The 111,001-nt window shown below is 66.3% G+C and carries 116 protein-coding genes, 3 tRNA genes and 1 pseudogene (1 of these 120 running past the window's edge); 55 read left to right on the top strand and 65 right to left on the bottom strand.

What is annotated here, in order from left to right; all coding sequences use genetic code 11:
* Positions 1-13: 13 nt before the first annotated feature.
* Positions 14-265 carry a hypothetical protein gene (locus G539_RS0100955; RefSeq protein ID WP_029073550.1) on the top strand — a complete coding sequence of 84 codons (252 nt, stop codon included), beginning with the start codon at positions 14-16 and terminating at the stop codon, positions 263-265.
* Between the two features lie 7 nt (positions 266-272).
* Here G539_RS0100955 and G539_RS23190 read toward each other — a convergent pair whose 3' ends face one another.
* Complete coding sequence (locus G539_RS23190; protein WP_210162767.1) at positions 273-557, bottom strand: hypothetical protein; 285 nt, start codon at positions 555-557, stop codon at positions 273-275.
* Here G539_RS23190 and G539_RS25955 point away from each other — a divergent pair.
* The 26 genes from G539_RS25955 (at position 546) to G539_RS23150 (ending at position 15,286) form a co-directional block, all read left to right on the top strand.
* Positions 546-1,436, top strand: coding sequence for a S24 family peptidase (locus G539_RS25955; RefSeq protein ID WP_156911716.1), 891 nt, complete (start codon positions 546-548; stop codon positions 1,434-1,436). The two genes, G539_RS23190 and G539_RS25955, sit on opposite strands and share 12 nt — an antisense overlap.
* A gap of 39 nt (positions 1,437-1,475) precedes the next feature.
* Entirely contained in the window at positions 1,476-1,850 is a 375-nt protein-coding gene (locus G539_RS23180; RefSeq protein ID WP_051230968.1) for a hypothetical protein, read from the top strand.
* Positions 1,851-1,880: 30 nt separating this feature from the next.
* Entirely contained in the window at positions 1,881-2,705 is an 825-nt protein-coding gene (locus tag G539_RS0100935; RefSeq protein ID WP_029073548.1) for a hypothetical protein, read from the top strand.
* On the top strand, positions 2,705-2,974 hold the full coding sequence (locus G539_RS0100930; RefSeq protein WP_035829786.1) for a hypothetical protein: 270 nt from the start codon (positions 2,705-2,707) through the stop codon (positions 2,972-2,974). The genes G539_RS0100935 and G539_RS0100930 overlap by 1 nt, the downstream gene beginning before the upstream one ends.
* Before the next feature lie 35 nt (positions 2,975-3,009).
* Complete coding sequence (locus G539_RS0100925) at positions 3,010-3,669, top strand: thermonuclease family protein (RefSeq protein WP_035829783.1); 660 nt, start codon at positions 3,010-3,012, stop codon at positions 3,667-3,669.
* A 51-nt stretch (positions 3,670-3,720) separates the two neighbouring features.
* Entirely contained in the window at positions 3,721-4,518 is a 798-nt protein-coding gene (locus G539_RS26470; RefSeq protein WP_169516600.1) for a DUF3800 domain-containing protein, read from the top strand.
* Positions 4,519-5,138: 620 nt separating this feature from the next.
* On the top strand, positions 5,139-5,540 hold the full coding sequence (locus G539_RS0100915; protein WP_029073544.1) for a hypothetical protein: 402 nt from the start codon (positions 5,139-5,141) through the stop codon (positions 5,538-5,540).
* Positions 5,540-5,758, top strand: a complete 219-nt coding sequence (locus G539_RS0100910; RefSeq protein WP_029073543.1) for a hypothetical protein — start codon at positions 5,540-5,542, stop codon at positions 5,756-5,758. Before G539_RS0100915 ends, G539_RS0100910 begins: the two co-directional genes overlap by 1 nt.
* Positions 5,758-5,928 (top strand): hypothetical protein, encoded by a 171-nt coding sequence (locus G539_RS27260; RefSeq protein ID WP_169516599.1) that lies wholly within the window; start codon positions 5,758-5,760, stop codon positions 5,926-5,928. Before G539_RS0100910 ends, G539_RS27260 begins: the two co-directional genes overlap by 1 nt.
* A complete protein-coding gene (locus G539_RS0100900) occupies positions 5,925-6,329 on the top strand; it encodes a hypothetical protein (protein ID WP_029073542.1) in 405 nt (134 codons plus the stop codon). Before G539_RS27260 ends, G539_RS0100900 begins: the two co-directional genes overlap by 4 nt.
* Positions 6,326-6,484 carry a hypothetical protein gene (locus G539_RS26885; RefSeq protein ID WP_156911714.1) on the top strand — a complete coding sequence of 53 codons (159 nt, stop codon included), beginning with the start codon at positions 6,326-6,328 and terminating at the stop codon, positions 6,482-6,484. The genes G539_RS0100900 and G539_RS26885 overlap by 4 nt, the downstream gene beginning before the upstream one ends.
* Before the next feature lie 20 nt (positions 6,485-6,504).
* Positions 6,505-7,446 (top strand): PD-(D/E)XK nuclease-like domain-containing protein, encoded by a 942-nt coding sequence (locus tag G539_RS23175; protein WP_051230966.1) that lies wholly within the window; start codon positions 6,505-6,507, stop codon positions 7,444-7,446.
* The gene (locus tag G539_RS0100885) at positions 7,443-7,646 is read left to right on the top strand and encodes a helix-turn-helix domain-containing protein (protein WP_029073541.1); all 204 of its coding nucleotides are present in this window, start codon (positions 7,443-7,445) and stop codon (positions 7,644-7,646) included. Before G539_RS23175 ends, G539_RS0100885 begins: the two co-directional genes overlap by 4 nt.
* On the top strand, positions 7,643-8,638 hold the full coding sequence (locus G539_RS25950; RefSeq protein ID WP_051230964.1) for a recombinase RecT: 996 nt from the start codon (positions 7,643-7,645) through the stop codon (positions 8,636-8,638). Before G539_RS0100885 ends, G539_RS25950 begins: the two co-directional genes overlap by 4 nt.
* Positions 8,635-9,021 carry an HNH endonuclease signature motif containing protein gene (locus G539_RS0100875; protein ID WP_156911712.1) on the top strand — a complete coding sequence of 129 codons (387 nt, stop codon included), beginning with the start codon at positions 8,635-8,637 and terminating at the stop codon, positions 9,019-9,021. Before G539_RS25950 ends, G539_RS0100875 begins: the two co-directional genes overlap by 4 nt.
* Positions 9,018-9,266, top strand: a complete 249-nt coding sequence (locus G539_RS23165; RefSeq protein ID WP_035829781.1) for a hypothetical protein — start codon at positions 9,018-9,020, stop codon at positions 9,264-9,266. The genes G539_RS0100875 and G539_RS23165 overlap by 4 nt, the downstream gene beginning before the upstream one ends.
* A complete protein-coding gene (locus tag G539_RS23160; RefSeq protein WP_156911710.1) occupies positions 9,259-9,600 on the top strand; it encodes a hypothetical protein in 342 nt (113 codons plus the stop codon). Before G539_RS23165 ends, G539_RS23160 begins: the two co-directional genes overlap by 8 nt.
* A 100-nt stretch (positions 9,601-9,700) precedes the next feature.
* The gene (locus G539_RS27475) at positions 9,701-10,300 is read left to right on the top strand and encodes a hypothetical protein (RefSeq protein ID WP_245576776.1); all 600 of its coding nucleotides are present in this window, start codon (positions 9,701-9,703) and stop codon (positions 10,298-10,300) included.
* Entirely contained in the window at positions 10,300-11,355 is a 1,056-nt protein-coding gene (locus G539_RS0100850) for a phosphoadenosine phosphosulfate reductase domain-containing protein (RefSeq protein ID WP_084639680.1), read from the top strand. Before G539_RS27475 ends, G539_RS0100850 begins: the two co-directional genes overlap by 1 nt.
* A gap of 29 nt (positions 11,356-11,384) precedes the next feature.
* A complete protein-coding gene (locus tag G539_RS0100845) occupies positions 11,385-12,815 on the top strand; it encodes a hypothetical protein (RefSeq protein ID WP_029073538.1) in 1,431 nt (476 codons plus the stop codon).
* Positions 12,805-13,143 carry a hypothetical protein gene (locus G539_RS0100840; RefSeq protein ID WP_156911708.1) on the top strand — a complete coding sequence of 113 codons (339 nt, stop codon included), beginning with the start codon at positions 12,805-12,807 and terminating at the stop codon, positions 13,141-13,143. The genes G539_RS0100845 and G539_RS0100840 overlap by 11 nt, the downstream gene beginning before the upstream one ends.
* Positions 13,140-13,394 carry a hypothetical protein gene (locus tag G539_RS0100835; protein WP_029073536.1) on the top strand — a complete coding sequence of 85 codons (255 nt, stop codon included), beginning with the start codon at positions 13,140-13,142 and terminating at the stop codon, positions 13,392-13,394. The genes G539_RS0100840 and G539_RS0100835 overlap by 4 nt, the downstream gene beginning before the upstream one ends.
* Positions 13,391-13,657: a hypothetical protein gene (locus G539_RS26880; protein ID WP_156911706.1), complete on the top strand. Its 267-nt coding sequence runs from the start codon at positions 13,391-13,393 to the stop codon at positions 13,655-13,657. Before G539_RS0100835 ends, G539_RS26880 begins: the two co-directional genes overlap by 4 nt.
* A gap of 53 nt (positions 13,658-13,710) precedes the next feature.
* Entirely contained in the window at positions 13,711-13,992 is a 282-nt protein-coding gene (locus G539_RS0100825) for an SLOG family protein (RefSeq protein ID WP_245576775.1), read from the top strand.
* On the top strand, positions 13,992-14,240 hold the full coding sequence (locus G539_RS0100820; protein ID WP_035829779.1) for a helix-turn-helix transcriptional regulator: 249 nt from the start codon (positions 13,992-13,994) through the stop codon (positions 14,238-14,240). Before G539_RS0100825 ends, G539_RS0100820 begins: the two co-directional genes overlap by 1 nt.
* Before the next feature lie 8 nt (positions 14,241-14,248).
* Complete coding sequence (locus tag G539_RS23150) at positions 14,249-15,286, top strand: tyrosine-type recombinase/integrase (RefSeq protein WP_169516598.1); 1,038 nt, start codon at positions 14,249-14,251, stop codon at positions 15,284-15,286.
* Positions 15,287-15,333: 47 nt separating this feature from the next.
* Here the strand turns inward: G539_RS23150 and G539_RS0100810 are convergent.
* From G539_RS0100810 to G539_RS0100790, 5 genes are all read right to left on the bottom strand, one after another.
* A tRNA-Arg gene (locus G539_RS0100810) sits at positions 15,334-15,410 on the bottom strand.
* Between the two features lie 46 nt (positions 15,411-15,456).
* The gene (locus tag G539_RS0100805; RefSeq protein ID WP_029073533.1) at positions 15,457-15,762 is read right to left on the bottom strand and encodes an ETC complex I subunit; all 306 of its coding nucleotides are present in this window, start codon (positions 15,760-15,762) and stop codon (positions 15,457-15,459) included.
* A 38-nt stretch (positions 15,763-15,800) separates the two neighbouring features.
* A tRNA-Pro gene (locus G539_RS0100800) sits at positions 15,801-15,877 on the bottom strand.
* Between the two features lie 106 nt (positions 15,878-15,983).
* Positions 15,984-16,451, bottom strand: coding sequence for a DUF192 domain-containing protein (locus G539_RS0100795; RefSeq protein ID WP_051230957.1), 468 nt, complete (start codon positions 16,449-16,451; stop codon positions 15,984-15,986).
* A 2-nt stretch (positions 16,452-16,453) separates the two neighbouring features.
* Positions 16,454-17,032 carry a cold-shock protein gene (locus G539_RS0100790; protein WP_029073531.1) on the bottom strand — a complete coding sequence of 193 codons (579 nt, stop codon included), beginning with the start codon at positions 17,030-17,032 and terminating at the stop codon, positions 16,454-16,456.
* A 294-nt stretch (positions 17,033-17,326) separates the two neighbouring features.
* On the opposite strand from G539_RS0100790, the gene G539_RS0100785 reads away from it, so the two are divergent.
* From G539_RS0100785 to G539_RS0100760, 6 genes are all read left to right on the top strand, one after another.
* Complete coding sequence (locus G539_RS0100785) at positions 17,327-17,743, top strand: VOC family protein (protein WP_029073530.1); 417 nt, start codon at positions 17,327-17,329, stop codon at positions 17,741-17,743.
* Positions 17,744-17,860: 117 nt separating this feature from the next.
* Positions 17,861-17,935: transfer RNA gene (locus G539_RS0100780), tRNA-Glu, on the top strand.
* A gap of 174 nt (positions 17,936-18,109) precedes the next feature.
* A complete protein-coding gene (locus G539_RS0100775; RefSeq protein WP_029073529.1) occupies positions 18,110-19,648 on the top strand; it encodes a helicase HerA domain-containing protein in 1,539 nt (512 codons plus the stop codon).
* Between the two features lie 137 nt (positions 19,649-19,785).
* Positions 19,786-20,328: a hypothetical protein gene (locus tag G539_RS23145; protein ID WP_051230955.1), complete on the top strand. Its 543-nt coding sequence runs from the start codon at positions 19,786-19,788 to the stop codon at positions 20,326-20,328.
* Between the two features lie 58 nt (positions 20,329-20,386).
* Positions 20,387-21,025, top strand: coding sequence for a L,D-transpeptidase (locus G539_RS0100765; RefSeq protein ID WP_029073527.1), 639 nt, complete (start codon positions 20,387-20,389; stop codon positions 21,023-21,025).
* 62 nt (positions 21,026-21,087) lie between these two features.
* Complete coding sequence (locus tag G539_RS0100760) at positions 21,088-22,119, top strand: amino acid ABC transporter substrate-binding protein (protein ID WP_051230953.1); 1,032 nt, start codon at positions 21,088-21,090, stop codon at positions 22,117-22,119.
* Positions 22,120-22,189: 70 nt separating this feature from the next.
* Here the strand turns inward: G539_RS0100760 and G539_RS0100755 are convergent, their stop codons facing one another.
* From G539_RS0100755 to G539_RS23135, 6 genes are read right to left on the bottom strand one after another with little or no spacing between them, the layout of a single operon-like run.
* Positions 22,190-22,744, bottom strand: a complete 555-nt coding sequence (locus G539_RS0100755) for a 2,4'-dihydroxyacetophenone dioxygenase family protein (RefSeq protein WP_029073525.1) — start codon at positions 22,742-22,744, stop codon at positions 22,190-22,192.
* Positions 22,745-22,758: 14 nt separating this feature from the next.
* A complete protein-coding gene (locus G539_RS0100750) occupies positions 22,759-23,460 on the bottom strand; it encodes an SDR family NAD(P)-dependent oxidoreductase (protein ID WP_029073524.1) in 702 nt (233 codons plus the stop codon).
* Between the two features lie 59 nt (positions 23,461-23,519).
* Positions 23,520-24,509 (bottom strand): sugar ABC transporter substrate-binding protein, encoded by a 990-nt coding sequence (locus tag G539_RS0100745; protein ID WP_029073523.1) that lies wholly within the window; start codon positions 24,507-24,509, stop codon positions 23,520-23,522.
* Between the two features lie 29 nt (positions 24,510-24,538).
* Complete coding sequence (locus G539_RS23140; RefSeq protein ID WP_051230951.1) at positions 24,539-25,573, bottom strand: ABC transporter permease; 1,035 nt, start codon at positions 25,571-25,573, stop codon at positions 24,539-24,541.
* 2 nt (positions 25,574-25,575) lie between these two features.
* Positions 25,576-27,081: a sugar ABC transporter ATP-binding protein gene (locus G539_RS0100735; protein WP_029073522.1), complete on the bottom strand. Its 1,506-nt coding sequence runs from the start codon at positions 27,079-27,081 to the stop codon at positions 25,576-25,578.
* Positions 27,078-28,040, bottom strand: a complete 963-nt coding sequence (locus G539_RS23135) for an ABC transporter permease (RefSeq protein ID WP_084639676.1) — start codon at positions 28,038-28,040, stop codon at positions 27,078-27,080. Before G539_RS23135 ends, G539_RS0100735 begins: the two co-directional genes overlap by 4 nt.
* A gap of 128 nt (positions 28,041-28,168) precedes the next feature.
* Here G539_RS23135 and G539_RS0100725 point away from each other — a divergent pair, with 128 nt between their 5' ends.
* The 3 genes from G539_RS0100725 to G539_RS0100715 all read left to right on the top strand — a co-directional run bounded on the left by G539_RS0100725 (position 28,169) and on the right by G539_RS0100715 (position 31,262).
* Entirely contained in the window at positions 28,169-28,897 is a 729-nt protein-coding gene (locus G539_RS0100725) for a GntR family transcriptional regulator (RefSeq protein ID WP_029073521.1), read from the top strand.
* Positions 28,898-28,934: 37 nt separating this feature from the next.
* Positions 28,935-29,813 carry an NAD-dependent epimerase/dehydratase family protein gene (locus G539_RS0100720; protein ID WP_029073520.1) on the top strand — a complete coding sequence of 293 codons (879 nt, stop codon included), beginning with the start codon at positions 28,935-28,937 and terminating at the stop codon, positions 29,811-29,813.
* Between the two features lie 186 nt (positions 29,814-29,999).
* Positions 30,000-31,262, top strand: coding sequence for a Glu/Leu/Phe/Val family dehydrogenase (locus G539_RS0100715; protein WP_029073519.1), 1,263 nt, complete (start codon positions 30,000-30,002; stop codon positions 31,260-31,262).
* A gap of 97 nt (positions 31,263-31,359) precedes the next feature.
* Here the strand turns inward: G539_RS0100715 and G539_RS0100710 are convergent, their stop codons facing one another.
* The 3 genes from G539_RS0100710 to G539_RS25945 are packed head-to-tail and all read right to left on the bottom strand — an operon-like array spanning position 31,360 to position 33,234.
* A complete protein-coding gene (locus G539_RS0100710; RefSeq protein WP_029073518.1) occupies positions 31,360-31,743 on the bottom strand; it encodes a CrcB family protein in 384 nt (127 codons plus the stop codon).
* A gap of 12 nt (positions 31,744-31,755) precedes the next feature.
* A complete protein-coding gene (locus G539_RS0100705) occupies positions 31,756-32,145 on the bottom strand; it encodes a fluoride efflux transporter FluC (protein ID WP_029073517.1) in 390 nt (129 codons plus the stop codon).
* Positions 32,146-32,166: 21 nt separating this feature from the next.
* Positions 32,167-33,234, bottom strand: a complete 1,068-nt coding sequence (locus G539_RS25945; RefSeq protein WP_156911698.1) for an FUSC family protein — start codon at positions 33,232-33,234, stop codon at positions 32,167-32,169.
* Positions 33,235-33,445: 211 nt separating this feature from the next.
* On the opposite strand from G539_RS25945, the gene G539_RS0100695 reads away from it, so the two are divergent.
* Positions 33,446-33,709 (top strand): hypothetical protein, encoded by a 264-nt coding sequence (locus G539_RS0100695; protein ID WP_029073515.1) that lies wholly within the window; start codon positions 33,446-33,448, stop codon positions 33,707-33,709.
* A gap of 9 nt (positions 33,710-33,718) precedes the next feature.
* Here G539_RS0100695 and G539_RS0100690 read toward each other — a convergent pair whose 3' ends face one another.
* From G539_RS0100690 to ltnD, 7 genes and pseudogenes are all read right to left on the bottom strand, one after another.
* Positions 33,719-34,723 (bottom strand): LacI family DNA-binding transcriptional regulator, encoded by a 1,005-nt coding sequence (locus G539_RS0100690; RefSeq protein ID WP_029073514.1) that lies wholly within the window; start codon positions 34,721-34,723, stop codon positions 33,719-33,721.
* A gap of 98 nt (positions 34,724-34,821) precedes the next feature.
* Positions 34,822-35,610 carry an SDR family NAD(P)-dependent oxidoreductase gene (locus G539_RS0100685; RefSeq protein ID WP_029073513.1) on the bottom strand — a complete coding sequence of 263 codons (789 nt, stop codon included), beginning with the start codon at positions 35,608-35,610 and terminating at the stop codon, positions 34,822-34,824.
* A gap of 49 nt (positions 35,611-35,659) precedes the next feature.
* Positions 35,660-36,691, bottom strand: a complete 1,032-nt coding sequence (locus tag G539_RS0100680) for an ABC transporter permease (protein WP_029073512.1) — start codon at positions 36,689-36,691, stop codon at positions 35,660-35,662.
* A gap of 12 nt (positions 36,692-36,703) precedes the next feature.
* Positions 36,704-38,224, bottom strand: coding sequence for a sugar ABC transporter ATP-binding protein (locus G539_RS0100675; RefSeq protein ID WP_051230947.1), 1,521 nt, complete (start codon positions 38,222-38,224; stop codon positions 36,704-36,706).
* A 144-nt stretch (positions 38,225-38,368) separates the two neighbouring features.
* Positions 38,369-39,406 (bottom strand): sugar ABC transporter substrate-binding protein, encoded by a 1,038-nt coding sequence (locus tag G539_RS0100670; protein ID WP_029073510.1) that lies wholly within the window; start codon positions 39,404-39,406, stop codon positions 38,369-38,371.
* A 912-nt stretch (positions 39,407-40,318) separates the two neighbouring features.
* Positions 40,319-41,095, bottom strand: a complete 777-nt coding sequence (gene otnI / locus G539_RS0100665) for a 2-oxo-tetronate isomerase (RefSeq protein ID WP_029073509.1) — start codon at positions 41,093-41,095, stop codon at positions 40,319-40,321.
* A gap of 7 nt (positions 41,096-41,102) precedes the next feature.
* A pseudogene (gene ltnD / locus G539_RS0100660) lies at positions 41,103-42,089 on the bottom strand (L-threonate dehydrogenase); the annotation flags it as partial.
* A 296-nt stretch (positions 42,090-42,385) separates the two neighbouring features.
* Between ltnD and otnK the strand changes: the two are divergent.
* From otnK to G539_RS27645, 3 genes are all read left to right on the top strand, one after another.
* A complete protein-coding gene (otnK, locus tag G539_RS0100655; RefSeq protein ID WP_029073507.1) occupies positions 42,386-43,654 on the top strand; it encodes a 3-oxo-tetronate kinase in 1,269 nt (422 codons plus the stop codon).
* Positions 43,651-44,298 (top strand): 3-oxo-tetronate 4-phosphate decarboxylase, encoded by a 648-nt coding sequence (otnC, locus tag G539_RS0100650; protein WP_029073506.1) that lies wholly within the window; start codon positions 43,651-43,653, stop codon positions 44,296-44,298. The genes otnK and otnC overlap by 4 nt, the downstream gene beginning before the upstream one ends.
* A 110-nt stretch (positions 44,299-44,408) precedes the next feature.
* Positions 44,409-44,543 (top strand): hypothetical protein, encoded by a 135-nt coding sequence (locus G539_RS27645; protein WP_281173873.1) that lies wholly within the window; start codon positions 44,409-44,411, stop codon positions 44,541-44,543.
* Positions 44,544-44,551: 8 nt separating this feature from the next.
* On the opposite strand, the gene G539_RS0100640 is transcribed toward G539_RS27645, so the two are convergent.
* The 7 genes from G539_RS0100640 to G539_RS0100610 form a co-directional block, all read right to left on the bottom strand.
* On the bottom strand, positions 44,552-45,832 hold the full coding sequence (locus G539_RS0100640) for a D-tagatose-bisphosphate aldolase, class II, non-catalytic subunit (RefSeq protein ID WP_029073504.1): 1,281 nt from the start codon (positions 45,830-45,832) through the stop codon (positions 44,552-44,554).
* On the bottom strand, positions 45,829-46,788 hold the full coding sequence (locus G539_RS0100635) for a tagatose kinase (RefSeq protein ID WP_029073503.1): 960 nt from the start codon (positions 46,786-46,788) through the stop codon (positions 45,829-45,831). The genes G539_RS0100640 and G539_RS0100635 overlap by 4 nt, the downstream gene beginning before the upstream one ends.
* Positions 46,789-46,854: 66 nt before the next feature.
* A complete protein-coding gene (locus tag G539_RS23125) occupies positions 46,855-48,126 on the bottom strand; it encodes an ROK family transcriptional regulator (RefSeq protein WP_051230943.1) in 1,272 nt (423 codons plus the stop codon).
* A gap of 90 nt (positions 48,127-48,216) precedes the next feature.
* Positions 48,217-49,236: a substrate-binding domain-containing protein gene (locus G539_RS0100625; RefSeq protein WP_156911696.1), complete on the bottom strand. Its 1,020-nt coding sequence runs from the start codon at positions 49,234-49,236 to the stop codon at positions 48,217-48,219.
* 59 nt (positions 49,237-49,295) lie between these two features.
* On the bottom strand, positions 49,296-50,285 hold the full coding sequence (locus tag G539_RS0100620) for an ABC transporter permease (protein WP_029073501.1): 990 nt from the start codon (positions 50,283-50,285) through the stop codon (positions 49,296-49,298).
* Positions 50,286-50,302: 17 nt separating this feature from the next.
* Complete coding sequence (locus tag G539_RS0100615) at positions 50,303-51,775, bottom strand: sugar ABC transporter ATP-binding protein (protein WP_029073500.1); 1,473 nt, start codon at positions 51,773-51,775, stop codon at positions 50,303-50,305.
* A 499-nt stretch (positions 51,776-52,274) separates the two neighbouring features.
* Positions 52,275-53,159 carry a sugar phosphate isomerase/epimerase family protein gene (locus G539_RS0100610; protein WP_029073499.1) on the bottom strand — a complete coding sequence of 295 codons (885 nt, stop codon included), beginning with the start codon at positions 53,157-53,159 and terminating at the stop codon, positions 52,275-52,277.
* A gap of 223 nt (positions 53,160-53,382) precedes the next feature.
* On the opposite strand from G539_RS0100610, the gene G539_RS0100605 reads away from it, so the two are divergent.
* From G539_RS0100605 to G539_RS0100595, 3 genes are all read left to right on the top strand, one after another.
* Positions 53,383-54,159, top strand: coding sequence for a GolD/DthD family dehydrogenase (locus tag G539_RS0100605; RefSeq protein ID WP_084639672.1), 777 nt, complete (start codon positions 53,383-53,385; stop codon positions 54,157-54,159).
* 27 nt (positions 54,160-54,186) lie between these two features.
* Positions 54,187-54,915, top strand: a complete 729-nt coding sequence (locus tag G539_RS0100600; RefSeq protein ID WP_029073497.1) for an SDR family oxidoreductase — start codon at positions 54,187-54,189, stop codon at positions 54,913-54,915.
* A gap of 171 nt (positions 54,916-55,086) precedes the next feature.
* On the top strand, positions 55,087-55,515 hold the full coding sequence (locus G539_RS0100595) for a VOC family protein (protein WP_029073496.1): 429 nt from the start codon (positions 55,087-55,089) through the stop codon (positions 55,513-55,515).
* 41 nt (positions 55,516-55,556) lie between these two features.
* Here the strand turns inward: G539_RS0100595 and G539_RS0100590 are convergent, their stop codons facing one another.
* The 3 genes from G539_RS0100590 to G539_RS0100580 form a co-directional block, all read right to left on the bottom strand.
* Entirely contained in the window at positions 55,557-56,603 is a 1,047-nt protein-coding gene (locus G539_RS0100590) for a quaternary amine ABC transporter ATP-binding protein (RefSeq protein ID WP_029073495.1), read from the bottom strand.
* On the bottom strand, positions 56,603-57,472 hold the full coding sequence (locus G539_RS0100585; RefSeq protein ID WP_029073494.1) for an ABC transporter permease: 870 nt from the start codon (positions 57,470-57,472) through the stop codon (positions 56,603-56,605). The genes G539_RS0100590 and G539_RS0100585 overlap by 1 nt, the downstream gene beginning before the upstream one ends.
* Before the next feature lie 171 nt (positions 57,473-57,643).
* Positions 57,644-58,672 (bottom strand): glycine betaine ABC transporter substrate-binding protein, encoded by a 1,029-nt coding sequence (locus tag G539_RS0100580; RefSeq protein WP_245576774.1) that lies wholly within the window; start codon positions 58,670-58,672, stop codon positions 57,644-57,646.
* Between the two features lie 396 nt (positions 58,673-59,068).
* On the opposite strand from G539_RS0100580, the gene G539_RS0100575 reads away from it, so the two are divergent.
* The 7 genes from G539_RS0100575 (at position 59,069) to lexA (ending at position 64,985) form a co-directional block, all read left to right on the top strand.
* Positions 59,069-59,671, top strand: a complete 603-nt coding sequence (locus tag G539_RS0100575) for a biliverdin-producing heme oxygenase (protein ID WP_029073492.1) — start codon at positions 59,069-59,071, stop codon at positions 59,669-59,671.
* Between the two features lie 250 nt (positions 59,672-59,921).
* On the top strand, positions 59,922-60,101 hold the full coding sequence (gene napE / locus G539_RS0100570; RefSeq protein ID WP_029073491.1) for a periplasmic nitrate reductase, NapE protein: 180 nt from the start codon (positions 59,922-59,924) through the stop codon (positions 60,099-60,101).
* Between the two features lie 9 nt (positions 60,102-60,110).
* The gene (locus tag G539_RS23120) at positions 60,111-60,452 is read left to right on the top strand and encodes a chaperone NapD (protein ID WP_029073490.1); all 342 of its coding nucleotides are present in this window, start codon (positions 60,111-60,113) and stop codon (positions 60,450-60,452) included.
* Between the two features lie 2 nt (positions 60,453-60,454).
* On the top strand, positions 60,455-62,950 hold the full coding sequence (napA, locus tag G539_RS0100560) for a periplasmic nitrate reductase subunit alpha (protein WP_029073489.1): 2,496 nt from the start codon (positions 60,455-60,457) through the stop codon (positions 62,948-62,950).
* Positions 62,923-63,423: a nitrate reductase cytochrome c-type subunit gene (locus G539_RS0100555; protein ID WP_029073488.1), complete on the top strand. Its 501-nt coding sequence runs from the start codon at positions 62,923-62,925 to the stop codon at positions 63,421-63,423. Before napA ends, G539_RS0100555 begins: the two co-directional genes overlap by 28 nt.
* A gap of 12 nt (positions 63,424-63,435) precedes the next feature.
* Positions 63,436-64,140 carry a cytochrome c3 family protein gene (locus G539_RS0100550; protein WP_035829770.1) on the top strand — a complete coding sequence of 235 codons (705 nt, stop codon included), beginning with the start codon at positions 63,436-63,438 and terminating at the stop codon, positions 64,138-64,140.
* A 140-nt stretch (positions 64,141-64,280) separates the two neighbouring features.
* Positions 64,281-64,985 (top strand): transcriptional repressor LexA, encoded by a 705-nt coding sequence (gene lexA, locus G539_RS0100545; RefSeq protein WP_029073486.1) that lies wholly within the window; start codon positions 64,281-64,283, stop codon positions 64,983-64,985.
* Positions 64,986-65,101: 116 nt separating this feature from the next.
* On the opposite strand, the gene G539_RS23115 is transcribed toward lexA, so the two are convergent.
* The gene (locus tag G539_RS23115; protein WP_051230941.1) at positions 65,102-67,699 is read right to left on the bottom strand and encodes a ComEC/Rec2 family competence protein; all 2,598 of its coding nucleotides are present in this window, start codon (positions 67,697-67,699) and stop codon (positions 65,102-65,104) included.
* 112 nt (positions 67,700-67,811) lie between these two features.
* Between G539_RS23115 and gltX the strand changes: the two genes are divergently transcribed.
* Together gltX and gltA are read left to right on the top strand one after the other, a co-directional pair.
* The gene (gltX, locus tag G539_RS0100535) at positions 67,812-69,233 is read left to right on the top strand and encodes a glutamate--tRNA ligase (protein ID WP_029073485.1); all 1,422 of its coding nucleotides are present in this window, start codon (positions 67,812-67,814) and stop codon (positions 69,231-69,233) included.
* 213 nt (positions 69,234-69,446) lie between these two features.
* The gene (gene gltA, locus G539_RS0100530; protein WP_029073484.1) at positions 69,447-70,739 is read left to right on the top strand and encodes a citrate synthase; all 1,293 of its coding nucleotides are present in this window, start codon (positions 69,447-69,449) and stop codon (positions 70,737-70,739) included.
* A gap of 581 nt (positions 70,740-71,320) precedes the next feature.
* Here gltA and lpxB read toward each other — a convergent pair.
* The 15 genes from lpxB to dnaE form a co-directional block, all read right to left on the bottom strand.
* Complete coding sequence (gene lpxB / locus G539_RS0100525) at positions 71,321-72,496, bottom strand: lipid-A-disaccharide synthase (RefSeq protein ID WP_029073483.1); 1,176 nt, start codon at positions 72,494-72,496, stop codon at positions 71,321-71,323.
* Positions 72,493-73,365 carry an LpxI family protein gene (locus tag G539_RS0100520; RefSeq protein ID WP_029073482.1) on the bottom strand — a complete coding sequence of 291 codons (873 nt, stop codon included), beginning with the start codon at positions 73,363-73,365 and terminating at the stop codon, positions 72,493-72,495. The genes lpxB and G539_RS0100520 overlap by 4 nt, the downstream gene beginning before the upstream one ends.
* Positions 73,366-73,375: 10 nt before the next feature.
* Positions 73,376-74,194 (bottom strand): acyl-ACP--UDP-N-acetylglucosamine O-acyltransferase, encoded by an 819-nt coding sequence (gene lpxA, locus G539_RS0100515; protein WP_029073481.1) that lies wholly within the window; start codon positions 74,192-74,194, stop codon positions 73,376-73,378.
* A gap of 10 nt (positions 74,195-74,204) precedes the next feature.
* Positions 74,205-74,672 carry a 3-hydroxyacyl-ACP dehydratase FabZ gene (gene fabZ / locus G539_RS0100510; RefSeq protein ID WP_029073480.1) on the bottom strand — a complete coding sequence of 156 codons (468 nt, stop codon included), beginning with the start codon at positions 74,670-74,672 and terminating at the stop codon, positions 74,205-74,207.
* A 4-nt stretch (positions 74,673-74,676) separates the two neighbouring features.
* The gene (gene lpxD / locus G539_RS0100505) at positions 74,677-75,741 is read right to left on the bottom strand and encodes a UDP-3-O-(3-hydroxymyristoyl)glucosamine N-acyltransferase (protein ID WP_029073479.1); all 1,065 of its coding nucleotides are present in this window, start codon (positions 75,739-75,741) and stop codon (positions 74,677-74,679) included.
* A 69-nt stretch (positions 75,742-75,810) separates the two neighbouring features.
* Positions 75,811-78,123, bottom strand: coding sequence for an outer membrane protein assembly factor BamA (bamA, locus tag G539_RS0100500; RefSeq protein WP_210162765.1), 2,313 nt, complete (start codon positions 78,121-78,123; stop codon positions 75,811-75,813).
* 222 nt (positions 78,124-78,345) lie between these two features.
* The gene (rseP, locus tag G539_RS0100495) at positions 78,346-79,491 is read right to left on the bottom strand and encodes an RIP metalloprotease RseP (protein WP_029073477.1); all 1,146 of its coding nucleotides are present in this window, start codon (positions 79,489-79,491) and stop codon (positions 78,346-78,348) included.
* A 34-nt stretch (positions 79,492-79,525) separates the two neighbouring features.
* Positions 79,526-80,755 carry a 1-deoxy-D-xylulose-5-phosphate reductoisomerase gene (dxr, locus tag G539_RS0100490; RefSeq protein ID WP_051230939.1) on the bottom strand — a complete coding sequence of 410 codons (1,230 nt, stop codon included), beginning with the start codon at positions 80,753-80,755 and terminating at the stop codon, positions 79,526-79,528.
* Positions 80,749-81,612 (bottom strand): phosphatidate cytidylyltransferase, encoded by an 864-nt coding sequence (locus G539_RS0100485; RefSeq protein ID WP_245576773.1) that lies wholly within the window; start codon positions 81,610-81,612, stop codon positions 80,749-80,751. Before G539_RS0100485 ends, dxr begins: the two co-directional genes overlap by 7 nt.
* The gene (locus G539_RS0100480; protein ID WP_051231087.1) at positions 81,609-82,295 is read right to left on the bottom strand and encodes an isoprenyl transferase; all 687 of its coding nucleotides are present in this window, start codon (positions 82,293-82,295) and stop codon (positions 81,609-81,611) included. The genes G539_RS0100485 and G539_RS0100480 overlap by 4 nt, the downstream gene beginning before the upstream one ends.
* A gap of 115 nt (positions 82,296-82,410) precedes the next feature.
* The gene (gene frr / locus G539_RS0100475) at positions 82,411-82,956 is read right to left on the bottom strand and encodes a ribosome recycling factor (RefSeq protein ID WP_029073473.1); all 546 of its coding nucleotides are present in this window, start codon (positions 82,954-82,956) and stop codon (positions 82,411-82,413) included.
* Positions 82,957-83,001: 45 nt separating this feature from the next.
* Complete coding sequence (pyrH, locus tag G539_RS0100470; protein WP_029073472.1) at positions 83,002-83,721, bottom strand: UMP kinase; 720 nt, start codon at positions 83,719-83,721, stop codon at positions 83,002-83,004.
* 106 nt (positions 83,722-83,827) lie between these two features.
* Positions 83,828-84,754 carry a translation elongation factor Ts gene (gene tsf / locus G539_RS0100465; protein WP_029073471.1) on the bottom strand — a complete coding sequence of 309 codons (927 nt, stop codon included), beginning with the start codon at positions 84,752-84,754 and terminating at the stop codon, positions 83,828-83,830.
* A gap of 108 nt (positions 84,755-84,862) precedes the next feature.
* Entirely contained in the window at positions 84,863-85,645 is a 783-nt protein-coding gene (gene rpsB, locus G539_RS0100460) for a 30S ribosomal protein S2 (protein ID WP_029073470.1), read from the bottom strand.
* Between the two features lie 362 nt (positions 85,646-86,007).
* A complete protein-coding gene (dnaE, locus tag G539_RS0100455) occupies positions 86,008-89,478 on the bottom strand; it encodes a DNA polymerase III subunit alpha (RefSeq protein WP_029073469.1) in 3,471 nt (1,156 codons plus the stop codon).
* Between the two features lie 513 nt (positions 89,479-89,991).
* On the opposite strand from dnaE, the gene G539_RS0100445 reads away from it, so the two are divergent.
* Together G539_RS0100445 and G539_RS0100440 are read left to right on the top strand one after the other, a co-directional pair.
* The gene (locus G539_RS0100445) at positions 89,992-90,552 is read left to right on the top strand and encodes a DUF1269 domain-containing protein (protein ID WP_029073468.1); all 561 of its coding nucleotides are present in this window, start codon (positions 89,992-89,994) and stop codon (positions 90,550-90,552) included.
* A 35-nt stretch (positions 90,553-90,587) separates the two neighbouring features.
* Complete coding sequence (locus G539_RS0100440) at positions 90,588-92,333, top strand: metallophosphoesterase family protein (RefSeq protein WP_029073467.1); 1,746 nt, start codon at positions 90,588-90,590, stop codon at positions 92,331-92,333.
* 54 nt (positions 92,334-92,387) lie between these two features.
* Here G539_RS0100440 and G539_RS0100435 read toward each other — a convergent pair whose 3' ends face one another.
* The 4 genes from G539_RS0100435 to G539_RS0100420 all read right to left on the bottom strand — a co-directional run bounded on the left by G539_RS0100435 (position 92,388) and on the right by G539_RS0100420 (position 96,169).
* The gene (locus G539_RS0100435; RefSeq protein ID WP_084639666.1) at positions 92,388-93,440 is read right to left on the bottom strand and encodes an AI-2E family transporter; all 1,053 of its coding nucleotides are present in this window, start codon (positions 93,438-93,440) and stop codon (positions 92,388-92,390) included.
* Positions 93,441-93,540: 100 nt separating this feature from the next.
* Positions 93,541-93,939 carry a response regulator transcription factor gene (locus G539_RS0100430; protein ID WP_035829765.1) on the bottom strand — a complete coding sequence of 133 codons (399 nt, stop codon included), beginning with the start codon at positions 93,937-93,939 and terminating at the stop codon, positions 93,541-93,543.
* 81 nt (positions 93,940-94,020) lie between these two features.
* A complete protein-coding gene (gene fixJ / locus G539_RS0100425; protein ID WP_029073464.1) occupies positions 94,021-94,653 on the bottom strand; it encodes a response regulator FixJ in 633 nt (210 codons plus the stop codon).
* A 4-nt stretch (positions 94,654-94,657) separates the two neighbouring features.
* A complete protein-coding gene (locus G539_RS0100420) occupies positions 94,658-96,169 on the bottom strand; it encodes a PAS domain S-box protein (RefSeq protein WP_029073463.1) in 1,512 nt (503 codons plus the stop codon).
* A 178-nt stretch (positions 96,170-96,347) separates the two neighbouring features.
* On the opposite strand from G539_RS0100420, the gene G539_RS0100415 reads away from it, so the two are divergent.
* The gene (locus G539_RS0100415) at positions 96,348-97,040 is read left to right on the top strand and encodes a helix-turn-helix domain-containing protein (protein ID WP_245576772.1); all 693 of its coding nucleotides are present in this window, start codon (positions 96,348-96,350) and stop codon (positions 97,038-97,040) included.
* Between the two features lie 3 nt (positions 97,041-97,043).
* On the opposite strand, the gene cysW is transcribed toward G539_RS0100415, so the two are convergent.
* From cysW to nuoL, 13 genes are all read right to left on the bottom strand, one after another.
* Positions 97,044-97,892 (bottom strand): sulfate ABC transporter permease subunit CysW, encoded by an 849-nt coding sequence (gene cysW / locus G539_RS0100410; protein ID WP_029073461.1) that lies wholly within the window; start codon positions 97,890-97,892, stop codon positions 97,044-97,046.
* Complete coding sequence (gene cysT / locus G539_RS0100405) at positions 97,889-98,713, bottom strand: sulfate ABC transporter permease subunit CysT (RefSeq protein ID WP_029073460.1); 825 nt, start codon at positions 98,711-98,713, stop codon at positions 97,889-97,891. Before cysT ends, cysW begins: the two co-directional genes overlap by 4 nt.
* Before the next feature lie 62 nt (positions 98,714-98,775).
* Positions 98,776-99,780 carry a thiosulfate ABC transporter substrate-binding protein CysP gene (gene cysP / locus G539_RS0100400; protein ID WP_029073459.1) on the bottom strand — a complete coding sequence of 335 codons (1,005 nt, stop codon included), beginning with the start codon at positions 99,778-99,780 and terminating at the stop codon, positions 98,776-98,778.
* A gap of 167 nt (positions 99,781-99,947) precedes the next feature.
* Complete coding sequence (locus G539_RS0100395) at positions 99,948-100,676, bottom strand: ABC transporter ATP-binding protein (protein WP_051230933.1); 729 nt, start codon at positions 100,674-100,676, stop codon at positions 99,948-99,950.
* The gene (locus G539_RS0100390; RefSeq protein WP_029073457.1) at positions 100,673-101,941 is read right to left on the bottom strand and encodes a lipoprotein-releasing ABC transporter permease subunit; all 1,269 of its coding nucleotides are present in this window, start codon (positions 101,939-101,941) and stop codon (positions 100,673-100,675) included. Before G539_RS0100390 ends, G539_RS0100395 begins: the two co-directional genes overlap by 4 nt.
* A 28-nt stretch (positions 101,942-101,969) precedes the next feature.
* Positions 101,970-103,292 (bottom strand): proline--tRNA ligase, encoded by a 1,323-nt coding sequence (gene proS / locus G539_RS0100385; protein WP_029073456.1) that lies wholly within the window; start codon positions 103,290-103,292, stop codon positions 101,970-101,972.
* Between the two features lie 551 nt (positions 103,293-103,843).
* The gene (locus G539_RS0100380) at positions 103,844-104,104 is read right to left on the bottom strand and encodes a DUF1467 family protein (protein ID WP_029073455.1); all 261 of its coding nucleotides are present in this window, start codon (positions 104,102-104,104) and stop codon (positions 103,844-103,846) included.
* A gap of 6 nt (positions 104,105-104,110) precedes the next feature.
* Positions 104,111-104,515: a methylmalonyl-CoA epimerase gene (mce, locus tag G539_RS0100375; protein WP_029073454.1), complete on the bottom strand. Its 405-nt coding sequence runs from the start codon at positions 104,513-104,515 to the stop codon at positions 104,111-104,113.
* Positions 104,516-104,555: 40 nt separating this feature from the next.
* A complete protein-coding gene (locus tag G539_RS0100370; protein ID WP_029073453.1) occupies positions 104,556-106,214 on the bottom strand; it encodes a ribonuclease J in 1,659 nt (552 codons plus the stop codon).
* A 17-nt stretch (positions 106,215-106,231) separates the two neighbouring features.
* Entirely contained in the window at positions 106,232-107,059 is an 828-nt protein-coding gene (locus G539_RS0100365; protein ID WP_029073452.1) for a biotin--[acetyl-CoA-carboxylase] ligase, read from the bottom strand.
* 3 nt (positions 107,060-107,062) lie between these two features.
* A complete protein-coding gene (gene nuoN / locus G539_RS0100360; RefSeq protein ID WP_029073451.1) occupies positions 107,063-108,502 on the bottom strand; it encodes an NADH-quinone oxidoreductase subunit NuoN in 1,440 nt (479 codons plus the stop codon).
* Positions 108,503-108,518: 16 nt separating this feature from the next.
* The gene (locus G539_RS0100355) at positions 108,519-110,030 is read right to left on the bottom strand and encodes an NADH-quinone oxidoreductase subunit M (RefSeq protein ID WP_029073450.1); all 1,512 of its coding nucleotides are present in this window, start codon (positions 110,028-110,030) and stop codon (positions 108,519-108,521) included.
* 10 nt (positions 110,031-110,040) lie between these two features.
* A protein-coding gene (gene nuoL / locus G539_RS0100350) for an NADH-quinone oxidoreductase subunit L (RefSeq protein WP_029073449.1) crosses the window boundary here: on the bottom strand, positions 110,041-111,001 show its final stretch. The gene runs 1,124 nt beyond the window's last position; 961 of the gene's 2,085 nt are visible here — the last part of the coding sequence; the start codon falls outside the window, past its right edge; the stop codon is at positions 110,041-110,043.

Below are 111,001 nucleotides of genomic sequence, written 5' to 3'. Positions count from 1 at the left end.
TCAGGAGGCTGGGATGACCGACGCTGAAATCGACGCGCGGATCGACGTGCTGGACCGAGCGATTGCGGAGCTGCTGGCGCGGATGCCGCCAGTCGAGCGCGAGACGGTGTTCGACCGGCTGCGCTGCGAGTTCGATGGCCGGGAACATGCCGAGACCGTCGAGCGCCTGATCGAGGACGCGTCGGAGACATCCGGGCATCCGATCGATGTCGCGATCCGCCAGTTGCGGCGGCGGCATTCCGGCGGCGGCCGGGTGACCGTGTAAAGGCGCTTCATGAGTCTCGCCTCCGGCCGCCTTCGCCCCACACCTCGTCAAACCGTTTTGCCGTCAGAACCGGGAAGAAGTCGCGCGGCTCAAGTTCGATGCCATTTGCCTGGGCGAACTGCAGCAGCTTCCGAGCGTCGAGATGCGGAATGACACCCTCGGTGCCCCCCCTGCTCGCCGGGTACATCCAGCGATAGATGCGGGTAAGGCTCTTGCCGGTGATCCCTCGGACGACCTCAGGGCCGCCGAGCTTGGCGATGACGGAACGGGCTGGGTCGAGATGCTTTTCCATGACGACTATATTTGCGACAATCGCAATTTACCGTCAAGAGAAATTTGCGATCTTCGCGATAGCGGTTTTTGCGGCCATCGCAACAATGCCGATATGGACTCTCGCGAAATCCTCAGAACTTGGCTCGAAGGCCAGATCGAAAAGAAGGGGCACGGCGCCCGGAAGAAGCTCGCCGAATGCCTAGGCGTCGGCTCGTCCGCCATTACGCGGATGACCAGCACGGATCCCGGCAAGGAGTCTCGGGAGATCACGGCCGCCGAGTTGCTTAAGATGGCGGAGTTCTTCGGAGAGTTCCCGCCGCTACTGTCGCCGCCTGATGAGCACGCCGGCGAACTGAAGCGCGTGCCCCTCGGACACGAGTTTGATCCAGACCCAGAGTTCGAGCCGGTTCAGCGGGCAGTATCGGACGGCCGCCGTGTCGGCATCGCGCCTGACGAGATTCCGCAGGCGGAGACACTTGGACTGGGGCTTCGAGACGCTGGCGAGCAGATCCAAATCGATATCGGTGGCGGCAGCAGCGTCATCGGCGTTCCAGTAAGCGACACCTGGCGAGTCCCGACGACCGTCCTTCGCCGGCGCGTCAGCACGCCGATCGAGCAGTTGCACTTCGTCGAGTGCGAGGGCAACTCGATGTACCCGCTGATCAACAACGGCGACGTGGTGCTCGTCGACCGCTCCAAGCGCAACCCGAGAATGCCGGGCGTCTTCGCCCTCTGGGAGGGGGACGGCCAGACGATCAAGCAGGTCGAGTACGTCCAAGGCTCGGTGCCGCCGAAGCTCCGCCTGATCCCGGCCAACAAGGATTACACCACCTACGAAGTGCTGGCCGACGACGTTTTCATCATCGGCGCCTATGTCGCTAGATTCACCGTCGACTAGACCGGCGGCCCATGTGCCGCATTCTCTGGGGGGAGAAGAATGCTTCGTATCGTGCCCGCGGCAGTCGCCGCGGCTCTCTTGGTAGGGTGCCAGTCCGCCAGCAACCAAAACGCCGGCACGCCGATCACGCTATCCGATGCGGACAAGGCCGCTGTCGAGGCCAGCGTGCGCCTGCATATGAAAGACCCGTATTCGGCCGTTTTCGGCAACATGTTCGCGGTCCGTGACAGTAGCGGCGTGATGCACGTCTGCGGCTACGTGAATGGGAAGAACAGCTTCGGGGCCTATATCGGCGACCAACCATACCTCGTGTCAGGCGCGCCAGGAGCGTTCACCTTCGGCGGCGTCGGCGGGCAAGAGTCCGCAACGTTCCTCGTTCAGCAGTCGTGCTGGAACAAAGGCATCACAATCTGACCGCAACAAGGTCACATCCGGGGGGATGGAATGATGCGCAGATGGGCAATAGCCCTCGCCGTGGGGCTCGCGGTGCAGCCACTGGCGAGCCATAGCGGCGAGATCAAGCTCTATTTGGACGGGGCCGTCGGAGTGGCGACATCGCCAGAAGCGCAACATCACTACTTCGAAGAATGGGAGCGCTTGGGCACCATAGCGACAGGAAGCGTAGGAGCGACAATCCGAAACGATTTCGGCTCACACTTTATCGGGGCCAGTATCGCCGCCAGATTCGGCGAACAATCTTCAGACCAATCGTTCTCTTGGCCGAGCCTGACGGTCAGAGAGCCGCTTCCAGACGGCGTTGGCTTGGACAACTTCCGATCACAGAGTTTCTCGCATCAGCCCCTCGGCCAGTTCGATGTCCACTATGGCGTCAAGGCCGGGGACTATAACGTTGTCTTGGGCGGCGGCGTTTCAGTTGATCGGTACGAGCTTTCCTCCGTCATAGACAGCCGAGGCAGCATTTTTCATATCTACCAATCGAATGTACGCGGCATGGAAGCCTACGGCAGCGATGCGCGCTCAGAGGTGAGCATAGATTCGGTCCGAGTGTCGCCGCTGATTTTCACCTCAATCGAACGGAAGTTCGGCGAACGTTTCCTGGTCTCCCTTCGAGGCCAGATCGCGATGCAGAACGGAAGCATCTCAGGCTCGGAGATCGCGAGATGGTCGGCGGACAACTACATCCAGAAGGGCGGCGAGTTCCAATACGCGGGGACGCGGCCTGATGCGACCACTCTCCTGAATTCCGTCTCCGCCGAGATCCAACCCCAAGGCTCGCTGATGCTGGGCCTGAGCTTTCGGTTAAACTGATGACACCACCAGCCACTATCCACGTCGTCGTCGTCTTCAAGCGCCTCGACGATGACGAGGACACGATCGCCGCCGAGCCGCCGCAGCAGATGCCGACGGCCGCGCAGGCGACGCAGCGTGCGAAGATGCTGGCCACCAGCCACGCCGGCGCAATTGCCTGGTCGCGGACGCTCGATCCGGACACCGGCGACTATGGCGAGCCGGTCATTCTGGTGCGACTGGGGACGATCCCGGATTGGTTCGACGAGACGGGCGACGCCGGGGGCTGACGCGTCACAGGCGAAGGGTCGGGGGGACCTCAGGAATGCTCAGATCCATCGCCGCGGCGCTCGCCGCATGCGTCATCACCGCCGGCGCCGCCCTTGCGGCCGAAGTGCACGTCATCGACGGCGACACGCTGAAGGTCGACGGCAAGACTATCCGCATATTCGGCATCGATGCGCCCGAGGCCGGCCAAAGTTGCCGCAAGCCCGGCGGCGGAACTTGGCAGTGCGGCCAGGCGGCGATCCGCCAGATGGAGAAAGCCGTCGCCGAGGGCGATGTCACCTGCGACGATCGAGGGCTCGACGTCTACGGCCGCACTCTCGCGATCTGCAAAGTCGCCGGCCTCGATCTCGGCCGCCTGATGGTCAAGGAGGGAATGGCCTGGGCCTTCCGCCGCTATTCCGAGGACTATGTCGACGCCGAGGACGAGGCGCGCGCCGCGGCGGTCGGTGTATGGGAGCAGGAGACCGAGGCGCCCTGGGAGTTCCGTCAGAACCGCTGGGACGTCGCTGCTCAGCAGGCCCCGGAAGGCTGCCCGATCAAGGGCAACATCAACCGCAAGGGCGAGCGGATCTACCATGCGCCGTGGTCGCCTTGGTACAGCCGGACCAAGGTCAGCGTCGAAAACGGCGAACGGTGGTTCTGCGACGAGGGCGAGGCGATCAAGGCTGGCTGGCGCGCGCCGTACTGGGGACGGTGAAGCAAGATCTACCGCGGGCCACATTCATAAACACTAGGAGCGCCTCTGAGCGTGAGCAGGTACATTGCGTACATTGACGAGGCAGGAGACGAAGGTTTCGGCAAACTCGCTTCCGGAGCAGTGGGAGGACAATCTCGCTGGCTGGTACTCGGCGCCTGCATCGTCTCGGCAGAGAACGACGTCCTCATGGCGGGCTGGAAAGACGCAATTGTCGGGCGCTTTCCCGCCAAGAAGTCCAGAGACCTGCATTTCCGTGAACTCAAGCACGACCAAAAGGTCGTTGTATGCCAAGAAATCGCGAAACTCCTTGTAGGAGTATGCGTCACGCTATCGCACAAGGTTACAATTGCGGGCACCAAGTATGAGGATACGTTCAAAAAGAAGGGATATTTATACAACTATCTGATTAGGTGGCTTCTTGAGAGAGTCACTCAAGCCTGTCACAAAGCATCCCCAGACGGATGCTCGCTTCGCGTTATTTTCTCCCGGCGCGGCGGAACAAATTACCAAAGCATGATCGACTATCTGCAATTGATGAGGGACGGTCGCGAGGTAATGCGGCCCGTCAGATCCATCGTCTGGAATGTGCTTGATATCGACAACATTGCAGTCGAGAATCACAGCAAGTGGGCAGGTCTGCAAATTGCCGATTGCGTCACCAGCGCCTTCTTTTCTGCAGTCGAGCCAAATCTCTACGGCAACTACGAGCCGGCCTACGGGAGGCTTCTTCGTGAGAAGCTGCTGAAGCGAAATGGCATCATACTAGACTGCGGCGTAACGCCGGTCCCTAGTATGCAGAAATGCGCTGCTGACGACAGACAGTACGCATTTTTCGATGAGCATCGCTGAAAACGAATGGGCAGGCCCCCGGCTCCTGATTCACACCGCAAAGGGTGCTGCCGCCCCGTAGGGCAACTCGGAGTGGTTCCGGCGCCTGCCTGCTCGAAGTAAACATAATCGAAACACAGCGATTTTCAACCAATTCCAGCTATCTTCAGCCAGTTCCAGCTAGATACAGCCGACGTGGACAGAAGCCCCGCGCCGACAAAACACGGCTCGCGCTCGCGGTGCATATCCTGCTGAGACAGAGCCAGATCTAAGTGTTGGATTGAATTTCAAGAACCCGATCTAAGGGAGGGAGCAGGCAAAGACCCCCTACCCCCGTGACCGAAGCCACGCGGGAGGGAATCGATGCCGGCGACAAGAACCGTCACGTCGGTCGGTCGCATACGGCAGGACAGCCTCTCGGCCTGCCCGTCCTCAGTTTCCTCAGCCGCACCGTAGGACTTTCGACCCCCGCGCGATCCGCCCTCGCTGAGTGAGCCTCGTCGATTCCTCGACACGGCCAGGGCGGCGGATGGGCTATGTCTCGCGCAAATCTAAATTTGCGTCAATCGCAATTTTCCGATTGACAGCAATTTGCGATTGTCGCAATCTTCTCTCATCGAAGCACGGTGAGGGCACCCACCATGAGCAACACGCTCTACATGCTGATCTGCGAGAACGACGAGACGCTTCGGCTCTGCGCCGGCCGGTCGGTCGAGGGTTCCGAACAGGATGGAATGACGTCGGCCCGGCGCGCGGCCGAGGTGATCGTTCGCGGTCTCTACAACGCCGACCGCGTTGTCGAAGTGTGGCGGGTCGACTTGTCGGACCGCACCACGCTCGACGTCACCCGCGAGGTCGCAGAGCACATCCAGACGCTGATCGGGCGGTATCTGCGAGACGAGCGCGAGGACCACGAGGCGGCGATCGCCTTCGTCGAGACCGCGCTCGGCGTGACGCTCGACGGCGACCGCTGGGTGCCGGATGACGTCGCCGGCGATTGGACCCGCCCGTATGGCGCCGAGTGCACGCAGGTGGCCGCGTGATGGCCGCCTCCCGCAAGCGCCAAGTCGAGTTCATGCGTTCGTTCGGCGATAGCGCGCTGACCGACGCCGTTGCCGCGATGATCCGCCGGCACGGCCCGGACTGGCTCACCGACGAGCAGCTTTCCGAGGTGGTGTCCAAACAGGTTGCCGACGCCCGCTGGACCGCCCGGAACACCCGACGCAACCGGCGCATCGCCTCTGATCGAAAGGCCGCGTGATGGCAGTCATTCCCAAGGATCATCGTGTTCCGGTGATGATGACTGAAGCCGAAGTGCAGGCAATCGATGACTGGCGGTTTAAGTCGCGCGTTGCGACGAGGGCCGAGGCGATTCGGCGATTGGTTGAGCTCGGCCTCACCGTCGGCGCCCCGGTGGAGGAATCGCGATGAGCCCTCTGCCCGGCACACACACCATTCTCGCCGCTCTCACCCGCGACGCCGGCGTTTCGCACGAGGTTCTGCGCACCAGGACCAAGCCGCCCGTCGGCACCACCGGAGACGAGAGCGCAGACGCCTACCTCGCCGGCATCTTCGCGATGATTTGCGTCATGGAGGGTCAGGCCGGCGATCGCGCCAAGCAGGTCCGGTTCGTCCAGCGAGCAATCGAGATCCAGGAGGACTGGATCGACAGGCTGCAGGAGCAGGGCAAGCGCGGAGTGGTCGACCTGCCCGCCCAGCGGACCAGCTCCCTCTCGCTCGGCCGCCTGCAGGCTTGGCTCGCTGAACTCCGCGGCGACAGCCTCGAACTGCTCGGCCAGGACATCGTCGAAGGAAGGCGCGCCACCGCATGACGTTCTCCAAGGGCGACATCGCGATCTACCTGATCGTCGGCCTCGGCCTCTTCACCGTCCTGACGGGCTTCGTCTTCGCCATGCTCACCGACCGGCGGACCGACGAAGGCCCTTCCGAATTCACCGCGCACTGGCGCGACGACGAGCGGCGCTGACCGCTTCACGCGAGGCAATCATGCTGGAACAAGCGATCCCGGCGCCGGACGGCGTCATCACGTCTCCCGGCTGCTATGTCGACCTCGACATCGAGCGCTACCACGGCCAGTGCACCAACGGGCCGAGCATCAGCTCGAGCGGCCTGCGGACGATCTTCATCGATAGCCCGGCGCACTACTGGAAGTCGTCGGCCATCAATCCCAACCGCATACCCTATGTGCCGACCGAGCCCATGATCCTCGGCAAAGCAGCCCACCACCTTCTCTTGGGAGAGCGCGACTTCGGGCGCCTGTTCCTTGTGCGCCCTGCCAAAGCTCCAGATGGTAGGGATTGGAACGGCAACAACGCGTCTTGCCGGGCATGGCTCGCTGACCAGGCAGAAGCTGGACTGACCGTGCTCACGTCCGGTCAGATCGAAGCGATCCGAGGCATGCGCTCCTCGCTCCAGGCTCATCCCCTGATCGCCGGCGGCATCCTGGATGGTGCGATCGAGCACAGCATGATCTGGCAGGACGAGGAAACCGGAATCTGGCTCAAGGCTCGGCCGGACGCGATCCCAACGGCCTCCGGCGATTTCGCCGACCTCAAGACCGCCGCGAGCGTGGCGCCGGAAGACCTATCGCGCGCCGTATCCGACGGCCGGCTCGACATGCAGGCAGCCCTCGTGAAGTGGGGCGCCAAGGCGGTCCTCGGCATCGACATGAACGACTTCGCGCTCGTCTTCGTCGAGAAGGCGCCGCCACACTGCGTCGAGGTCCGCGTCATCCGCCAGGATCACATTGAGGAGGCTGAGGGCGACCTTCGTGCCGCGCTCCGCCTGTTTGCCAAGTGCCTGAAGACCAACACCTGGCCGGGCCCGGGCGGATCGATGTCCGACCTCGCCCCAATCGGCCTTTCCGACTTCGCCCGCCGCCGCGCCGCCGACCGCCGCGCCTTCATCCAGCAGGAAATCGCAGCATGACCAGCTCTGAGCAGAGGATCGACAAGGTAGCCCTCACGGTCGCCGAGTTCTGCCACGCGTACGGCCTCGGCAAGAGTCTGGCCTACGAAGAGATCGCCTCGGGGCGCCTCGGGGCGAGGAAGGCCGGGCGGCGGACGCTGATCCCCGTCCGAGACGCTGAAGCCTGGTTCCAAAGCCTACCGACGGGAGGTGCGAAGTGAGCAACGTCTCAACGCTTCCCAAGCGCTCCCTCGTCGATTCCATGGCCGCAAAGTACGACATGGAGCCGGCCGCCTTCGTGAGCGCCATCAAGGCCACCGTGATCAAGGGCGACTGCTCCAACGAACAGTTCGCGGCCTTTCTGATGGTCGCCAAGGAATACGACCTCAATCCGCTGACGAAGGAGATCTACGCCTTCCCGGACCGCGGCGGCATCACGCCGATCGTCTCCATCGACGGCTGGATGAACCTCATCAACTCGCACCCGCAATTCGATGGGATGGAGTTCGCCGACACGCACGGCGACGACGGCAAGCTCTACTCGGTCGAGTGCCGCATGTTCCGCAAGGACCGTGCCCGCCCGGTCTCGGTCATCGAATACATGAGCGAGTGCTCGCGCCAGACCGATCCCTGGAAGAAGTGGCCCAACCGGATGCTGCGCCATAAGGCGGCGATCCAGTGCGCCCGATATGCCTTCGGCTTCTCCGGCATCATGGAGCCGGACGAATACGAGCGGATGTTCGACGTGACGCCGCGCTCTTCCATGGCCGACCGGCTCGGCGGCGCGCGCCAGGCTGAGACCGGGTTCTCGTCCGCGAACGTCGAGGCCGAGATCGCCACCGCCACCACGACCGAACACACGGTCCCGCCCGCGACGACGGAGGCCGAACATCAATCCGAACCCGCCGAGCTCCCCCTGGTGCCCCTTGAGAGCTCGGCCGGCGTGGAAGAGGGGCCGGCCCAATCCCCCCGGGTCGGCCTCTCTTCCGATGATCGAGAACTGCTGCGCTTCTATGTCGAGGAACTGGACGCCGAGCGCGCCGACTTCGCGATCGAGGAAGTCCGGATCCGCTTCTGGAAGGGCAAGGCCGTCGAGAAGGGCTCGGCCATCGCCATCGCGGCCGGCGCCATCACCGACGCTCATCGCAAGCGGGTGAATGCCGAGATCACGATCGAGGAATGCGCGCGCCTCTGCCGGGAGGCTTGCCGATGAGCGGCGAGCGCAGGCGGCTGACCGTCACTGAGAAACTCGAGATCATGGCCCGCCAGGCTCGGTGCCCCCGCTGCCATGAAAAGCTTGGGCAATTGAAGGGCCTGGACTGGGACCATTCCACCCCGCTCGCTCTCGGAGGCGCCGACACTCCCGAGAACATCCAAGCGCTTCACCGCACCTGCCATCGGCAGAAGACGTCAGGCGCCGGCGGTGAGAGACGCGCGAGCGTCGCGGACGGCGATCAGCACAAGATCGGCAAGGCGCGCCGGCTCTCAGCCGCGCAGGCCGAGTTTCGGGCTCTGCTTCTAGCCAAGGAGCCCGGCATGCCGCGCGAGAAGAAGTCGCGCATCCCCAGCCGCCCGTTCAAACGGAGATCAGCATGAGCCAGCGCATCGAAGACGGCGGGCCGGTGCACCCTATCCCGTATGGCCATGACCGGAACTCCGGAATCACGCTTCGGGACTACCTAGCGGCTCAGGTGGTAGGGGCCGTCATCGCCTCGTTCGACAAGCACATGCCGAACGCCGCGTCGATCGAGAACTTCGCGGTCCACTCGTATCGCATCGCCGACGCCATGCTCTCCGCCCGCCAGAGGGGCGCCCAGACTGGGGGAGAGGCACATGAGTGAGCATAAGCACACGCCGGGCGTCTGGAGAGTCGTGGACCTTGGTGACCACTCCATCTCCTCTGACGCCCACTACATGGAAAGTATGGGGGTTGGCCTCAACGACGGCTACCCACTGGCAATCGTCATCAGCCGTCGAGCTGTGGCTTCAAGGATCGAAGCCAACGCTCGCCTGATCGCGGCAGCACCGGAGTTGCTGGCGGCGCTCACGGGCATGATCGACATGTACGTCGAACTCGTGGAGAGCGGGGACGCTGGGTTCTGGGATGCGGAGAAGGTGCGCGAGGTGATCGCCGCACGCGCCGCTATCGCCAAGGCCACGGGAGGCTCGTCATGAGCCTCCCCTCCCTCCGTTCGTACCTTCCTGAGCTTCCGGCTGCGCTTGTGTTCCTAGCCGCCCTGGCGCTTGCCGACTTCATGGGACGGGAGTTGTCGCCATGACCCCGACACCGAGTGAAGAGCGCGATGGGCTGGTGGAGCAGCTTGCCAATGGCGGGCATACGCCGGGCCCGTGGGGTTGGTTTGGCAATGCCAACAGCTATTCGCTCTATCTCGCCACGAGGCACAGCGGCCGTCGCTATGTGATGAGCTTCAGGCGATGGGGGATGCGCGGCGCGCAACCGGAGTTCCAACCGGCGCGCGGCGGGCTGGTCGACGCCTCCCGGCTGCTAGAGTTCGAGGTCGGCGACCGGGCGGTGCGCGGCGTCGAACAGGCAAAGGCCGATAGCAGCGTCTACCGCTATGACGTGCGCGGGATCGATTGCCCCGACGCTCGCCTGATTGCAGCAGCGCCCCAGCTCCTGGATATCGCCATCGCGCAAGCCGCCGAGATCACCCGCCTGCGCGCGGAGGTCGCCCGGAAGGATGAGGCGCTGGACGAGTGTCAGGCCGCTCTCGCAATGGTTATCGCGCCCGAGGCGATTAAGAACACCACGGTCGCGCATGCCTTCGCTACTGCGACGGCAGCTGAAGCAAAAGCCCGCGCAGCCAGGATGCCGGCAGAAGGCCGCGCCGCTCTCGAACAGGAGAGCGGGTGATGGCGGAATATCACCCCAATCCCCAGTATCGGCACGCTCGCCGCCTGCCGATCGGTCGCAACCATCCCCAGCCGTGGGAGCATGTCGTTTCGATCTCCGGCGGAAAGGACAGCACAGCGCTGTACCTGCTCGCCATTGAGCGCGGGATGCCGTTCACGGCCGTGTTCGCCGACACCGGACATGAGCACCCAGCAACCTATGAATATGTTGACCGCCTGGCGGATCTCGCCGGCGGCCCACCGATCCTGCGCGTGAAGGCCGATTTCACCGAGGCGATGGCGCGCAAGCGAGCGTTCATCCTGGGGAAATGGCCGGCGGCTGGCGTTCCCATGGAGCGCGTCGAGCGCGCGGCGGCGCTCATGGTGCCAACCGGTATTCCCTTCCTCGATCTGGTTATGGTCAAGGGTCGGTTCCCCGGCGCCAAGTCTCGCTTTTGCACCGACGAGCTGAAGATCGTTCCAATGTGGTACGGCGTCCAGAAGCCCATCCTCGCCGCCGGGCGGACCCTTGTGTCGTGGATGGGCGTTCGAGGCGAGGAGAGCCTTGCTCGACGCGACCTGTCGCGCTGGCAGCGCATGAACCCTGCCCCCTATTCACTGCGCAAAGGAGAGCGCGATCAGGCGCAGGGTTGGCGCGCCTATGCCTATCGCCCCATCCACGCCTGGAAGCGCGATGACGTATTCGCCATGCATGACCGGCATGGTATTGCGCCGAACCCCCTCTATGCACAGGGCGCGGATCGCGTCGGTTGCTGGCCCTGCATCTTCGCCAAGAAGGACGAGCTGCGGCTGATAGGCCGGATCGACCCCGCCGTGATCGAGCGCGTCGAGGAATGGGAAACTATCGCCGGCGATGTCTCGAAACGCGGCGAAGCTACGTTCTTCTGCGTGACAGACGATCCTCTCTACGAGCACGGCACAAAGGTCGAGCGCGGCCAGCACGGCATTCGATCCAAGATGCAATGGGCGATGACCGCCCACGGCGGCCGTCAATACGACCTCATGGCCCGCTTCGAGGCCGGCGCCTCTTGCTCTGAAATCGGAGCGTGCGAATGACTGCCCCTCCCTCTCCCCGGAGCAATGACATGACCAGCGAAGTGAAGCTTGAGCCGACAGCCGAGGAAGTCGAGCGGGTGGCGAACGCCATCAACGATGCTGATGTCGGCTACCGAATGACGCTGATCCGTCTGGTCGACGGCATCTACACCTACGAGCTGGTCTACGATGGCGAGGCCGCCATCGAGTTCGACAACACCGACGACCTCTATGAGCACGTCGGGGCTCGCAAGCGCGAGGCAATGGCCCGCGCCGCGATCCTCGCCATGGACCGCCGCGCCTCCCCGGCCGCTGAGCCGGTCGAGTGGCAGCATCATATCCGCGTGTCGCGGATGGACGGTGGAAAGCAGCAGGTGCCGTTCGAATGGACGGACTGGACGGAGTGGCGCGAAGGCAAGTTCGGCAGCCCAGGCCTTGCCGGCGACGACGGACTGCAATTTGAAGAGCGTCCCCTCTACGCCTCCCCGCCCGCGCCAGCCGTGGCGGTCAAGCCGATCGTCTCAACGGAGATGGTCAATGCGGCGTGGAACAAGGCCAAAGACTTTGGCTTAAGCGGCTCGCCTACGGACTTCCGTCGCGTGCTCGAAGAGGCTCTAGCTCTGGTCGAGCCCGCGCCAGCCGTGGCGGTGCCCGTGGCGTGGATGAACGCTGATCATATTCGCGCATATCAGGATGGATTGGGCGAAGGTATCGCATGGGCATCGCCAGAGCCGACTGACTTCTACACTGTGCCGCTCGCCCTCGCCGCCGCGCTGCGCCTCGCCGACGAGCCGTTCGGGTACTGGTGTGAGCAAAAGTATGCTGAACCGACGCTTATCCGGCCACCAGCATATATTCCCGCGCCCGGGCCTAACGTGAAAGTGACGCCCCTATACGCCTCCGCGCCGCCGACAGAAGTGGTCAATTGGAGCGACAATGTTTGTGACAATACCGACGATGCGCCTTACCTGAAGGTGCTCGGGGCGCTACGTCACTGCGCCCTGCATTGGGTGCCGGAAGCGCGAATAGTTGGGAACATCCGGGCCGGTGACATCGTCCGCGCCCTTGATAGTATCGCCTCCCCGCCCGCGCCAGCCGTGGCGGTGCCGGAGGGGTGGCGGGAAGCTTTCGCCGCAATCGTTCAGCGTGTGAAGGACAAGGGTCTGCGCATCGAACGCGAAGCCAATGCGCTTCAGGATGTCGGCGCGTCGCTCGAAGCTAAGATCCGCATCAAGGTTGCCGACGAGTTTATGGCCATGCTCGCCGCCGCGCCTCCGCCTCCCGCAACCCGGAGCTATGAGGAGGGGATCGAGGCGGCGGCGCGGATCGCGGACGAGAGCGCCAAGGAGACGGAGAGCGTTGTTGCGTCACAGGTCTTCGACAGCCCCGCTCGCCATTTTTGCAGCGGTCGAGCCAAAGAGGCGCGGCACCTGTCTACCGCCATCCGCTCTCTCGCCGATGAGCCCCGCCATGGGGAATGAGGCTTGGGAGAAGGCCGTGGAGGCCGGGGCGCGGGCTGGATCACCTGCAGCGTTCGACGCCGAGAACTTCGTCGGCATCCCGCACCGGAGAGAAGTCGCCGAGCGTTTTGCTCGGGAGAGTGCGGAGCGGACCCTACGCGCCGCCTTCCCGATCCTGGCGGAGGAGTTTGCCCAGATCGCCGACGAACAGAACCATGCCGCCATCGCTGCGGGCATCGCCGCTCATTCCAAAGCCAATCAGCACTTCAACATCGGCCGGTCAGACGCAGCAATCGAAATCGCTAAGCGCCTCCGCGCCCACATCGAGCAGATGAGGGAGCCGTCATGAGCGAGTGGCAGAGCGTCGACCAAATCGAGAAGGAAGGCCAGATCTTGGCCACTACCCACTCCCTGCCGCTTCCGGGCTTCAAGACAAGGTGGTTTGAGCCTGCGGTCTACAAGTGGGACGCATACCGCAACTACTGGGTAAGCGAAGCCCGTGGCATTTGCATCCCCGCGAACATCGAAGGACGGTATCAGGGCATCCGAATCCCGCCCCTCCCCGCCCCGCCGGCTGTGGCAAGGGAGGAGGAGAGATGAGCATGGCCTATTTGCCGAGCTGGGCCTCCTTGTCTGCCTTGCGCTTCGCCTCGGCGATTAGCTCACTTGCACGGACGACCCGCGTGTTACCGTCGACCCAAGACGACTTAACCAAGCCGCCGTCGATGTTGTCTTTGTCAATTACTAACATGACCGATCCTTTGCGCATCATTGCGCAAAGCTTAAGTAATACCAGCTTCGGCTGCGTTCAAGGTGTTGACGAACCTGTCAGCGTGCTTTCTTGCCGAGGCAGAAATACATGATAGTCCTAGTATGCGGCGGTCGTGACTATTCGGACAAGGCCCGCCTGTGGTGGATGCTCGACAGCCTCGGGCCGCCAGAGGTTAGCGAAGTCATCAGCGGCATGGCGACCGGCGCCGATACCCTCGCGGCCGAATGGGCGGAGCGCTTCGGATTTCCGCTGCGCAAGTTCCCGGCCGACTGGAAAGCTCACGGCCGCGCCGCCGGCCCTATCCGCAATCAGCGCATGATCGATGAGGGCAGGCCGGATCTGGTCATCGCCTTCCCCGGAGGCCGAGGCACTGCCGACATGGTGCGGCGGGCCAAGGCGGCCGGCATTGAAGTCAGGGAGATGTGATGAGCACTAGCCGCAAGAGCATCCTTGCCGGGCTCCCGGTCGTGCTCGGTCTTGGCGAGACAGAAGCCGCAGCCGCAATCGGTGTGTCGGCGACGACTTTCCGAGCCCTCGTCCAGTCGCGCGTCATGCCCCAGCCGAGACGCATCCAAAGCCGATTCGTCTATGACATTGACGAACTGCGGGCGGCGTTCAAATCTCTGCCTCACAAGGAAGAGGTAGAGGTCGACACATGGGCCGACATCCAGTGACCATGGACTTGAAGCACATCGACCGCTTCAAGGATCGGCACGGCCGGATGCGCTACTACTACCGTGCGCCAGGATGCCAGCGCATCCCGCTGCCCGACATCGGGGCGCCGGATTTTCTGGACGCCTACGCCAAGGCCGCAGCAGCGGCAGCCCCGAAGGCGAAGCCCGCAAAGAATCGCGGAGAGGAAGGCACCTTTGCCCGGCTGGCGCATGACTATTACGTCTCGACCGACTTCCTCGCATTGAAGCCGTCAACGCGCGCCAAGAACCGAGGACTGATCGACCGGTTCTGCGAGGAACACGGCCACCGCCTCGTCAAGCAGATGACCCGCCAACATGTCACGATGATCGTGGGCAGGAAAGCGGCCACCCCGGCGGGCGCGAACAACCTGCTCAAGATAGTCCGGATGCTGATCCGCTTCTCGATTGCGAACGGTTGGCGGCCAGACGACCCCACAAGCGGCATCAAGAAGTTCGCCGAGGGCACCTATCACACCTGGACAGAGGAAGAGATTGCGCAGTTCGAGACGCGATGGCCGCTAGGGTCTCGCGAGCGGACCGCCTTCGCGCTGCACCTCTTCACTGGCCAGAGGCGCCACGATGTCTGCTCTATGACGTGGAGGGACTATGAGCCGGCGACAGGCCGAATCGACGTCATCCAGGAGAAGACCGGGGCCAAGCTCTCCATCCCAGTGCATCGTTCGCTGCGAGCCGCGTTGGATGCATGGCCCAGAACTCACGTAATGATCCTGACCACCTCGTTCGGGAAGCCCTTCGCGGTGGCCGGCTATGGCAACTATATGGCCGATTCCATCGAAGGCGCAGGGCTGCCGGATCGGTGCGTGCTTCATGGTCTCAGGAAAGCAGCGGCGCGCCGGATGGCCGAGGCTGGCTGCTCGGCGAATCAGATCATGTCGATAACCGGCCACTCGTCTATGGATGAGGTTGAGCGCTACACCCGAATGGCCGCGCAAAAGCGGCTTTCGAGCGCCGCCGTGACGCTCGTCGAAGAACATTTCGGGGCCAAAGATTCCCAACCCCAATAAAGTTTGGGAATTTTAGACCAATGATTTCAATATCTTAGATTGATGATTGGCGACCCCGGCAGGGCTCGAACCTGCGACCTGCCGCTTAGAAGGCGGCTGCTCTATCCAGCTGAGCTACGGGGCCAAACCGTCAACACGCCGCGACGGTCGCAGGGGCGCGAGAGCGACGACTAGTGCGTCCAGGCCTGCGCGCGACCGAAGCGGAAATTGTCCGAATAGGAGATCTTCTTGCGCGTGTCGTCCTGCGCCGTGAAGAGCTGGTACGGGATCCCGTACTTCTCGGCGTAGGCGATCGCCTCTTCCTGCGTATCGAAGTAGAGCTTGATCTGGCGCTTCATATCCGTCGAGGACGTATAGCCCATGAGCGGCTCGACCGAGACCGGAACCTCCGGCTCGTAGGTCAGCATCCAACGCTCGGTCTTGGCCTTGCCGGACTGCATGGCATTGCGGCTTGGCCGGAAGATACGCGCAACCATCGTCGGATCGCCTCCAATCAAAACATCCGTCGTGCGAGTGGTCGGGGCAGCAAGATTCGAACTTGCGACCCTCTGGTCCCAAACCAGATGCGCTACCAGGCTGCGCTATGCCCCGACATTCGCGACATGGGTGGATTACACGTTCGGCCCCACGTCTTCAAGGCGTAGAGCAGCGACAAATCGGGACCTCAACAGCGGAACACCGGCCGGCCCCGGCGGGTTCAGGGCGGCGGAATCCGAAACCGGTCGCCGGGACGCAGGCCGATGCGCTTCGCGCCGCCCGCGACGAGTTCCAGAACATAGCGGACCGGCTCGCCGCCCGGGATGACATCTTCCGAAAACGGGGTCGTCCCATGCGCGATGCGCGTCGTCCGGCCATCCGCCTTGATGAAGATCATGTCGAGGGACAGCGGCGTGTCCTTCATCCAGAAATAGACCGGCTGCTCGCTGCCGAAATCGAACAGCATGCCGTGCCCGTCCGCCATGCGCTCGCGCCCCATCAGGCCCTGCGCCCGCTCGGACGGGGTCCTGGCCCATTCGATGGTGAGCGTGTGGGTACCGGATCGTGTCGCCACCGACACGGTCGGCCGGTCGGCCGCCCGGACGGCAACGCCCGTCGCAAGGACCAGCCAAGCGATCGAAAGCAGACCGAACCAGAGGGAACCGCGCAGTCGGGACGGCGCCGTCACGGTCAGTGCGACGACGTGCCGGGCGATCCGCCATCCGGGCGGATCTCGGCGGCCATCAGGCCCTTGTCGCCATCGCCGAAGCGGACGAGCACCGTCTGGCCGGGCCGCAGCTCCGTCAGCCCGTAGCGGCGCAGCGTCTCCATGTGAACGAAGATGTCCTCGGTCCCCTCGCCGCGGGTCACGAAGCCGTAGCCCTTCACGCGGTTGAACCATTTGACGATGCAGCGCTCGAGCCCGCTTGTCGGCACGATGACCGTATGGGTACGCGGCGGACCGGCCTGGGCGGGATGGATAGCCGTCGAATCATCCATGCTGATGACCCGGAAAGCCTGCAGCCCGCGCTGGCCCTTCACGACCTCGCAAACGATACGGGAGCCTTCGTAAGCGGTCTGGAATCCGTCACGGCGCAGGCAGGTCACGTGCAAAAGGATATCCGGCGAACCATCGTCGGGCAGGATGAAGCCATACCCCTTCGAAGCGTCGAACCACTTGATCGAACCGACCACCTCGAACAGATCCAGCCCGCCCTCTTCCTCCGGCCTTGCGGCCGAGGATGGTTCAGCGCTGTTCTTGGAACCCATATCGCCGGCCCCCGGATAGGCCCTTACTCAGGCCGAATGCACCTATGTCGACTGCGTGGCGCCGTTGCAGGAACTCGATCGCCGTCGATTCTTAAGAGAACAATAACATCGGACGTAGCCGTGACCAGTGACTTCCTGGCCACAACCGTGGATTTCCGTCACGGCCCGCGCGGCCCGATCCGGGTTCCCGTTTTCCGATGCCATCGCTATGGTGGTGGGGCCATTCATCGGCGCGGGTCAGCCCCGCCGCCCGAGGAAACCGACCATGCCATTTTGGGAAAGGGAAAACGCCCCATGAAGTATCTTCACACGATGGTCCGGGTCACCGACGTCGACAAGTCGATCGCGTTCTACAATCTCCTTGGCCTCAGGGAAGTGCGCCGCATCGAGAACGAGAAGGGTCGCTTCACGCTGATCTTCCTCGCGGCGCCCGGCGACGAGGACGCCCAGGTCGAGCTGACCTTCAACTGGGATCCCGAGGTCTATGGCGAAGGCCGCAATTTCGGTCACCTCGCCTATCGCGTCGATGACATCTACGCGCTCTGCGACAAGCTGCAGAAGGGCGGCGTCACCATCAACCGCCCGCCGCGCGACGGCCACATGGCCTTCATCCGCTCGCCCGACAACATCTCGGTCGAGCTGATTCAGGCCGGCGATCCGCTGCCGCCGCAGGAGCCCTGGGCCTCGATGCCGAACACCGGCAAGTGGTAAAAGCCAGCAATTCCGTGCCGCCTCAGCCCTGAGGCGGCACATCTATCCACAGACCGAAAACACGATGCGCGAACGGTCTTGTCACTCCGGGGCTTCGCCTCTATAAACCGCCTCGCCGCGCCCTTCGTCTATCGGTCAGGACGCCACCCTTTCACGGTGGAGAGAGGGGTTCGATTCCCCTAGGGCGCGCCATTCCCCTCTGACCGAACCTGGATCAAATCCCGCAAGCGACCATGCCGTCGCCTGCCCGCCACCGGCGGTGCGCGGATTCGCGCGGCCGATCTCCTGTGGAGTTCGCGAGGGGCATCCCGACGCCCCGGCCGGCCGTGATAGGGTCCAGCCGAGCGCGCAAGGCGATGGAGCACCATGAAGGCAGGAATCGAACTCGGGACCAACTCGACGGGGCAACCGGCCACGCTCGACCTCGAGGAGCTGCTTTCGACGCGCCTTCTCGTGCAGGGCAATTCCGGATCCGGAAAATCGCACCTGCTGCGCCGCCTGCTGGAGCAGAGCGCCGGCATGGTGCAGCAGGCGATCATCGATCCCGAGGGCGATTTCGTCTCCTTCTCGGAGCGCTTCGGCCACACCGTCGTCGACGCCGAGCGCAGCCCGAACGAGCTGCAGCGCATCGCGCTGCGCATCCGCCAGCATCGCGCCTCCGTCGTGCTCAATCTCGAAGGCCTCGACGCCGAAGAGCAGATGCGCTGCGCCGCCGCCTTCCTGAACGGCCTGTTCGATGCCGACCGCAGCGTCTGGTATCCGATGCTGATTACCGTCGACGAGGCGCAGATCTTCGCCCCCGCCGTAGCCGGCGAAGTATCGGACGAAGCCCGCCGTCTCTCGCTCGGCGCGATGACCAATCTGATGTGCCGCGGCCGCAAGCGCGGCCTCGCCGGCATCGTGGCGACACAGCGTCTCGCCAAGCTGGCCAAGAACGTCGCCGCCGAGGCCTCGAACTTCCTGATGGGGCGAACTTTCCTCGACATCGACATGGCGCGCGCCGCCGACCTGCTCGGCATGGACCGCCGCCAGGCGGAGGGATTCCGCGATCTCGAGCCCGGCCAGTTCGTGGCGCTCGGCCCGGCCCTGTCGCGCCGCCCGATTCCGATTCGAATCGGCGCGGTCGATACCGCCGGCCGCAGCGGCCGCCCGGTTCTCATGCCGCTGCCCGACATGGCGCAGGCCGACATGCAGGACCTGATCTTCGAGGGCGGCGAGGACGACCTCCTGCCGATGCCGGCGCCGAGCGTCTCGCGCGCCCGCGGCACGGCCGAGCTCATTCGCCAGATCGAGACCTCCGGCCCGCTCGACACCACGCCCGAAGCCGAGGCCGACACGCGCACCGAGGCGGAGAAGCAGGAACTGCTCGACGCCGTCTATGCCGAGATCATGTCCGACCCCGACACCGCCTTCCGCCCGGCGCCGCTGATCTACCAGGACTTCCTGTTCCACTGCCGGATCAAGAAGCTCGGAACCTTCGGCCAGGACATGCCGAGCTTCCGCAAGCGCCTGGCGCTGGCGCGCGCCGGCGTCGCCTCCGACAGGGGTGACGAAGCCTGGGAGCAGGTCCTCACCGTCGCCGAGAGCCTGCCGGAGGAGATGCAGGGCGTATTCCTGCTGCTGGCCCGCGCGGCACGCGAGGAGGCGCCCTGCCCGACCGACGAGGCGCTGGCCAATGCCTATGGCAGCCGGTCGCCATCGCGCGGCCGCTGGCTTCTGACCTACATGTCCGAGCATGGCCACATCCGCAACGAGGTCGACTTCCGCGGCAGCCGTATCGTGACGATCGCCGGCGTCAACTGGCGCACCCAGCCAGGCGCGCCCAAGGCCGGGCCGATCAAGAAGGTCGATCCGCTCCGCCGCGCACCGATGCTCGCCCAGCAGGCTCGCCAGCCCGCCGAGTAGCGAGCGCCGCCACCTCGCCTAGTTGCAATTTTCGCCGCATCCCCGCCATCATGCTGCGCAGAATCGTGTGCTGCCTGATGGTGAACGCACTGCGGCAACCGGGAGCCTCCCGCCTTTGGCCGCAGAAGGGGGAGAGTATGGAACAAGCCGCAATCGCATCGGAGAGTGCCAGTCCGCCCGGAACGCCCGGCGGCAGGGCTGCCAGGTGGCTGGTCGGCGCCACCGCGCTGCTCGCGATCGCGGGCTGCGCTTCGGTCACCGAACGCGCCGGCCCCTCGGTCCAGCCGGCTCCGACCGTCCATGTCACCACGGATGAACTGATCGGCAATTGGGGCCTCGGCTCGTTCCGCGAGGAAGCCGACCTGCCGCGCACGATCAACGAGGCGCGGCGCTACTGCAGCAATCCCTATGTGATCACGCGCGGTCCGAACAACGGCGTGATGATGTATCTCGCCGATCAGTCGAAGCCCAGCGAGCTGGTGCTGAAGACGGCCGGCGGCCGCGTCTATCTCGGGCCGCCCGGCCCGGCCGGCACGCCCAAGGATCGCCAGATCACGTCCTTCCAGGACGGCGTCATGGTGGCGCCCTGGGTCGATCCGAGCGTGACCGCCCGCTACGGCACCATGGTGTTCGTGCGCTGCGGTCAGCCTGCGGCCGCCCCCGCGGCGTCGACCGGTTGATTGGACGGCCCGGCCAGGCCGGGCCCAATTTCGTCACAGTTCAAATCCTGAGGTTCCCATGCGTGACAAAGCGGTGAAATTGATCCGCCAGATGCTCCGGCGCCCTCTCTCCATCGCGCTGGCCGGCGTCGCCGTCGCGACCCTGGCGCCGCTCGCGCCAGCCGAGGCCGCGCCCCGTGAAACGATGCAGATCAACGAGCAGCCCGGATTCGTGCCGTCGAAGCAGGATTCGATCCTGCCGCCGGAGTTCCGTCCGCAGCCGGTCTATTTCCGCAGCAACGAGAAGCCGGGCACGATCATCATCAACACCGATGAGCGCTTCCTCTATCTCGTCCAGCCCGACAACCGCGCCATCCGCTACGGCGTCGGTGTCGGCCGCGACGGCTTCCAGTGGTCCGGCCTGTTGAAGATCTCGCGCAAGGCGGAATGGCCCGATTGGCGTCCGCCGCCGGAGATGATCCAGCGCCAGCCCTACCTGCCGCGCTTCATGGCGGGCGGCGAAGGCAACCCCATGGGCGCCCGCGCGCTCTATCTCGGTGACACGGTCTACCGCATCCACGGCACCAACCAGCCGCAGACGATCGGCCACGCGCTCTCGTCCGGCTGCTTCCGCATGGTGAACAACGATGTGATCGACCTTTTCGACCGTGTCCCGGTCGGCACCAAGGTCATCGTGCGCCAGCAGGCGAAGCTCTAGCAGGCATTCTCCGGCATCCCCGACCGGGGCTGCCTCAGCGAGCAATCAACGGGAAGGCGACCATGTTTCCTGCGAAGGTAATTTCCGGCCGCGCGGCGGCCCTTGCCCTGGCGGTCACGCTCGGCGGCGTCGCCGCCGCCAATGCGGGCACGCTCGATACGGTGAAGCAGCGCGGCAACCTGATCTGCGGCGTCAGCCAAGGCCTGCTCGGCTTCTCGTCCAAGGACGACGCCGGCAAGTGGAGCGGCTTCGACGTCGACTTCTGCCGCGCCGTCGCGACCGCCGTCTTTGGCGATCCGGAGAAGGTGACCTATGTCCCCCTCTCCGCCGCCGAGCGCTTCGACGCGCTGAAGGACGGCAAGGTCGATCTCCTGTCGCGCAACTCGACCTGGACGATGTCCCGCGAGACGGATCTCCCGCTCGCCTTCGCCGGCGTCACCTATTACGACGGCCAGGGCTTCATGGTGAAGCGCGACAGCGGCAAGGTCTCGGCCCTCGAGCTGGATGGAGCGACCGTCTGCGTCCAGAGCGGCACCACCAGCGAGCAGAACTTCGTCGACTATTTCGACACCAACACGATGAAGTTCACCAAGGTTGCTGCCGACAGCCCCGAGCAGTCGCTGGAGAACTACAAGTCCGGCAAGTGCAACGTCATCACCACCGACGTATCGCAGCTCTATTCGGAACGCGCGACGCTGGCGGATGCCGGCGATCACCTCATCCTGCCGGACGTGATCTCGAAGGAGCCGCTCGGCCCGGTGGTGCGCCAGGACGACGCCAAGTGGCGCGCGCTCGTCACCTGGGTGCACAACGCCATGCTGAACGCCGAGGAGCTGGGCGTCTCGTCCGAGCGCGTCGACGAGGCCAAGGCGTCGAAGAAGCCCGACGTCATGCGGCTCGTCGGCACGGATGGCGGCTTCGGCGAGAAGCTCGGACTCAACAACGACTGGGCGATCAACATCGTCAAGACGGTCGGCAATTACGGCGAGAGCTACGAGCGCAATCTCGGCGTCGGCTCCAAGCTCGGCATCCCGCGCGGCATGAACCAGCTCTGGTCGCTCGGCGGAATCCAGTACGCCCCGCCGATCCGCTAGGCGCGGCACCCGAAACAGAAAAGGGCCGGCATCCTCGGATGCCGGCCCTTTCATTTGAACGCGACCGCGATCAGCGGATGAACTGGTCGATATAGCCCTCGCCGAGGCCGATATCGGTGTAGTGCTTGCGGCAGAGGTCGATCTTGGTGAAGACGTCCTCATAGCCCTGCACGGCGCCGTCGGGATCGACATAGATCATCGCGCCGTTGACCTGGAACAGGGTGATCATCTCGGTCACGTGCGGCTCGACGACGAGCGTGTGGGTCTCGCCGGGCGCCTCGTAGACATAGGAGCCCTCCTCCGCCGTCCAGTCGTGCTCGAGATAGTGCCAGCTGCCCTTGAGCACCCAGCCATGCACCGGCTGCGGATGGCGATGGCGCGACAGCACGCCCGACTTCCGAACGCGGAGCAGGTTCATCCAGTAGCCACGGCTCGCCGACAGGCAGAGCGGACGAAACCAGACATTCTCCTGCTGCGGCACCCAGAGGCGCTCATCCGTTGGGATGGCGTTGGGAATCACGATCTCTGGAAAGGATTCCTTCGGCTGCGGGTGCCGGTAGGGAACACGCTTCGCGTCGGCATCGGTCTCGAGGCTGGTGCGGTTGGCCGTGGTGTTTTCGCTCATCGTATCTCTCTCTTTCAAACCGATGCGTAGCCGCCGTCGACCGGCACGACCGTGCCGGTCATGAAGCGGGCTGCGTCCGAGCACAGGAAGGCGACGACGTCGCCGATGTCGCGCGGGTCGCCCCAGCGCTTCATGGGGGTGCGACCGAGGATACCGGCCGAACGAACCGGATCCTCGACGATGCCGCGGGTCACTTCGGTCGCCACCCAGCCGGGCGCGACCGCGTTGACGCGGATGCCTTCCTCAGCCCAGGCGACGCCGAGCGCCTTGGTCAGTTGAGCCACGCCGCCCTTCGAGGCGGTATAGGCCGGAACCAGCGGGCCACCGAAAATCGAAAGCATCGAGGCCGTGTTGACGATCGCGCCGCCCTGCTTCGCCAGCAGCGGCCGGGCGCCGACGCACATCCGCATCGTGCCGGTCAGGTTGACGTCGATGACCTTCTGGAACACGTCGATGTCGTATTCCCGCCCCCGAAAGAGCACGCCGGCGCAGTTGACGAGCGCATCCAGTTTCTCGAAGCCCGACAGGACCGCGTCGACCGAGGCCTGATCCGTGACGTCGAGCACGACGGCGGCGAGATGATCGCGCGCCGGTACGGCGGCCGCCTCGGCCTCGCTCAGCCCGGTGACGGTGACGGCATAGCCGGCGGCGAGCAGTGCCTCGGCGACGCCGAAGCCGATGCCCCTCGCACCGCCCGTGACAAGTGCCTGTTTCAAGATGCGATAGCCTCCTCATGAGCACCGGCCGCGCGGGCGCGGCCGGTGCGGATCGTGGATCAGTTCGCGGGACGCGACCAGAGATTCTCCAGCGTCCCGATATTTTCCTGCGTGGCGAGGCGGCCCTTGGCGAGGCAGACGCCGTCCGGGCAGTTCGCGTCCTCGCCCTTGGCGAGCTCGATCGCGACGCGGATCGCCTCCTGCGCATGGGCGTAGGCGTCATAGGTCGTGCCGACGTCGATGAAGCCGCCCTGCATCGCCGTCACTGCCTCGGGGAACACGTCCTGCGTGGCGATCCAGACATGCTTGGCGTCGCCGCGCGGCGCCCAGCGATCCGCACCCTCGAGCGCCGACTGCACCGCCGACAGTGCGAAATCGCTGGCGAGGAACATGCAGTTCGCGTCCGGATTGGCCCGCAGCGCATTCACCGTGCCCGAGCGGAACAGGTCCGGGTTCCACTCGGTCGGCACCGAGACGAGCGTCGTGACGACGCCGGAATTGTCGGTGACCTCATGCCAGGCCTTCGAGCGGTTCATGGCGTTGACGTCGGTCAGCGAGCCCTGAAGCTCGATGCACTTGCCGGTGACGCCCCTATCCTTCAGCAGCGCGACGAAAGCTTCCGCCGTGGTCTTGCCCTGGTCGAAGCTGTCGCCGCCGACATGCACAGTCGGCTTGGTAGTCGAGGATTCCCGGTCGAAGGTCATAAACGGGATGCCGGCCTCCTTGGCGGCGCGGATCGAGGCGCCGATCGCCGCTGCGTCCTCGGCACGCGCGATGATCAGGTCGACGCCCTGGTTGATCAGGTCCTCGATGTTGGCCGCCTGGCGCGTCGGATCGGCGTCGGCGACGTTGATTACCCACTTGAAGTTGACGTCGGCGGCGGCGCCCTGCTTGGCGCCTTCCGACTGCAGGTATTCCTGCCACTTCACCGGCAGCTGGTTGTCCATGGCGTTCCAGGACAGACCGACGGTGAAATCCTTGGCATGCGCCGGCAGCGTCGCCGCGATCATGCATCCGGCCGCGAACAGGGCCTTGTTCAACACGCGCATTTCTAGCCTCCCTTGTTGCGCCCGCCCATTCATGGACGGGACGTCGTCTCTGCGATGGTTCCCGTGGAGCGTCCGGGTTCGTCCCGGACCGCAAGCTTCTTGCGCCGAGACCGGATCCGGCCCGACTTCATGGCGTCGACATACATGGCGACGAAGATGATCGCGCCCGTGACCAGCCTGTAGGCGTAGGGGTTGGCGCTCATCTGGTTGAGGCCGTTGGCGATCATCTCGAAGGTCAGCGCGCCGAGGACGACGCCGGGCAGGATGGTGCCGCGCCCGCCGAACAGGCTGATGCCGCCGACGACCACCACGGCAACGGCCGTGAACTCCATGCCGCGGCCGAGATAGGCGCTGATCGAGCCGACCTGGATCAGCGACATGATCCCGCCGATCGAGGCGAAGAGGCCGGAAAGGACGAAGGCGACAAAGACGCGCCGTCCGACCGGAATGCCGATCTTGGCGGCGACCTCCTCGCCATTGCCGATCGCGTTAAGCTGGCGACCGAAGACGGTGCGGCGGTGCAGCTGGTCGGCGGCAATCACCACCACCGCCGCGACGAGAATGTCGACGAAGATCGGGCCGATCGACAGATTGCCGAGCGAGCGCACCGATTCCGGCAGCGGGATCAGTACGGCGTTGGTCAATTGCAGCGCGACGCCGCGCAGCGCGATCATCGTGCCGAGCGTCGCGATCAGCGGATTGATGCCGAGCCCGACGACGATGAAGCCGTTCAGCGCGCCGAGCGCCGCACCGGCGGCGAGCGTCACCGCGAAGGCCACGACCGGAGGCACGCCGTGATTGTTCATCAGCAGCACGGCGAAGGTCGACGACAGGAACGCCACCGAGCCAATCGAGATGTCGAGCTTGCCAGCGAGCACCACGAGAGCCATGCCGCAGGACATGACGACGACGGGCGCCATCGCGTGCAGCATGGCGATGAAATTGCCGAAGGTGGCGAAATGATCCGTCGCCAGCGTGAACACGGCGAAGATCGCCACGAGCACGATGAGGAAGCCGTGCCGCCGCGCCAACTGGCCGAAGCTCGTGGACTGGTTGTCACGCATGGTCAGGCTCCCGTTCCAGGACCGGACAGGGCCTGCATCAGCGTTTCCTTGTCGGCGGTTCCCGGCAGCTCGCCGACGATCCGGCCGCGCTGCACGATCAGGTAGCGGTCGCAGAGGCTCATCATTTCCTCGAGTTCGGACGAGGCGAGCAGAACCGACGCGCCGCCCTCGGCGAGCGCCGCCGTCAGCTTCAGGATTTCGCCCTTGGCGCCGACGTCGAGGCCGCGCGTCGGCTCGTCGAGGAAGAACAGGCGCGGCGCCGTGCCGAGCCAGCGGGCGAACACCACCTTCTGCTGGTTGCCGCCGGAGAGCGTGCGCACCGGCTGGCTGATCGCGTGCAGCTTGATCTTGAGGCGCTCGGCGAACGCCTCGCCGAAGCGGCGCTCGCGCTTGCGGTCGATCAGGCCGAGAGGGCCCAGAACCTTGTCGAAATTGGCGAACGAGATGTTGCTCGCGACGGGAAGCGGCAGCAGCAGGCCCTCGCCGCGCCGGTCCTCCGTGACGAAGCCGACTTCGGCATGCAGGTCGCCGGGCGCCACCGGCTGGAGCCGGCCGTCCTTGCGCAGCCGGATCGCCCCCTCGTCCAGCCCGTCGAGACCGACGAGCGCCCGCAGGATTTCCGTTCGGCCGGAGCCGAGCAGCCCCCAGAGGCCGACGATCTCGCCGGGATGGAGCCTGAACGAGACGCCATCGAGCGCGCCCTGGCGCGAGATGCGGTCGACCTCGAGGACCGGCTCGCCCTCCGGCGCGCGCGGCGGCCGCAGACGCTCCTCCAGCTTCACATCGCCCAGCATGTGGGTGACGATGTCGTGCGGCCGATAGTCGGCGAGCGGTCCGCTCGTCACTGTCTGGCCATTGCGCATGACCGTGACGCGCTCGCAGGTCTCGAAGATCTCGTCGAGGAAATGCGTGATGTAGACAACAGCCGTGCCGGCCGCCTTGAGCCGGCCGATCACCTCGAAAAGCCGCCGCTTCTCGCGCTCGGAGAGCGAGGATGTCGGCTCGTCGAAGATCAGGATGCGCGGATCGGAAGCAAGCGCACGCGCCACTTCGACCATCTGGCGGTCGCCCATGCCGAGCGTCTCGACGGTGTCATCCGGCGAGAAGCGGCAGCCGAGCCGCTCCAGGATGGCGGCGACGCGCTCGCGCATCCGCTTCCGCGAGACGAAGCCGCCCTGGGTCGGCAACTCGTCGATCAGAACGTTCTCCGCCACCGTCATCGACGGCAGCATGTTCAGCTCCTGGTGCACGAAGCTGATGCCGTGCCGGCGCGCGTCGCGCGGGCTGGCGATCTCGATCGCCGTGCCGCCGAGGCGGATCTGGCCCTCGGAACGCTGCAGGATGCCGCCGAGAATGTTCATCAAGGTCGACTTGCCGGCGCCGTTCGCGCCCATCAGCGCATGCGCCTCGCCGGCCCGGAGCGTCAGGCTGGCGCCCGCCAGCGCGACCGCGCTGCCGAAGCGCTTGTGGATGTCGACCAATTCGAGAACGGGCTTGTCCATGCTCATCGTGCACGCCCCGCGGTGATCCGGTCGAGGCAGATGAAGGCGACGATCGCCACGCCCTTGACGACGAGGTTCATGAAATAGGAGACGCCGAGCTGGTTCAGGCTGTTGCCGATCAGGATGATGAACAGCGCGCCAAGTACGGCGCCGATCGGCCGGCCGGAGCCGCCATAGATCGAAATGCCGCCGACGACGCAGGCGCTGACGATATCGAGCACGACGCCGTCATTGCCAAGATTGGCGGAAGCCGAGCCAAGACGCGCCGTCAGCATGGCGGCGGCGAGGCCGGCGAGCAGGCCGGAGATCACATAGGTGAGCAGCAGCACGCGCTCGAGCGGCACCCGCGCCACCCGGGCCGCCTTCGGGTTGAGCCCGACCGCGTAGAGCCAGCGCCCGAACACGGTCGACGACATCACCATCGAGGCGATGACCGCGACGACGAGCAGGATGATGACCGAGACCGGAATACCGCCAGGCCGCGCCAGCATGATGTCGAAGAAGATCTCCGGAAAATCCGAAATGCTCTGCGAATTGGTGATCCAGACCGTGGCGCCGCCGACGACGGTCATGGTGGCGAGCGTGACGACGAAGGGCGTCATGCCGAAGATCGCCACGGCGACGCCGTTGAAGAGGCCAATCCCCGCCCCTGTCAGCAGCATCACGGCGATTCCGACGGGAACGCCCCAGCGCATGGCGAGCGCACCGATCACGGCAGAGAACGCCATGTTGGCCGGGATCGACAGGTCGATGCCGCCGCCGATCATGACGATGCACATGCCGATCGCCATCACGCCGAGCGACGACGTCTGCACGAGGATGTTGATCAGATTGTTGGGACGGAAGAAGTTGGGTGCCTGCCACTGCATGACGGCGAGCAGCGCGAGCGCCACCACCAGCGGTACCAGCACCACCACGGCCTTGCGCAGCAAGGCGCCCCGATCCTCAGCCGTAAGGGCCAGCATGCATGTCCTCCCGCCCTTCCTCCACTTGCCTGGCCCCGCTGGCGAACGGCGACGACCATGTTTGTTGATCGGTAAAATTTCACATGTTACATGTCAAGAGATGTTCCAAACAGTGATGCAGGCTCCACGTGTCCAGGGATAGATCCAGCTCTCCGCGCGGCGCGTCGGCTTCTGCCGGCTTCGAGCCGCTAAAGCATTCCGACCTGGCCGAGCAGACCTACGAGGCCATTCGCAAGCGCATCCTGCGGCGCGAGCTCGAGACGGGGCAGCAGATTCCAATCGATACGGTCGCGGCCGAGCTCGGCGTCAGCCGCACGCCGGTGATCGACGCGATGAAGCGGCTCGCCAGCGAGGGCTTGGTCGAGATCCGGGCGCGACGCGGCTGCTTCGTGCGCGAACTAACGATGGCCGACATGCGCGAGATCTTCGAGATCCGCGAGGCGACGGAGCTCTACAGCATCCGCCAGGCGATCCGCGAGGGCCGCAACGGCGCGCTCGCCGACACGCTCGAACACGCCTATGCCGAGATGGAGCGCTGCACATCGGGCGACGTCTACACGGACTACGACAATTTCGTGGAGTGGGACCGCGCCTTCCACCTCGCCATCGTCGGCGCGGGCGGCAATCAGCGCCTGCTCGAGCTCTACCGCAACCTGCACGTCCACCTGCACATCATGCGAGTGCACTATTTCCGCGAGCTGGAAGCGGCGCTGCAGGTCAATTCCGATCATCGCGCCATCATCGACGCCATCCGGCAGGGCGATCTCGCCGCCGCCGAGAAGGCGGTCACGGCGCATATCTTCGTCATTCGCGACCGCATCGCCTCCAATCTCGCGCGCGATGGCGGACGGATGTAGCGCCTCTCCCCATTCTCCAGAAAATCGGACAGTTCCCATGCGCATTGCCATCACCGGCGGCAACGGAAACCTCGCCCGCAAGCTGATCGCCGGCCTCGGCGCCGAGCCCTGGTGCGACGCGCTCGTGGCGCTGGACCGCCGCTTCGAACCGATCCCGGCGCCTGGGCATGCGAGCCTCGCCTGCGTCGAGGCAGACCTGCGTCAGGCGGACGATCGCCGCTGGCTGGACGCAATCGGATCGGTCGACGCGGTCATCCACCTCGCGGCGCAGAACCCCTACCCCGAGGCGGACTGGACCGACTCGGCCGCCTCCTTCGACATGACCGCCCTGCTCTTCCGGGCCGCGGCGCAGTCGGGCGTTCGCCGCTTCGTCTTCGCCACCTCGAACCACGTCATGGGCGGCTACAAGGACACGGATATCGCGACGACGCCGGGCTCGCTCAACGAGTCCCTGCCGCCGCTGCCCGGCACGCGCTGGCGCAACGATTCCGGCAGCAACGACAGCACGCCCTACGCGGTCGCCAAGCTGATGGGCGAGCGGCTCTGCTGCAGCCTCGCGACCCGGGACGGCATGACCGCGGTCAGCCTGCGCATCGGCTGGTGCCAGCCGGGCGAGAACCACCCGTCGAGCATCTCCGCCTCCGGCACGCCCAACAGTCGCCTCGACACGCTCGACGCGGCGGCGCGGCACGACCTGGCCTGGTTCCGCGGCATGTGGCTGTCGAACCGCGACCTTCTCGGGGTCGTCGAAGCGGCGCTGCGCGCCGCCGCGACCACCTGGCCGTCTCCCGGAATCGTGGTCAACGCCGTTTCAGGCAATCGCGGCAGCGCCTGGGACCTGTCCCGCGCCCGCGACCTCATCGGATTCGTTCCGCGCGACGACATGGCACAAGAATTGGGCTTGGAACTGCCCTAGCGGCCTCAAACGCACATCATGCGAACACAATGACCGCACATTGGGCAGAATATTGAACATTTCCTTGGCAATCATGCCAAAAATTTCGTCAGCATTGTTGCCCTATTCCAAAGGAGGCGTATAAACCGGCTACCAACCCGTCCCGGGGGCAAAATCATGAAACCAACATACCGGAGTGAAGCAAGGATGTCCGACGTCACCATGCTCGACCAGGCCCTGACGCGCCTCGACGAGGCTGCAGCGCATCTGCACATGGATGGCGACGTCCTCGAGAAACTCAAATACCCCCGAGAGACCACCAAGGTGCGGCTGATGATCCGCATGGACGACGGCTCGCGGAAGTCCTTCATGGCCTGGCGCTGCCGCTACGACGACACGCGCGGCCCGACCAAGGGCGGTATCCGTTTCCATCCGGATTCGACCATCGAGGAAGTCGAGACCCTCGCCTTCTGGATGACGATGAAGTGCGCCGTGATGAACCTGCCCTATGGCGGCGGCAAGGGCGCGGTCCGCGTCGACCCGCATGCGCTGTCGAAGGCAGAGCTGGAGCGCCTGTCGCGCGCCTACATGCAGGCCTTCTCGAAGATCGTCGGCCCGGATCGCGACATCCCGGCGCCTGACGTCTACACCAATTCGATGATCATGGGCTGGATGGCCGACGAGTACTCGTCGATCGTCGGTGAATCGACCCCGGCCGTGATCACCGGCAAGCCGATCGCGCTCGGCGGCTCGCTCGGCCGCGACGACGCCACGGCGCGCGGCGGCTACTACCTGGTCAAGAACCTCGCCGCCGAGCTCGGCCTGACGCCGGGCGCGCGCGTCGCGATCCAGGGCTTCGGCAATGCCGGCCAGCACATCGCCAGCCTGCTCGGCGCCGACGGCTACAAGATCGTCGCCGTCTCCGACTCGAAGGGCGCGATCCACTGCGACGCCGGCCTCGACGTCGCCAAACTGCTCGCCTCGAAGAAGATCGGCTCGGTCGTCGGCCTCGCCGGCAGCGACGGCATCAAGGCGATCGACGCCAGCGCGATCACCGCGGTCGATTGCGAGATCCTGGTTCCGGCCGCCCTCGAGGACCTGATCCACAAGAACAACGCCGCCGACATCAAGGCGCGCGTCGTGCTTGAGCTCGCCAACGGCCCGATCACCCCCGAGGCCGACGCCATCCTCGAGAAGAAGGGCGTCACCGTCCTTCCGGACATCCTGGCCAATGCCGGCGGCGTCACGGTCTCCTACTTCGAGTGGGTGCAGAACCGCCAGGGCTACTACTGGTCGGCCGAGGAGGTGCGCTCGCGCCTGCAGGACACGATGGACCGCGAAGGCCGCGCGATCTGGTCGATCGCCAAGGAGCGTGGCATCACGGTCCGCAGCGCCGCCTATGTGCACGCCCTGTCGCGTCTCGCCGGCGCGATCGAGGCACACGGCACGCAGAAGTATTTCGCGAACTGACGCACAGGCGGCCAACCGCCTATCGATCCGAGACAAGAAAGGCGGCGGCGCGAAAGCGCCGCCGCCTTTTGCATGTCTGGACGCCGGTCGATGGATCTCAGGCGGTGCCGCGCGCGCCCAGCTTCAGGCCGGCGAAGACGGCGCAGTAGCCCAAAACCAGGCTGATCAGCACATAGAGGATGGCGACGGCCGCGCCGGCCGGCGCTCCGTTCATCAGCACCCAGGCGCCATAGGCGAAGCTCGAGAAAGTCGAGAGGCCGCCCATGATGCCGGTTCCGACCATCGTGTTGACGTCGTCGCTGACGGCCCGGCGATTGTGTAGCCCCGTGACCAGTCCCAGCAGGAACGACGCCACGACGTTCGCGACCAGGATCGGCATCGGAAACCCGTCCGCGAGATTCGGAACGCTGAGCATGAGGAATTCGCGGGCCATGGCGCCAATCGCGCCGCCGACGAAAACGAGGATGACGAGGTTGATCATGTCGTTGTCCTCTTAGTGCTGCAGATAGGCGAGGCCGGCGCCGAGCGCGGCCGCGATCAGGCCGGCCACGGTGGATGCCAGCAGATAGCCTGCGGCCAGGCCGGGACGATTGGCGCCGGCGAGCTTCGCGGCGTCGAGCTGCATGCTGCTGAAGGTCGTGTAGCCGCCGAGGATGCCGGTCAGGACACCGGCGTTCAGCACGGTCCCATAGCGATCCCGCCAATCCACCCCGAAGAGGATGGACAGATAGCCGATGACGAACGCGCCGGTGATGTTGATCAGGAACGTCCCCAGCGGAAACGAGCCGTGGTAGCGCTCGCCGACGACGCGCCCGATCCACCAGCGCAGCAACGACCCCGCGCCCCCCCCGAGGCCCACCCACATGACATCCAATGGCTGCATCCCACCTCTCCCGTGTTCAGGCTAGAAACGGCGCGTCGCGCCAACGTCCGTATCCGCCATGTCGGATACGCAGTCGGCGAGACGCGCGATTGAATGCTGGAGTTGCTCCAGCGCGAAGGACAGATTGTTCAGATAGGCGATCACCGACGCATCCAGCGTCACGCCACGGGCCTCGACGCCCTGCGCGGCGGCGGCGAACGCATTGAAGGCCTGTTCGAGCGCGCCTCCCGCGGGCGGAGCCTCGCGCGCGGTCAGGCTGGCGCCCAAGCCGAGCAGGGCCGCGCGCACCGCGTCGCGCATGTCGGCGACCGGCTGCGCCAGCGCATCGGCGATGACAGGCGGCGGCGTCAGGCGCGCAAGACGAAAGACAAGCGTCGACGAAGTCCGCAGGCCGCGCAGATCATGCCGCAGCCGCTCCGGATCGACGCCGCCATGCGAAATATGGCTCGCCCGCTCCTCCGCGATTTCCTGCGTCAGCGAGCTGAACGAGCGGAAGTTCTCGTCGAGCGTCGCATTCACCGCGGCGATATCGGCATCCCGGCCATCGTCCTTGCCGCTGTAGCTGAATCCGAACAATGTCGCGAGGCCGGACAGGATCTCCGCCGCCTGGGTGCGCATCCAGGTGTCGGAACGCACCGGCGCGACCGTCAGGGAGACGAGCACGCCGATGCCGCAGCCGATCAGGATCTCGATCATGCGATGCGCCGCCGAGATCGTGACATCCACATGCGACGGCGCGCTGACCAGCAGGATAGCCGCCGTGACCGGCGCGACGCGCAGGCTGGGATAGCGGGCCGCCATCATGCCGAGCACGCCGACAGCGACGACCAGCCCGGCCAGCGAGCCCAGGGGGGTCGAGGGCGTCACCATGGCAACGGCGAAGCCGACCACGCCACCCGCCAGCGTCCCCGCGACGCGGCTCGCCGCGGCCTGCAACGAGGCGCCGATCCGGTTCTGGATGATGATGACAGCCGAGATGACGGCCCAGTAGCCCTGCGGCAGGGCCAGCGCCTCGGCGACGATCATGGTCAGGCCGCCGGCCGCGGCGGTTCGCAGTCCGGAAAGCCAGATCGCACGGTCGACGTGCATGAGCTTCGAGATGTCCACCCCACCCCCGGCGAATCGCCAATCGGATCATTACCAAGGCAACCACACCATTAAGTTGCTCGAAGTTCCAGATCGCGCGGGCCCCTTGCACCCAGATGCACGCGATGCGACTGGCCGACGAGCCACGGCGTGCTATTCTTCCCTTTGCGTAAGACGCGCGATCCGCGAGGCCGGAAGCCGAGGAACCAGATCCATGAAGATCATAGCGCTGTCGGCACTCGCCGTCGTGATGGTTCCCCTTTCGGCCAGCGCCACCATGCTGGAGCGCCAGGCAGGCCGCGCCATCCGCAACGCCGGCCATTGGTGCGACCGCGTCAGCCACATGGCCGTCAACACCAAGGTCTCGACGCCCGAGCGCCGGGTCGTCCGCGTCACCTGCGACGACGGCACCCGCTATGTCCAGTATGACATCGTGCTTGGGGCGGACGACAAGATCACGTCGATCGTCAAGCAGTGAGGGCGGCGCTCAGGCCGTCGCGCCCTCGATGATCTCGTAGCCGGTATCGCGGATGGTGGGGCTTCCGGGATGGGAAGGCGGTTCCAGGATCATCTCCGCCGCCAGCTTGCCGATCAGGAAGCGGTGCGACCGGATGGTCGACAGCGGCTGCGGCAGCGCCTGGCCGATGTCGAGGCCGTTGAAGCCGAACAGGGCCAGGTCCTCGCGCGGCCGGATCCCCGCCGCGAAGCAGTGAAAAATGCCGCCCACCGCCATGTCGTCGTTGGAGAACACGACCGCGTCGAGATCCGGATGCTCGCGCAGCAGCCGCTCCAGCAGCTCGCGCCCCGCAAGGGTCGAGCTTGGCCCATCCGAGAAGACTTCGCCGACCAGCGACAGCCCGAACTCGATCAGGCCCTGCCGGAAGCCCTCATGGCGCCGGGCCGCGCGCAGATCGCGCTGCCGGCCATGGCCGACATAGCCGAACCGGCGATAGCCGCGCTGATAAAGATGCCGCGCCGTGTCGACGCCGGCCTGCCGGTGCGACATGCCGATGGCGATGTCGAGCGGCGGCGAGTCGATGTCCATGACCTCGGCGATCCGCACGCCGGACCGCTTGAGCATTTCGACGGTGTAGTCGGTGTGGTGCAGCCCCGACAGAATCATCGCCGCCGGCTGCCAGGAAAGCAGCGACGCGACGAGCCGCTCCTCCGCGTCGAGGTCATAGTCGGTAACGCCGATGACGGGCTGGTAGCCGGAGGTCGCGAGCGACTCGTGGATGCCCCGGAGCACGTCCGGAAACACCACATTGGACAGCGAAGGCAGCACCACGCCGATCAGGTTTGACCCGGAGGAAGCCAGCGTGCCGGCGATCCGATTCGGCACGTAGCCCATCTCCCGGACAACGGCGAGCACGCGCTCGCGCGTCTTTTCGGCCACCGACGCCTTGTTGCGCAGGACGCGTGAAACGGTGATCTCGCTGACTTGGGCACGGCTGGCGACATCCGCCAGCGTGTAGGTGCTCTTCACGATCATGAATGCGACGCTTCCAGCCTTGAACCCGCCCGTCGATTGCGGACCCGGCTCAATAGCATGGATCGCCGCGTCCGCATGTCCCGCGATCGGCGCCGCGCTCAGGTCCAGCCGCCATCGGCGACATAGCTCTGATTGGTGCAGGCGCCGGATTCATCGGAAGCGAAGAACAGGATCACCCGCGCGATGTCGGCCGGATAGATCTTCCGCTTCAGGCATTGCCGCGCATAGATCGCCTGTTCCACCTCGGGCGTCACCCAGAGATCGAGCTGGCGCTGCGTCATGATCCAGCCCGGCATCACGCAATTGACCCGGATGCCGTGCACGCCGAGTTCGCGCGCCAGGCCGCGCGTCAGGCCGATGACGCCGGATTTCGCGGCGAGATAGGGCGTCAGCCCCTCCACGCCGGCGACATAGGCGAAGGAACCGACATTGACGATCGAGCCGCCGCCCTTGGCCACCATGTCCTTGTAGACGGCCTGGGCGCAGAAGAACTGGTGCTTCAGGTTCACGGCCTGGCGCGAGTCCCAGAATTCCGGGGTGATCTCGTCGATCGTCGCGCGCTGGTCATGCGCGGCGTTGTTGATCAGCATCTCGACCGGGCCGAGCGCCTCCCGGATCCGCTCGATCGCGGCGCGCGTCGCGTCGATGTCGGTCAGGTCCGCCCGCTCGAAACGGACCACGCGCCCCTCGGCCTCGAGTTCTGCGACCAGCGCCTTGGAGGGCTCCTCGATGATGTCGATGAAGCCGACCTTCGAGCCCTGGCGCGCGAACTGGCGGACGATTTCCTCGCCGATCCCGCTGCCGCCGCCGGTGACCAGCACCGTGCTGCCGGCAAGGCTCGGATAGAGGGCGCCGTGGCGCGGCTGATGGGTTGCTTCCGTCGTCACGCTTGCAGCCTTTTCATGAGGTCCGTGTTGGGTGCCGATGCCTGTCGGATCATGCACCCTCCGCCCGCTCGACCGTGCGGATGTTCTGCACGTAGACGTTGACGATCAGGGCGGCGAGCAGGATCAGGCCACGGATCAGGATCTTCAGGAAACTGTCGATCTGGATGTGATCGAGGCCGTTATTGAGCACGCCCAGCACGCAGAGGCCGACGATGGTGTTGCCGATGCCGCCGCGGCCGCCGAACAGGCTGGTGCCGCCGACGACGACCGCCGCGATCGCGTCGAGCAGGTAGCCATCGAACTCGTTCTGCTGGGCGCTGCCGAAATGGGCGACGCCGAGCATGCCGGCGATGCCGGAGCAGACCGCGCAGATGACGAGCGCGGCGCCGAGCACCAGCTTGACGTTGACGCCGGAATATTCGGCCGCCTCGCGATTGCCGCCGACCATGTAGATGTAGCGGCCGAAGCGCGTGTAGCTCAGCGTCAGGTGGCCGACGATCAGGAAGGCGATCAGCACCAGCGCGATGGCGGGGAAGCCGAAGACCCGGCCGGAGCCGAGCGTCATCACGAGGTCCGGCACATTGTAAGCGATCTGGCCGCGCACCAGCAGCGCGCAGATGCCGGCGCCGATCTGCATCATGGCGAGCGTCATGATGAAGGACGGAATGCCGATGACGGTCGTACCGACGGCGTTGACCAGGCCGAGCGCGACGCAGGCTGCGAGCGCGAAGACGATCGCCAGCCAGCCGGGCAGCGGCACGTTGGCGATGTTCACATAGGCTTCCTGCAGGGTGAAGAACGCGACGACGATGCCGGTGGCATTGGCGATCGAGGCGACGGAGAGATCGATCTCGCCGCAGAGGATGACGAAGGTCAGGCCAACGGCCATGATGCCGGTCACCGAGATCTGCGTCAGGATGTTGGACGCATTGTCGATCGTCGCGAAGGACGGGCTGGCGATGCTGAAGAAGATCATCAGCAGGATCAGGGTCGCGAAAGGCGCGATGTTGCGCATCTGGTTGCGCAGGAAGTTGCCGGACCGCGACGCCCCGTGGGCCGAACTGCTTTGCTGAACCGTCATGTCAAATCCTTCTCAGGCGGCTTCGAGCAGCCGGTCCTTGCTGATCGTCTCATTGGCGAATTCGCGCACGATCCGCCCCTTCTTCATCACCAGCACGCGGTCGGCGAGTGACAGCACCGTCTCCGGCTCGGCCGAGACGACGATCACGGCGAGCCCCTCGTCGCGCAGCTGGCGCACGATCTTGACCACGTCATCCTTGGCGCCGACATCCATGCCGCGGGTCGGTTCGCTCAACACCAGCACCTTCGGTCGGTGGGTGAGCCATTTCGCCAGCGCCACCTTCTGCTGGTTACCGCCGGAAAGCGCTCCCAGCTGCACCTCGGCGCGTGGCGGCCGGATATGCAGGCTCTCGACATGCTTGCGGGCGATCGAGCGCTCGATCTTCGGCTTCAGCCAGAGCCGCGAAATGCGGCCGAGAATGCTGATCGACACGTTCTTGTAGACGGGCTGCTCGTAGAACAGCATCGAGCGGCGGTTCTCCGGCACGAAGGCGATGCCCGCCTCGCGGGCCTGCGTGGTGTTGCGCAGCCGACGCATCCGCCCGCCGATCGAGAGCGTTCCCCTGTCGGCCTTCAGCTTGCCGAAGAGGGTCCGCGCCAGCTCGATCTGCCCGCAGCCCATGAAGCCGTAGATGCCGAGGATCTCGCCCGCCCTGACGTCGAAGCTGACATCGGAATAGGCGCGCCCATAGCTGAGCCCTTCCGCCGCGAGGACCACCGGCGCATCCGGCCGCGAGGCGAGCGCGATGTTGCCCGTGTAGCTCTCTTCGAGGTCCTGGTGGCCGGTGCCGATCATCTTCTCGATCAGCCAGCCCTTGTCGATGCCCTCGACGCCGTGCGTGACGACGAGACGGCCATTGCGGAACACCGTGACCGTGTCGGAGATCGACAGGATGTCGTCGAGGAAATGCGAGATGAAGACGATGCTGCGGCCGCTGGCGCGCACCCCCTTCAGCACGTCGAAGAGAACCTGCACCTCCGGCGGCGACAAGGCCGAGGTCGGCTCGTCGAGAATGATGATCCGCGCGCCGGAGAAGATCACGCGCGCCAGCTCGATCAGTTGCTGCAGGCCGATCGGCAGGTCGCCCATCCGTGTCTTCGGATCGACATCGATGCCGAGGCTCTTCAGCTGCTCGTGCGCGGCGCTCATCATGCCGCGCCAGTCGACCGTGCCGGCGGCGGTCAGCGGCTGCTTGCCGAGGAACACGTTCTCGCCGACGGAGAGGTCGGGCATGATGCTCAGTTCCTGATGCACCATGCCGATGCCGGCGGCGAGCGCGTCACGGGCGGAGCGGAAATGCACCTCCTGCCCGTCGATCAGCATCTTGCCTTCATAGCCCGTATGCACGCCCGCGATGATCTTCATCATCGTCGACTTGCCGGCGCCGTTCTCGCCGACCAGGCCATGGATCTCGCCGGCCCGCAGCGTGAAGTCCACGTCGCGCAGCGCCGTCACGCCGCCGAAGGATTTGGAGATGCCGAGCATCTGCAGGCGGGGCGTGTCGCCAGACGGGACGGTCGTTTCAGACGTCATCAATGTCACCGCATTCGGTGTCTCGGAACGCCGCGCACGCGTCACCGCGCCGGCCGGGTTCGACCGGCCGACAAGGCAGCCTGCGGGGCCGCCGCGACGATCGCGTGAGCCGGAGCTCGCGCGGTCGCCGGGCGTATGGGCGGATCAGATCAGGAAGTGGTTCTGCATCCACTGCATGCCGGCCGCATTGTCCTTGGTGACGACCGGACCGTCGGTGACGACACTCTTCGGAATGCCCTCGCCGCTCTTCTCGCCGCCGACCACGGCCGCCACGCCGGCGACGATGGCGCCACCATGGATGCGCGAGGACGGATTGCGGACGGTCGCGTACATGCGGCCATCGGCGACCGCTGCGATCGCCGGCGGCATGGCGTCGACGCCGCCGATCAGGATGTCGGTGCGGCCGCGCGACTTCATGACGTTGTAGGCGGCGAGCGCCATGTCGTCATTGTGGAAGAAGGCCGCGTCGATCTGCGGATACTTCGTCAGATAGGTGTCCCACAGGCGCGAGGCCTTGGTGACGTCCCAGTCGGCCGGCTGGTCGTCGAGCACTTCCATGCCGGGGTTGTTGGCGATCACGGACTTGAAGCCGGCGGCGCGTCCCTGCGCGCCGGTATGGCCAAGGGCGCCCTGGGTCATGATGATCTTGCCCTTGCCGCCGAGCTTCGAGACGAGGGCCTGGGTCACCGCGGCGCCCATGAACTCGTTGTTCGGGGCCAGGAAGGTGTGGACGTTGATCTTGTCGAGCGGGGCGATCAGCGTGTCCATGTCGATCACCGGGATGCCGGCGTCGATCATCTTCTGCACCGGCTGGATCAGCGTGCCGATGCCGAAGGCCTGGATCGCGACGAAGTCCCACTTCTGCGACGCCATGTTGTCGATCGCGGCGCGCTGCTTGACCGCGTCGAGCTGGCCGTCGAACCAGGTGACCTCGACGTTGAACAGCTTGCCCCAGTGTTCGGCCGCCTGCTTGCCCTGCGCGCACCAGGTGGCCTGCAGGCCGGCGTTCGAGAAAGCGGCCTTGAGCGGCTTGTCGGAACGGCCGACCGCGGCGGCCATTTCCTGGGCCATGGCCGGGCTGATGCCGAGGCCGCCCAGCATGGCGGCGGCGCCGCCGGCGGCCGACAGGCTCGCCACGCGCATGAAATCACGACGGGACTGCGAATGCTTGTCTTCAGACATGTCTTCCCTCCCCTAGCGGCTCGTCAGATCGCGAGCTTGCATTCGACTATGACAGCGCTATCCGATTAGTCAACGCGCCATAAAACGAAATGAAATTCCCTCCAATTCCGCTTGACGACGATATTCATCGCACAATAGCCTGAGCTCTATCGCGTAGAGGATCACCCATCCGGGGCAAGGCGCTACGTCAATCCGGCACGAAAGCTGGAGAACGACGAAAGCCGCAGGATCTCCTGCAAAACTATACTTGCCTCAGCGAATATTTTCGCTCGTCCACCCGTATGAATCGTCAGAATCGGCGGACGGCCCTTGCGCTTTTTCGACCGTAGCCCGGTTGCCATGTCGCAAGATGTTGGCCTGTGCCGACATGATAGACTGACGGTCCTTTTCGCGCCTGCGCCCGGCGGCACTCGGTGTCCTTGGCCCGCACGCCATTCGGCCGCATGAAAACGACGCAGAAACCAGAACAGCGGGGAGGAACCCAATGAACATCTTCAGCAGGCGCAGCCTGATCATCGCATCGTCCGCCCTCGCCTTGCCCCGGCTGGCGCACATGTCGTTTCGTGTGTCGAGCCGACGCCATGACGTTGCCAGGCAACCCTAGCCAGCATGCGCCGCGCGACGCCCCACCCTCGCCATCATCCCGGACGCGGCGAAGCGGAGATCCGGGATCCATTCAGCCGGGGTTTCGGGAGCCTCGCGCGGCCACCGCTTCGGCCGCATGGATCCTGGGTCAAGCCCGGGATGACGGCGAAGGTAGGGTTGCATGGGGGGGCAAGAGTGGGCTCGCCCCGCTCACTGCCCTCCATCTGGCGTCACGCCTCGCAGCGCAGCGGGCGTCACCTCGCCGTCGCGCAAAAAAGGCCGGGGCAGTCGCCTGCCCCGGCCTGCTTCATCGTCAGGTAGCGCCACTCAGCGCAGCGTCGTCTTCTGCATCCAGCCGAGACCGTCCAGCGTCGCGCCGGCGGGGCGGTATTCGCAGCCGACGAAGCCGTCATAGCCGAGCGTGTCGAGCAGCGCGAAGATGCGGAAATCGTCGAGTTCGCCCGTGCCCGGCTCGTTGCGAAGCGGCACCGAGGCGATCTGCACATGGCCGATGATCGGCATCAACTCTTCCAGGCTCTTGCTGACGTCGCCATGCAGGATCTGGCGGTGATAGATGTCGTATTGCAGCTTCAGGTTGGGCAGGCCGAGTTCGTCGATGATCGCCGCCGCCATGCCGAAATCATTCAGGAAATAGCCCGGCATGTCGCGCCGGTTGATCGGCTCGAGCACGATGTCGATGCCGTGCGGCTCCATCGTCGCGCAGGCCATGCGAACCGCGTTGCGATAGGCCTCACCCGCCTCGGCGGAATGGCTCGGCGCCAGACCCGACATCATGTGCAGCCGCTTGACGCCGGTCGCCAGCGCATAGTCGAGCGCCTTCAGGACCGAGGCGCTGAATTCGTCATGCCGGCCCGGGAGCGCCGCGATGCCGCGCTCGCCCGCCGCCCAGTCGCCCGGCGGCAGGTTGAACAGCGCCTGCGTCAGCCCGGCCGCCTCCAGCCTCCTGGCGACGTCCTCGGGCGAGAAATCATAGGGAAACAGGAATTCGACGGCCTTGAAGCCCGCATCCGCGGCGGCGGCGAAGCGGTCGAGAAACGACCACTCGTTGAACATCATCGAGAGGTTGGCGGCGAAACGCGGCATTTGCGGATCAATCCTTGGGGTTGGTTGTCTTGGCGGGGGCGCCGGGCAGGTCAATCCCGGCGATCCGGGCATAGAGTCGGGCGACGGAGGCGTCGTCATCCTTGCCCATTCCCGCCGCCGCCGTCATCAGAAACATCTGCAGCGCCGAGGCGGCGATCGGCGTCGCGAACTGTTCGGAGCGGGAGATGTCGGCGATGATGCCGAGATCCTTGGTGAAGATCTCGACCGCGCTCCGGGGCGCGTAGTCGCCCTCCAGAACATGCGGCATGCGGTTCTCGAACATCCAGGAATTGCCGGCCGAGGCGGTGATCACCTCATAGACCCGGTCGATATCGAGGCCGAGCCGCTTGGCGAAGACAATCGCCTCGGAGGCGGCGGCGATGTGAACCCCCGCCAGCAACTGGTTGACGATCTTGAAGGATGCACCAATCCCGACCTCGTCGCCGAGCAGGTATAGCTTGGCGGAAAGTGCGTCGAGCACCGCGCGCGACCGCTCGATCGCGGAGGGCGGGCCGGAGACCAGCATGGTGAGCGCGCCCTCGGCCGCCCGCGCCGCGCCGCCGGAAATCGGCGCGTCGACATAGTGCCGCCCGCTCGCCGTCACCGCGTCACCAAGCGCCCGCGCCCGCTCCGGCGCCATGGTCGCGCAGGAGACGATGACAGCGTCGGGTTTCGCCGAGGCGAGCAGGCCGCCCTCGCCCAGCAGCACCTGATGCGTCTGGTCGGCATTGACGACGACGATGACAATCACGTCGGCCGTGGAAGCCGCCTCGGAAAGCGACGCCGCGCCGGAGCCGTGCTCGGCCGCGAAACGCGCGACCACGTCGGGGCGCGCATCGTAGCCCGTGACGGCGAAGCCCGCCTTCGCGAGCGACCGCGCCATGCCATATCCCATCGAGCCGAGCCCGATGACCGAGACCCGCCTTCCGGCTCCATCCTGCGACGTCACCCTGCCATCCTTCCACGGTTCCCGTCGGCGCCCGCGCCGGCAACGCTTCCCGCGCCGGCCATGACGCCTCCCGCTTTTGACAAACCGCGACCGCCCTGAACCTCACCGTCGCGATGTTAGCGCTGTCATGGCGATTGCGAAATCCGCATGACAGCGCTAACAATAGCAAGTATCCCGACGCGGCCGGGTCGTCGTCAAGCCTCGGAGGCGGAAATAGTGCCTTGCCACACCGGCCGGGCCTCGCTTCCCCTTCCGGATTGACGCGCCGATCCAATCGCGTCGATCCTGAGACTGTCATCGCCGGGCGTGCCCGCCGCCGAAACACCGCAAGGACCTACCGCATGCTGCTTGGATGCATCGCCGACGACCTTACCGGGGCGACCGACCTCTCCCTGATGCTTTCGCGCGAGGGCCTGCGGACCGTGCAGAGCACCGGCCTGCCGGAAGGCGATCTCGATCTCGCCGAGGTCGACGCGCTGGTGATCGCGCTGAAGTCGCGCACTATTCCCGCCGCCGACGCGGTCGCCCAGTCGCTCGCCGCGGCCGAATGGCTGCTCGCCAACGGCGCGAAACGGCTGTTCTTCAAATATTGCTCGACCTTCGATTCCACCGACGAGGGCAATATCGGCCCGGTGGCCGAGGCGTTGCTGAAGCGTCTCGGCGCGGATTTCACCATCGCCTGCCCCGCCTTCCCGGCGACCGGCCGCTCGATCTATCAGGGCCACCTCTTCGTCAACGGCGTGCCGCTCGACGAGAGCTCGATGCGCGACCACCCGCTGACGCCGATGCGCGATTCCGATCTTCGCCGCGTGCTGCAGCGACAGACGGAACTGCCGGTCGGCCTCGTCGCCTATGCCGATGTCGAGACCGGCGCGCCCGCCATCACCGCCGCCTTCGCGCGTGAAAAGGCGGCGGGAAAACGCATCGCCATCGTCGACGCGCTGAGGGATTCGCACCTCCGCGAGATCGGCAAGGCACTGGTCGACCTGGAGCTGGTCACCGGCGGCTCGGGCATCGCCATCGGCCTGCCCGCCGCCTATCGCGACGCCGGGCTGATCGATGCGCTGACCCCGCCCGCCACCTCGATCGCCGCGCCGGCCGGACGCGGCGCCATCCTCGCCGGCTCGTGCTCGACCGCGACACGCGGACAGGTGGAGACCGCCAGCAAGGCGGGCGTGCCGACCTTCCGCGTCGACCCGCTCGCGATCGCGGCCGGCGACCTCACGCCGGAGTCCGTGATCGACTGGCTGGTGGCGCAGCCGGCGGACGCGACCCCGCTCGTCTATTCGAGCGATGATCCGGACAGCGTCCGCGCCGTGCAGGAAAAGCTCGGCCGCGACAAGGCCGGCGCGCTCGTAGAGGATCTGCTCGCGAGCGTCGCCGCCGCTTTGCCCGAAAAGGGTTTCACCCGCCTGCTCGTCGCGGGCGGCGAGACCTCGGGCGCCGTCGTCAACGCGCTCGGCGTCAAGGCGCTCTCGATCGGGCCCGAAATCGATCCCGGCGTGCCGTGGACGCGCAGCCGTTCCGGCCCGGACGTTGCGCTGGCGCTCAAATCCGGCAATTTCGGCTCGCCCGACTTCTTCCTCAAGGCCTGGAGTTCCCTGCAGTGATCGCCCCCTCGACGACCGAATCCGCGCTTCGCGAGCGCATCTGCAAGTGTGGCGCCTCGCTGTTCCAGCGCGGCCTCACCTTCGGCTCGACCGGCAACATCTCCGTCGCGCTGCCCGATGGCGGCTGGCTGATGACGCCGACCAATGCCTCGCTCGGCGACCTCGACCCAGCCCGGCTGTCGAAGATCGACGCCAACGGCAACCATGTCGGCGGCGACAAGCCGACCAAGGAAGCCTTCCTGCACCAGGTGATGTACCGCCAGCGCCCGACCTGCGAGGCCGTCGTGCACCTGCATTCGACCCATTCGGTCGCGGTATCCTGCCTGCACCGCATCGACGAGCATGACTGCCTGCCGCCGCTGACCGCCTACTACGTGATGCGCGTCGGCCGGCTGCCGCTGGTGCCCTACCACCCGCCGGGCGACGAGAGCCTCGCCCTCGCGGTCGAGAAGCTCGCCGAGAAGCACCACGCCGTGCTGCTCGCCAATCATGGCCCGGTCGTCGCCGGCAAGAGCCTCGAGGACGCGATGTACGCGACGGAGGAACTGGAGGAGACCGCCAAGCTCTTCCTGATGCTGCGCGGCGAGGCGACCCGTCCCCTGACGCCGGAACAGGCGGACGAACTCCGCAAGCGCTTCGGCTGAGGCGGCAGGCGGCCCTCCCTGCCTCGCCCTTCGCGGAACCTGGCTGGTGCCCCTTGACGCGGCACCGGCAGAGCCGAGTTATCCTCACCAGCGGTTGCAGGGAGGTGACGATGAAGCTCTTCATGACACTGATGGTCTGCGCGGTCTGCCTGACGGCTTGCCAGACCACGCAGGATACGCCCGAAGGCCTCACATCCTGTGTGTCGACGGGAGCCGCCGGCACCACCAACGTGATCTGCCCCTGAGGCCTGCCCTATCGGCCGGCCGCGCAGGCGCGTGCATAGACCGCGATGACCCGTTCGACGCCACGCTCGACGAGCGCGGCCGCCGTGGCCTCGCATGCCCCGCTGGTCACCGCCTCCAACTCCTCCGGCAGGAACTGCGCGATCAGCGGCAGCGGGATCGTGCGTCCGTCCAGCGTCTGCATGAGCCGTGCGACGGCCTGCTCGGCCTGCTCGTGCGGCCAGTAATAGCGGATGCGGTCGCTGTAGCTGTAATGGCGCAGCACATGCTGCTCGTCCGGCGTGCCGGGATAGTAGCGCTGCCAGTTGCCCGGCTCCGCCAGCATCAGTTCTTCCATCGCGCCGGCGAGCGCCCGCCCGCCATAGGACGCGTCCAGCTCGGAGGCGATCAGATCGAGCCCGTAGAGCGTCTGGCGCAGCGCGAAGGTCAGGCCGGGGCCGACCTTCAGGATCGGGAAGCCGTCCTGCACAAGTGCCGCCAGCGCCGCCTCGGGCTGATAGTCGGTCGAATGCGCCTCGAACACGAATTGCGGCTCGTCCTTGAGGACCGCGATCAGTTCGCGGGCCCGCTCCGGCCGGTAGACGACGACGCTCTCATGGCCGAACTCGACGCCCGGCTGCACGACAAGGCCGATGACGCGGTCGAAGGCGTCCGAAAGCCCCTGTTCGGCAAAGACGCGGCGGTGCGTGGCGATCGTCTTCTTGGCGGCGGCCGCGGCGGTCGGCGGCACGTCGTCGAGCTCGTGCAGCGCCCCACCCGGTGTCGGCACCTCGGTGCCGATGATGTAGAGCGGCATGGGAACGCCGGCCTCGCGCGCCGCCCTCTCGGCCACCTTGGCCAGCCGCGCCGCGCGATGCGCCGTCGTCTCGTCGTCGAGCCCTTCCGGCTCGCCGGCGCAGCCCATCGACGCGTCGAGATGGATCTTGTTGAAGCCGGCGGCGACATAGGCCGCCACCATGATCTCGGCCTTGGCGAGCGCTTCCTCGGCCGGGCGCGAACGCCAGGGGTTGGGGCCGAGATGATCGCCGCCGAGAATGAGCTTTGCCGTGTCGAAGCCAACCTCCGCCGCGATGCCCTCGACGAAGCGGCGGAAGTCGGCCGGCTTCATGCCGGTGTAGCCGCCCTCGTGGTTGACCTGATTGCAGGTCGCCTCGATGAGCACGGTCGCGCCGGTCCGCACGCCCTCGCGCAGCGTCGCGCGGATGACGGCGGGATGGGCGGAACAGACGGAGGTGATGCCGTGCACGCGGCCGGCCTGGTAGTCGTGCGCGAGCTGGGAAAGAAGGCTCATCGGGCGTCTCCCACCGGGGTCGTGCCGATGAAGGCGTCGAGCTCGGCGAAGCTCGAGGTGCCTTCCATCGGGCCCTTGACGGTGACGGTGCGCGCGCCGGCCGCGTTGGCGTAGCGGAGCGACTGCTCGACCGACTTGCCGAGGCGCCGGGCGACCAGATAGGTCGCGCCAAAACTGTCGCCGGCGCCGGTCGGGTCGATCTCCTCGACGACGAAGCCTGGAACATGAGTGACGCCGTTGCGGTCGAAATGGCTGGCGCCGGCCTTGCCGCGCTTCAGGACGATCTCCTGCACGCCGGCGTCGAGCAGGGCGGCGACCGCCCGACCCTCGTCGGCCTCGCCGGAGAACAGCGCCAGTTCCTCGCCGGACGGCAGGAACAGATCGGTCGCCGCGAGTACCGCCTCGAAAGCCGCCTTGCCGGCCGGGTCGCGCAGCATCTCGACGCGGATGTTGGGATCGAAAGACACCGTGCCGCCGCGCGCCTTCAGCGCCGGGATGGAGGCGCTGACCATGGCATGGACGGCCGGCACCGGCAGGCCCGAACCCATCACGTGCAGGTGGCCCGCCTCGGCGAGCACCGCCTGGGCCTCCGGCGTCGCGGCGATACGACCGGCGGCGCTGTCGCGCATGTTGAAGACGAAGTCGCGGCCGCCATCCGGCCGATAGCGCACGAATGCGCTGCCGGTCGCGGCGCCGGGATGGATCGCAACGGCCGAGATGTCGACGCCGTCGCGCTTCAGCCGCTCGAGATTGACCGTGCCGAAATCGTCGTCGCCGACGGCGGAGACGATCGCGGCGGGATGGCCGAGCTTGCCGACCTGGTCGATGAAGATCGCCGGCGCGCCGCTCGGGAACGGACCGATCAGCGTCTGCGCCTCAAGAAAGCCGTGGCCGAGCGTGGTCGCCATGATCTCGACGAGGATCTCGCCGATGGTGACGATCTTGCCTTCAATCATCCGTAGTTCCCTCCCGGCGCGTCCGGACCGTGGACGCCGACGACATGGTTGCGACGGCGCGGGCCGTCAGATCTGAAAGAGGTTGATCGGCTGCGCGCTCGCATAGATCGCGCTTTCGTCGATCGAGAACATGCGCTGGTGCATGATCAGCGCGCCGCCGAGCGCCGGCCCCTCGAGGCCGAGCGCCGATATCTCGATCTTCGGCATGGGAAAGCCCTCGAGGAATTCGCGTCGCATGGCGGCCTCGACCTCCTCCGCGACGAAGCGGAACAGCGGCGCGACCGTGCCGCCGAGAATGATCACGCCCGGGTTGAGCACGCTGGAGAGCTGGATCAGGCCGATCGCGAGGCCGCCGCCCCATTCCCGCGCCGTGCGGACCGCAATCGCGTCGCCCGCCTCCAGCGCGGCGAGGAGCTGGTCGAGATCGGCGTTCGGATCGGCGCCATTGGCGCGATAGCGCGCCAGCACCGCATCCTTGCCGATATAGCTCTCGAGGTGGCCGGGCTTGTGCCGGCCGCCATAGAAGCCTTCGCTGCCGAGAACGATCTGGCCGAACTCGCCGGCGAAGCCGGTCGAACCCCGGAACAGCCGGCCGCCAATGACAATGCCGCCGCCGGCGCCGTTCTCGATCAGCAGGAAGGCGACCGTCTCGGCGCTGTGCGAGCTGTCGCGATAGGTCTCGGCTATGGCGAAGGCGTTGGCGTCGTTCTCGACCGAGATCGGCAGCTCGAGGCCGGGGAAGCGCGCCGCCAGGCGGCCGCTGATCAGCGTCTTCAGGTCGACGTCGCGCCAGCCGATGATCAGCGCGTTGATCACCTTGCCGTCGGCGTCGAGCAGCGCCGGCAGCGTCACGCAGAGACCGCGGAGCCGCGCGACGTCGGAGAGGCTGTCGATCACCTCCGCGAGCATCGCGACGATGCGGTCGAGCGCTTCGTCGAGGGGCTGGTCGAAGACGGGAAACGGCGTCGAGACGCGGCGGAACTCATGCGCCGCGAGGTCGATCGCGACCACCGTCAGGCGATCGACGCCGATCTCGGCGCCGAGGAAGGTGGCGCCGGCGGGGTCGATCTCGATGTTGATGCCGGGCCTTCCGGTCTTCGCGGCGCCCTCGCCGCGCCCGCCATTCGGGCGCTCGACGACCAGCGCGTCGGCCATCAGATTGGCGATGATGTTGCCGGTCGTCGAACGGTTCAGGCCGAGCATGCGCGCCAGATCCGCCCGGCTCATGCCGCCGCTTCGAAACAGCGCGTTCAGCGCCCGGATTTCGTTCAGGTAGCGGACGGACTGCGGCGTTGCCAAGATCGGGAACTCGTTCTGATACGACTCGGATGCTGCCATCGGTCAGGTCGTGCCCATCCGATGGAAGCCGGGAGGCGGCGATGACCGCCTCCCTTGATGCTGGCTGCATCCAGGGGATGCAGTGCTTGCTTACTGCGTCTTGCGCATTTCGAGAAGGCCGTCGACGTTCTCGAGCGTGACCGGGATCCACGGCACGGAATAGTGCTGCTGCTTGCCGCCTTCCCAGGCGAGCTTGCCGCCATTGACATCCCACGCCGCGGCCTTGGGCACATAGCCGTCCTGCTTGGCGGCGATGGCGAGGTCGATGGCGCCCTGGGCCTGCGCGTCGGCATCCTGCAACGTCGACATCATCTCGCCGCGCTTGACCGCGAGCAGCGCGTCGGTAACGCCGTCGACGCCGGCGACCGGGATGGTCTTCGGATCGAGGCCGTGCGCCTTGATCGCCTCCAGCGCGCCGATGGCGATCTCGTCGTTCTCGCCGATGACGCCGTTGATCTGGCCGGCATGCGCCGTCAGCCAGTTCTCCATCAGCGACAGGGCCTCGGCGCGCGACCAGTTGGCGGTCTTCTGCTCGAGAACCTTGATCTCCGGATAATCCTTGAGCGTCTCCTCGATGCCCTGCAGGCGCTGCACCTGCGCCGACTGGCCGATCATGCCCTCGCCGATGACGACATTGCCCTTGCCGCCCATCTTGTCGAAGACGGACTTGGCGAGCAGCTTGCCGGCCTCGACGTCGTTCGACGCGATATAGGCGTTGTAGAGGTCGGTGTTCGAGATCAGCGTGTTCGAGCCGATCACCGTGACGCCGGCATCCTTGGCGCGCTGGACGGGATCGTTGCCGGCGTCGATGTCGACCGGCACGAAGACGATCGCGTCGTACTTCTCGCTGATCGCCGTATCGAACTGGTTCGACTGGGTCAGCGCGTCCATGCGGCCGTCGAGGACGGTCAGCTTGACCGTGCCGTCCTTGACCAGCGGATGGTTGTTGGCGGCGTTGGCCCAGAGCACGTTGAACTCGGTGTCGAGGCTCTGCACGATCGCCGCGATGCGGACGGGATCGGCGGCGGCTGCCTGGCCGACCGCGAGCGCCGCGAGACCGACGCCCGCCAGCATGCCGAGACCGCGCCGGGTCCAGGTGTTGATTGTCATTTCAGTTTCCTCCCTCAGTCATGGTTCATCACTCACCGCACGCGGGCGCGCGGATGCCTTCAAGCATTCATGTTCCTGGAGCGGTCGATCAGGACGGCGACGACGATGATCGCGCCCTTGATGATCTGCTGGTAGTAGGACGACACGCCCATCAGATCGAGGCCGTTCGAGATCACGCCGATGATCAGCGCGCCGATCAGCGTGTAGACGACCGAGCCGACGCCTCCGGTCAGCGACGTGCCGCCGATGACGACCGCCGCGATGGCGTCCAGCTCGTAGCCAAGGCCGGCCTGCGGCAGCGCCGAGGTGGTGCGCGCCGTCAGGATCAGGCCGGCGAGGCCGGCGAGCGCCCCCATCAGCAGATAGGCCGAGAAGATGACGGTGCGGGTCGGGATGCCGCTCGTCTTGGCACTCTTCACATTGCCGCCTACGGCGTAGATCCAGCGGCCGTAGACTGTGTAGCGCAGCGTGATCCAGGCGGCGAAGAAGACGATCGCGAAGACGATCACCGGCACCGGAATGCCGAGCACGAAGCCCTGGCCGAGCCAGCGGAATTCCGGCGACAGGTTCGGGATCGGCCGGCCGTTCGAATAGAGCAGCGTCGCGCCGCGCGCCATCGACAGCATGCCGAGCGTGACGACGAAGGCCGGCACCAAGAAGCGCGCGATCAGCGTGCCGTTGGCAGCGCCGAACAGCGCGCCGACGCCGACCGCCGCCAGGAAGGCGATCGCCGGATTGTAGGGATCCGCCCCCGTCACCAGGCTGCCGGCGACGACGCCGGTCAGCGCCAAAACGGAGCCGATCGACAGGTCGATGCCGCCGGTCAGGATGACGAAGGTCATGCCGATGGCGAGGATGCCGTTGATCGACACCTGCCGCAGCACGTTCATCAGGTTGGCGGTCGACAGGAAGTTCGGATGCGCGAAGGAGAGGATCACGAACAGGATGATGAACGACAGCAGGATGCCGTAGCGCGACAGGAAGCGCCCGAGCGCCTGACTTCTCGCGCCGGCTGTGGCGGTGGCGTTGGTGGTGAGTTCGGTCGACATGGTGGCGCCTCGGTCGCTCAGCTCGCCAGATGCACGAGCGCCTCTTGGGTCGCCTCGGCGCCCGCGAGTTCACCCGCGATCCGCCCGCGCCGGAACACTAGGATCCGGTCCGCATTGGCGAGAATTTCGGGAATTTCGGAAGAGATCATCAGCACGGCGTTGCCGGCCGCCGCGAAGGCGGAGAGGAAGGCATAGACCTCCCGCTTGGCGCCCTCGTCGATGCCGCGGGTCGGCTCGTCGCAGATCAGGATCTTCGGGTTGGTCTCGACGCAGCGCGCCAGCACGACTTTCTGCTGGTTGCCGCCCGAAAGGCTCTGCACCGCGAGATCGCGCGAGGCCGTCCGGATACGGAACCGCTGGATCTGCTCGTCGACATTGCCGGCGACCTTCTTGCCGTCGACGAAGCCGAGGCGCGAGAACTGGTCGAGCGCGGCGATAACGATGTTCTCGGAAACGCTCGACGTAAGGACCAGGCCGGTCTGCTTGCGATCCTCGGTGACGATGGCGATGCCGTTCGCGAGCGCGTCGGCGGGCGAACGGATCGCGACCGGCTGGCCCTCGATGCGGACCGAGCCGCTGTCCTTCGGATCGTTGCCGTAGAGCGCATTGGCGAACTCGCTGCGGCCGGCGCCCATCAGGCCGTAGAGGCCGAGGATCTCGCCCTTGGCAACCGTCAGCGCGATGTCCTCGAAATGCCCGGCGCGGCTGAAGCCGGAGACCTCGATCATCGGCGCGCCGGTACTGGTGCTCTGGCGAGCCTCCTGCTCCCGCAGGTCGCGGCCGACGATCAGCGAGATCAGCCGCTGGCGATCGATGTCGGCAAGGTCGCCCGTCTCGATGAAGCGGCCATCGCGAAACACCGTGTAGCTGTCGGCGATCTGGAAGATGTCGGTCAGGCGGTGCGAGACATAGATGATGCCGACGCCCTGGTCGGCGAGCGACTGGATCGCCTTGAAGAGCGTCGCCGCCTCCTTCTCGCCGATGGCGGAAGTGGGCTCGTCCATGATCAGGATGTCGCTCTCGCGGCTGATCGCCTTGGCGATCTCGACCAACTGGATCTTGGCGACCGACAGCGAACGCATGGGGACGCGGGCGTCGATGTCGAAGCCGAGGCGTGCGAACAGCGCCGTCGCGTCGGACTCCATCTTCGCCCTGTCGGCGATCCAGCCGAGCTTTCGCGGTTCGCGGCCGAGATAGATGTTCTCCGCCACGGTCATGTCGAGGACCGGGCTCAGTTCCTGGGTGATGATGGCGATGCCGTCGGCGAGCGCTTCGGCGGCCGAGGCGTAGTGCGCGACCTTGCCCTTGACCACGATCGTGCCGGCGTCGGCGCGCTGCAGCCCCATCAGGATGCCGAGGAAGGTCGACTTGCCGGCGCCGTTGCCGCCGCAGAGCGCATGAACGCTGCCGCGCCGCAGACGAATGCGGCCGTCGATCAGCGCCGGAACGCCGGCAAAGGCCTTCGAAATGCTGGTGGCGGCGAGGAGCAGATCAGCATCCGCGCCCGGATCCTCCTGGGACGCGGTCGACGATGCGGAGGCTGGCGGAACGTGGACATGAGGCGTCCGTTCCGGCTTGCCCTCACCATGGGAGGCAGGCTCGGCCACTCGGTCGTTTCTCCCGTTGAAGCGGAGCGCCAAGGCTCCCGTTCTTTTTGTTCGTTGCGACACCAAACATATTTTCGCAACAAGGGCGAGTCAACCGACTTTGCGGAAGGCGAGGGAGGGGACCAAGGCCTGAGTCGATTGAAGTCCGTTCAAGAACAATGGCTTGGAGAGGCTTGCTTGATGACAGGATCAAGCCCCTCCCCGGCCCAGAGGCCGAAAAGGATGGATGGCCGCCGACACGGCGCCATCCACCAAGGCGCGGCCCGCCTCCAGGGGGATGGAGGGTGAGACGGGACGCGGTTCAGGGACGGAGGAGGTCATCCGCCCCAGGCAGACGATCATCGCAGGCGACGCGGACACCGCCTCCCCTGCGGAAGACCGGCTAGGGCGTGCGGGCGGTCACGGCCTTGCGGGCGGACTCGCCGATGCGGGCCTCGATATAGGCCTTGGCCAGGCGCGCCACCTCGACATTGTCCGTCCAGGTGTTGCGCCAGATCGCGCAGGTGATCGACAGATCCTTGTCGACCACTTCCGTCGAAAAGCTCTCGAAGGTGATCCAGTCCTGGTAGTCGATCTCGACCAGCGCATCGAAGATCGCCGGGAAGTTGATCACACCGGAACCGAGGAAGCCGCGATTGCTCTCGCCGATATGGAAGTAGCCGAGCTTCTTGCCGGCGGTGCGCAGCGCCTGGACCGGATCCGCTTCCTCGATGTTCATGTGGAACGTGTCGAGGTGCAGGAAGATGTTGTCCGAGCCGGACTGCTCGATGAAGGCGAGGCCCTGCGCGGTGGTGTTGAGCAGGTTGCTCTCGAAGCGGTTGACGACCTCGAGGTTCATCGACACGCCCGCAGCCTTGCCGATGTCGGCGGCGCGCGCCAGCGCCGCGACGCTGTTGTCCCAGCCCTTCCGGGTCGGCATGCTCTGATACTTGGTGTGGGCGGAGAAGATGATGCCGCCAAGCTTCGCGCCGCCGAGATCGCGGGTGATCGCGATCGCCTCGGCCAGCACCGCCTCGCCGCGCTTCACGACGGCCGGATCTTCCGACGAGACGTCGCTGTCGAGCGGCAGGCCCATCGTGACGACGACCTTGAGGCCATAGTCCTGCAGGCGCTTCGCCAGCCAGGAAACGTCGAACTTCTTCGGGTCGAGGCGCGGGAACTCGATCAGGCCGTAGCCGAGATCGTGCGACTTCTGCATCGCGCCTTCCAGGTCCTCCTGCGTCGTACCACCGGTCCAGACGAAGGAGTGAATGCCAAGCTTCCTCATCAGCGCTTCCTCACGGGTTGGATAACCTCGCCGGCCCCTTGCCGAGATCCGGAACATCCTGCGATTTCGCCATCGCTTATTTGTTGGCAGTAGCAGCAAACAAACTTGCTTTCAAGCAGTGGCCATTGCAAGTTCGCGCCATGCACCGCCATGAATGAGCGGTGGGCAGCCACGCGCCCTGCCCGGCAGCCTGCCGGGAAAAGACTTCGGGAGGAACCAGAAAATGTCAGCCAATCTGGCGTTCAACGCCAATATGAGCCGTCCGTTCGACATGACGGGCAAGGTCGCCCTCATCACCGGCGCCGCCGGCGGCATCGGCCGGGCGCTCGCGACCCTGTTCGCGGCGAACGGCGCCACCCTCGCCCTGCTCGACAAGAACCAGGCCGTGCACGATTTCGCCGCCGAGCTCGGCGCCGGCCACAAGGCCTGGACGGGCGACGTCACCGACGCCGCCACAATCGAGCGGAGCGTCGCCGAGGTCGCCGCACATTTCGGCAAGATCGACATCCTCGTCAACAATGCCGGCATCGGCATGCTGGCGCCGGCCGAGGCGACGACGACCGAGAGCTGGGACCTGCAGCTCGCCGTCAATCTGCGCGCGCCCTACCTGTTCTCGCGCGAAGTGGCGAACCACATGATCGCCGCCGGCTATGGCCGCATCGTCACCATCGCCTCGCAGGCCGCCGTCATCGGCATCGAGGGCCATGTCGCCTACTCGGCCTCCAAGGCTGGCCTCCTCGGCATGAACAATTGCATGGCGCTGGAATGGGGCCCCAAGGGCATCACCGCCAACTGCATCTCGCCGACCGTCGTCGAGACCGAGCTCGGCAAGGTCGGCTGGTCCGGCGAAAAGGGCGAACGCGCCCGCGCCGAGATCCCGACGCGCCGCTTCGCGCAGCCCGAGGAGATCGCGCTTGCCGCGCTCTACCTCGCCAGCGACGGCGCCGCGATGGTCAACGGCGCCAACCTGCTGGTCGATGGCGGCTACACCGTTCGCTGATCTCAAGAAACCTGAATAGGAGACACCATGGCCGTATCCGTTGCCGGCAAGGTGATGATCGTTACCGGCGCGAGCTCGGGCATCGGCCGCGCCGCCGCCCGCCGCTTCGCCGCCGAGGGCGCGAAGCTGGTGCTGGTCGCCCGCTCCGCCGACAAGCTCGAGGCGCTGGCGAAGGAATTGGGCGGCGAGACGCTCGCCATTCCTGCCGACCTGACAAAGCCCGCCGACGTCGAGCGCGTGGTCGCCGAGGCGGAGGCGCATTTCGGCCGCATCGACATCCTGTTCGCCAATGCCGGCAGCTATGTCACCGGCAATGTCGCCGAGGGCGATCCGGACGAGTGGGACCGAGTGATCGGCGTCAACGTCAATGGCGTGTTCCGCATGGTGCGCGCCGTGCTGCCCGGCATGATCGCCCGCCGCTCGGGCGACATCGTCGTCACCTCGTCGATCTCGGGCCACCAGGCGATCCACTGGGAGCCGGTCTATTCGGCGACCAAGCACGCCGTGCAGTCCTTCGTGCATGGCGTCCGCCGCCAGGTCGCGCCGCACAATGTCCGCGTCGGCGCGCTGGCGCCGGGAATCGTGCTGAACGAGCTCTGGGGCATCAACGATCCCAACGAGATCGAGCGCCGTGCCGAGGCGCATGAGGGCCTGCGCTCGGAGGACATCGCCGACGCACTGCTCTTCATGGTGACGCGACCGCCCAACGCCACCATCCGCGACCTCGTCATCCTGCCGCAGAACCAGGATATCTAGCGGCAGGTGATCGCCCCTCCCAGGACAAGAGGCCCGGACGTCCGCGTCCGGGCCTTTTTCGTGCCGGCAGAAAAATCCGCCCACCCTGTCGAAACCGGCCTTGCCCGCTCGTCGTGGCGATGACGGCAGCCCGACGGCGCCGCTTGCCATCACAGCGTGAGGAGATCGACGATGGATACCAAGACCGACGACAACGCCTTTACCGAAATGCCCAAGGTGCTGAGCGGCGTGACGCCCTACCTCTCGGTCGGCGGTGCGGTGAAGGCCTCGGAATTCTACCAGCGCGCCCTAGCAGCGCAGGAGGTGATGCGGGTCCCGGTCGACGAGAAGGGCCGCACCATGCACATCCACCTCTATATCAATGGCGGCTCGGTGATGCTGGCCGACCCGTACGAGGAATATGGCCATCCTCTGCAGCCGCCACAGAGCTTCACCCTGCACCTGCAACTCGGCCACGACATCGACAGCTGGTGGAACCGCGCCGTCGAGGCCGGCATGACGGTGGAGCTGCCGCTCGACCGCCAGTTCTGGGGCGACCGCTACGGCCAGCTGCGCGATCCGTTCGGCGTGCTCTGGTCGCTCGGCTCGCGCGAGCAGTAGCCTCGAATGCGGGAGGGGCGGCGCACCGCCCCTCCCGTTCCTCAGCCGACGCCGGGCGTATGACGCGCCAGCGCCTTGATCACCTGCTTGGCAGTGACCCGGCCGATCTGGTTGCCCTCGCCGTCGACGACTCCAACCCATTGGTGCTCGGCGAACAGCGGCAACACGTCCTCGCAACGCGCATCCATCGACACCGCCTGCTCGCACGGCTCAGTCACGCCGCGCTCCATGATCGAGCGAACGTGGATGGCGCGCGCCTTGTTCACCTCGCGGACGAACTCCTCGATGTGCTCGTTGGCGGGGCGGAGCACGATGTCCTCCGGCTTGCCCTCCTGCTGCACGGCACCGTCCTTCAGCACGGCGATCCGGTCGCCAATCTTCAGCGCCTCGTCGAAGTCATGCGTGATGAACAGGATCGTCTTGTGCAGCGATTTCTGCAGCGTGATCAGCTCGTCCTGCATGCCGGAGCGGATCAGCGGATCGAGCGCCGAGAACGCCTCGTCCATCAGGATGATGTCCGCATCCATCGACAGCGCGCGCGCTAGGCCGACGCGCTGCTGCTGGCCGCCCGAGAGCTGGCGCGGCTGCGAATTCTCGTAGCCGGCGAGGCCGACCGTCTCGATCCACTTCGCCGCCGTCTCGAGCCGCACCTTGCGGCCGACGCCCCGAACCTCGAGGCCATAGGCGACATTATCGATCACGGAGCGATGCGGCAGCAGCCCAAACTTCTGGAACACCATCGCCACCTTGGTGCGGCGATAGCTCCTGAGCGCGTCGCGGCTCATCTTCAGCACGTCGTCGCCATGCACCAGGATCTCGCCGGCCGTCGGCTCGATCAGCCGGTTGACGTGGCGGATCAGCGTCGACTTGCCCGAACCGGACAAGCCCATGACGACGAAGATCTGGCCGGCCGCGATGTCGAGCGAGACGTTGTCGAGTCCGACGACGTGGTTGGTCTCCGCCTGCACCTCGGCCTTCGACTTGCCGGCCTTGAGCAGCGCCAGCGCCGCCTGCGGGTCGGGACCGAAGATCTTGGTGACGCCGCGCATCGCGATGGCGAGTTCGGCATTTTCATTCAGCTCAGCCATTAGCGTGCCTCCTGCAGGCCGATCCGGGCCTGCAATTGCCGGCCGAAGGCCTGGGTGATGCGATCGAAGACGATGGCGAGCGCGACGATGCCGAGCCCGGCGAACAGGCCGCGGCTGACCTCGAGGCGGCCGATGCCCTGCAGCACCTGGTAGCCGAGGCCGCCGGCACCGATCATCGAGGCGATCACCACCATGGAGAGCGCCATCATCGTCGTCTGGTTGACGCCGGCCAGAATGGTCGGCAGCGCCAGCGGAATCTGCACGCCGAACAGGCGCTGGCGCGGATTGGTGCCGAAGGCGCGGCTCGCCTCCATCACCGCCGGATCGACGGAACGCAGGCCGAGATCGGTCAGGCGCACCAGCGGCGGCGCCGCATAGACGATCGTCGCGATCAGCGCCGGAATCTTGCCGGGCCCGAAGATCATCACCGTCGGGATCAGGTAGACGAAGCTCGGCAGCGTCTGCATCAGGTCGAGGATCGGCGTGATCACCTGGCGCAGATTGATCGAGCGCGACATCCAGACGCCGACCGGGATGGAGATGAGGATCGCCGTCAGGGTGGCGGCGATCATCAGCGCCATCGTCGTCATCGCGTCCTTCCAGAGGTCCATGATGCCGAGGAACATCAGCGCCGCGAACACGACGGCCGGCAGCTGCCAGCGCCGCGTCGCGAGCCAGGCGATGCCGGTGAGCAAGGCGATGATCAGCCACCACGGCGTCGCGACCAGCAGGTCCTCGATCGCCTTCAGCAGCATCAGGAGCGGATAGGCGGCGGCTTCGAACGTGCCGCCCCAGTTGCGGACAACCCAATTCAGGCCGTCATCGACCGCGCGGCGCCAGGGCCGCGTATCAATCAGTTGCGGAAACAAGTCTCTTCTCTTTCTTCAGCCTGCCTCGGACGGGGGAAATCGCGAGGGGTCAGGCGGCGCCCGCCCTGCCCGGCCGCACGGCCGGCGCGAGGGAAAGGGCAAACGAAAAGGCAAATGAAAAACGGAAACGGCCGGGCATACCCGGCCGTCCGCTCGCCTCTGGAAGCGATCTCAGTGGAGGCTGGCCTTGACCTTCTCGGCCACGGCAGCCGGGACCCAGGTGGTCCAGCGGTCTTCCTTTGTCTTCAGGAAGTTCAGCGCGGTGGCAGCGGCATCAGCCTTGTTCTCGTCGCCATAGACGAGGATCTCGCTGATTTCGGCATTGGTCAGCCCGACCTTGCCGAGATAGGCGGCGACATTGGGCGCATCGGTCTTGATCCAGCTCGCGGCGCCGACAACGGCCGGCGACGAGGGATACGCCGTCACGCCCGGGGGATTGTCGCAGTCACGGCTGGTGTTGCACTCATAGACCTCGGGCTTCGCCTCGCCGAGATCGATCTGCACGGCGTCATACTTGCCGAGCACGGCGGTGGGGCCCCAGTAGTAGAACAGGATGGGCTCCTCGCGCGTGAAGGCGCGGGCGATCGACGCGTCGAGCGCGCCGCCGGAGCCGGGCGAAAACAGGTTCCAGCCCTTGTCCTTCATGCCGAACGCCTCGTAGAGCGCGCCGGTGGAGATCTCGCAGGCCCAGCCGGGCGGGCAGGAATAGAGACGGCCCTTGCTGCTGTCCTCGGGATCCTTGAACAGTTCGGGCTTGGCGATGACGGCCTCGGCGCTGGTGAGTTCGGGATGCGCCTTCTGGACGTAGCGGGGGATGAACCAGCCCTCGACCGTGCCGTCCGTGATGGCGTCGGCCAGCGCGACGACGGTGCCGTCGGCGATGCCCTTCTCCCAGGGTTCCTTGATCGTGCTCGTCCACAGCTCCGGCGCGACGGCCGGGCTGCCGCGGGTCAGCATCGACGACGACGTCGGCACCGTGTCGCCGGTGACGATCTCGACGTTGCAGCCGAACCCCTTCTCCAGAATGATCGCGTGAATATGCGCCAAGGCGGCCGCGGACGGCCAGGTCATCTCGGCAATGTCGATGGTACGATCCGTACCACAGGTGGCAGAATCCGCTTCCTGGGCAAGCGCGGGAAGGCTCGTCGCCGACAAAAGGGCAACGGCGATCGCGGCGGCCATGCCACCGGATTTCAACATCATAAGGCTCAACCTCTTGTGATTTTCAGCAGTCGAACCATATTTACGCAGTCATACCCTGTCAAACCGACACAATACCTATCGAATATTTGTCAATAAATACAAAAATACTTGAGCCAATCCGCTCGATCGGCATCAATATATACCGATTTAAGTTAACTCGCGCTGCACAATGGACTGAAACATGACGCAGGATATACAAAAAACAAGAAAAAATAAATTTTAGACACAGATCCGCCTCAATCGAATACTTTAGCGCCACCCCGACGCGGCGGCCGCGCAAGTTGTGCGCCGCCGGGGCGAGGCCAGCCGCCATGGCGGGCATCGGCGCCCTTGACTGGATCGCCCGACTCTATACCAAGGCGAAGAAGTCAACTTTAAGCGAGAGACCCCGGCATGTCCGACCCCATCGATCTGGCCTCCCCGCCCGTCGCAAGCCGCGCCAAGACCCTGAAGGCCGAAACGCGCGAGACGCATGAGCGGCTGGACCATTCGATCATGGCGGGACGGCCGTTCGAGAGCCAGGAGCGCTATGCCCTGTTCCTCGCCGTCCAGCACGCCTTTCATCGCGACATCGACGCGCTCTACGCCAACCCGACGCTCGACGGCCTGTTGCCCGACCTCGCCGGCCGCCGCCGCTTTGGCGACGTCGAGCAGGATCTTGCCGATCTCGGCATCGCGGCGCCGCAGGCCGACGCGCCGCCCGCCTTCGGCGCCACCGCCGACATCCCGACCGCGCTCGGCTGGCTCTACGTCGCCGAAGGCTCCAACATGGGCGCCGCCTTCCTGATCAAGGCGGCCGGCAAGATCGGTCTTTCCGAGGATTTCGGCGCCCGCCACCTCGCCGGCGCGCCGGAGGGCCGTGGCCTGCACTGGCGAACCTTCACCGAGGCGCTCGACGCGCTCGAGCTCGACGACGCCGAGGAAGCGCGCATGATCGACGGCGCCCACGCCGCCTTCGCGCGCGTCCAGGGCCTGGTCACCCACGTCTTCGCATGAGCTTTTCCCAGGGCGGCGCCGCTTGCGTCGCCCTGTCTCCGCCGCGGGCGCCCCCGCGGCCGGCCTCCCCCCGGCGCCCCGTCCCGCCGCGCCGCGCCACCAGCGCCCCAAGACATCGATCCGGTTTTCGTCGTCCCGTCCTATGGCTGCGGGCTGGACGATGACGTTGCGTCCGGCTAGGCTCCCTGGAACGAATACAGACAAGAACTCCCTGCCTGAGCTCGGCTCAACCACATGGAAGCCAGTCTGAATGTCGGAAGCGGAAGCCGGTCGCCCCGTCAGTTCGCGAACCAAGCGGGACGAAATCATCGCCTTTCTCGTACTGGCCGTGGTGATCTGGCCGGTCCTCGCCGTGGGCATCGTTGGCGGCTACGGTTTCCTGATCTGGATGTCGCAACTGGTCCTCGGACCACCCGGCCCGCCGCATTGAGGGCCGGCCATGCGCATCAACGATCGTGACATCGACCGACGCGCCTTCCTGACCGGCCAGGTGCTGTCCGAGGCCGACAAGGCCCGGCGCCCCGCCCCGCGCTTCTTCCACATCTCCAGCGCCGTCGTGACGGTCCGGCCCGAGCAGGCCGCCGAGGTCGCCAGCCGGCTCGCCGAGCTGCCCAGGACCGAAGTGCACGGCGTCGAAGGGTCGAAGATCGTCATCGTCATGGAAGGCGACAGCAGCGGCGAGATCGGCAGCCGGCTGACGACGATCGCCCTGATGGACGACGTGTTCTCGGCCAATCTCGTCTTCGAACAGATCGAACCCGTCGACGACCCCGGAGCCTAGTGATGACGCTTTCCCGTCGCGAGTTGCTGAAGGTACAGGCCGCGGGCATCGCGGCAGCCGCCGCCAACATGGCGGAGCCCGCCATTGCACAGCCCGTCTCCGGCGGGGTCGAGGCGTTGCAGATCACCTGGTCGAAGGCGCCCTGCCGCTTCTGCGGCACCGGCTGCGGCGTCATGGTCGGCGTCAAGAGCGGCAAGGTGGTGGCGACCCACGGCGACATGAAGGCCGACGTCAATCGCGGCCTGAACTGCGTCAAGGGCTACTTCCTGTCCAAGATCATGTATGGCGCCGACCGGCTGACACAGCCGCTTTTGCGCAAGAAGGACGGCGTCTACGCCAAGGACGGCGAATTCACGCCGGTCTCCTGGGACGAGGCCTTCGACACCATGGCGGCGCAGGCGAAGCGCGTGCTGAAGGAGAAGGGCCCGACCGCGCTCGGCATGTTCGGCTCCGGCCAGTGGACCATCTTCGAGGGCTACGCCGCCACCAAGCTGATGCGCGCCGGCTTCCGCTCCAACAATCTCGACCCCAACGCCCGCCACTGCATGGCGTCCGCCGCCTACGCCTTCATGCGCACCTTCGGCATGGACGAGCCGATGGGCTGCTACGACGATTTCGAGGCCACCGACGCCTTCGTGCTCTGGGGCTCGAACATGGCCGAGATGCACCCGATCCTGTGGACGCGCGTCGCCGACCGCCGGCTCGGCTACCCGCATGTGAAGGTAGCGGTGCTCTCTACCTTCACCAATCGCAGCGCCGATCTCGCCGACATTCCGATCGTCTTCAAGCCGGGCACGGATCTCGCGATCCTCAACTACATCGCCAACCACATCATCACCACCGGCCGGGTGAACACGGATTTCGTCGATAAGCACACGACCTTCCTGCGCGGCGCGACGGAGATCGGCTACGGCCTCCGGCCGGACGACCCGCGCGAGGTGGCGGCGCGCAAGGCCGAGGACCCGGCGGCGACGACGCCGATCGACTTCGAGGCCTACGCCGCCTTCGTCAGGGACTACACGCTCGACAAGGTCTCCGAGCTGACCGGCGTCGAGCCGGGCTTCCTCGAGCAACTGGCCGAGCTCTACGCCGACCCCAAGCGGAAGGTGGTGTCACTCTGGACGATGGGCTTCAACCAGCACGTGCGCGGCGTCTGGGCCAACCAGCTCGTCTACAACCTGCATCTGCTGACGGGGAAGATCTCGGAGCCCGGCAACAGCCCGTTCTCGCTGACCGGCCAGCCCTCGGCCTGCGGCACGGCACGCGAGGTCGGCACCTTCGCGCATCGCCTGCCGGCCGACATGACGGTGGTCAATCCCGAGCACCGCAAGCACGCCGAGGAGATCTGGCGCGTCCCCGCCGGCATCATCCCGGAAAAGCCCGGCTACCACGCGGTCGAGCAGGATCGCATGCTCAAGGACGGCAAGCTCAATTTCTACTGGATCCAGGTCAACAACAACCTGCAGGCCGCCCCCAACGACTCGAACGAGACCTATCCCGGCTACCGCAACCCCGACAATTTCATCGTCGTCTCGGATGCCTATCCGACGGTCACGGCACTCGCCGCCGACCTGATCCTGCCGGCCGCCATGTGGGTCGAGAAGGAAGGCGCCTACGGCAATGCCGAGCGGCGCACCCATGTCTGGCACCAGCTGGTCAAGGCGCCGGGCGAGGCGCGCTCCGACCTGTGGCAGCTGATGGAGTTCTCCAAGCGCTTCACCACCGACGAGGTCTGGCCGGCCGAGATCCTCGACGCCAATCCGAACTATCGCGGGCTGACGCTGTTCGACGTGCTGTTCAAGAACGGCCATGTCGACCGCTTCCCGCTGAGCGACATGGACCCCGCCTACGACAACGCCGAATCCGCCGATTTCGGCTTCTACGTGCACAAGGGCCTGTTCGAGGAATATGCCAGCTTCGGCCGCGGCCACGGCCACGATCTCGGGCCCTACGACCTCTATCACGAGGTGCGCGGCCTGCGCTGGCCGGTCGTCGACGGCAAGGAGACGCTCTGGCGCTACCGCGAGGGGCTCGACCCCTATGTGAAGCCCGGCAAGGGCATCGAGTTCTACGGCAACAAGGATGGCAAGGCGCGCATCCTGGCCGTGCCCTACGAGCCGCCGGCGGAATCGCCGGACGAGGAGTATGACGTCTGGCTGGTGACCGGCCGCGTGCTCGAGCATTGGCATTCCGGCTCGATGACCATGCGCGTGCCCGAGCTCTACAAGGCCTTCCCCGGCGCCCGCTGCTTCATGAACGCCGAGGACGCCCGCAAGCGCGGCATCAACCAGGGCGCCGAGATCCGCGTGATCTCGCGGCGCGGCGAGATCCGCACCCGGGTCGAGACGCGCGGCCGCAACCGCATGCCGCCCGGCGTCGTCTTCGTCCCCTGGTTCGACGCCAGCCAGCTCATCAACAAGGCCACGCTCGACGCGACGGATCCCATCTCCAAGCAGACGGATTTCAAGAAATGCGCGGTCAAGATCGTCTCCGTCTAGGCCTGACGCAGCGCAGCACGGCGCTCGGCGCCGCGCTGGCCGGCCTGATCGTCTTCGCCTGCGGCGCGCTCTCGCAGGACGCGGCGCCGATCCAGATCGTGCCGCGCGTCACCGGCGAGGCGGCGCCGATGAGCGAGGTGCCCGTCCCCGCCCTCGCCCGGCCGGTCGTCGACGACGTCCGCCGCATGCGCAACTACCCCGAACAGCCGCCGATCATCCCGCACGCCATCGACGGCTACCAGTTGACCGTCAACACCAATCGCTGCCTCGACTGCCACAAGCGCGAGTTCACCGAGGGCTCCGGCGCGCCGATGATCAGCATCACCCATTTCCAGGATCGCGACGGCCAGGTGCTCTCGGACGTGACGCCGCGGCGTTATTTCTGCACCGCCTGCCATGTCCAGCAGACCGACGCGCGGCCGCTGGTGCCAAACCTGTTCCAGGACGCCAACGACATCGGACCGAAGCCGTAGCGGGGGAAGATCATGCGGGCTCTCATCCGCCGCCTGTGGGACCTCGTGGTCTGGTTCTGGCGCATCATCAGCCGGCCGAGCGCATATCTCAGCCTCGGCTTCCTGACGCTCGGCGGCTTCCTCTGCGGCGTCATCTTCTGGGGCGGCTTCAACACGGCGCTCGAGGTCACCAACACCGAGAAGTTCTGCGTCTCCTGCCACGAGATGCGCGACAACGTCTATCAGGAGCTGACCCAGACCATCCATTTCTCCAACCGCTCCGGCGTTCGGGCGAGCTGTCCCGATTGCCACGTGCCGCACAACTGGACCCACAAGATAGCCCGCAAGATGCAGGCGTCGAAGGAGGTCTGGGGCAAGCTTTTCGGCACCATCTCGACGCGCGAGAAGTTCCTCGACCATCGCCTCCAGCTCGCCAAGCACGAATGGGCGCGGCTGAAGGCGAACGACTCGCTCGAATGCCGAAACTGCCATTCCTCGGTGGCAATGGACTTCACCAAGCAGACCCGGCGCGCCGCCGAGATCCACAGCCGCTTCCTCGTCTCGGGCGAGAAAACCTGTATCGACTGCCACAAGGGAATCGCGCATCTGTTGCCGGACATGACCGGCATCGAGCCCGGCTGGAAGACGCCGCCCGAGTTCAACGCCGGCGGCAACGTCTCCTGGCACGCGCCGGAGCGCGCGCTGCAAAGCTACGCCGCCAACATCGAGGCGCGCTGACCGCGCCGGCTCGGAGCGGCGTGGCGCCGCCCGAGCGGGGCCTACCTTGCGGAACACATGGGGAACAGCTATTCTGTTCGTGTTTTGTACCGCGATGATTCGATCGTCGTCCCTTGGTAAGGCCGCAGCGCGAGAACGAGATGCTCACTCGGAAGCAGTATGAACTCCTCATGTTCATCCACGAGCGACTGAAGGAAGCCGGCGTTCCTCCCTCCTTCGACGAAATGAAGGACGCACTCGACCTCCGGTCGAAATCCGGCATCCATCGCCTGATCAAGGCGCTGGAGGAGCGTGGCTTCATCCGTCGCCTGCCCAACCGGGCCCGCGCGCTCGAGGTGGTCCGCCTGCCGGAGGCAATGGCGCCGACGCTGGCGCGGCCGAAGAAGCAGGCCTTCTCGCCCAGCGTCATCGAAGGCAGCCTCGGCAAGATCCGCCCGGTCGAGGAAATGCCCGACCTCGCCGCCCCCGTCGTGGTCCCGGTGATGGGCCGGATCGCCGCCGGCGTGCCGATCTCGGCCATCCAGACGCAGAGCCATTCCATCGCCGTGCCGCCGGAAATGCTGCGCGCGGGCGAGCATTTCGCGCTCGAGGTACGCGGCGACTCGATGATCGAGGCCGGCATTCTCGACGGCGACACTGTGCTGATCAAGAAGAGCGACAATGCCGATTCCGGCGACATCGTGGTGGCGCTGGTCGACGAGGAAGAGGCGACGCTGAAGCGGCTCCGCCGCAAGGGCGCCTCGATCGCGCTCGAGGCCGCCAACCCGGCCTACGAGACGCGCATCTTCGGGCCCGACCGCGTGCGCATTCAGGGCAAGCTGGTCGGCCTGCTGCGGACCTACTGATCGCCGACGCGCCTATAGGGCGTTTTCGAGCGAGATGGATACCGGTTCGCGTGACGAAGACGCGATCCGGCAAGGAGTTCGGGTATTTCGGTGTTTCCATGAAACGCTGAAGTGCCCTAACGCGGCATCCAGGGCCGTCGCACCGGCCGATAGGCCGCGCGGATCTCGAACCGCGCGGCAAGCCGTTCGGTTGCCGAGGCGCCGGGGTCGTTCGGGATGGCCGCCGGCGCGACGAAGACGTCCTCGTCCATCTCGGAACGTTCGATCCCGGCATAGCGCGTTGGTGAGACAGGCTCGTCCGGCGGGTCGGACGTTTGCGGCTCCCTAGACCCCGCGAGTTCCGCCACGGCCAGCTGGGCCGCGTCGGAGGGTGCATCGCCCGCCTCCGGCTGGGCGGAAAAGTCGCCCTCTTCACCCGCCTCCCCGCCCGGGTCCGGCAACGGCAACGCCGCGACCCCGATGTCGGGCGGCGTCTCCGCCGACACGCCCGCGCCGACGTCGCGCGCGGCCGGATCCGCGACGGTCTCGGGCTGATCCTCGTGCGTCGCTGGCGGCACGGCCAGAAGCGCGCCGTCCCGATACGAAAGCGCGATCGAGCCGGATCGGGCCAGGACGGCGCGATCGATGACGATCGCATGCGCGCCGCAGCGCTCGGGCGCGACAAGCGGCGTCACCACCAGCATCGCGCGGCGACAATCCTCTTCGAAGGCGGCGCGATCGAGGGCGAGCGCCACCAAGGGGCCGGTGGGCAGGAGGCCAATGCAGCCCGCCGCATCGCAGCCCTCCTTCCTGACGACGCCGGGACCGGCCGCGTCGCGCGGATCGCCATCGGCGCGCAGCCACAGGCTGGTGGTGAAGCGATCCTGCTTGGCGGCGACGATCTGGTAGCGGCCGTCCGCGCCCCGGAGCGCCAGTTGTCGACCGTCGGCGCTGACGAGAAGGTCCGGCTGCGCCGGCAGGAAGGCCAGCAATCCGCCGGCAGCCATCGGCACGAGCCCGGCGAGCCGCCAGCGTTCGCGCCAGAGCGCCAGCCAGACGAATCCACCGACGAAAAGGAGAAGCGCCGCCGCCCCCGGCATCGCCGCCATGCCGGATTGCGCCGACCAGGCGCTGACGGTCGCGGCGACGGCGAGCATCGCGTCGACGCCCCAGCCGACCGCGACGAGGAGCGGCGCCTCCAGCCCGAACGGCATGGCAAGCACGGCGAGCAGCGCGGCCGGCATGACGAGAAAATCGGTGACCGGCATCGCCGCGACATTGGCGAGGATCGAGAGCGGCGCCATGCGCTGGAAGTGATAGAGCGCGAAGGGCGTGGTGCCGAGCCCGCCGAGCAGCGACGTCGCCGCCATGCCGCCGATGAAGATTCCCGCCCAGCGCGACGCCGCCGCCACGCGACCGCGCCGCAGGGCGACCCTGCCCTCCGGCGAGCGTCGATGCGCCGCGATCCACTCGAAGCCGGCGACGAGCGCCATCGTCGCGGCGAACGACATCTGGAAGCTCGCCGACAGGATGCTCTCCGGCGCGAGCGCCAGGATGACAAGCGCCGCCAGCGCGACATTGCGCATCGAGATCGCCCGCCGGTCGACGAGGATGGCGAGATAGGCGATCGCCATCATGATGAAGGAGCGCTGCGCCGCGACGTCGAGGCCGGAGATCAGCAGATAGAAACCGGTCAGCAGCAGTGCCGCGACCGCCGCCCATTTGCGGATCGGATGGCGGAGCGCGAGCGCCGGCGACAGCGCCAGCCCGGCGCGGACCACCCAGAAGATGAAGCCGGAGACGATCGCCATGTGCAGCCCGGAGACCGAGAGCACATGCGCGAGGCCGGAGTCGCGCAGTTCCTCTTCCGTCGTCTCGGAAAGCCCGCCGGCGTCGCCGATGATCAGCGCCGTGGCGACGTGGCGGGTATCGCCGGAAAGCGTATCGGCGATCCGCGCGCGGATCGCCTCGCGTACGAGCTCCAGCGGCGCCCGCAGCCGGATCGACAGCGGCGCCGGCCCGAGATCGATCCGCGTCGCCGCGCCATAGGCGAAGCCGGTCGCGCCGATGCCGCGATAATAGGAATCGCGCGCGAAATCATAGCCGCCGGGCAGGACCGGGCCGGAGGCCGGGCGGAGCCGCGCCAGCAGCTTGACGCCCTCGCCGACGCGCGGAACGTCCTTGCCCCGGACCGTGACATTGACCCGCTGCGGAACCGTCGTCACCCGCTTGGCCTCGAGGCTCGCGACCCGGATGGTCAGCCGATAGCCGCCGCGGCGTGCCTTGCGCTCCTCGACCCAGCCGGTCAGCGTTCCCGATACCTGGCGCTCCAGCACGCGGGTGGCGAGATAGTCGGTGCGCAGCTTGATCGCCGCCGCGCCGCTCGCCGCCATGGCGAGGATCATCACCAGCCGGACGGCGGCGGTGCGATTGCGGCGCGCCAGGGCGAGCCCCCAGAGCGCCAGGGCAAGCAGGACGAGCGCGGTGACGGAGGGTTCCGAGGGCAGCGCGAAATAGACGAGCGTGCCCGCGCCGAAGGCGACCGGCAGCCACAGGAAGCCTCGCCCGGCCTCGATTTCGCGCTCCAGCCAGGCACCCGCGCCGGTCCGGAAGCGATCAAAACGGGCCGCGGCGCGCCTCGCGACGGAGGCGTCGGGGGCGAGTTCGCGGAAGGCTTGTCCAGCCTCGGGCGGATCGCGGACGCCCCCAATCCCGCGCGGATCGCTTTCGGCCATGGCCCCCGCCTTTCGCCCAAGCACGCCCCTATGCTACATGACCGGCCACAGATCGCCGAGTGGCGAGAATCCGGGGCCGCGTCGCGGCCTCAAGCACATCTGGAACTCCCCCATGTCCAAACCGGTCGTCACCCGTTTCGCTCCCTCGCCCACCGGCTTCCTGCACATCGGCGGCGGGCGCACAGCCCTGTTCAACTGGCTCTATGCGAAGCATACGGGCGGCAAGATGCTGCTGCGGATCGAGGACACCGACCGCGAACGCTCCACCGAGGCGGCGATCGACGCCATCATCGACGGCCTGAAGTGGCTCGGCCTCGACTGGGAGGGCGAGACGGTGTTCCAGTTCGCCCGCGCGCCGCGTCATCGCGAGGTGGTCGAGGAGCTGCTCGCCGCCGGCAAGGCCTATCGCTGCTACTGCACGCCCGCGGAGCTCGACGAGATGCGCGAGAAGGCGCGCGCCGAGGGCCGCGCCCCGCGCTATGACGGCACCTGGCGCGACCGCGACCCGTCCGAGGCGCCGGCCGGCGTCAAGCCCGCCATCCGCATCAAGACGCCGCTCGACGGCGAGACCGTGATCGAGGATCGCGTGCAGGGCCGCGTCGTGATCCCGAACAAGGATCTCGACGACCTCGTGCTGCTGCGCTCCGACGGCAACCCGACCTACATGCTCTCGGTCGTCGTCGACGACCACGACATGGGCGTGACCAATGTCATCCGCGGCGACGACCACCTGACCAATGCCGCCCGGCAGATGATCATCTACCAGGCGATGGGCTGGGAGGTGCCGGTGATGGCGCATATCCCGCTGATCCACGGCTCGGACGGCGCCAAGCTGTCGAAGCGCCACGGCGCCCTCGGCGTCGACGCCTACCGCGCCATGGGCTACCTGCCGGAGGCGATGCGCAACTATCTCGTGCGCCTCGGCTGGGCGCATGGCGACGACGAGATCATGTCGCTCGAGCAGATGATCGAGTGGTTCGACATCGACGATGTCGGCCGCTCGGCCTCGCGCTTCGACTTCGCCAAGCTCGAGAACCTGAACGGTCACTACATGCGGGCCACCGACGACGCGACGCTGATGCAGACCTTCCTCGACACGCTGCCCTACCTGCCGGGCGGCGAGGCGATGTCCGTCGCGCTGACGCCGGAAAAGACGGAGCAGCTGCGTCTCGCCCTCCCCGGTTTGAAGGAGCGCGCCAAGACGCTGGTCGAGCTGAAGGACGGCGCCAATTTCCTCATGGTGCAGCGCCCACTCAGCCTCGACGAAAAGGCGACGACCATCCTCGACGTGCCGGCGCGCAACCTGCTCAAGGACGTGCACGCGGTGCTAGAGGGCGTCGCCGACTGGACCGTCGAATCGACCGAGGCCGCGGTGAAGGCGTTCGCCGAAACGCGCGAGCTGAAGCTCGGCAAGATCGCCCAGCCGCTGCGCGCAGCCCTGACGGGCCGCGCCACTTCCCCCGGAATCTTTGACGTTCTGATCGTGCTCGGCCGCGACGAGAGCCTCGGCCGCATCGCCGACCAGATGATCTGAAACGAGGGCGCGGCGGGCGCTTTCGGGCCTCCGCCGCGCCCTCCGCATACTATCGAAACCTTATAATAGCTGGGTTTCAGAACGCTTGCCGCGATGCAATAAATCGGATACCCAAAGGGCCGTTAATTTCTCCGGCAGCGCGCCCCTCGCCGCATTGGCGACCGACGCGCCAACACCCGCCCGATCCAACAATTCTGCAAGGGGGTAGGTTTCATGAGCGAAACCAAGGCGACACTCACGATCGGTGACGAGAGCTGGGACTTCGGCATCAAGCACGGTACCGTCGGCCCGGACGTCATCGATATCGGCTCGCTTTACGCCAAGACCGGTCGCTTCACCTATGACCCCGGCTTCACGTCCACCGGCGCCTGCGACAGCAAGATCACCTTCATCGACGGCGACAAGGGCGTCCTGCTCTATCGCGGCTATCCCATCGAGCAGCTCGCCGAGAACGGCGACTTCCTCGAGACCTGCTATCTCCTGCTCTACGGCGAGCTTCCGACCGCCGCCCAGAAGGCCGATTTCGATCAGCGCGTGACCTACCACACGATGGTGCACGAGCAGATGTCGCGCTTCTTCACCGGCTTCCGCCGCGACGCGCATCCGATGTCCGTCATGGTCGGCGTGGTCGGCGCGCTCTCGGCCTTCTACCACGACTCGACCGACATCTCGGACCCGCATCAGCGCATGGTGGCGTCGCTCCGCCTGATCGCCAAGATGCCGACGATCGCGGCGATGGCCTACAAGTACCATGTCGGCCAGCCCTTCGTGTATCCGCTGAACTCGCTCGACTACGCCTCGAACTTCCTGCGCATGTGCTTCGCCGTGCCGGCGGAAGAGTACAAGGTGAACCCGATCCTCGCCCGCGCGATGGACCGCATCTTCATCCTACACGCCGACCACGAGCAGAACGCCTCTACCTCGACGGTCCGCCTGGCGGGTTCGTCGGGCGCCAATCCGTTCGCCTGCATCGCGGCCGGCATCGCCTGCCTCTGGGGCCCGGCGCATGGCGGCGCCAACGAGGCGGCGCTCAACATGCTGCAGGAGATCGGCTCCGTCGAGCGCATCCCGGAATACATCGCCCGCGCCAAGGACAAGAACGATCCGTTCCGCCTGATGGGCTTTGGCCACCGCGTCTACAAGAACTACGACCCGCGCGCCAAGATCATGCAGAAGACCTGTCATGAGGTGCTCGGCGAGCTCGGCATCACCGACGACCCGATCCTCGAGGTGGCGCTGGAGCTGGAACGCATCGCGCTGCATGACGAGTATTTCGTCTCGAAGAAGCTCTATCCGAACATCGACTTCTACTCCGGCATCACGCTGAAGGCGCTCGGCTTCCCGACGACCATGTTCACCGTGCTGTTCGCGGTCGCCCGTACCGTCGGCTGGATCGCCCAGTGGAAGGAAATGGTCGAGGATCCGAGCCAGCGCATCGGCCGCCCGCGCCAGCTCTACACCGGCGCGACGGAACGCGACTACATCCCGGTCTCGAAGCGCCACTGAGCCTTCGATCCCAGAAATTGAAAAGGGCGCCCTCGGGCGCCCTTTTTTGTATGGGGGTACGGGCTCAAGACAGGCCGCTCTGCTACCCTTGCCAGACTCCGCCCCAACATCCTGAGGAGGCTTGCAAAGCAAGCCGTCTCGAAGGACGCGGGAACGACATGCCAGCCACGATCAACCCTGCCCACGCTCCGTGCGTCCTTCGAGACGGCCCTGCGGGCCTCCTCAGTGTCTGGCCCGTAATCGGACAAGGCCCGCCACGCCGCCTTCCCTTCACCTCTCCCTGAGGGAGAGGTCGGAGCGAAGCTCCGGGTGAGGGTTTAGGAAACCATCCGGTGAGGCCGTAAACCCTCACCCGCCGGCCTTCGGCCGTCGACCTCTCCCTCAGGGAGAGGTGAAAGTAGAGTGTCCCCTGCATTTCGGGCCAGACACTCAGGATGACGGGCAACGAGACCTGCGGGTCGAAGAATGGAAGACGCGGCTCCCTGAGCCGCTCGCGCGCCGCCTTACCACTTCCTGAGAGAGTGGCGAGATGGGAGTCCGTCGAGATAAGAGTCGAGTGAAAGGCCGCTCAGCCGTCGGCCCTATCCGCGCGCAGCCAGCACGGCGAGCACAGCCGCCGCGGCGCGTTCGGAGGGCGGCACGCCGCCGGTGCTCATCAGCGCGTCGAGCCGCGCGAAACCCTCGAGCTGCGCCTGCCTCGCCGGACCGTCGGCGATCAGCGGCGCCAGTGCGTCGACGAGCTTGTCCGGCGTGCAGTCGTGCTGGATCAGCTCCGGCACGAAGGGCCCGTCGAGAATGATGTTCGGAAGTGTCGCGAAGCGGCCGACGATGAAGCGTTTGGCAAGCTGCGCCTCCCAATCGGAGACCCGGTAACCGGCGACGAGCGGCACGCCGGCGAGCGCGAGCTCCAGCGTCACCGTGCCGGAAGCGGCGAACGCCACCCGCGCCCGGCGGAAGGCGGCGAGCTTGGCTTCCTCTCCGGTGACGATCGCGGGCTGGACTGGCCAGCCGCGCGTCGCCTCCCGCACCATGGTCTCGAGGCGCGGCAGGGTCGGGAGCACCAGGTCGAATTCCTGTCCGCGGGCCTTGAGCAGCCCGAGCGCCGCGCCGAACGAGGCGGACAAGCGCGAGAGCTCCATGCGCCGGCTGCCGGGCAGGACGAGAATGGTCGGCCGCGCGCCGTTGCGGACGGCGAGATCGTCGGCGGTCGGCTGCAGCTCCGGAATCTCGCTCAAGAGCGGATGGCCGACATAGGTCGTTGCCGGGCCGCCGAGGCGACGCATCACCTCGGGTTCGAAGGGCAGCAGCGCCAGCACGTGGTCGATCGTGCCATACATCTTGCGCGCCCTGCCCGGTCGCCAGGCCCAGACCGTCGGCGCGACATATTTCACGATCGGCAGATGCGGCAGACGCTTGCGAACGCGGCCGGCGACGCGGCGGTTGAAGTCCTGCGCATCGACGAGGACCAGGACATCCGGCGGATTGGCGACGATCGCCTCGACCGTCTGCTTCATCCGCTTCAGGATCGTCGGCAGCTTTGCGATGACGGCCGCGAACCCCATCGCGGTCAGGTCGTCCATCGGATAGAGGCTCCTGAGCCCCTCCCCGATCATGCGATGGCCGCCGACGCCGCGAAACGCCAACGGACCGTTCCAGCGACCATCCAGCGCCCGCATCAGCCCTGCGCCGAGAATGTCGCCGGACTCCTCGCCGGCAATGACGAATACGTCGAGCGGACGCGCGGCCGGCAGATTCATCGATCGAGCCCGATCACGAACAGGCCCTTCTCGTCGGCGATGCGCACGATGTCCTCGATATTGGCGGCGATGACGCCGCCCGCCTCGACCGCGACGCCGGCCAGACCGGCCTCGGCGGCGAGTTCGATGGTGCGCGGGCCGATCGACGGCAGGTCGAGACGGCGGTTCTGGCCCGGTTTCGGCGCCTTGACGAGAAGGCCCGCCTTGTCCCGGAGCTTGATGCGGCCGTTGGCGCGCAACACGCGACACCGTTCCAGCATCAGGTCCGTCCCCTCGGCCGCCTCGACGGCGAGCACATGCCGCCCACCGACAACGACGCCCTGGCCGATGTCGTATTTGCCAAGGGCACGGATGACCTCAAGCCCGAAATGCGCATCGTCCAGATCCTTCGCACTCGGCTGGTGCGCGCCGAGCGTACCGCGTGGGACCAGGATATCGGGCGCGATCTCATGCGCGCCGACCAACTCGAAGCCATGTTCCTCGAAGATTCGGCCGACCGAGGTCAGGAGATGATCGTCGCCGCCCCGGAACATGCCGAGCACCCGCGGAAGCAGCTTGAGCGAACCCCAGTCGACCCGAAGCTTTGCGATGCTGGGACGGAGCACGGTGCCGACGAACACCACCTGACGGCAATTGTTGCGACGGAGCACGGCGGAAAGCTTGCCGAAGGCGCCGATATGGATCCACTCATGCGGATAGCGCTCGACAGCGGCGGCTTCCGCGAAACCATAGATCGGAAGCAGGAAGACCTTGCGGCCGGCCTTCAGGGCAGCCTCGGCGACGACGAGCGGAAAGGCCCCGCCGCCGCAGATGATGCCGAGCGTCCCGGGATCCGGCGCGCTCGGCGAAGGGACCGCCGCTTCCGTCACGGCCGCGTTCTCACGCGTCCGCGTCGTGATGCTCGGTCGCCGCGCTGCGCGGCACCGTCAGGCGGCGCTTGCCGCGCTGGTGGATGAAATCCACCACATGCATGACGTTGGCATCGTCCTTGTAGCGTTCCGCAACCGTCTCAATGCGCTCGGCCAGCTGGCCGGGACCGAAGAACAGGTCGCGATAGGCGGCGCGCAGGCGCTGGATCTGCGGCCGGTCGAAGCCGCGACGCTTCAGGCCGATGATGTTGAGGCCGCCGAGACCTTCCGCGCCCTCGCGCACCGCGCCGAACGGGATGACGTCGTGCCAGATCGGGCAGAGACCACCGATGATCGCCTGGTCGCCGACGCGCACGAACTGGTGCAGCGCGCAGAGGCCGCCCAGGAACACGTTGTTGCCGATCTGGACGTGGCCGCCCAGCGTCGCGCAATTCGCCATGATGACGTCATTGCCAAGCAGGCAGTCATGCGCGATGTGCACGCCCGTCATCAGGAAGCAGCGATCGCCGATCTTGGTCTCGCGCCGATCGCCGACCGAGCCGATGCTGATCGTCACGTTCTCGCGGATGACGCAGTTCTCGCCGATCGTCACCAAACCCGGCTCGCCCTTGTAGTGGACGGACTGCGGGTTGCCACCGATCGAGGCGAAGGGATGGATCGTCGTGCCCGCGCCGATCGTCGTCTGGGCAGCGATCGAGACGTGGTTGTGAACCACCACGCCGTCGCCGAGAACCACATCGCGGCCGATCAGCGAAAAGGCGCCGACACGGACGTCGGCGCCCAGGCGGGCGCCGTCCTCGATGACGGCTGTGGGATGGATGTTGCTCATGAAGCTCCGTTCACTGATCGATCAGCATGGCGCTGATCTCAGCCTCTGCGACCTTGACCCCCGCGACGATGCCCTCGCACTGGAACTTCCAGACGACGCCGCGCGAGCGGGACTTGCGCACGTGATATTCGAGCACGTCGCCCGGCACCACCGGCTTGCGGAACTTGGCGCCGTCGATCGTCATCAGGTAGACGACGCGCGGCGCGCCATCCTTGGCGGCGTTGCGAATGCAGATCGCACCGGCCGTCTGCGCCATGCCCTCGAGGATCAGCACGCCCGGCATCACCGGGTGGCCGGGGAAATGACCCTGAAAATGCGGCTCATTGAAGGAGACGTTCTTCAGTCCCTTCGCGCTCTCGTCCCGATCGATATCGACGATGCGGTCGACCATCAGGAACGGATAGCGGTGCGGCAGAAGCTCGAGGATCTTCTGGATGTCGGCCGAGCCAAGCTCATTCGTTTCTTCGGTGACGGTCATGGGCTCAATCCCCCTGAGTATCCTTGTGTCCTGTCTTGGCCTCGCGCTGGGCCAGCCGCCTCAGCGCGACCTCCTCGCGGAACCATTCCTTGATGTTGCGGGCCGGCGCGCCGCCATAGCGGCCGCCGGGCGCGAGATCGTCCTTGACGCTCGACGTCGCCGCGACCTGGGCGCCGGAGCCGATGGTGACGTGGCCGTTGACGCCGACCTGGCCGCCGAGGACGACGAAATCGCCGAGCGTCGCGCTGCCAGCGAGCGCGACCATCGAGACGATGACGCAATGCCGGCCAATGACGACGTTGTGGCCGACCTGCACCTGGTTATCGATCTTGGTGCCCTCGCCGATCACCGTGTCGCGGTTGGCGCCGCGGTCGATCGTCGTGTTGGCGCCGATCTCGACATCATCCTGAATGACGACGCGGCCGATCTGCGGCACCTTGGAATGCCCCTTGCCGCTCATCAGGTAGCCAAAGCCATCCTGGCCGACGCGGACGCCGGGGTGCAGGATAACCCTGTTTCCGATCAAGGCGTTGGCGACGGTTGCTCCAGCGGAGATCGAACAATCGCGACCGATCCGGACGTTCGCGCCGATAACGGCCGTCGGGCCGATCACGGTGCCGCTGCCGATCTCGGCGCCAGCGCCGATGACGGCACCCGGTTCGACGGTGACACCGGCCTCGAGCCGCGCGCTCGCATGGACATGCGCGCCCGCGGCGATCCCGGAGCCATGCACGAGCGCCGGTCGGAGCGAGGTCGGATAGAGCTTCACCTGAACGGCGACATAGGCCTCGTAGGGCTTCGCCGTCTCCAGCGCGGCGACGCCGGCAGGAACCGACGCGACCTGCTTGGGCGAGCAGAAACACGCCGCCGCCTGCGTATCGGCGAGCAACGGCAGATAGCGCGGATTGTCGATGAAGGTCAGATCCGAGGAGCGGGCCTGGTCGAGCGGCGCGACGCCGGTGACGATCCGGGAGCCTTCGATGCCGTTGGCGATCCGCGCCCCGGTCAGGGCGACGATGTCGTCGAGCGAGATCGGCCCGGACGGCGCGAAGAAGACGGGATCAGCCATGCCGTGAGGTCCACAAACAGAAAAGGCCGCCGGCTCACCCGGCGGCCTTGCAACTCTCTATAGAGGCTATCAGAACTGCGTGCCAGCGCTGAAGCGGAACACCTGCGTCTTGTCCCAATCCGCCTTGGTGAGCGCCTCGGCGAAATCGGCACGGAGCAGACCGAACGGCGAGTTCCAGATGATCGACGCACCGACCGACGAGCGGACCATCGAGCTGTCGTCGATAGTGTAGCCCGTGACGTTGTCCACGTCGTTGCCCCAGAGCGAACCGGCATCGGCGAAGACCGCGCCACGCAGGCCGAACTCTTCCGGGAACAGCGGCAGCGGGAACTGCGCCTCCGCCGTGACGTTCCAGTAATTCTTGCCGCCGATGGCGTAGTCGTCCTTATTGCCGACAACGCGACCGCCGTAGCCGTAGGACTCGAAGCCGCGGATCGTTTCGCCACCACGGAAGAAGTTGTCGAGAACCGCGACATCCTTGCCGAGACCGGTGACATTGCCGGCACCGCCCTTGACGAAGCCGACGATGTTCGAATCCGGCCACAGTTCCTTGTAGTAGCGCGCATCGACGATCGAGCGCATGAACTGGCCGTCGCCGCCGACACCCGCGAAGTCCTGGGCGAAGCGGAAGAACACGCCATCGCGGGGATCGTTGAGGTTGTCGATCGTCGAGTAGGTCAGCTGATAGCCGACCGACGAGTTGACCCACGTGCCGAGCGGATAAAGCTCCTCCAGCAGCGTCAGATCGTTCGGACTACCGGTGATGTACTGGTCGCCATACGACTTCACGTCACGCTGCACCAGCTTGTAGTTCAGCTGGACGTTGAAGTCGTCGGTGATGGGCAGGCCGAGGCGAATGGTGCCGCCATAGGTATCCATGTTGTAGGCGCGGAAGTCGGATTCCTTCGCCTGGTTGTAGAAGGCGTCGAAACCGAGCGACATGCGCCGGCCGAGGAAATACGGCTCGGTGAACGAGACGTTCGCCGTGCGATCATCCACGCCGCCGCCGACCGCGATCTTCAGGTACTGGCCACGGCCGAGGAAGTTCTTCTCGGTCATCGACACCTGGGCGATGAAGCCGCCGCCCTGGTCGGTGGTGTAGCCGCCGCCGATCTGGAACGAGCCGGTCGACTGGTCCTCGACATTGACGTCGATCACGACCTTGTCGGGCGCGCTGCCCGGCTGGGTCGTCACCGAGACCGTCTTGAAGTAGCCGAGATTGCGCAGGCGGCGCTCGGCCTTGTCGACGATGACGCGGTTGAACGCATCGCCCTCGGACAGGTCAAACTCGCGTCGGATGACGTAGTCACGCGTGCGGGTGTTGCCGCGCACGTTGATGCGCTCGACATAGAGACGCGGACCTTCGTCGACCAGGTAGGTAACGTCGATCGTGTGATTCTCGTAATTGCGGTCGCCACGCGGACGCACCTGCGCGAAGGAATAGCCCTTGCGCGCGACGGCCGTGCTGAGGTCCTCGGTGGTGCGCTCGATCGCGGTCGCGTTGAACACGCGGCCCTCGCGGGTACGGACCAGGCCGCGCAGGTTGGCGGCATCGACCTCGGGGATCGACGAGTCGACATTGACCGTGCCGAAGCGGTAGCGCGGACCCTCGTCCACGGTGATGACGAGGTTGTAGCGATTCTTCGCCTCGTCGAAATTGGCCTCGGCCGAGACGATGCGGAAATCGGCGAAGCCGTTGCGCATGTAGAGGCGGCGGATCAGCTCCTGGTCAGCCTCGAAGCGCGCCTCGTCGAACATGTCGCGCTTGGACAGCCAGCTGGTGATGTTCGTGCGCTTCGTCGTCATGACGTCGCGCAGGCGACCGCTGGAGAAGTGCTTGTTGCCGACGAAGTTGATGCTGGCGATGCCGGTGCGCGTGCCTTCGTCGACCTTGAAGGTGACGTCGATGCGGCCACTCTCGCGCGGCGTCGTGACGACCGAAACACCCGCCTCGGAACGGCCGTTGCGGCGATAGGCTTCCTTGATCCGCTCGACGTCGCCGTCCAGCTTCTCCTGGGTCAGCACGCCGCGAGACTTGGTCTCCAGCAGCGGCTGCAGCATGTCCTTCTTGAGCTTCTTGTTGCCCTCGAAACGGACATTGCCGACGACGTTGTTTTCCTTGACGCTGACGACCAGCGAATTGCCCTGGCGCGAGATCTTCACGTCCGAGAACAGGCCCGTCGCGTAGAGCGCCTTGACCGATTCGTTGATCTCGGCGGGGCCGAAGTTGCGGCCGGGCTCGATCGACAGATAGTTGCGGACGGTCTCGGGATCGACGCGGGTATTGCCCTGCACGACGATGTTACGCACGACCTCGGCATGGGCCGACGTCGCCCCAATGACGGACATCTGCGCGGCAATCGCCGGCACGGCCACAGTCATGACCGCGGCACGAGCGGCACCCCGCGTGAAAGTCTTGATGGAATTCATTGGGTTCAAACGCCCTGTTCTCTTCTGACTTCCCAGTCCGAACCCCCCGTAACAGGATTCGCAAACCGGACCGATCGACTGCAGCTTTGTGGCACGCGCCTGCCCCATTCGCAAGCCAAGCACCAGTCTGCCACAAAGGAATTTAACCGTCCGTTGCCAAGCGGCCACGCTTGGTCACAAAGAACTCAAGTGGATGATATCGTTCCATGTTGTGAAAAGCATCAGCATCAGGACCGCGGCCAGGCCGATGCGGAATCCGATGTCCTGGGCCCGCGGGCTGAGCGGCTTTCCGCGCACGATCTCGAACAGATAGAAGAGCAGGTGGCCGCCATCGAGCATCGGCACCGGAAAGAGATTGAGCAGGCCGATCGAGACCGAAAGGATCGCCGCCAGATTGATCAGGGCGACCACACCCAGCGTTGCAACCTGCCCCGACACCTGCGCGACGCGAATCGGTCCGCCGAGCTCCTCGGTCGACTCGCGGCCCGTGAAGATGCCGCCGATATAGTCGAAGGTGCGGTCGATGATGAACCACGTCTCCTGCGCGCCGAGCACGATCGCCTGGGGCAGCGAATAGCGCTCGCGCTTCACGTCGGCGGCCGAGGCGCTGCGCGACAGGCCGAGCTGACCGATCTTATGCACGTTGCCGAAGCGGTCGGTGATCTCGCGACGCTGCGGCGTCGCCTCGAGCGTCACCTCGCCGCCGTCGCGCTCGACGACGATGGTGAGCTTCTCGTCGGCGCTGGCGCTGACGATCCGCTGCAGGTCGTTGAAAGAGGCGATCGGCGAGCCATCGATGGAGAGAACGAGGTCGCCGACCTTGAAGCCGGCCGTCTCGGCGGCGCCGCCCGCGACGACCTGGTCGACGCGCGCCGTGGTCGTCTCGCGGCCATAGACCGTGAAGATGCCGGCGAAGATGGCGATGGCGAGGATGAAGTTGGCGATCGGGCCGGCGGCGACGATCGCGGCGCGCTGCCAGACATTCTTGGCGAAGAAGGTGTCCTTGCGGTCCTCCTCCGACATGTCGGCGATCGCGTCGCGGCTCGGCGTGCTGGCGGCGTCCTCGTCGCCGAGGAACTTCACATAGCCACCGAGCGGAATGGCCGAGATCTTCCAGCGCGTGCCGCGGCGGTCATTGAAGCCGATCAGCTCCGGCCCGAAGCCGATCGAGAACGCCTTGACGCGAACCCCACACCAGCGGGCGACGAGGAAGTGCCCGAGCTCGTGGAAGAAGACGACGATCGTCAGCACGAACAGGAAGGGGATCAGGTAGCCGAGCGCGCCCGTGCCGAACTGTCCCAGGGGAGCCAGAAAGTCCATTCCTCAGTACCCTTCCGCCTCCGCGTGCACGCCGTCACCCGGCGCGTCGACCGCGGAATTCGATCATTTCAGCGGCCATTCGCCGTCCTTCGGCGTCCAGCGCCAGGACGGTGTCGACCGCGTTGAACTCCGTGCCGCCGACCGTCTTGCCCGCCTGCTCCAGCACGGCCTCGACGGTCGCGGCGATATCGAGAAACTCGATTCTGCCCGCCAGGAACGCCTCGACCGCCACCTCATTGGCCGCATTCAGGATATTGGTTGCCCAATCCCCGATTTCGAGGGCCTGCCGCGCCAGCGACAACGCTGGGAAACGATGCAAATCCGGCTTTTCAAAGGTGAGCGTCCCGAGCTCGGCGAGATCCAGGCGCGGCGTTGCCGTGGCGACACGGTTCGGCCATCCGAGGCAGTGCGAAATCGGGATGCGCATATCCGCCGCCCCGAGCTGCGCCACCATGGACCCGTCCGCATAGGTGACGAAGCCGTGCACCACGGACTGCGGATGCACCAGCACGTCGAGCCGTTCCGATTCGATGCCGAACAGGTGATGCGCCTCGATCAGTTCGAGGCCCTTGTTCATCATCGTCGCCGAATCGATCGAGATCTTCGGCCCCATCGACCACCGCGGGTGCTTCAGCGCCTGCGCCGGCGTCACCCGCCGCATCTCGTCCAGCGAGAAGGTGCGGAACGGGCCGCCGGACGCCGTGACGGTGATCCGTTCGACGGCGGCGACATTCGCGGCGTCGAGCGACTGGAAGATCGCATTGTGCTCGGAATCGACCGGCAGGATCCGGACCCTGGCCGCCGCCGCGCGCCGGTTGAACAGCGCGCCGGCGCAGACGAGGCATTCCTTGTTGGCGAGCGCGATGTCGGCGCCGGCGTCGATCGCCGCCAGCGTCGGCTCGAGGCCGGCGGCGCCGACGATCGCCGCCATGACGAGATCGACCGGCCGCGACGCCGCCTCGACGATCGCAGCCGGCCCCGCCGCGACGGCAATGCCGGTTCCCGCCAAGCGGTCGCGCAAGCTCTCGTAGGCGGCAGGATCCCCGATCACCGCCAGTCGCGCGCCGAGCTGAGCCGCCAGCTCCGCGAGTTCCTCGACCCGGCTCTGCGCCGTCACCACCTCGACGGCGAAGGAATCGCGATGCTGCAGGATGACGTCGGCGGTGCTCCGGCCGATCGACCCCGTGGCGCCGAACAGCGAAATCGTGCGAACGGCCTTGGAGCCACTCGGCCGCCCATCGACGATGGCGGGGCTTCTCACCATGCCAGCATCCCCTGCCCGACCCGCTCCGCGCCGAGATGGGCCCAGCCGATCAGCGCAGCCGCCGCGGCCGCGAAGATCAGCCCGTCGACGCGATCCATCATGCCGCCATGGCCCGGAATGATCCCGCTCGAATCCTTCTTGTCGAAATGGCGCTTGACGGCGGATTCAAAGAGATCCCCCGCCTGCGACGCGATCGACAGGAAGGCCAGGCAGAAGATCAACAGCGGGCCGACGCGAAGGCCGAAGGCGGCCGCCGTCAGCGCGGCGAGGATCACGCCGCCGGCAAGGCCGCCGAGCGAGCCGGACCAGGTCTTCTTGGGCGACACGCGCGGCCAGAGCTTGGGACCGCCGATGGAGCGGCCGGCGAAATAGGCGAAGCTGTCGGTGGCCCAGACCAGCACCAGCAACACCGTGACCGAGGCCAGGCCGAAATCCGCATCCGCCCGGAGCGCGGCCAGCGCGATGCCGAGCAGGCCCGCATAGAGGACGCCAGCGGCGAGCCAGGCCGAGCGCGACAGCAGCGCGACGCCGACCATGCCGGCGACAAGCACGGCGAGCCCCGTTCCGAGCCCCTGCGTGCCAGCGACCAGCGTGGCGAGCGCCACGAAGGCGGTGCCGATGGAAACGTCGGGCGTGGTCGGCAGGAGCTTCGCGGAATGGCCGGTCACGCTAGCCCATTCGGCAAACACGATCGCCGACACCAGGGCGGCGAGAAGGAAGGCGGGAAGCCCGCCCCACCAGGCAATGAACAGCGCGACGGGAATAAGAACCGCCGCCGACAGCACACGCAGCCGAAGCTCGCTTCGCCCCGCCGGCCCGCCCTTGGCGGGCGGACCCGCGTGATGATCGGAAATCAACCGCTCCTCCGGGCGGCAACTCCGCCAAAGCGCCGCACGCGGCGCGCATATTCCTCGACGGCCTGGAGATAGGCCGCACGATCGAAATCGGGCCAGAACGCCGGCACGAACACCAGCTCCGCATAGGCCGCCTGCCAGAGCAGGAAGTTCGACAGCCGCATCTCGCCGCTGGTGCGGATGATCAGGTCGGGATCGGGCATGCCGGCCGTATCGAGACGGGACTGGATCGCGGCCTCGTCGATCGCGTCCGGCGACAGGCGGCCGGCGGCGACATCCTCGCCGATCCGGCGCACGGCGCGGGTGATCTCGTCGCGGGCGCCATAGTTGAAGGCGATGACGAGCCGCAGCCCCTTGTTGTCGCGCGTCAGCGTCTCGGCCTTGTCGAGCAACGACCGGATATCCGACGTCAGCCGAACGCGATCGCCGATCACGGTGACGCGCACGCCATTGCGATGCAGCTCGGCCAGGTCGCGCTGGATGAACAGACGCAGCAGGCCGAACAGGAACTGCACCTCGAGCGGCGGCCGCGACCAGTTTTCCGACGAGAAGCTGAACAGGGTCAGGTAGGAGACGCCGAGCTCGCGCGACGTTTCGACCGCCGTGCGGACGGCCTCCATGCCACGGCGATGCCCCTCGGTGCGGGACAGGCCGCGCCCCAGGGCCCAGCGTCCGTTGCCATCCATGATGATGGCGACGTGGCGCGGCACATTCGGCGGCGCCACGGCGAGCTCCGTGGGATTCGCCAGAATCTCGGCGCCCGAATCGTCGGCATTCGAGTTCATGGCGTGTCCTGCCCGATCAGATCTGGACGATCTCCGCTTCCTTCGCCGCAAGGATCGCGTCGATCTCGGCAATGGTGTCGTCGGTGAGCTTCTGGACCTTCTCGGAGAGACGGCGGCTCTCGTCCTCGCTCATGCCGTCCTTCTCGCTCTTCTTCAGGCCGTCGATGCCGTCGCGACGGACGTGACGGACGGAGACGCGCGCGGCCTCGGCATACTTGTGCGCGACCTTGACGAATTCCTGGCGGCGCTCGGCGTTCAGCTCCGGGATCGGAATGCGGAACACCTGGCCCTCGACCACCGGGTTCAGGCCGAGGCTCGATTCCCGGATCGCCTTCTCGACGGCGCTCGCCGTGGCGCGGTCCCAGACCTGCACCATGATCAGGCGCGGCTCGGGAACGCTGATCGTCGCCAGCTGCGTGATCGGCATGTTCGAGCCGTAGGCGTTGACGACGATCGGGTCCAGCATGCTGGACGAGGCGCGGCCGGTCCGCAGTCCGGCGAGCTCGGTCTTCAGGACCGAGACAGCGCCATCCATGCGGCGTTTCAGGTCGTCGAAGTTCATGGCATCCTCATATCTTGGCGCGCCGACGATACTGCGGCAGCGAAATCAGTCGGCGACGATGGTCGCGCGGCCCTTGCCGCGCAGGATGTCGACGAAGGCGTTCGGTTCCTGGATCGAAAATACGACGAGCGGAATGCCGTTGTCACGAGCCAGAGCGACGGCGGCCGTGTCCATGACCTGGAGGCCGCGCGCCAGCACCTCGCTGTGCGAGATCTTCTCGAAGCGGACGGCGTTCGGATCGCGGCGCGGGTCGGCTGAATAGATGCCGTCGACATTGGTGCCCTTGAACAGCGCCTCGCAGCCCATCTCGGCTGCGCGCAGCGCCGCGCCCGAATCCGTCGTGAAGAACGGGTTGCCGGTGCCGCCGGCGAACAGCACGACCTTGGAGCGCTTCAGCGCCCGCTCGGCGCGCTGCTGGCTGAAGGTCTCGCAGATGGTCGGCATCGGCACGGCGGAGAAGACGCGCGACGAGACGCCCCGGCGCTCCAGCGCCTCATGCATGCCGATCGCGTTCATGACGGTCGCCAGCATGCCCATATGGTCGCCCGCGACGCGGTTGCCGCCGGCCTTGGCGATCGTCATGCCGCGGAAGATGTTGCCACCGCCGACGACGAGGCCGACTTCGACGCCCAGCTCGACGGCCTGCCCGACTTCGCCCGCGATCCGGTCGATGACCTTCTCATCGATGCCGAAAGGCTGATCACCCAGAAGCGCTTCGCCGGAAACCTTGAGGAGCACACGTCGAAAACGGACCGATTCCGCCATACCAGCTTCCTCTTCTTTTTATGAAATGCGCCTCCGGATACACGAAGGGCGCCGGATTGTCATCCGGCGCCCCCTCGTTTTTCACGGAGGAACCCGTGTTCCCCGGTTATTTCGTGCCAGCCGCGGCGGCAACCTCGGCCGCGAAATCGGACTCTTCCTTCTCGACGCCCTCGCCGAGGCGGAAGGTGACGAAGGTCTTCAGCTCGATCGGCGCGCCGACATCCGACTCGGCCGCCTTGAGGGCCTTCTCGACGGTCAGGTCGGGGTTGATCACGAAGGCCTGCGAGAGAAGCACGACTTCCTCGTAGAACTTGCGGACGCGGCCCTCGACCATCTTCTCGATGATCGCTTCCGGCTTGCCGGACTCGCGCGCCTGCTCGGCGTAGACGGCGCGCTCGCGCGCGACGACGTCGGCATCGAGCTCCTCGGGGCGAACCGACAGCGGGTTGGTCGCGGCGATGTGCATCGCGACCTGGCGGCCGAGCGCGAGCAGCTTGTCCTTGTCACCGGCCGACTCGAGGCCGACGAGCACGCCGATCTTGCCGAGGCCCGGCGCGACGGCCGAGTGGACGTAGCTGGCGACGATGCCGTCGTCGACGCTGACCGCAGCCGCGCGACGCAGGTTCATGTGCTCGCCGATCGTTGCGACGGCGGTGGTGATGGCCTGCTCGACGTTCTTGTCCGAGCCGTCGAAGGCGGCGCCGGCGACAGCCGCGACCGAGCCATCGGTGCCCAGAGCCGCCTCGGCGACCTTCTGGACCAGCTGCTGGAAATCGACGTTGCGGGCGACGAAATCGGTCTCGGAGTTGACTTCGACCGCAACCGCCTTGTTGCCCGACGACGCGACGCCGACCAGACCCTCGGCGGCGACGCGACCGGCCTTCTTGGCGGCCTTGGCCAGGCCCTTGGTGCGCAGCCAGTCGATCGCGGCTTCGATGTCGCCGTTGTTCTCCTGCAGCGCGGCCTTGCAGTCCATCATGCCCGCGCCGGTCTTCTCGCGCAGGTCCTTCACCATCGAAGCGGAAATGGTCATCGTCGGCCTCGTTTCATGTTGTGCTAACGAACAGCCGGGCAAAGGCGCCCGGCTGCGTTTGTTTCAGATCGTTCCACCGCCCGGCGCGCGGGCGACGGCGCGGACAGCTCAGGCAGCCGGGGCTTCCTCGCCGGCTTCCTCGGCCGGGATCGCGTCGTCATAGACGTCGTCCTGGGCGCCGAGGTCGACACCGGCCTGGCCCGAAGCGCGCAGGATGCCGTCGAGGGCGGCGCGGGCGACGAGGTCGCCATAGAGCGTCAGCGCGCGGCCGGCGTCATCGTTGCCGGGGATCGGGTAGGTGATGCCATCGGGATCGGAGTTCGAATCGATGATCGCCGCGACCGGGATGTTCAGACGACGGGCTTCCTGGATGGCCAGGGCTTCCTTGTTCGTGTCGATGACGAACAGGAGGTCCGGAATGCCGCCCATGTCCTTGATGCCGCCGAGGGCGTTCTCGAGCTTGTCGCGCTCGCGCGACAGCGTCAGACGCTCCTTCTTGGTCAGGCCCTGCACGTCGGAGCCGAGCAGCTCGTCGAGGTGGCGCAGACGCTGGATCGAGTTCGAGATGGTCTTCCAGTTGGTCAGCATGCCGCCGAGCCAGCGGGAGTTGACGTAGTACTGGGCGCAGCGCTTGGCAGCCGTCGCGACCGGCTCGGAAGCCTGGCGCTTGGTGCCGACGAAGAGCACGCGGCCGCCGCCGGCGACGGTGTCGCTGACAGCCTGCAGGGCGCGGTGCAGCATCGGCACGGTCTGGGCCAGGTCGATGATGTGGATGTTGTTGCGGACGCCATAGAGGTACGGCGCCATCTTCGGGTTCCAGCGATGCTTCTGGTGACCGAAATGCACGCCCGCCTCGAGCAGCTGGCGCATCGAATAATCCGGAAGAGCCATGGCCCTATCTCCTTTTACCGGTTTCTGCCTCCGTGGGGAAAGCCGCGATTGCGACACCGGTGGGTTCCGTCAGACGATTCACAAATCGCCGCCGGAGCCCGAGCCCCACGTGTGGAATGGGCGCCTTATAGGCGGGGAGAAGCGGAAGCGCAAGCGTTTCGCCGCACTGCATCAACACAAGTCGGCGATGGACGGGTGCGGGGCTCGCACCCTGCCCCGAGCTCCCCGTCATCCCGACCTCCGGGCCGGGATCCACTTCCGCCGGGTTGCATGCCGCGCGGCTCCCGAGCGCGTTTCGGCATGGATCCCTGCTTCCGCAGGGATGACGGCGGAGGGGCCCATCGGGCCCGGCGAAACGCCGCCTACACCAGCTCGACCTGCACGACGCCGTTCACCGCCCGAAGCGCGCTCGCGATCTGCGGCGACAGCTGGTAGCGGCCCGGCAGCTGCACCTCGACCTCGCGCTGGCCCTTGTCGAGCATCAGCACCAGGCTGACGTCGCCATCGCCCCTGCCCTTCGCCAGCTGCCGCTCGATGCTCGGCAGCGGCTCCTCGCCGCGCAGGAAGACGCGGAGCTGCTTGATGCCGGTCGTCATCTGGTCGAGCGGCTTCACCGTGACGATGCGCACGCCGATGCCCTCGGGCCGATCCTCGGCACCGACCTGGACGATCACCGAATTGCCCGGCTCGAGCCGGTCGCGGAACTCGTGCAGTGCCTCGGAAAACAGGATCGCCTCGAACTGGCCGGTCGAATCGGAGAACTGGACGATGCCCATGCGGTTGCCAGTGCGCGTCTTGCGCTCCTGGCGCGAGGTGACGGTGCCAGCGAGACGACCCGCCACGGCGCCGTGGCGCACGGCCTCGGAGAACTCGGCCCAGCTCTGCACGCGCATCCGCTTCAGGATCGGCGCATATTCGTCGAGCGGATGGGCGCTCAGGTAGAAGCCGACGACGGCATGCTCGCGCTGCAGCTGCTCGGACGGCATCCAGGGATCGACGTCGGGCAGGGTCAACGTCTCGCCCTGCCCGCTGCCGCCGCCGAGGCCGAAGAAGTCGTTCTGGCCGATCGCCGTGCCTTCGACGACGCGGTTGCCGATCGCCATGATGCGCTCGAGGCCGGCGATGACGCGGGCGCGGTTCGAATTCAGAGTGTCGAGCGCGCCGGCGCAGATCAGGCTCTCGAGCGTCCGCTTGTTCAGGATGCGCGGATTGATGCGCGACGCGAAATCGGAGAGGTCGCGGAAGGGCCGGCCCGCCCGGCTCTCGACCAGATGTTCCACCGCCTGGCTGCCGACGCCCTTCACGGCGGCGAGTGAATAGAGGATGCGCCCGTCCTCGACGTCGAAGACGGCGCCGGAGCGGTTGACCGAGGGCAGCTCGACGGTGATGCCGAGGCGCATCGCCTCGCGGCGGAAATCGTTCAGCTTGTCGGTATTGCCCATGTCGAGCGTCATCGACGCGGCGAGGAACTCGACCGGATAGTTCGCCTTCAGATAGGCGGTTTGGTAGGCGACGAGCGCATAGGCGGCCGCGTGGCTCTTGTTGAAGCCGTAGTCGGCGAACTTCGCCAGCATGTCGAAGATCGAGTTGGCGTGTTCCTTGGTCAGCCCCTGCTTGATGGCGCCGACGACGAAGCGGTCGCGCTGGGCGTCCATCTCCGCCTTGATCTTCTTGCCCATGGCGCGACGCAGCATGTCGGCTTCGCCGAGCGAATAGCCGGACAGGATCTGCGCGATCTGCATCACCTGTTCCTGGTAGATGACGACGCCGTGCGTCTCCTTGAGCACGACCTCGATCAGGGGGTGATAGTAGTCCGGCTCTTCCTCGCCATGCTTGCGGGCGTTGTAGGTCGGAATGTTGTCCATCGGGCCCGGGCGATAGAGCGCCACGAGCGCGATGATGTCCTCGAAGCGGTCCGGCCGCATGCCCATCAGGGCCTTGCGCATGCCCTGGCTTTCCAGCTGGAACACGCCGACCGTCTCGCCGCGCGTCAGCATGTCGTAGCTCGCCCGGTCGTCGAGCGGGATGGCGGCGAGATCGACCTCGATGCCGCGCTTGGCGATCAGCTTCACCGCCGTCGACAGCGTCGTCAGCGTCTTCAGGCCGAGGAAGTCGAACTTCACCAGGCCCGCGCTCTCCACCCACTTCATGTTGAACTGGGTGACCGGCATGGTGGAGCGCGGATCGCGATAGAGCGGCACCAGCTTGTCGAGCCGGCGGTCGCCGATCACGATGCCGGCGGCGTGGGTCGAGGCGTGGCGGTAGAGGCCCTCGAGCTTCTGCGCCATGCCGAGCAGTTGCGCGACCGTCGGATCCTCGTCGCGCGCCTCGCGCAGGCGGGGCTCGTCCTCGATCGCCTGCGCCAGCGTGACCGGATTGGCCGGATTCTGCGGCACCATCTTGCAGAGCCGGTCGACCTGGCCATAGGGCATCTGCAGCACGCGGCCGACGTCGCGCAGCACGGCGCGGGCCTGCAGCGTTCCAAACGTGATGATCTGCGCCACCTGGGCCGCGCCGTACTTGTTCTGGACGTAGTCGATGACCTCGCCGCGGCGGTCCTGGCAGAAGTCGATGTCGAAGTCCGGCATCGAGACGCGCTCGGGGTTGAGGAAGCGCTCGAAGAGCAGCGCGAAGCGCATCGGATCGAGGTCGGTGATGGTCAGCGCCCAGGCGACGAGCGAACCCGCGCCCGAACCACGGCCCGGACCGACCGGAATATCCTGCTGCTTCGCCCACTGGATGAAGTCGGCCACGATCAGGAAGTAGCCAGGGAACTTCATGCGCTCGATGATCGAGAGCTCGAATTCGAGCCGGTCCCAATAGTCCTTCTCGACGAGGCCCGGCGCCAGGCCGTGGAAGGCCAACCGCTTCTCGAGGCCGCGGGTCGCGTAGTCGCGCAGCGCCGCGACCTCGGCCTTCTCGGCAGCCTCCGGCTCGGCGTCGGCGCCGGCGAAACGCGGCAGGATCGGCTTGCGCTTCAACGGCCGGTAGGAACAGCGCAGCGCGATCTCGACCGAATTGTCGGTCGCCTCCGGCAGGTCGGCGAACAGCTCGACCATCTCGGCGCGCGACTTGAAATAATGTTCCGGCGTCAGGCGCCGGCGCTTGTCGTCGGCGACGACGGATCCCTCGGCGATCGCGACGAGCGCGTCATGCGCCTCGTAGTCGCCGCGCTTCGGGAAGAAGGCCTCGTTGGTCGCCACCAGCGGCAGACCATGCCGATAGGCCAAGTCGACCAGCTCGGGCTCGGCCCGCTGTTCCTCCACCAGGTGATGGCGCTGCAGCTCGATATAGAGGCGATTGTCGAAGAGCGCGGCCATGCGCTCCAGCCGCTGCTCGGCGAAGCCGCCCTGCCCGGCCCGGATCGCCTGGTCGAGCGGACCGGCGCCGCCGCCCGAGAGCACGATCAGGCCCTCGTGATTCTCGGAAATGTCGTCGAAGCGGATATGCGGCTTGTCGCCCGCATCCGTCTCCATGAAGGCCCGGGAAACCAGGCGGACCAGATTCCAGTAGCCCGCCTCGTTCGAGGCGATCATCACGAGATCGGAAAGGTTCTTCTGGCCGACGACCGGCCGGCGCGACGGCTCGAAGCCGTCGTCGAACAGCACGGAGAGCTGGCAGCCGACAATCGGCTGGATGCCGGTCTCGACCGTCTTCTCCGAGAACTCGAGCGCCCCGAACAGATTGCCCGTGTCCGTCAGCCCCAGCGCCGGCATCTTGTCCGCCGCCGCGAGCTTGATCAGCGACTTCAAGGGCAGAGCACCCTCGAGCAGCGAATAGGCGGAGTGGACCCTAAGGTGAACGAATCCGACGTTCCGGGCGATTTGACTCATCAGGCGATCCTCTTCCGCCCGATTTAGGGCGAGACCGCCCTGCCTGTCCATCGCCGGACCGCCTTTCCCCCGCTGAGAGCATCAGACGATCGCGACCAGCAGGTCCGACCACAGGCTGACCATCGCGATGAAGAGCATCAGGGCGCCGAGCGCGGCAGCGTCACGGATATAGGCGGTCATGGCTATCTCCTTTTCAGACTGTCGATATCGGCATTTGTTCATGTTTTGTTCTCGGCGTCAAGTCCCTCGGGAATCCGACCATTTTCTGGCGTCGGGCCCGTCGGTCCGGAAGCTGGAGATTCCGGGCCATGGGTCGCCATCGGCGGCCTGTTTCAACCACACGCTGTCGCGCTCGTGCGACACCAGTGCGCGGCGTATTCCGGTTTCACACGCTCGCAATCTTCGCGTGTCGCGATATGGTAGCCACGCCAGCCGGAACCGGCGCGTCGGCATCCATGACCGCCGGCGGGTCCGGCGGTGCGTGCAAATCGTCCCGAACGATGGAGTTGATCGATGAGCGACCTCGTATTCATTGCCTTCCCTTCCGAGCAGAAGGCCGAGGAGGTCCGGGACCGCGTCCTGGAAATGCAGAAGGAATATCTGATCGAGCTCGCCGACGCGGTCGTCGCGGTTCGTGACGACAAGGGCCGCATCAAGCTCAACCAGCTGGTGAACACGACGGCGGCCGGCGCCGTCTCCGGCGCCTTCTGGGGCACGCTGGTCGGCTTCATCTTCCTGATGCCGCTGGTCGGCACGGCGATCGGTGCCGCTTCCGGCGCGCTCGGCGGCAAGCTGACCGATGTCGGCATCAACGACCAGTTCATGAAGGACGCGGCCGAGGCGCTGGCGCCGGGCAATGCCGGCCTGTTCCTGCTGATCCGCAAGATGACCACCGACAAGGTGCTGGCGGACCTGCGCGGTGTCGGCGGCACGCTGATGCGCACCTCGCTGACCGACGATCAGGAGCAGGCGCTGCGCGCCGCGCTGGCCGACCAGTCGGGCTCGCCGGCATCGACGGCGCCGGCAGGCGATGCCGCGTCGCAGGCCCAGCCCGCCCCCGGCAGCACCAGCTAAGCCGCCCCAACGCCGCCCTTGCGCCGGAAATGCCCATGAAACTCCTCGTCGATCCCCGCAAGGGCGACATCGAAGACGACGCGTCAAGCACCAAGCAGCGGTCGCTCGTCGCGATCGCCGGCTCGTTGCTGGCCGAGATCAGTCCGATCAAGCTGATCATCGCCTGGACGCTGCTGATGGGCCTGCCGGCGCTGATCTTCGGACTGGCGCCGGTCTTCATCTCGATCTGGGTCCGGATCGCGTCGCGTCAGGCCGCGATCCTCTATAGCGGCATCGCGCCCGTCCTCTTCCTCGTCATCCTCGGCCTCGTCGCCTGGTTCGGCGGCAGGCGGGCCTTCCGGGCGCTGGAGAGCAGCTTCTGGTCGCTGAACGCCGTCGCCGTGCAGCCGCTCTACGCGCTCTGCCGCGAGTCGCTCCGCCACCTGACCGAGCACCGCATGCTCGCGAAGCTCAACGCCCGGCCGGAGCGGGTGGCCGCCGCCCGCGCGACCACCGCGGCGATCGCCGGCATCTTCGTCTGCGTGCTGGCGCTCGGCGTCGCGGCGCTGGTCTGGCCATCGACGCGCTGGATCGGCACGCTCGCCGACCTCGCCGATCCCCGCCGTCTCGTCGGCGTCGCGCTCGCCAATGCCGTCGTGCTGCTCGCGCTCTATCTGGCCGTCGCGGCGCTCGCCTGGGGCATCGCCGACGCCACCATGCCGCAGCCGCGCGGCTACACCGGCCTCCGCCCGGTGCCGCCTGGCAGGCCGCGCTATCGCGTCGTCCATCTCTCCGACATCCACACGGTCGGCGAGCGCTACGGTTTCCGGATCGAGAGCGGCCGCATCGGCCCGCGCGGCAATGTGAAATTCGCGGCGACGCTCGCCGAGATCGCCCGCCTCCACGCCGCCGAGCCGCTCGACGCGATCCTGATCACCGGCGACATGACCGACGCCGGCCTCGCCACCGAATGGGCCGAGTTCCTCGACGCGCTGGCGCCCTGGCCCGAGCTCGCGCCGCTGGTGACGCTGCTTCCCGGCAATCACGACGTGAATGTCGTCGACCGCACCAACCCGGCGCGGATGGACCTGCCGATGAGCCCCAACAAGCGCCTCCGGCAGCTGCGGACGCTGTCCGCCATGGCGGCGCTTCAGGGCGACCGCTACCGCGTCGTCGACCGCGACCGCCGCGAGCTGGGCCCCACCCTCGCCGCCGCGATGGATGCCCGCCGGGACGAGATCGAAACCTTCGCCGACCGCGGCACCCGCAGCGCCGGCACCGCCGTGTCGACACTCTGGGCGACCGCCTTCCCGCTGGTGCTGCCGCCGGCCACGCCGAACGGCATCGGCGTGCTCGTGCTCGACTCGAACGCCGACACCCATTTCTCCTTCACCAACGCCCTCGGCATGGTCTCGCTGGAACAGGCGCGCGCCATGGACGCCGCCAAGGCGCTCTATCCGGACGCCAGCTGGATCATCGCGCTACACCACCACGTGGTCGAATACCCGCAGCCCGCGAAGGCGCTGTCGGAGCGGATCGGCACGGCGCTCGTCAATGGCAGCTGGTTCATGCGCCGCCTCGCCCGCTTCGCCGGCCGCGCCGTGGTCATGCACGGTCATCGCCATGTCGACTGGATCGGCGAGAGTGGCGGGCTGCCGATCGTCTCGGCGCCCTCGCCCGTCATGGAGGGGACCAACGCCGCGCCGAGCTATTTCTACGTGCATACGCTGCACGTCGACGGCGGGATCCTGACACTGGCGACGCCGGAGCGGATCGACGTCGCCGCCACGGAGCCGGCCTGACGCGCGAGGGGTGACGCGACGCTAACGAGAGGTTACCGCGTCAACCCGGGCCACTCAGCCCTTCTCGGCCTCGGGCCCGACACCGAGAACGTCGGCGATCCAGCGGCTCGACTCGTGATGCGAGCAGATGGTGACGATGGCGATGACGATCGGCACGCCGATGAACGCGCCGGCGATCCCCCACAGGAACGTGCCGAAGAAGACCGCGAACAGCACCATGACCGGCGAAAGCGACAGCGCGTTGCCGGCGATGCGCGGCTCCAGATAGCTGCCGACTAGGAACTGGATCAGGTTCAGGCAGACGAAGACGAGGATCGCCGCCTGCCAGGTCTCGAACTGGGCGATGGCGAACAGCGTCGGCAGAACCGTGGCAAACAGCGGCCCGATCACCGGGATGTAGTTGAGCGCGAAGGCGATGACGCCCCATTCGGCCGACAGGCTGAGGCCGGCGCCATAGGTCAGCCCCCAGACCAGCACGCCGGTCATGATGCTCATCAGCGTCCGCACCCACATGTAGCGGCGCAGCTTGGCGGCGGTCTCGCCGCTGCCGGTCAGGAACGCCTGGCCGACGCTGCCGGGCCGGAAGCGGGCGAGCTTGCGCCCCATGTCGCTGATCTCGAGCAGTCCGAGCATGACATAGATCAGCACCACCAGCAGGAAGGTCAGCGTCGTGTTGAGGCGGCCGCTCACATGCTGGACGATGCGGATCACCCAGCCGGCGTTGAAATGCTGCTCCCAGAGCCCGGAAACAACGATGCCCCTGCCCTCGAGCCAGGCGGCGAGTTCGCCATACATGGTCTGGAACCGGGCGGTGTCGCTCAACGCATAGCGGCCGACCCGGCTCAGGCTCCAGGCGAGCAGCGACGAGAACAGCACCATCACCACGATGGTGACGGTCAGGCTGAGGAGCAGCGCCACCAGCTGCGGCATGTATCGCTGCAGCCCCTTCTGGAACGGCCACAGCATGGCGATGATGAGCAAGGCGAAGGTCAGTGGCGCGAAGACGTTCTGCGCCCAGTACATGCCGACAATGACCAGGGTGACCGCGCAAATGCCGATCATGGTCGGAACCGGGCTGCGCCCGCGCTCACTCGTCGAATCGCTCATCGGACTGCTCGGCCTCTTCACAACGCATGGAAACAGCGTCGTAGCACGCGCAACCCGATTCGGATGTGTCAGGACGCAGGAACGCAGCGGCTCAGTGCATCTATTCCGGACCGCGAGCCAGCGCCGCGCGGATCTGGTCGAGCAGGGCGGTGCCGAGAAGCGGCTTCTCGACCAGGGCGACCCCTGCTTCTTCGGCGCGCCGCGCCAGTCCCGGCGACGGGTTGGTGACGATCAGGATCGCCGGCGTCGTCGAGCCCGCCCGCTTCAAGGCCTCGATGAGCTCCATGCCGTTCATGCCCGGCAGATGATGCTCGACGACCAGGCAAGCATCCGCGGCAGGTGCTCCAACGGCGGCGAGGAAATCCTCCGCGTCGGCCCAGGTCTCGACGCGGTAGCCGTCGATGTCGAGCGCGAACTGCAGCGAACGGCGAAGGGCGCCGTCGCCGTCGACGATGAAAATGGGCCCCAGGCCAGGATCGGATGCTGCGGAGACGGACATCGCTCGACGGATTCGCAATGGACTGCCCGCACTGTGGGCCAGCGGCATTTTGCCGGCATTGATCCAGCGCAAGGACAAGCGTCAGTCCGTCGTCGCTACCGACCCCGTCACGCCGACCACGAGCGCCATGCGAACCAGTTCCGACAGGCTGGCCGCCTCCATCTTGGTCATCACATGCGCGCGATAGATCTCGACCGTGCGCGGGCTGATGTCGAGTTCATGCGCGATGCGCTTGTTGGCATGGCCGGCGACGAGCCCCTCGAGCACCTGCTGCTCCCGATTGGAAAGCGTCGCGAGGCGCTGCCGGATGCCGGCCCGTTCCTGCCCCTCCTCGACCGCCTTGCCATGCCGCACCAGAGCCGACTTCACGGCCCGCAGCATGACCTCATCGTCGAAGGGCTTTTCCATGAAGTCGATGGCGCCGCTCTTCATCGCTTCGACGGCGAGCGCGATGTCGGCGTGCCCGGTGATGACGATCACCGGAAGCGTCACGCCGATCTCGCGCAACCGCTTCAGCAGCTCGATGCCGTTCATCTCCGGCATGCGGACATCGGTAACCACGCAACCGCCGGCGAGCCCCGGCGCCTCGGCCAGGAACGCCACGGCGGAGGCATGCGTGGCGACGGCTAGGTCGGCGCTCTCGAACAGGAAGGCGAGTGAATCCCGAACCGCGTCGTCATCGTCGATGACATGGACGATAGCTGGCTGGACCATGGCTTCAGCTGACACGCTCGGTCTCCTCGATGCGGGCGGCAGGCACGGTGAAGTTGAAGATCGTGCCGCCCCCCGGATTGGCCTCGGCCCAGATGCGGCCGCCATGCGCCTCGATGATCGTCCGGCAGATCGACAGGCCCACGCCCATGCCAGTCTGCTTCGTCGTCACGAAGGGCTGGAACAGCCGCGCCATCACGTCCGGTGCGATGCCCGTGCCCCTGTCCGAGACCTTGATGCGGATCATGTCGCGCGATTCGGGCTCGCTGGAAATCGTCAAATCCTTGCCGCCGCCCTCATCCATCGCATCAATGGCGTTGCGCATCAGATTGACCAGCACCTGCTGGATCTGGACACGGTCACCGAACAGGAGATCGGTCTCCGGATCGAGCTGGAAGCGGATACGGAGCCCCTTCTCCTTGGCGCCGACGAGCGCCAGCGCGCTCGCCTCCTCCAGCAGTCGCGCCAGGCTCTCCACTCGCTTCTCGGTTTCGCCCCGCGCCAGGAAATCGCGCAGGCGACGGATGATCTCGCCCGCCCGCAGCGCCTGCTCGGCCGCGCTGTCGAGCGCCGCCTTCACCTTCGGAATGTTGTCGGCGGAACCGGTCTCGAGCAATCGACGGGAGCCCCGCAGATAGTTGGCGACGGCCGAGAGCGGCTGGTTCAGCTCATGCGCCAGGGTCGACGCGATCTCGCCCATCGCGGTCACCCGCGAGATATGCACCAGCTCGGCCTGCAATTCCTGCAGCCGCGCCTCCGTCTCCTGCCGCTGCGACAGATCGCGGACGAAGCCGGTGAAATAACGCTGCTCGCCGGAGCGCATCTCGCCGACGGCGAGTTCCATCGGGAAGGTCGAGCCGTCCTTGCGCTCGCCGACGACGATGCGGCCGATGCCGATGATCCGGCGTTCGCCCGTCTGGCGATAGCGCGCCAGATAGCCGTCATGGTTCTCGCGGTAGGAGGACGGCATCAGCCGCTTGACGTTGTGCCCGACGATTTCCTCGGCCGCATAGCCGAACATGCGCTGCGCCGCGGCGCTGAACGACTGGACGCTGCCGGCCTCGTCGATCACGATCATCGCGTCCGGGATCGTGTCCAGGATCGAGCGCAGATGCGCCTCGCGATAGCTCAGGTCCAGGGCCGCCGTCGCAAGCTGGCGCCGCACCCTGAGCAGCCACTCCCCGAGCACGGCGAGGCTCGCCCCGATCACCGCAAACGCGGCGCCGCTCCAGAAACGGGGCGCATCGAGGCCACTGGCCCCGGCATAGATGAAAGAGCCCAACACGAGGCTGATCAGCGTCGCGATGAGGCCGGGCCAGAGCCCGCCGATGCCGGCGGCGACGATCAGCGCGGGGATATAAAGCAGGAAGGTCGCATGGGTCTGGAAGATCGGCTGCATCGACAGGAAGGATGCGAGGCCGATCAGGACCGCGACGAGGAACGAGGCAAACAGGACCCGGCGCGCGCCACCGTCCTGGCGGGACAGGAAATTCATGACCGGGCCGCCAGCCTCCAGCATCGTCCTCGTTCGGCTCCGGTCTCGATCATCGTGTCACGGCAAACCACCCAATTACCCCTCGTCTCCGGCCGACGCACCTCAGTGAAACCCCTTAGGTACATCATCTGAATTTCTTCGCGACCTGCCGCATCCTACTCGATGGACAACACCGATCGAATCCAAAGGTGACGAGATGCAGATGTCCGTGGCAACCGCGCGCAACTATGTTCCGGAATCGCCGCGCCGCACGGCGCAGGTCATTCCCGCGGCGCACCGCTTCGCGGCGCCGGACGTTAGCGGCCTCGCCGGCGTCGTGCTCCACTATGCCCGCGGCACCGAGATCGTCGCCGAGGAAGATCCGGCCGAGTACATCTATCAGGTCGTCGAGGGAACGGTGCGCAGCTGCAAGCTGCTCAGCGACGGCCGGCGGCAGATCGGCGCCTTCGCCATGGCGGGCGACTATTTCGGCCTCGAGGCCCGCGCCACCCACGGCTATGCCGCCGAGGCGATCACCGACGTCACGCTGCGCCTGATCAATCGCAATGCCGCCTTCACCGCCGCCGGCCAGGATCCGGCGATCGCCCGCACCCTGTGGGAAGTGACGGCAAAGGGCCTGGACGCCAGCCAGCGTCACGCGCTGCTTCTCGGCCGCAAGACGGCGCTCGAGAAGATCGGTTCCTTCCTGCAGGAGATGGCCGAACGGCAGGGCTGCGACGCCGAGGTCGAGCTGCCGATGTCGCGGCAGGACATCGCCGACTATCTCGGCCTGACGATCGAGACGGTGTCCCGCACCATGACCCAGCTCGAATCGGCCGGCACGATCTGCCTCGAGACGTCCCGCCACGTCTTGCTGCGCCGTCCCAGCGAACTCGCCCGCCTCAGCCTCTGCTGAGGCTCAGTGGCCGCGCCGCGCGCCGGCCTGCCCCGAGACGCGTTCCAGCAGCGTCTTCACCAGAAGCGTCACCAGGGCCACGACGGTCAGCACCGCCGCCGCGGCGAACGCGCCGGCGGCGTTGTAGTCGTGGTAGAGCAGCTCGACATGCAGCGGCAGCGTGTTGGTCTCGCCGCGGATATTCCCCGAGACGATCGAGACCGCACCGAACTCGCCCAGCACGCGTGCATTGCACAGCACCACGCCGTAAAGCAGGCCCCAGCGGATGTTGGGCAGCGTGACGCGGAAGAAGGTCTGCCACCCGTTCGCCCCCAGCGTCGCCGCGACCTCCTCGTCGCTGTTGCCCTGCAGCTGCATCAGCGGCAGCAGCTCGCGCGCGACGAAGGGCGCGGTCACGAAGGTGGTCGCCAGGATGATGCCCGGCAGGGCGAACATGATCTTGAGGTCGTGCGCCTCCAGGAACGGCCCGAACAGCCCCTGCCCGCCATAGACGAACAGATACGAGATACCGGCGACGATCGGCGAGACCGAGAACGGCAGCTCGACGATCGCGAGCAGCAGCTTGCGGCCGGGAAAGCGGAACTTGGCGATCGACCAGGCGGCCGCGATTCCGAACAGCGTGTTGATCGGCACGACGACGAGCGCCACGGTCACGCTCAGGAGGATCGCCGCCCGCGTATCCGGATGGGCGAGCGAGGCGAGCGCGTAGCCGAGCCCCTGCGACAGCGCCTGCACGAAGACGGCAAGCACCGGCGCGCCGATCACGATCGCCGTCACCAACAGCACGCTGCCGAGCAGCACATGGCGCGACCAGCCGGACGACGCGCCGCGAGGAAGACCCGCCGCGCTCATGGCGTCAGCTCGTGCCGGCGGGCATAGGCCTGCAGGGCGTTGGTGACGACGAGCAGCACGAAGGCGGTGCCGAGCATCACGGTCGCGATCGCGGCGGCGGCCGGATAGTCGTATTCCTCGATGCGGATGAAGGCGAGCAAGGCAGTGATCTCGGTCTGGTAGGGCTGGTTGCCGGCGATGAAGATGACGGCGCCGAACTCGCCCAGGCTGCGGGCGAAGGCCAGCGACACGCCGGCGAGCAGGGCCGGAACCAGGATCGGCAGCACGACGCGGAAGAACACCGTGACATTGCCGGCCCCGAGCGTCCGCGCCGCCTCCTCGATCTCGCCGTCGAGCTCCTCCAGCACGGGCTGCAGGGTGCGCACGACGAAGGGCAGGCTCGTAAAGGCCATGGCGAGCGCGATGCCGATCGGCGTGTAGGCGACCTTGATGCCGAGCACCGAGAGCGGCGCGCCGAACCAGCCATTGCTGGCGAAGATCGCCGTCAGCGCGATGCCGGCGACAGCGGTCGGCAGGGCAAACGGCAGGTCGACGATCGCGTCGAGCAGACGGCGCCCCGGAAAATCATAGCGGACCAGCACCCAGGCCAGGCCGAAGCCATAGACCGCGTTGAAGACCGTCGCGAGCGCAGCAGCGCCGAGCGTCAGCTTGTAGCTGGCGATCGCGCGTGGCGAGCTGACCACGGCCCAATACTCGGCCGGCCCCAGCCGCGCGCCCACCAGGATCAGCGTCGCCAGCGGCAGGCAGATGATGAGCGCCGCGTAGAGCAGCGTGACACCCAGCGAAAGGCGAAAGCCGGGTACGACCCGGCTCCGCTTCATGCCCGTATTCGGCTTGGCGCGCGGCACGGCCTCGACCGTAGCCGCGCTGAGATCGGCGGCGCTCACTGGCCTGCGAGCTGCTGATCGAGAAGACCGTCGGAACCGAAGTACTTCTTGTTCACGGCCGGCCAGCCGCCGAACTCCTCCTCGACGGTCACGAGACGAACCGGCTGGAACGAAGCGGCGAACTTCTCCGCCACCGCCTTGTCGCGGACGCGGTTGCCGAATTCGGCGAGGATCGTCTGCCCCTCGGGCGAATAGAGGAAGTTCAGGTAGTCGGTGGCGATCTCCTTCGAGCCGCGCTTGTCGGCGACCTTGTCGACGACCGCGACCGGGAAATCGGCGAGCAGGCTGACCGACGGCACGACGATGTCGAACTTGTCGGCGCCGAATTCCTTGCGGATGCCGAGCGTCTCGGTCTCGAAGGTGATCAGCACGTCGCCGAGCTCGCGCTCGACGAAGGTGGTGGTGGCGGCGCGGCCGCCGGTATCGAACACGGCGACGTTCGACAGGAACTTCTTCACAAAATCATTGGCCTTGGCCTCGTCGCCGCCAAAGGCCTCCTTGGCATAGGCGGTGGCGGCCAGATAGGTGTAGCGCGCATTGCCCGAGGTCTTCGGGTTCGGGAACACCAGCTTGACGTCGTCGCGGACGAGGTCGTTCCAGTCCTTGATGCCCTTCGGGTTGCCGGCGCGCACGAGGAAGACCGGCAGCGAGTAGAACGGCGACGCGTTGTCGGGGAACTTCGCCGTCCAGTCGGCCGCGACGAAGCCCTTGTCGGCGAGGACCTGGATGTCGGTCGCCTGGTTGAACGTCACGACGTCGGCCTCGAGGCCCTCGAGGATCGAGCGCGCCTGCTTCGACGAACCGGCATGCGACTGCTTGATCTCCAGCGTCTTGCCGGTTTCCTTGTTGTACTTGGCGCCATAGGCCTCGTTGACGGCGACGAAGAGCTCGCGTGCCACGTCATAGGAGGCATTGAGGATCGAACCGGGAGCCTCGGCATGGGCGGGGCCGGCGGCCAGCGCGAACAAAACCGCGGCCGTGACGAAGGGAAGGCGTCGCATCGTGCTTCCTTGCTCAGAATGGGCCGCCGATGGGCGCGCCGTTTCCTAGGGATGAGCAAAGCTAGCAAGGCAGACGGGGGTCTTCGAGAAACGACCGCCTCATTTCCGGCGTTTCACCGGATGGTCGTTCTAGGGAACGCCGTTTTCGGGCATGAAAAGCCCGGCCGCTAGAATTCGACGATCTTGCCAGCATCGAGTGTGATGCGGCGGTCCATGCGCTCGGCCAGTTCCATGTTGTGCGTGACGATCAGGGCGGCCAAGCCAGATGCCCTCACCAGTGCGTCGAGCGCGTCGAAGACGTAGTGCGACGTCTTCGGATCGAGATTGCCGGTCGGCTCGTCTGCGAGCAGGAGGCGCGGCGCATTGGCGACGGCGCGGGCGATCGCCACGCGCTGCTGCTCGCCGCCCGACAGCTCGGACGGCCGGTGTGCCTTGCGCGGTTCGAGCTTCATGTAGGCGAGCAGCTCTTCCGCCCGGCGCGCCGCTTCCTTGCGGTTCAGGCCGCGGATCAATTGCGGCATCATGACGTTCTCGAGCGCCGAGAACTCGGGCAGCAGGTGATGGAACTGGTAGACGAAGCCGATCTGCAGCCGCCGGATCGCCGTCCGCTCGGCGTCGCCGAGCTTGCCGGTCAACTGACCGCCGATCTCGACCTCGCCCCCGTCGGGCGCCTCGAGCAGGCCGGCCAGATGCAGCACGGTCGACTTGCCGGCGCCGGACGGCGCGACGAGCGCGACCGTCTCGCCCGGATAGACGGCAAGATTGGCGCCGGTCAGGATGCTGAGCCGCCCAGAGCCCTCCTTGTAGTGACGCTCGACGGCGAGCAGGCGCAGCGCGGGCGCGACGCTCTGCTGGACGGGATGACGCGGACGCTCCTGAGTCAAGGTTTCGCTCATTCGTATCGCAGGGCCTCGACCGGATCGAGCTTGGCCGCCCGCCACGCCGGATAGATCGTCGCGAGATAGCTGAGCACGAGCGCCATGATGACGATCGAGATCGTCTCGCCCGGGTTCATGTCGGCCGGCAGACGCGACAGGAAATAGAGCTCGGGCGAAAACACCTCGGTCCGCGTCAGCCAGGACACGAACTGACGGATCGATTCGATGTTCAGGCAGACGATGGTACCGAGCAGCACGCCGACGATTGTGCCGACCGTGCCGATGGCAGCGCCGGTGATGAAGAACACGCGCAGGATCGCGCCACGCGTCGCCCCCATGGTGCGCAGGATGGCGATGTCGTGGCTCTTGTCCTTCACCAGCATGGTGAGGCCCGAGATGATGTTCAGCGCCGCGACCAGAACGATCAGCGTCAGGATCATGAACATCATGTTGCGCTCGACTTCGAGCGCCGAGAAGAAGGTCATGTTGCGCTGGCGCCAATCGGTGAGCAGCACCGGCCGCCCGGCCGCCGTCTCGATCGGCTCCCGCAGCGCCCCCGTCTGGTCGGCATCGGCCAGGTAGACCTCAATGGCCGAGGCCTTGTCGTCCTGGTTGAAATAGGCCTGCGCCTCGGCGAACGGCATGAAGACGAAGGACGAGTCATATTCCGACATGCCGATCTCGAAGATCGCCACGACCGGATAGGCCTTGATGCGCGGGGTCATGCCCATTGGCGTGACGTTGCCGCGCGGCGAGACGAGCGTCAGCTTGTCGCCGATCGACACGCCCATGTTGGTCGCAAGCCGCGTTCCGATCGCGACGCCCTCGGCCTCGTCGAAATTCTCCAGCGTGCCGTGGCGGACATTATTCGAGATGCTCGGCAGGTTGGGCAGGTCCTCGGCGCGGACACCGCGAACGAGCGCGCCGGTCGAGTTGTTGGCCCCCGACGCGAGCACCTGGCCCTCGACGAGCGGGATCGCCGCCGTCACGCCCTTGACCATGGCGAGCCGCGTGGCGACGTCGGCGAAGTCGGTGAACGGCGTCTCGATCGGCTGCACGACGACATGGCCGTTGATGCCGAGGATCTTGTCGATCAGCTCGCCGCGGAAGCCGTTCATCACCGCCATGACGATGATGAGCGTCGCCACGCCCAGCATGATGCCGATGAAGGAGAAGATCGCGATGATCGAGATGAAGGTCTCGCGCCGGCGGGCGCGCAGATAGCGCCCCGCCAGCATCCACTCGAAAGTCGCAAAAGGTCTCGTGCCGGTCGGCTCAGCCATACCTGTCCCGATCGCGGCGCGCCGCGGGTTAAGAGCTGCCCAGTAGTTTAGCCACTGCCGCATCGAGGCTAACGGATTCGCGTTCGCCCGTCGCGCGCCGCTTGATTTCGACTTCGCCACGCTCAAGTCCCTTCGGACCGACGATCAGCTGCCAGGGCAGACCGATCAGGTCCATCGTCGCAAACTTCGCCCCTGCCCGGCCCTCGACGTCATCGTAGAGGACTTCGATTCCGGCATTCGTAAGGCGCTCGTACAGCCCCTCGCAGGCGAGATCGGTCGCCGCGTCGCCGGCCTTCAGGTTGATCAGGCCGACCTTGTAGGGGGCCACGCCCTCGGGCCAGATGATGCCGGCCTCGTCATGGCTGGCCTCGATGATCGCCGCCACGAGACGCGACACGCCGATGCCGTAGGAGCCCATGTGCACCGGATGCTCGACGCCGTCCGGACCGGTGACGGTCGCGCCCATCGGCTCCGAATACTTGGTGCCGAAATAGAAGACCTGGCCAACCTCGATGCCGCGCGCCTCGAGGCGGTTCTCTTCCGGCAGAGCCTCGAAAACGGCCTTGTCGTGCATTTCCTCGGTTGCGGCGTACTTCTCGGTCCAGGCCGCCACGATCGGCGTGAGATCGCCCTCGAAATCCGTGTCGGCACCGGGGATCGCAGTGTCGAGCGCGGCCTTGTCGAGGAAGACGGCGCTCTCGCCCGTCGAGGCGAGGACGATGAACTCATGCGTGGCATCGCCGCCGATCGGGCCGGAATCGGCGCGCATCGGGATCGCCTTGACGCCGAGCCGGTCGAAGGTGCGCAGATAGGCGACGAACATGCGGTTGTAGGCGCGGCGCGCCGCGGCCTCGTCGAGGTCGAAGGAATAGGCATCCTTCATCAGGAACTCGCGGCCGCGCATCACGCCGAAGCGCGGGCGCACCTCGTCGCGGAACTTCCACTGGATGTGGTAGAGGTTCAGCGGCAGCTCCTTGTAGGAGCGCACATAGCTGCGGAAGATGTCGGTGACCATCTCCTCGTTCGTCGGGCCGTAGAGCATGGCGCGCTCGTGGCGGTCCTCGATGCGCAGCATTTCCTTGCCGTAGTCGTCGTAGCGACCGCTCTCGCGCCAGAGATCGGCCGACTGCAGGGTCGGCATCAGGATCTCGATGGCGCCGGCGCGGTTCTGCTCCTCGCGGACGATGCGCTGGATGTTGGCCAGCACCCGCTGCCCCAGAGGAAGCCAGGAATAGATGCCCGCGCTCTGCTGGCGGATGAGGCCGGCGCGCAGCATCAGCCGGTGCGAAATGATTTCGGCTTCCTTCGGCGTCTCGCGGAGGATCGGCAGGAACGAGCGGGAAAGGCGCATCAGAAAAAGGCTCCAGGCGAGTCGGGTGGGCCGACATCAAGCCATAGACAGGTGAAAACACAAGTCCCCGGCGGCGGCGGCATTGTCGCGCCCTTCCGAGACGTCCTGATCAAGTCTTGGGCAAATCCCGACATGGACGAAGCCCCCGCTTCCGACGCATCAATCGATGCGGCAACGCGGCAAATCACGGACCAAGTTACTAAGGTCAGTCGTGCTGTCGCAAAAAAAATGTGCTGCCCATGCACAATTTGATGACAAGCCGATGGGCTTTGGATAACGTCGGGTCATAACAAAGGACCTCGCAGCAAAAGCGGGGCTCCAAACAAAGGCAACGCGGTCTAAGTCTTGGGAGGAAGTCCCCTTTGGCGCGCTGAAGAGCTGCTGCCGCCGAGTTCAAAAAAATGAGCTCGATCAAAGCCAATTGAGCGAAAAGCTCGGCTTGAGGGGTGGAACGCGAACTGAAAAAGGCAGGAACCGCAAGGTTTCCTGCCTTTTTTTATCGCCGGCGAGCCGGGGGGACGCGATCCACCCTCACCCGGCAGCTCATGCGGTCAGAGCGCGAAGCGCGCCAGCGCCTCGGCGGTCCAGCCCATCTTCACATAGCCGTACCAGATCCCGTAGACGATCACGGCGCTGATGATCGAGGTGATGATCATCTTGCGGACCAGGTTGAGATTGGCCGGCGCGCTCGCCGTGGTGCCGAGGACGACATTGCCCTCTTCCGCGTGGGTGCGGACGCCGAACGGCAGGACGACGAACAGGACCAGCCACCAGATGATGAAATAGACCGCCAGCATGCTGTAGATCGGCATGGTGTTTCAGGCCTCCTCGAGTTCGACCAGCGTGCCGCAGAAATCCTTCGGATGCAGGAACAGCACGGGTTTGCCATGGGCGCCGGTCTTCGGCTCACCGTCACCGAGCACACGGGCGCCCTCGGCCTTCAGCCGGTCGCGCGCGGCGATGATGTCCTCGACCTCATAGCACAGATGATGAATGCCGCCGTCCGGATTGCGCTCCAGGAAGCGGGCGATCGGCGAATCCGAGCCGAGCGGCGCCAGCAGCTCGATCTTGGTGTTCGGGAGTTCGACGAACACCGTCACCACGCCATGGTCGGGCAGGCTGAGCGGCGCCGAGACGCTCGCGCCGAGCGTCTCGCGATAGACCCGGGCCGCGGCGTCGAGATCGCGCACCGCGATGGCCACATGGTTCAGTCGTCCAATCATGCGCAATGGCTCCCTTGCGGAAAATCTCTCCGCAAGGGCGTCATACGATCGCGACGAACACAGTGCAAAGTGGCTTTTTGCCCCAAGCCTGCCGAACGGCCGCCCGGACCGAGCGGCGGATCGCCTCCCGCACCAGGTCGGCGTCGCGGCGGCGCGCCCGCGGAATGCTCTCCAGCGTGCCGAGGACGGCCGTCATGACCGTCTCCTCGAAGGGATGGCCGGCAACGCCCTGCAACGGCAGGCCGGTGAGCGCGATTTCGGGATCGACCATGACGCCGCCTTTGGCGTCGAGGACGACCGAGACGGCGACATGGCCCGAAAAGGCGAGCTTGCGCCGCTCCGGCACGCCGACATTCTCCGCGTCGGCGATGATGATGCCGTCCTTGTAGAGCTGGCCGAACGGGACATCGTCGATCTCTTCCGCCGGTCCCGGCGCGAGACGCACGATGCTGCCATTCTCGGTCAACACGACCTGCTTGACGCCCATGTCGCGCGCGAAGGCGGCGTGGGCCCACAGATGCATCGCCTCGCCATGCACGGGAATCGCGATCTCGGGCCGCACCCAGCCATACATTTCGGCCAGCTCGTCCCGGCGCGGATGGCCGGAGACATGCACCAGCCGGTCGCGGTCGGTGATGACGACGATGCCCTGGTCGCAGAGCTGGTTGATGATGTTGCCGATCGCCTTCTCGTTGCCCGGAATCGGGCGCGCCGAGAAGACGACGGTATCGCCCGGCGAAAGGCCGACGAACTTGTGCTCGTCCTCGGCGACGCGCGCCAGCGCCGCGCGCGGCTCACCCTGGCTGCCCGTCAGGATCGCGACCACCTTGGAGCGCGGCAGATAGCCGTAGGATTCCTCGTCGAGGAACGGCGGCAGGCCTTCCATGTAGCCGAGCTCGGTCGCCACATCGATGGCACGGCGAAGGGCCCGCCCGACGATGACCACCTGCCGGTCGGCGGCCTGCGCCGCGAGGGCGATCGACTTGATGCGCCCGACATTCGACGCGAAGGTCGTGAACGCGACGCGGCCGGTCGCCTCCTTGACGATCTCCGTCAGCGAAGCGCCGACTTCCGTCTCGCTCGGGCTGCGGCCGTCGCGCATGGCATTGGTCGAATCGCAGACGAGCGCCAGCACCCCCTCGTCGCCGATCGCCGCCAGACGCGCGCCGTCCGTCACTGCGCCGATGACCGGCTCCGGATCGATCTTCCAGTCGCCCGTGTGCACCACGGTGCCGAGCGGCGTGCGGATCGCCAGCGCCATCGGCTCGAGGATCGAATGCGCCACGGCGATGAACTCGACGTCGAAATCGCCGATCGTCACGCGCTCGCCGGGCGAGACGATGGTGATCGGGATCTCGGGCGCGCCGGGCTGGGCCGCGCGCTTGGCCTGGAGCAGGCCGGCCGTGAACGCCGAGGCATAGACCGGCACGCGCAGGCGCGGCCAGAGATCGAGCAAGGCGCCGAAATGGTCCTCATGCGCATGCGTGATGACGATCGCCTCGATGAAGTCGCGCTCTTCCTCGAGATAGCGGATATCCGGAAGCACGAGATCGACGCCCGGAAGATCGGGGCCCGCGAAGCTGATGCCGAAATCGATCGCCAGCCAGCGCCGCCGGTTGGACGGCCCATAACCATAAAGGGCGAGATTCATGCCAATCTCGCCAACGCCACCCAGGGGCAGAAAGACGAAGTCGTCCATAGCTGCTTTTCTTGCGCTCATTGCCTCGACGTCGCTGCTGCACCGAAATGGACCTCGCCGGCGGCGACGGTCCGTACCAAACCCTGCGGCGATCGGATGACGAGCCTGCCCTCCTCGTCGATCGTCTCGAAGACGCCGGAACTGACTTCCTCTCCCACCCGGACGGTCACCACCTCGCCGAGGCCGGCAGCCCGCTCGAGCCAGAGCCGCCGGATCGACTCAAAGCCGCGTCCATCATTCCACACTCGCGCGACGCTCGCCCAAGAATCCGACAAGGCCTCGAACAGGCGTGGCGCGTCAACGCCAACGCCGAGCGTTGCCAGCGAGCTCACAGGATAGGGCAAGCCTTCCGGGGCCGCCGCGACATTGACGCCGATGCCGATCACGACCGCGAGACGGCCATCGGCCAGAGGCTCCGCCTCGAGCAGGATGCCGGCGAGCTTGCCGCCGTCGAGCAGGACGTCATTCGGCCATTTCAGCCGCAGGCGGTCACGCCGCCCGGCGGCACCGACGCCGTCGAGACCTACCCGGTGAACCAGACCGGGCGCCACGGCGCGGATCGCCTCGTCGAGCGCGAGCCCGGCGGCAAAGCCGAGCGTCGCCGCGACGGCGGGATTGTTGGGAACGACGACGAGAAGGCTGGCGGCAAGATTGCCCACGGGCATCGCCCATGCGCGCCCCCGGCGCCCCCTGCCCTCGGTCTGCTGCGCCGTCACGAACCAGCAGCCGCCGGGATCCCCGGCGCGCGCGGCCGCCAGGGCCTCGGCATTGGTCGAACCGGCCGTCTCAAAGAACTTGAGACGGTAGTGACTGCTGCCCGAGGCCCGGCCGAGCTTGAACTCCATCAATCAGAAGAAGGTCTTTGCCGCGACGCTCGCCGCCTGGCCGATCGGCCCGGCGAAGACGACGTAGAGGATGACGAAGATGCCGGAGAGACCCAGCACGAAGCGGAGTTCGCCCGTCATCGGCTCGAAGGCGCCGGCCGGCTCATCGAAATACATGATCTTGATGATGCGCAGATAGTAGAAGGCGCCCACGACGCTCGACAGCACGCCGATCACGGCCAGCACGTAGAGCTTGGCCTCGATCGCCGCCAGGAAGACGTACCACTTCGCGAAGAAGCCCGCGAGCGGCGGAATGCCCGCCAGCGAGAACAGGACCATGGCGAAGATGAACGCGACAACCGGATGCGAGCGCGACAGGCCGGCGAGATCGCTGATCTCCTCGACCATCTGGCCCTTTCGGCGCATGAACAGGATGACGGCGAAGGCGCCCAGCGTCATGGCGATGTAGATCGCCATGTAGAGGACGACGCCCTGCACGCCCGCCTCATTGCCAGCTGCGAGGCCGACGAGCGCGAAGCCCATATGGCCGATCGACGAATAGGCCATCAGGCGCTTGATGTTGCGCTGGCCGATGGCGGCGAACGCGCCGAGGATCATCGAGGCGACGGCGATGAAGGTGACGACCTGCTGCCAGTCGGCCGCGGCCGGGCCGAGCGAGCCGAACAGGACGCGCACGAACAGGGCCATGGCGGCGGCCTTCGGGGCAGCCGCGAAGAAGGCGGTCACCGGCGTCGGCGCGCCTTCATAGACGTCGGGCGTCCACATGTGGAACGGAACGGCCGAGACCTTGAACGCCACGCCGGCGATCACGAACACCAGTCCGAAGACAACGCCGATGGCAATCGGGCCATTCGAGAGCGTCGTGGCGATGCCCTGGAACTGCGTGTGGCCGGTGAAGCCGTAGATCAGCGACATGCCGTAGAGCAGCATGCCCGACGACAGCGCGCCGAGGACGAAATACTTCATGCCCGCTTCCGTCGACTTGACGGAGTCGCGGTTGCTGGCAGCCACGACATAGAGCGCGAGCGACTGCAGCTCGAGGCCGAGATAGACGGCGATCAGGTCGTTGGCCGAGATCATCATCAGCATGCCGAGCGTGGCAAGCAGGATCAGCACCGGATACTCGAAGCGGGCGATCTTCTCCCGCTTCACATAGTTGACCGACATCACGATCGCGAAGCCGGAACCGATCAGCGCTAGCACCTTCATGAAGCGCGCGAACGGATCGAGCACGAAGGCGCCACCAAAGGTCACGCCGTCCTCGGCCTTGAAGAGCAGCACCAGACCGGCCACCGCGATCAGCAGCACGGCGAGCGTGGTGACGAGCGGGGTTGCCCGCTCGCCGCCGAAGGCGCCGATCATCAGCAGAACCAGGGCGCCGACCGCGAGGATCAGCTCCGGCAGGAACGGGGTAAGCGAGGGAAGCGTAGCGAGGTCCATCATGATCTGTCCGTGTTCCTCACTGCGCCGCCAGCGCGAGCTTGCCGGCAGCCGAGAGCGCGGCCTGATAGTTGGTAATCAGATTGTCGACCGCCTGCCCCGTCACGTTGAAGACGGGGATCGGATAGACGCCGAAGAAGATCGTCAGCACGATCAGCGGCACGAGGATGGCCACCTCGCGACGCGACAGGTCGAAGATCGACTTGAGCGCGGCCTTGTCGAGCACGCCGAAGATCACCTTGCGGTAGAGCCACAGCGCGTAGCTGGCCGACAGGATGACGCCCGTCGTGGCAAACGCCGCGACCCAGGTGTTGACGCGGAAGATGCCGATCAGGGTCAGGAACTCGCCGACGAAGCCGCTGGTGCCCGGCAGGCCCACATTCGCCATCGTGAAGACGAGGAAGGCGAAGGCGTAGAACGGCATCCGGTTGACCAGGCCGCCATAGGCCGCGATCTCGCGAGTGTGCATCCGGTCGTAGATCACGCCGACGCAAAGGAAGAGCGCGCCGGAGACGATGCCGTGCGACAGCATCTGGAAGATCGCGCCTTCGACACCCTGCGGGTTCATGGCGAAGATGCCCATGGTCACGTAGCCCATATGGGCGACCGACGAGTAGGCGATCAGCTTCTTCATGTCCTGCTGCATCAGCGCCACCAGCGAGGTGTAGATGATGGCGATGACCGAAAGCGTGTAGATGAAGGGCGCGAAGTCGGCAGACGCGATCGGGAACATCGGCAGCGAGAAGCGCAGGAAGCCGTAGCCGCCCATCTTCAAGAGCACGCCTGCCAGGATGACCGAGCCAGCCGTCGGCGCCTCGACGTGTGCGTCGGGAAGCCAGGTATGCACCGGCCACATCGGCATCTTCACCGCGAAGGAGGCGAAGAAGGCGATCCAGAGCCAGGTCTGCATCGAAGCAGGGAACTGGAACTGCAGCAGCGTCGGGATGTCGGTCGTGCCGGCCTGGATGTACATCGCCATGATGGCGAGCAGCATCAGCACCGAGCCGAGCAGCGTGTAGAGGAAGAACTTGAACGCCGCATAGACGCGCCGCGCGCCGCCCCAGATGCCGATGATCAGGAACATCGGGATCAGGCCGCCTTCGAAGAAGACGTAGAAGAGCAGCAGATCGGTGGCGCAGAATACGCCGATCATCAGCGTCTCGAGGATCAGGAACGCGATCATGTACTCGGCGAAGCGCTTCTTCACCGAGTACTTCGACGCGACCACGCAGATCGGCATCAGGAAGGTCGTCAGGATGACGAACAGCATCGAGATGCCGTCGACGCCCATCGAGTAGCCGATGCGGCCGCCGAGCCACTCGGTGCGCTCGACGAACTGGAAGCCGGCATTGGCGTTGTCGAAATCGATCCAGATCAGGAGCGACACCAGGAAGGTGACGATCGTGGTCCAGAGCGCGATCCAGTAGACGTTGCGCCGCGACGCGGCGTCATCGCCGCGGACGAGCAGGATCAGGAGTGCGCCGACCGTTGGCAGGAAGGTAACGGTCGAGAGGATCGGCCAGTCAGTCATCTAAAACCCCTCAACCCGCAAACATCATCCAGGTGACCAGCGCAGCGACGCCGATCAGCATGGCAAAGGCATAGTGGTACACGTAGCCGGACTGCAGCCGGACAACCCGGTTGGTGACATCGACGACGCGCGCCGAGATGCCGTCGGGACCGAACCCGTCGATCAGCCAGCCATCGCCCTTCTTCCAGAGGAAGCGGCCAAGCCACTTGGCGGGGCGCACAAACAGGAAGTCGTAGATCTCGTCGAAGTACCACTTGTTGAGCAGGAAGCGGTAGAGCACCGGCTGCTCGGCCGCGAGGCGCTTCGGCGTCTCGGGCGAGCGGATGTAGAACCAGTAGGCCACCAGGAAGCCGATCACCATCATGATGAAGGGCGAGTACTTCACGAGGGCCGGCACGCCGTGGATCTCGTGCAGGATGTGGTTCTCGGGTCCGGTGAAGAGCGCGCCCTTCCAGAACTGGTCGTAGCCTTCGCCGATGAACTGGTTCGCGAAAACCATGCCGGCGAAGATCGCGCCGATCGACAGTGCATAGAGCGGGATGGTCATCACCAGCGGCGACTCGTGCACGTGGCTCATCACCTCTTCCGAAGCGCGCGGCTTGCCGTGGAAGGTCATGAACACCAGGCGCCAGGAGTAGAACGACGTCATCAGCGCGGCTGCCACGACCAGCACGAAGGCATAGCCGGAGAAGGCGTTGTGGGCGACGAAGGCGCTCTCGATGATGGCGTCCTTGGAGTAGTAGCCAGCCGTCAGCGGGAAGCCGGTCAGCGCCAGCGTGCCGATCATCATCGTCCAGTAGGTGACCGGGATCTTCTTCCACAGGCCGCCCATCTTGCGCATGTCCTGCTCGCCCGAGACGGCGTGGATCACCGAGCCGGCACCGAGGAACAGGAGCGCCTTGAAGAAGGCGTGCGTGAACAGGTGGAACACGCCCGCGCCATAGGCGCCGACGCCGAGCGCGACGAACATG

The organism is Kaistia adipata DSM 17808 (genome assembly GCF_000423225.1).
Classification (GTDB): Bacteria; Pseudomonadota; Alphaproteobacteria; order Rhizobiales; family Kaistiaceae; genus Kaistia; species Kaistia adipata.
This window is presented reverse-complemented; position numbering and strand designations above follow the sequence as displayed.

Bases quoted from the DNA above. Each gene is read 5' to 3' on its own strand.
- G539_RS0100390 (WP_029073457.1), bottom strand. From the start codon at position 101,941: ATGGCTGAGCCGACCGGCACGAGACCTTTTGCGACTTTCGAGTGGATG.
- fabZ (WP_029073480.1), bottom strand. From the start codon at position 74,672: ATGACCGTCACCGAAGAAACGAATGAGCTTGGCTCGGCCGACATCCAG.
- G539_RS0100925 (WP_035829783.1), top strand. From the start codon at position 3,010: ATGCTCAGATCCATCGCCGCGGCGCTCGCCGCATGCGTCATCACCGCC.
- napA (WP_029073489.1), top strand. From the start codon at position 60,455: ATGACGCTTTCCCGTCGCGAGTTGCTGAAGGTACAGGCCGCGGGCATC.
- G539_RS27260 (WP_169516599.1), top strand. From the start codon at position 5,758: ATGGCAGTCATTCCCAAGGATCATCGTGTTCCGGTGATGATGACTGAA.
- G539_RS0100675 (WP_051230947.1), bottom strand. From the start codon at position 38,224: ATGACGTCTGAAACGACCGTCCCGTCTGGCGACACGCCCCGCCTGCAG.
- G539_RS0100595 (WP_029073496.1), top strand. From the start codon at position 55,087: ATGGATACCAAGACCGACGACAACGCCTTTACCGAAATGCCCAAGGTG.
- G539_RS0100555 (WP_029073488.1), top strand. From the start codon at position 62,923: ATGCGCGGTCAAGATCGTCTCCGTCTAGGCCTGACGCAGCGCAGCACG.
- gltX (WP_029073485.1), top strand. From the start codon at position 67,812: ATGTCCAAACCGGTCGTCACCCGTTTCGCTCCCTCGCCCACCGGCTTC.
- G539_RS0100930 (WP_035829786.1), top strand. From the start codon at position 2,705: ATGACACCACCAGCCACTATCCACGTCGTCGTCGTCTTCAAGCGCCTC.
- G539_RS23125 (WP_051230943.1), bottom strand. From the start codon at position 48,126: ATGGCAGCATCCGAGTCGTATCAGAACGAGTTCCCGATCTTGGCAACG.
- G539_RS0100900 (WP_029073542.1), top strand. From the start codon at position 5,925: ATGAGCCCTCTGCCCGGCACACACACCATTCTCGCCGCTCTCACCCGC.
- G539_RS23145 (WP_051230955.1), top strand. From the start codon at position 19,786: ATGGAACAAGCCGCAATCGCATCGGAGAGTGCCAGTCCGCCCGGAACG.
- G539_RS0100600 (WP_029073497.1), top strand. From the start codon at position 54,187: ATGGCCGTATCCGTTGCCGGCAAGGTGATGATCGTTACCGGCGCGAGC.
- G539_RS23190 (WP_210162767.1), bottom strand. From the start codon at position 557: ATGGAAAAGCATCTCGACCCAGCCCGTTCCGTCATCGCCAAGCTCGGC.
- rseP (WP_029073477.1), bottom strand. From the start codon at position 79,491: ATGGACTTTCTGGCTCCCCTGGGACAGTTCGGCACGGGCGCGCTCGGC.
- G539_RS0100835 (WP_029073536.1), top strand. From the start codon at position 13,140: ATGAGCGAGTGGCAGAGCGTCGACCAAATCGAGAAGGAAGGCCAGATC.
- lpxA (WP_029073481.1), bottom strand. From the start codon at position 74,194: ATGAGCAACATCCATCCCACAGCCGTCATCGAGGACGGCGCCCGCCTG.
- G539_RS0100610 (WP_029073499.1), bottom strand. From the start codon at position 53,159: ATGAGGAAGCTTGGCATTCACTCCTTCGTCTGGACCGGTGGTACGACG.
- G539_RS23165 (WP_035829781.1), top strand. From the start codon at position 9,018: ATGAGCCAGCGCATCGAAGACGGCGGGCCGGTGCACCCTATCCCGTAT.
- G539_RS0100445 (WP_029073468.1), top strand. From the start codon at position 89,992: ATGAGCGACCTCGTATTCATTGCCTTCCCTTCCGAGCAGAAGGCCGAG.
- lpxD (WP_029073479.1), bottom strand. From the start codon at position 75,741: ATGGCTGATCCCGTCTTCTTCGCGCCGTCCGGGCCGATCTCGCTCGAC.
- G539_RS0100765 (WP_029073527.1), top strand. From the start codon at position 20,387: ATGCGTGACAAAGCGGTGAAATTGATCCGCCAGATGCTCCGGCGCCCT.
- G539_RS0100380 (WP_029073455.1), bottom strand. From the start codon at position 104,104: ATGCCGATCTACAGCATGCTGGCGGTCTATTTCATCATCTGGTGGCTG.
- G539_RS27645 (WP_281173873.1), top strand. From the start codon at position 44,409: ATGAAGCTCTTCATGACACTGATGGTCTGCGCGGTCTGCCTGACGGCT.
- cysW (WP_029073461.1), bottom strand. From the start codon at position 97,892: ATGAGCGCGGCGGGTCTTCCTCGCGGCGCGTCGTCCGGCTGGTCGCGC.
- G539_RS0100590 (WP_029073495.1), bottom strand. From the start codon at position 56,603: ATGGCTGAGCTGAATGAAAATGCCGAACTCGCCATCGCGATGCGCGGC.
- G539_RS0100840 (WP_156911708.1), top strand. From the start codon at position 12,805: ATGGGGAATGAGGCTTGGGAGAAGGCCGTGGAGGCCGGGGCGCGGGCT.
- frr (WP_029073473.1), bottom strand. From the start codon at position 82,956: ATGAACTTCGACGACCTGAAACGCCGCATGGATGGCGCTGTCTCGGTC.
- G539_RS0100775 (WP_029073529.1), top strand. From the start codon at position 18,110: ATGAAGGCAGGAATCGAACTCGGGACCAACTCGACGGGGCAACCGGCC.
- G539_RS0100580 (WP_245576774.1), bottom strand. From the start codon at position 58,672: ATGTTGAAATCCGGTGGCATGGCCGCCGCGATCGCCGTTGCCCTTTTG.
- G539_RS23120 (WP_029073490.1), top strand. From the start codon at position 60,111: ATGCGCATCAACGATCGTGACATCGACCGACGCGCCTTCCTGACCGGC.
- G539_RS0100365 (WP_029073452.1), bottom strand. From the start codon at position 107,059: ATGGAGTTCAAGCTCGGCCGGGCCTCGGGCAGCAGTCACTACCGTCTC.
- napE (WP_029073491.1), top strand. From the start codon at position 59,922: ATGTCGGAAGCGGAAGCCGGTCGCCCCGTCAGTTCGCGAACCAAGCGG.
- fixJ (WP_029073464.1), bottom strand. From the start codon at position 94,653: ATGGTCCAGCCAGCTATCGTCCATGTCATCGACGATGACGACGCGGTT.
- G539_RS0100395 (WP_051230933.1), bottom strand. From the start codon at position 100,676: ATGAGCGAAACCTTGACTCAGGAGCGTCCGCGTCATCCCGTCCAGCAG.
- proS (WP_029073456.1), bottom strand. From the start codon at position 103,292: ATGCGCCTTTCCCGCTCGTTCCTGCCGATCCTCCGCGAGACGCCGAAG.
- cysT (WP_029073460.1), bottom strand. From the start codon at position 98,713: ATGAAGCGGAGCCGGGTCGTACCCGGCTTTCGCCTTTCGCTGGGTGTC.
- G539_RS0100710 (WP_029073518.1), bottom strand. From the start codon at position 31,743: ATGATCAACCTCGTCATCCTCGTTTTCGTCGGCGGCGCGATTGGCGCC.
- G539_RS0100435 (WP_084639666.1), bottom strand. From the start codon at position 93,440: ATGAGCGATTCGACGAGTGAGCGCGGGCGCAGCCCGGTTCCGACCATG.
- G539_RS0100955 (WP_029073550.1), top strand. From the start codon at position 14: ATGACCGACGCTGAAATCGACGCGCGGATCGACGTGCTGGACCGAGCG.
- G539_RS0100755 (WP_029073525.1), bottom strand. From the start codon at position 22,744: ATGAGCGAAAACACCACGGCCAACCGCACCAGCCTCGAGACCGATGCC.
- G539_RS23180 (WP_051230968.1), top strand. From the start codon at position 1,476: ATGCTTCGTATCGTGCCCGCGGCAGTCGCCGCGGCTCTCTTGGTAGGG.
- G539_RS0100720 (WP_029073520.1), top strand. From the start codon at position 28,935: ATGCGCATTGCCATCACCGGCGGCAACGGAAACCTCGCCCGCAAGCTG.
- G539_RS0100370 (WP_029073453.1), bottom strand. From the start codon at position 106,214: ATGGACGACTTCGTCTTTCTGCCCCTGGGTGGCGTTGGCGAGATTGGC.
- G539_RS0100790 (WP_029073531.1), bottom strand. From the start codon at position 17,032: ATGGGTTCCAAGAACAGCGCTGAACCATCCTCGGCCGCAAGGCCGGAG.
- G539_RS23175 (WP_051230966.1), top strand. From the start codon at position 6,505: ATGCTGGAACAAGCGATCCCGGCGCCGGACGGCGTCATCACGTCTCCC.
- G539_RS0100420 (WP_029073463.1), bottom strand. From the start codon at position 96,169: ATGCTGGAGGCTGGCGGCCCGGTCATGAATTTCCTGTCCCGCCAGGAC.
- G539_RS0100915 (WP_029073544.1), top strand. From the start codon at position 5,139: ATGAGCAACACGCTCTACATGCTGATCTGCGAGAACGACGAGACGCTT.
- G539_RS0100415 (WP_245576772.1), top strand. From the start codon at position 96,348: ATGTCCGTGGCAACCGCGCGCAACTATGTTCCGGAATCGCCGCGCCGC.
- G539_RS26880 (WP_156911706.1), top strand. From the start codon at position 13,391: ATGAGCATGGCCTATTTGCCGAGCTGGGCCTCCTTGTCTGCCTTGCGC.
- G539_RS0100825 (WP_245576775.1), top strand. From the start codon at position 13,711: ATGCTCGACAGCCTCGGGCCGCCAGAGGTTAGCGAAGTCATCAGCGGC.
- G539_RS0100745 (WP_029073523.1), bottom strand. From the start codon at position 24,509: ATGCGCGTGTTGAACAAGGCCCTGTTCGCGGCCGGATGCATGATCGCG.
- G539_RS0100845 (WP_029073538.1), top strand. From the start codon at position 11,385: ATGACCAGCGAAGTGAAGCTTGAGCCGACAGCCGAGGAAGTCGAGCGG.
- G539_RS0100620 (WP_029073501.1), bottom strand. From the start codon at position 50,285: ATGTCGACCGAACTCACCACCAACGCCACCGCCACAGCCGGCGCGAGA.
- G539_RS0100605 (WP_084639672.1), top strand. From the start codon at position 53,383: ATGTCAGCCAATCTGGCGTTCAACGCCAATATGAGCCGTCCGTTCGAC.
- G539_RS0100820 (WP_035829779.1), top strand. From the start codon at position 13,992: ATGAGCACTAGCCGCAAGAGCATCCTTGCCGGGCTCCCGGTCGTGCTC.
- G539_RS0100705 (WP_029073517.1), bottom strand. From the start codon at position 32,145: ATGCAGCCATTGGATGTCATGTGGGTGGGCCTCGGGGGGGGCGCGGGG.
- G539_RS0100480 (WP_051231087.1), bottom strand. From the start codon at position 82,295: ATGGATGGCAACGGACGCTGGGCCCTGGGGCGCGGCCTGTCCCGCACC.
- G539_RS25945 (WP_156911698.1), bottom strand. From the start codon at position 33,234: ATGCACGTCGACCGTGCGATCTGGCTTTCCGGACTGCGAACCGCCGCG.
- dnaE (WP_029073469.1), bottom strand. From the start codon at position 89,478: ATGAGTCAAATCGCCCGGAACGTCGGATTCGTTCACCTTAGGGTCCAC.
- G539_RS0100575 (WP_029073492.1), top strand. From the start codon at position 59,069: ATGTCCGACCCCATCGATCTGGCCTCCCCGCCCGTCGCAAGCCGCGCC.
- G539_RS23140 (WP_051230951.1), bottom strand. From the start codon at position 25,573: ATGCGTGACAACCAGTCCACGAGCTTCGGCCAGTTGGCGCGGCGGCAC.
- G539_RS0100805 (WP_029073533.1), bottom strand. From the start codon at position 15,762: ATGGTTGCGCGTATCTTCCGGCCAAGCCGCAATGCCATGCAGTCCGGC.
- G539_RS0100625 (WP_156911696.1), bottom strand. From the start codon at position 49,236: ATGACAATCAACACCTGGACCCGGCGCGGTCTCGGCATGCTGGCGGGC.
- G539_RS27475 (WP_245576776.1), top strand. From the start codon at position 9,701: ATGACCCCGACACCGAGTGAAGAGCGCGATGGGCTGGTGGAGCAGCTT.
- G539_RS0100690 (WP_029073514.1), bottom strand. From the start codon at position 34,723: ATGATCGTGAAGAGCACCTACACGCTGGCGGATGTCGCCAGCCGTGCC.
- G539_RS0100760 (WP_051230953.1), top strand. From the start codon at position 21,088: ATGTTTCCTGCGAAGGTAATTTCCGGCCGCGCGGCGGCCCTTGCCCTG.
- G539_RS0100850 (WP_084639680.1), top strand. From the start codon at position 10,300: ATGGCGGAATATCACCCCAATCCCCAGTATCGGCACGCTCGCCGCCTG.
- bamA (WP_210162765.1), bottom strand. From the start codon at position 78,123: ATGACTGTGGCCGTGCCGGCGATTGCCGCGCAGATGTCCGTCATTGGG.
- G539_RS0100910 (WP_029073543.1), top strand. From the start codon at position 5,540: ATGGCCGCCTCCCGCAAGCGCCAAGTCGAGTTCATGCGTTCGTTCGGC.
- G539_RS0100680 (WP_029073512.1), bottom strand. From the start codon at position 36,691: ATGACGGTTCAGCAAAGCAGTTCGGCCCACGGGGCGTCGCGGTCCGGC.
- G539_RS0100715 (WP_029073519.1), top strand. From the start codon at position 30,000: ATGTCCGACGTCACCATGCTCGACCAGGCCCTGACGCGCCTCGACGAG.
- G539_RS0100640 (WP_029073504.1), bottom strand. From the start codon at position 45,832: ATGAGCCTTCTTTCCCAGCTCGCGCACGACTACCAGGCCGGCCGCGTG.
- G539_RS23115 (WP_051230941.1), bottom strand. From the start codon at position 67,699: ATGGCCGAAAGCGATCCGCGCGGGATTGGGGGCGTCCGCGATCCGCCC.
- otnI (WP_029073509.1), bottom strand. From the start codon at position 41,095: ATGCCGCGTTTCGCCGCCAACCTCTCGATGATGTTCAACGAGTGGTCG.
- G539_RS0100430 (WP_035829765.1), bottom strand. From the start codon at position 93,939: ATGTCCGTCTCCGCAGCATCCGATCCTGGCCTGGGGCCCATTTTCATC.
- tsf (WP_029073471.1), bottom strand. From the start codon at position 84,754: ATGACCATTTCCGCTTCGATGGTGAAGGACCTGCGCGAGAAGACCGGC.
- G539_RS0100695 (WP_029073515.1), top strand. From the start codon at position 33,446: ATGAAGATCATAGCGCTGTCGGCACTCGCCGTCGTGATGGTTCCCCTT.
- G539_RS0100785 (WP_029073530.1), top strand. From the start codon at position 17,327: ATGAAGTATCTTCACACGATGGTCCGGGTCACCGACGTCGACAAGTCG.
- gltA (WP_029073484.1), top strand. From the start codon at position 69,447: ATGAGCGAAACCAAGGCGACACTCACGATCGGTGACGAGAGCTGGGAC.
- G539_RS0100440 (WP_029073467.1), top strand. From the start codon at position 90,588: ATGAAACTCCTCGTCGATCCCCGCAAGGGCGACATCGAAGACGACGCG.
- G539_RS0100885 (WP_029073541.1), top strand. From the start codon at position 7,443: ATGACCAGCTCTGAGCAGAGGATCGACAAGGTAGCCCTCACGGTCGCC.
- G539_RS23135 (WP_084639676.1), bottom strand. From the start codon at position 28,040: ATGCTGGCCCTTACGGCTGAGGATCGGGGCGCCTTGCTGCGCAAGGCC.
- G539_RS26885 (WP_156911714.1), top strand. From the start codon at position 6,326: ATGACGTTCTCCAAGGGCGACATCGCGATCTACCTGATCGTCGGCCTC.
- cysP (WP_029073459.1), bottom strand. From the start codon at position 99,780: ATGCGACGCCTTCCCTTCGTCACGGCCGCGGTTTTGTTCGCGCTGGCC.
- G539_RS0100935 (WP_029073548.1), top strand. From the start codon at position 1,881: ATGATGCGCAGATGGGCAATAGCCCTCGCCGTGGGGCTCGCGGTGCAG.
- G539_RS0100735 (WP_029073522.1), bottom strand. From the start codon at position 27,081: ATGAGCATGGACAAGCCCGTTCTCGAATTGGTCGACATCCACAAGCGC.
- G539_RS23160 (WP_156911710.1), top strand. From the start codon at position 9,259: ATGAGTGAGCATAAGCACACGCCGGGCGTCTGGAGAGTCGTGGACCTT.
- rpsB (WP_029073470.1), bottom strand. From the start codon at position 85,645: ATGGCTCTTCCGGATTATTCGATGCGCCAGCTGCTCGAGGCGGGCGTG.
- pyrH (WP_029073472.1), bottom strand. From the start codon at position 83,721: ATGGCGGAATCGGTCCGTTTTCGACGTGTGCTCCTCAAGGTTTCCGGC.
- G539_RS0100875 (WP_156911712.1), top strand. From the start codon at position 8,635: ATGAGCGGCGAGCGCAGGCGGCTGACCGTCACTGAGAAACTCGAGATC.
- G539_RS0100635 (WP_029073503.1), bottom strand. From the start codon at position 46,788: ATGATTGAAGGCAAGATCGTCACCATCGGCGAGATCCTCGTCGAGATC.
- otnK (WP_029073507.1), top strand. From the start codon at position 42,386: ATGCTGCTTGGATGCATCGCCGACGACCTTACCGGGGCGACCGACCTC.
- G539_RS0100355 (WP_029073450.1), bottom strand. From the start codon at position 110,030: ATGACTGACTGGCCGATCCTCTCGACCGTTACCTTCCTGCCAACGGTC.
- dxr (WP_051230939.1), bottom strand. From the start codon at position 80,755: ATGGTGAGAAGCCCCGCCATCGTCGATGGGCGGCCGAGTGGCTCCAAG.
- lpxB (WP_029073483.1), bottom strand. From the start codon at position 72,496: ATGAATCTGCCGGCCGCGCGTCCGCTCGACGTATTCGTCATTGCCGGC.
- G539_RS0100550 (WP_035829770.1), top strand. From the start codon at position 63,436: ATGCGGGCTCTCATCCGCCGCCTGTGGGACCTCGTGGTCTGGTTCTGG.
- lexA (WP_029073486.1), top strand. From the start codon at position 64,281: ATGCTCACTCGGAAGCAGTATGAACTCCTCATGTTCATCCACGAGCGA.
- nuoN (WP_029073451.1), bottom strand. From the start codon at position 108,502: ATGATGGACCTCGCTACGCTTCCCTCGCTTACCCCGTTCCTGCCGGAG.
- G539_RS0100670 (WP_029073510.1), bottom strand. From the start codon at position 39,406: ATGTCTGAAGACAAGCATTCGCAGTCCCGTCGTGATTTCATGCGCGTG.
- G539_RS25955 (WP_156911716.1), top strand. From the start codon at position 546: ATGCTTTTCCATGACGACTATATTTGCGACAATCGCAATTTACCGTCA.
- mce (WP_029073454.1), bottom strand. From the start codon at position 104,515: ATGATTGGACGACTGAACCATGTGGCCATCGCGGTGCGCGATCTCGAC.